Source organism: Cellulophaga baltica (genome assembly GCF_900102165.1).
In the GTDB taxonomy this organism is placed as follows: domain Bacteria; phylum Bacteroidota; class Bacteroidia; order Flavobacteriales; family Flavobacteriaceae; genus Cellulophaga; species Cellulophaga baltica.
Genome location: NZ_FNBD01000005.1, coordinates 230113 through 345455, shown reverse-complemented (window position 1 = coordinate 345455; position 115343 = coordinate 230113). Strand labels below are relative to the sequence as shown.

Annotated in this window: 108 protein-coding genes and 1 pseudogene (2 of these 109 only partly in view); 63 read left to right on the top strand and 46 right to left on the bottom strand. The window is 34.3% G+C overall.

Going from position 1 to position 115343, the window contains the following annotated elements:
- The 8 genes from BLQ19_RS11120 to BLQ19_RS11085 all read right to left on the bottom strand — a co-directional run.
- Positions 1 to 544: the start of a glycosyltransferase family 4 protein gene (locus BLQ19_RS11120; RefSeq protein WP_024479197.1), read on the bottom strand. 605 nt of this gene lie to the left of the window's left edge; only the first 544 of its 1149 coding nucleotides appear in the window; its start codon is at positions 542 to 544; its stop codon lies beyond the left edge, outside the window.
- A gap of 16 nt (positions 545 to 560) precedes the next feature.
- Complete coding sequence (locus BLQ19_RS11115; RefSeq protein WP_139150239.1) at positions 561 to 1874, bottom strand: hypothetical protein; 1314 nt, start codon at positions 1872 to 1874, stop codon at positions 561 to 563.
- A 283-nt stretch (positions 1875 to 2157) separates the two neighbouring features.
- Entirely contained in the window at positions 2158 to 3522 is a 1365-nt protein-coding gene (locus BLQ19_RS11110) for a lipopolysaccharide biosynthesis protein (RefSeq protein WP_024479195.1), read from the bottom strand.
- 46 nt (positions 3523 to 3568) lie between these two features.
- Positions 3569 to 5869: a GumC family protein gene (locus tag BLQ19_RS11105; RefSeq protein ID WP_074538380.1), complete on the bottom strand. Its 2301-nt coding sequence runs from the start codon at positions 5867 to 5869 to the stop codon at positions 3569 to 3571.
- 54 nt (positions 5870 to 5923) lie between these two features.
- Positions 5924 to 7273, bottom strand: a complete 1350-nt coding sequence (locus BLQ19_RS11100; protein WP_074538379.1) for an undecaprenyl-phosphate glucose phosphotransferase — start codon at positions 7271 to 7273, stop codon at positions 5924 to 5926.
- A gap of 220 nt (positions 7274 to 7493) precedes the next feature.
- The gene (locus BLQ19_RS11095; RefSeq protein ID WP_074538378.1) at positions 7494 to 8576 is read right to left on the bottom strand and encodes a GDP-L-fucose synthase family protein; all 1083 of its coding nucleotides are present in this window, start codon (positions 8574 to 8576) and stop codon (positions 7494 to 7496) included.
- A gap of 95 nt (positions 8577 to 8671) precedes the next feature.
- Positions 8672 to 9784: a GDP-mannose 4,6-dehydratase gene (gmd, locus tag BLQ19_RS11090; RefSeq protein WP_074538377.1), complete on the bottom strand. Its 1113-nt coding sequence runs from the start codon at positions 9782 to 9784 to the stop codon at positions 8672 to 8674.
- Between the two features lie 583 nt (positions 9785 to 10367).
- Positions 10368 to 10841, bottom strand: coding sequence for a UpxY family transcription antiterminator (locus BLQ19_RS11085; protein ID WP_024479190.1), 474 nt, complete (start codon positions 10839 to 10841; stop codon positions 10368 to 10370).
- A gap of 288 nt (positions 10842 to 11129) precedes the next feature.
- On the opposite strand from BLQ19_RS11085, the gene BLQ19_RS11080 reads away from it, so the two are divergent.
- On the top strand, positions 11130 to 11435 hold the full coding sequence (locus tag BLQ19_RS11080) for a hypothetical protein (RefSeq protein ID WP_025613904.1): 306 nt from the start codon (positions 11130 to 11132) through the stop codon (positions 11433 to 11435).
- 80 nt (positions 11436 to 11515) lie between these two features.
- Here the strand turns inward: BLQ19_RS11080 and BLQ19_RS11075 are convergent, their stop codons facing one another.
- Positions 11516 to 13315 carry a M61 family metallopeptidase gene (locus tag BLQ19_RS11075; protein ID WP_074538376.1) on the bottom strand — a complete coding sequence of 600 codons (1800 nt, stop codon included), beginning with the start codon at positions 13313 to 13315 and terminating at the stop codon, positions 11516 to 11518.
- 313 nt (positions 13316 to 13628) lie between these two features.
- The gene (locus tag BLQ19_RS11070; RefSeq protein WP_074538375.1) at positions 13629 to 15137 is read right to left on the bottom strand and encodes an Ig-like domain-containing protein; all 1509 of its coding nucleotides are present in this window, start codon (positions 15135 to 15137) and stop codon (positions 13629 to 13631) included.
- Positions 15138 to 15797: 660 nt separating this feature from the next.
- On the opposite strand from BLQ19_RS11070, the gene BLQ19_RS11065 reads away from it, so the two are divergent.
- Genes BLQ19_RS11065 through bioD form a run of 3 tightly spaced genes read left to right on the top strand, consistent with a single transcriptional unit; the run spans position 15798 to position 17965 of the window.
- A complete protein-coding gene (locus BLQ19_RS11065) occupies positions 15798 to 16958 on the top strand; it encodes an aminotransferase class I/II-fold pyridoxal phosphate-dependent enzyme (protein WP_074538374.1) in 1161 nt (386 codons plus the stop codon).
- 3 nt (positions 16959 to 16961) lie between these two features.
- The gene (locus tag BLQ19_RS11060; RefSeq protein ID WP_025613894.1) at positions 16962 to 17348 is read left to right on the top strand and encodes a putative signal transducing protein; all 387 of its coding nucleotides are present in this window, start codon (positions 16962 to 16964) and stop codon (positions 17346 to 17348) included.
- Complete coding sequence (gene bioD / locus BLQ19_RS11055; RefSeq protein WP_024479178.1) at positions 17345 to 17965, top strand: dethiobiotin synthase; 621 nt, start codon at positions 17345 to 17347, stop codon at positions 17963 to 17965. Before BLQ19_RS11060 ends, bioD begins: the two co-directional genes overlap by 4 nt.
- On the opposite strand, the gene BLQ19_RS11050 is transcribed toward bioD, so the two are convergent.
- Positions 17957 to 19444, bottom strand: coding sequence for an ArnT family glycosyltransferase (locus BLQ19_RS11050; RefSeq protein WP_074538373.1), 1488 nt, complete (start codon positions 19442 to 19444; stop codon positions 17957 to 17959). The genes bioD and BLQ19_RS11050 overlap by 9 nt on opposite strands.
- Positions 19445 to 19520: 76 nt before the next feature.
- On the opposite strand from BLQ19_RS11050, the gene bioA reads away from it, so the two are divergent.
- From bioA to BLQ19_RS11015, 7 genes are all read left to right on the top strand, one after another.
- Positions 19521 to 20789, top strand: a complete 1269-nt coding sequence (gene bioA / locus BLQ19_RS11045; RefSeq protein ID WP_074538372.1) for an adenosylmethionine--8-amino-7-oxononanoate transaminase — start codon at positions 19521 to 19523, stop codon at positions 20787 to 20789.
- A gap of 12 nt (positions 20790 to 20801) precedes the next feature.
- Positions 20802 to 21974, top strand: a complete 1173-nt coding sequence (locus BLQ19_RS11040) for a beta-ketoacyl synthase N-terminal-like domain-containing protein (RefSeq protein ID WP_074538371.1) — start codon at positions 20802 to 20804, stop codon at positions 21972 to 21974.
- Positions 21975 to 21992: 18 nt separating this feature from the next.
- Positions 21993 to 22571, top strand: a complete 579-nt coding sequence (locus tag BLQ19_RS11035) for a hypothetical protein (protein ID WP_029445070.1) — start codon at positions 21993 to 21995, stop codon at positions 22569 to 22571.
- Positions 22572 to 22577: 6 nt separating this feature from the next.
- Entirely contained in the window at positions 22578 to 24014 is a 1437-nt protein-coding gene (locus BLQ19_RS11030) for a flotillin family protein (RefSeq protein ID WP_025613889.1), read from the top strand.
- Positions 24015 to 24153: 139 nt separating this feature from the next.
- Complete coding sequence (gene bioB, locus BLQ19_RS11025) at positions 24154 to 25245, top strand: biotin synthase BioB (protein WP_025613888.1); 1092 nt, start codon at positions 24154 to 24156, stop codon at positions 25243 to 25245.
- Positions 25246 to 25356: 111 nt separating this feature from the next.
- The gene (locus BLQ19_RS11020) at positions 25357 to 26226 is read left to right on the top strand and encodes a cupin-like domain-containing protein (RefSeq protein ID WP_074538370.1); all 870 of its coding nucleotides are present in this window, start codon (positions 25357 to 25359) and stop codon (positions 26224 to 26226) included.
- A gap of 57 nt (positions 26227 to 26283) precedes the next feature.
- A complete protein-coding gene (locus BLQ19_RS11015) occupies positions 26284 to 26778 on the top strand; it encodes a DUF6646 family protein (RefSeq protein ID WP_024479170.1) in 495 nt (164 codons plus the stop codon).
- Between the two features lie 52 nt (positions 26779 to 26830).
- On the opposite strand, the gene BLQ19_RS11010 is transcribed toward BLQ19_RS11015, so the two are convergent.
- The 3 genes from BLQ19_RS11010 to BLQ19_RS11000 all read right to left on the bottom strand — a co-directional run bounded on the left by BLQ19_RS11010 (position 26831) and on the right by BLQ19_RS11000 (position 29510).
- Entirely contained in the window at positions 26831 to 27307 is a 477-nt protein-coding gene (locus BLQ19_RS11010) for a regulatory protein RecX (RefSeq protein ID WP_074538369.1), read from the bottom strand.
- A gap of 84 nt (positions 27308 to 27391) precedes the next feature.
- On the bottom strand, positions 27392 to 28942 hold the full coding sequence (locus BLQ19_RS11005) for an Rne/Rng family ribonuclease (RefSeq protein ID WP_024479168.1): 1551 nt from the start codon (positions 28940 to 28942) through the stop codon (positions 27392 to 27394).
- A gap of 277 nt (positions 28943 to 29219) precedes the next feature.
- The gene (locus tag BLQ19_RS11000; protein WP_013549904.1) at positions 29220 to 29510 is read right to left on the bottom strand and encodes an HU family DNA-binding protein; all 291 of its coding nucleotides are present in this window, start codon (positions 29508 to 29510) and stop codon (positions 29220 to 29222) included.
- Positions 29511 to 29636: 126 nt separating this feature from the next.
- On the opposite strand from BLQ19_RS11000, the gene mutY reads away from it, so the two are divergent.
- From mutY to gldD, 4 genes are read left to right on the top strand one after another with little or no spacing between them, the layout of a single operon-like run.
- Positions 29637 to 30674 carry an A/G-specific adenine glycosylase gene (gene mutY, locus BLQ19_RS10995; RefSeq protein WP_074538368.1) on the top strand — a complete coding sequence of 346 codons (1038 nt, stop codon included), beginning with the start codon at positions 29637 to 29639 and terminating at the stop codon, positions 30672 to 30674.
- 24 nt (positions 30675 to 30698) lie between these two features.
- On the top strand, positions 30699 to 31172 hold the full coding sequence (locus tag BLQ19_RS10990; RefSeq protein ID WP_024479166.1) for a single-stranded DNA-binding protein: 474 nt from the start codon (positions 30699 to 30701) through the stop codon (positions 31170 to 31172).
- Between the two features lie 22 nt (positions 31173 to 31194).
- Entirely contained in the window at positions 31195 to 32523 is a 1329-nt protein-coding gene (locus BLQ19_RS10985) for a gliding motility-associated protein GldE (RefSeq protein WP_074538367.1), read from the top strand.
- Complete coding sequence (gene gldD, locus BLQ19_RS10980) at positions 32513 to 33073, top strand: gliding motility lipoprotein GldD (RefSeq protein WP_024479164.1); 561 nt, start codon at positions 32513 to 32515, stop codon at positions 33071 to 33073. Before BLQ19_RS10985 ends, gldD begins: the two co-directional genes overlap by 11 nt.
- Before the next feature lie 12 nt (positions 33074 to 33085).
- On the opposite strand, the gene BLQ19_RS10975 is transcribed toward gldD, so the two are convergent.
- The 3 genes from BLQ19_RS10975 to BLQ19_RS10965 all read right to left on the bottom strand — a co-directional run bounded on the left by BLQ19_RS10975 (position 33086) and on the right by BLQ19_RS10965 (position 37083).
- Complete coding sequence (locus tag BLQ19_RS10975) at positions 33086 to 33502, bottom strand: hypothetical protein (RefSeq protein ID WP_029445065.1); 417 nt, start codon at positions 33500 to 33502, stop codon at positions 33086 to 33088.
- Positions 33503 to 33653: 151 nt separating this feature from the next.
- The gene (locus BLQ19_RS10970) at positions 33654 to 35732 is read right to left on the bottom strand and encodes a M16 family metallopeptidase (protein ID WP_074538366.1); all 2079 of its coding nucleotides are present in this window, start codon (positions 35730 to 35732) and stop codon (positions 33654 to 33656) included.
- Between the two features lie 28 nt (positions 35733 to 35760).
- Positions 35761 to 37083 carry a M16 family metallopeptidase gene (locus BLQ19_RS10965; protein WP_025613882.1) on the bottom strand — a complete coding sequence of 441 codons (1323 nt, stop codon included), beginning with the start codon at positions 37081 to 37083 and terminating at the stop codon, positions 35761 to 35763.
- Between the two features lie 209 nt (positions 37084 to 37292).
- On the opposite strand from BLQ19_RS10965, the pseudogene BLQ19_RS10960 reads away from it, so the two are divergent.
- The 6 genes and pseudogenes from BLQ19_RS10960 (at position 37293) to BLQ19_RS10935 (ending at position 44613) form a co-directional block, all read left to right on the top strand.
- Positions 37293 to 37737 (top strand): annotated as a pseudogene (locus BLQ19_RS10960) (DUF4199 domain-containing protein).
- Positions 37738 to 37848: 111 nt separating this feature from the next.
- Positions 37849 to 38496 (top strand): 50S ribosomal protein L21, encoded by a 648-nt coding sequence (gene rplU, locus BLQ19_RS10955; RefSeq protein ID WP_024479159.1) that lies wholly within the window; start codon positions 37849 to 37851, stop codon positions 38494 to 38496.
- 26 nt (positions 38497 to 38522) lie between these two features.
- A complete protein-coding gene (gene rpmA / locus BLQ19_RS10950) occupies positions 38523 to 38783 on the top strand; it encodes a 50S ribosomal protein L27 (RefSeq protein WP_024479158.1) in 261 nt (86 codons plus the stop codon).
- A gap of 155 nt (positions 38784 to 38938) precedes the next feature.
- Positions 38939 to 40528 (top strand): tetratricopeptide repeat protein, encoded by a 1590-nt coding sequence (locus tag BLQ19_RS10945; RefSeq protein WP_074538365.1) that lies wholly within the window; start codon positions 38939 to 38941, stop codon positions 40526 to 40528.
- A gap of 166 nt (positions 40529 to 40694) precedes the next feature.
- A complete protein-coding gene (locus tag BLQ19_RS10940; RefSeq protein WP_083332238.1) occupies positions 40695 to 43559 on the top strand; it encodes a TonB-dependent receptor in 2865 nt (954 codons plus the stop codon).
- 34 nt (positions 43560 to 43593) lie between these two features.
- Entirely contained in the window at positions 43594 to 44613 is a 1020-nt protein-coding gene (locus BLQ19_RS10935; RefSeq protein ID WP_074538393.1) for a phytase, read from the top strand.
- A gap of 60 nt (positions 44614 to 44673) precedes the next feature.
- Here BLQ19_RS10935 and BLQ19_RS10930 read toward each other — a convergent pair whose 3' ends face one another.
- On the bottom strand, positions 44674 to 45780 hold the full coding sequence (locus tag BLQ19_RS10930; RefSeq protein WP_074538364.1) for an SDR family oxidoreductase: 1107 nt from the start codon (positions 45778 to 45780) through the stop codon (positions 44674 to 44676).
- A gap of 82 nt (positions 45781 to 45862) precedes the next feature.
- Entirely contained in the window at positions 45863 to 47179 is a 1317-nt protein-coding gene (gene ahcY / locus BLQ19_RS10925) for an adenosylhomocysteinase (protein ID WP_024479153.1), read from the bottom strand.
- Positions 47180 to 47255: 76 nt separating this feature from the next.
- Between ahcY and BLQ19_RS10920 the strand changes: the two genes are divergently transcribed.
- From BLQ19_RS10920 to BLQ19_RS10875, 10 genes are all read left to right on the top strand, one after another.
- Positions 47256 to 47888 (top strand): 4'-phosphopantetheinyl transferase family protein, encoded by a 633-nt coding sequence (locus BLQ19_RS10920; RefSeq protein ID WP_074538363.1) that lies wholly within the window; start codon positions 47256 to 47258, stop codon positions 47886 to 47888.
- A gap of 6 nt (positions 47889 to 47894) precedes the next feature.
- A complete protein-coding gene (locus BLQ19_RS10915) occupies positions 47895 to 48155 on the top strand; it encodes a hypothetical protein (protein ID WP_074538362.1) in 261 nt (86 codons plus the stop codon).
- Complete coding sequence (gene pnuC / locus BLQ19_RS10910) at positions 48139 to 48768, top strand: nicotinamide riboside transporter PnuC (protein WP_024479150.1); 630 nt, start codon at positions 48139 to 48141, stop codon at positions 48766 to 48768. The genes BLQ19_RS10915 and pnuC overlap by 17 nt, the downstream gene beginning before the upstream one ends.
- Positions 48732 to 49295, top strand: coding sequence for an AAA family ATPase (locus BLQ19_RS10905; protein ID WP_024479149.1), 564 nt, complete (start codon positions 48732 to 48734; stop codon positions 49293 to 49295). Before pnuC ends, BLQ19_RS10905 begins: the two co-directional genes overlap by 37 nt.
- Complete coding sequence (locus BLQ19_RS10900; protein ID WP_074538361.1) at positions 49292 to 50836, top strand: DUF4301 family protein; 1545 nt, start codon at positions 49292 to 49294, stop codon at positions 50834 to 50836. Before BLQ19_RS10905 ends, BLQ19_RS10900 begins: the two co-directional genes overlap by 4 nt.
- Positions 50837 to 51043: 207 nt before the next feature.
- Positions 51044 to 51349, top strand: coding sequence for a hypothetical protein (locus BLQ19_RS10895; protein WP_025613873.1), 306 nt, complete (start codon positions 51044 to 51046; stop codon positions 51347 to 51349).
- 366 nt (positions 51350 to 51715) lie between these two features.
- On the top strand, positions 51716 to 52021 hold the full coding sequence (locus tag BLQ19_RS10890) for a hypothetical protein (protein ID WP_034668376.1): 306 nt from the start codon (positions 51716 to 51718) through the stop codon (positions 52019 to 52021).
- Positions 52022 to 52310: 289 nt separating this feature from the next.
- Positions 52311 to 52616, top strand: a complete 306-nt coding sequence (locus tag BLQ19_RS10885) for a PepSY-like domain-containing protein (protein WP_074538360.1) — start codon at positions 52311 to 52313, stop codon at positions 52614 to 52616.
- Positions 52617 to 52908: 292 nt separating this feature from the next.
- Positions 52909 to 53214: a PepSY-like domain-containing protein gene (locus tag BLQ19_RS10880; protein WP_024479144.1), complete on the top strand. Its 306-nt coding sequence runs from the start codon at positions 52909 to 52911 to the stop codon at positions 53212 to 53214.
- A 153-nt stretch (positions 53215 to 53367) separates the two neighbouring features.
- Complete coding sequence (locus BLQ19_RS10875) at positions 53368 to 54720, top strand: sigma-54-dependent transcriptional regulator (RefSeq protein WP_074538359.1); 1353 nt, start codon at positions 53368 to 53370, stop codon at positions 54718 to 54720.
- Here BLQ19_RS10875 and BLQ19_RS10870 read toward each other — a convergent pair.
- From BLQ19_RS10870 to BLQ19_RS10860, 3 genes are all read right to left on the bottom strand, one after another.
- Positions 54695 to 57163 (bottom strand): ATP-binding response regulator, encoded by a 2469-nt coding sequence (locus BLQ19_RS10870; protein WP_074538358.1) that lies wholly within the window; start codon positions 57161 to 57163, stop codon positions 54695 to 54697. The genes BLQ19_RS10875 and BLQ19_RS10870 overlap by 26 nt on opposite strands.
- 115 nt (positions 57164 to 57278) lie before the next feature.
- Complete coding sequence (locus BLQ19_RS10865) at positions 57279 to 59906, bottom strand: carboxypeptidase-like regulatory domain-containing protein (RefSeq protein ID WP_074538357.1); 2628 nt, start codon at positions 59904 to 59906, stop codon at positions 57279 to 57281.
- 19 nt (positions 59907 to 59925) lie between these two features.
- Entirely contained in the window at positions 59926 to 60663 is a 738-nt protein-coding gene (locus BLQ19_RS10860; protein WP_074538356.1) for a GLPGLI family protein, read from the bottom strand.
- Between the two features lie 632 nt (positions 60664 to 61295).
- Here BLQ19_RS10860 and BLQ19_RS10855 point away from each other — a divergent pair.
- Both BLQ19_RS10855 and BLQ19_RS10850 read left to right on the top strand, forming a co-directional pair.
- Positions 61296 to 63512 (top strand): TonB-dependent receptor, encoded by a 2217-nt coding sequence (locus BLQ19_RS10855; RefSeq protein ID WP_074538355.1) that lies wholly within the window; start codon positions 61296 to 61298, stop codon positions 63510 to 63512.
- Between the two features lie 89 nt (positions 63513 to 63601).
- The gene (locus tag BLQ19_RS10850; protein WP_074538354.1) at positions 63602 to 64576 is read left to right on the top strand and encodes a Gfo/Idh/MocA family protein; all 975 of its coding nucleotides are present in this window, start codon (positions 63602 to 63604) and stop codon (positions 64574 to 64576) included.
- A 3-nt stretch (positions 64577 to 64579) separates the two neighbouring features.
- On the opposite strand, the gene BLQ19_RS10845 is transcribed toward BLQ19_RS10850, so the two are convergent.
- A complete protein-coding gene (locus tag BLQ19_RS10845) occupies positions 64580 to 65029 on the bottom strand; it encodes a hypothetical protein (RefSeq protein ID WP_024479139.1) in 450 nt (149 codons plus the stop codon).
- 111 nt (positions 65030 to 65140) lie between these two features.
- Here BLQ19_RS10845 and greA point away from each other — a divergent pair, with 111 nt between their 5' ends.
- The 3 genes from greA (at position 65141) to BLQ19_RS10830 (ending at position 66531) form a co-directional block, all read left to right on the top strand.
- Positions 65141 to 65617: a transcription elongation factor GreA gene (greA, locus tag BLQ19_RS10840; protein WP_024479138.1), complete on the top strand. Its 477-nt coding sequence runs from the start codon at positions 65141 to 65143 to the stop codon at positions 65615 to 65617.
- Between the two features lie 73 nt (positions 65618 to 65690).
- Positions 65691 to 66125 carry a BLUF domain-containing protein gene (locus tag BLQ19_RS10835; protein WP_024479137.1) on the top strand — a complete coding sequence of 145 codons (435 nt, stop codon included), beginning with the start codon at positions 65691 to 65693 and terminating at the stop codon, positions 66123 to 66125.
- Between the two features lie 13 nt (positions 66126 to 66138).
- The gene (locus BLQ19_RS10830) at positions 66139 to 66531 is read left to right on the top strand and encodes an HIT family protein (RefSeq protein WP_024479136.1); all 393 of its coding nucleotides are present in this window, start codon (positions 66139 to 66141) and stop codon (positions 66529 to 66531) included.
- A 31-nt stretch (positions 66532 to 66562) separates the two neighbouring features.
- Here BLQ19_RS10830 and BLQ19_RS10825 read toward each other — a convergent pair whose 3' ends face one another.
- Both BLQ19_RS10825 and BLQ19_RS10820 read right to left on the bottom strand, forming a co-directional pair.
- Positions 66563 to 66919, bottom strand: a complete 357-nt coding sequence (locus BLQ19_RS10825; RefSeq protein WP_024479135.1) for a hypothetical protein — start codon at positions 66917 to 66919, stop codon at positions 66563 to 66565.
- 3 nt (positions 66920 to 66922) lie between these two features.
- Positions 66923 to 68071, bottom strand: a complete 1149-nt coding sequence (locus BLQ19_RS10820) for a sensor histidine kinase (RefSeq protein WP_024479134.1) — start codon at positions 68069 to 68071, stop codon at positions 66923 to 66925.
- Between the two features lie 124 nt (positions 68072 to 68195).
- On the opposite strand from BLQ19_RS10820, the gene BLQ19_RS10815 reads away from it, so the two are divergent.
- The 4 genes from BLQ19_RS10815 (at position 68196) to BLQ19_RS10800 (ending at position 70879) form a co-directional block, all read left to right on the top strand.
- A complete protein-coding gene (locus BLQ19_RS10815; RefSeq protein ID WP_024479133.1) occupies positions 68196 to 69068 on the top strand; it encodes a flavin reductase family protein in 873 nt (290 codons plus the stop codon).
- A gap of 6 nt (positions 69069 to 69074) precedes the next feature.
- Entirely contained in the window at positions 69075 to 69458 is a 384-nt protein-coding gene (locus BLQ19_RS10810) for a DUF3127 domain-containing protein (RefSeq protein ID WP_024479132.1), read from the top strand.
- 122 nt (positions 69459 to 69580) lie between these two features.
- Entirely contained in the window at positions 69581 to 70213 is a 633-nt protein-coding gene (aat, locus tag BLQ19_RS10805) for a leucyl/phenylalanyl-tRNA--protein transferase (protein WP_074538353.1), read from the top strand.
- A 54-nt stretch (positions 70214 to 70267) separates the two neighbouring features.
- The gene (locus tag BLQ19_RS10800; RefSeq protein WP_074538352.1) at positions 70268 to 70879 is read left to right on the top strand and encodes a hypothetical protein; all 612 of its coding nucleotides are present in this window, start codon (positions 70268 to 70270) and stop codon (positions 70877 to 70879) included.
- A gap of 16 nt (positions 70880 to 70895) precedes the next feature.
- Here BLQ19_RS10800 and BLQ19_RS10795 read toward each other — a convergent pair whose 3' ends face one another.
- The 4 genes from BLQ19_RS10795 to BLQ19_RS10780 form a co-directional block, all read right to left on the bottom strand.
- Positions 70896 to 71585: a DUF2490 domain-containing protein gene (locus BLQ19_RS10795; RefSeq protein WP_024479129.1), complete on the bottom strand. Its 690-nt coding sequence runs from the start codon at positions 71583 to 71585 to the stop codon at positions 70896 to 70898.
- Positions 71566 to 72141 carry a hypothetical protein gene (locus BLQ19_RS10790; RefSeq protein ID WP_074538351.1) on the bottom strand — a complete coding sequence of 192 codons (576 nt, stop codon included), beginning with the start codon at positions 72139 to 72141 and terminating at the stop codon, positions 71566 to 71568. Before BLQ19_RS10790 ends, BLQ19_RS10795 begins: the two co-directional genes overlap by 20 nt.
- The gene (locus BLQ19_RS10785) at positions 72131 to 72694 is read right to left on the bottom strand and encodes a DNA-3-methyladenine glycosylase I (RefSeq protein ID WP_074538350.1); all 564 of its coding nucleotides are present in this window, start codon (positions 72692 to 72694) and stop codon (positions 72131 to 72133) included. The genes BLQ19_RS10790 and BLQ19_RS10785 overlap by 11 nt, the downstream gene beginning before the upstream one ends.
- Before the next feature lie 80 nt (positions 72695 to 72774).
- The gene (locus BLQ19_RS10780) at positions 72775 to 73137 is read right to left on the bottom strand and encodes a hypothetical protein (RefSeq protein WP_038507859.1); all 363 of its coding nucleotides are present in this window, start codon (positions 73135 to 73137) and stop codon (positions 72775 to 72777) included.
- 151 nt (positions 73138 to 73288) lie between these two features.
- Here BLQ19_RS10780 and BLQ19_RS10775 point away from each other — a divergent pair, with 151 nt between their 5' ends.
- The 6 genes from BLQ19_RS10775 (at position 73289) to BLQ19_RS10750 (ending at position 80054) form a co-directional block, all read left to right on the top strand.
- On the top strand, positions 73289 to 73975 hold the full coding sequence (locus tag BLQ19_RS10775) for a TetR/AcrR family transcriptional regulator (RefSeq protein WP_025613860.1): 687 nt from the start codon (positions 73289 to 73291) through the stop codon (positions 73973 to 73975).
- Complete coding sequence (locus BLQ19_RS10770; protein WP_074538349.1) at positions 73968 to 75635, top strand: peptidase domain-containing ABC transporter; 1668 nt, start codon at positions 73968 to 73970, stop codon at positions 75633 to 75635. The genes BLQ19_RS10775 and BLQ19_RS10770 overlap by 8 nt, the downstream gene beginning before the upstream one ends.
- Positions 75636 to 75643: 8 nt before the next feature.
- Positions 75644 to 76993, top strand: coding sequence for an HlyD family secretion protein (locus tag BLQ19_RS10765; protein WP_074538348.1), 1350 nt, complete (start codon positions 75644 to 75646; stop codon positions 76991 to 76993).
- Complete coding sequence (locus BLQ19_RS10760) at positions 76993 to 78393, top strand: TolC family protein (protein ID WP_025613859.1); 1401 nt, start codon at positions 76993 to 76995, stop codon at positions 78391 to 78393. Before BLQ19_RS10765 ends, BLQ19_RS10760 begins: the two co-directional genes overlap by 1 nt.
- Positions 78394 to 78402: 9 nt before the next feature.
- Positions 78403 to 79332, top strand: a complete 930-nt coding sequence (locus BLQ19_RS10755; RefSeq protein WP_074538347.1) for a YitT family protein — start codon at positions 78403 to 78405, stop codon at positions 79330 to 79332.
- An 86-nt stretch (positions 79333 to 79418) separates the two neighbouring features.
- The gene (locus BLQ19_RS10750; protein WP_074538346.1) at positions 79419 to 80054 is read left to right on the top strand and encodes a thioredoxin family protein; all 636 of its coding nucleotides are present in this window, start codon (positions 79419 to 79421) and stop codon (positions 80052 to 80054) included.
- On the opposite strand, the gene BLQ19_RS10745 is transcribed toward BLQ19_RS10750, so the two are convergent.
- The 5 genes from BLQ19_RS10745 to BLQ19_RS10725 all read right to left on the bottom strand — a co-directional run bounded on the left by BLQ19_RS10745 (position 80031) and on the right by BLQ19_RS10725 (position 83516).
- Complete coding sequence (locus BLQ19_RS10745) at positions 80031 to 80768, bottom strand: energy transducer TonB family protein (protein ID WP_029445035.1); 738 nt, start codon at positions 80766 to 80768, stop codon at positions 80031 to 80033. The two genes, BLQ19_RS10750 and BLQ19_RS10745, sit on opposite strands and share 24 nt — an antisense overlap.
- Positions 80769 to 80838: 70 nt before the next feature.
- Positions 80839 to 81549, bottom strand: coding sequence for a tRNA pseudouridine(55) synthase TruB (gene truB, locus BLQ19_RS10740; protein WP_074538345.1), 711 nt, complete (start codon positions 81547 to 81549; stop codon positions 80839 to 80841).
- A gap of 20 nt (positions 81550 to 81569) precedes the next feature.
- Positions 81570 to 82364: an undecaprenyl-diphosphate phosphatase gene (locus BLQ19_RS10735; protein ID WP_024479117.1), complete on the bottom strand. Its 795-nt coding sequence runs from the start codon at positions 82362 to 82364 to the stop codon at positions 81570 to 81572.
- Complete coding sequence (locus tag BLQ19_RS10730) at positions 82365 to 82628, bottom strand: DUF3098 domain-containing protein (RefSeq protein WP_025613853.1); 264 nt, start codon at positions 82626 to 82628, stop codon at positions 82365 to 82367.
- Between the two features lie 9 nt (positions 82629 to 82637).
- The gene (locus BLQ19_RS10725; protein ID WP_074538344.1) at positions 82638 to 83516 is read right to left on the bottom strand and encodes a cell division protein FtsX; all 879 of its coding nucleotides are present in this window, start codon (positions 83514 to 83516) and stop codon (positions 82638 to 82640) included.
- A 339-nt stretch (positions 83517 to 83855) separates the two neighbouring features.
- Here BLQ19_RS10725 and BLQ19_RS10720 point away from each other — a divergent pair, with 339 nt between their 5' ends.
- From BLQ19_RS10720 to BLQ19_RS10710, 3 genes are all read left to right on the top strand, one after another.
- The gene (locus BLQ19_RS10720; protein WP_074538343.1) at positions 83856 to 87257 is read left to right on the top strand and encodes a leucine--tRNA ligase; all 3402 of its coding nucleotides are present in this window, start codon (positions 83856 to 83858) and stop codon (positions 87255 to 87257) included.
- Positions 87258 to 87685: 428 nt separating this feature from the next.
- Positions 87686 to 88777: an alanine dehydrogenase gene (ald, locus tag BLQ19_RS10715; protein ID WP_024479113.1), complete on the top strand. Its 1092-nt coding sequence runs from the start codon at positions 87686 to 87688 to the stop codon at positions 88775 to 88777.
- A gap of 141 nt (positions 88778 to 88918) precedes the next feature.
- A complete protein-coding gene (locus BLQ19_RS10710; RefSeq protein WP_024479112.1) occupies positions 88919 to 89617 on the top strand; it encodes a zinc metallopeptidase in 699 nt (232 codons plus the stop codon).
- A gap of 40 nt (positions 89618 to 89657) precedes the next feature.
- On the opposite strand, the gene BLQ19_RS10705 is transcribed toward BLQ19_RS10710, so the two are convergent.
- From BLQ19_RS10705 to BLQ19_RS10695, 3 genes are read right to left on the bottom strand one after another with little or no spacing between them, the layout of a single operon-like run.
- Positions 89658 to 90182 (bottom strand): hypothetical protein, encoded by a 525-nt coding sequence (locus BLQ19_RS10705; RefSeq protein ID WP_139150238.1) that lies wholly within the window; start codon positions 90180 to 90182, stop codon positions 89658 to 89660.
- 27 nt (positions 90183 to 90209) lie between these two features.
- Positions 90210 to 90680 carry an Lrp/AsnC ligand binding domain-containing protein gene (locus BLQ19_RS10700; RefSeq protein ID WP_024479110.1) on the bottom strand — a complete coding sequence of 157 codons (471 nt, stop codon included), beginning with the start codon at positions 90678 to 90680 and terminating at the stop codon, positions 90210 to 90212.
- 49 nt (positions 90681 to 90729) lie between these two features.
- Positions 90730 to 92103, bottom strand: coding sequence for a saccharopine dehydrogenase family protein (locus tag BLQ19_RS10695; protein WP_074538341.1), 1374 nt, complete (start codon positions 92101 to 92103; stop codon positions 90730 to 90732).
- A gap of 73 nt (positions 92104 to 92176) precedes the next feature.
- Here BLQ19_RS10695 and BLQ19_RS10690 point away from each other — a divergent pair, with 73 nt between their 5' ends.
- Positions 92177 to 92563 (top strand): DUF423 domain-containing protein, encoded by a 387-nt coding sequence (locus BLQ19_RS10690; RefSeq protein WP_074538340.1) that lies wholly within the window; start codon positions 92177 to 92179, stop codon positions 92561 to 92563.
- A 77-nt stretch (positions 92564 to 92640) separates the two neighbouring features.
- Positions 92641 to 94248 (top strand): phosphoenolpyruvate carboxykinase (ATP), encoded by a 1608-nt coding sequence (gene pckA / locus BLQ19_RS10685; protein ID WP_074538339.1) that lies wholly within the window; start codon positions 92641 to 92643, stop codon positions 94246 to 94248.
- Between the two features lie 67 nt (positions 94249 to 94315).
- Here the strand turns inward: pckA and BLQ19_RS10680 are convergent, their stop codons facing one another.
- The 3 genes from BLQ19_RS10680 to BLQ19_RS10670 are packed head-to-tail and all read right to left on the bottom strand — an operon-like array spanning position 94316 to position 97395.
- Positions 94316 to 95062, bottom strand: a complete 747-nt coding sequence (locus tag BLQ19_RS10680; protein ID WP_024479106.1) for a uroporphyrinogen-III synthase — start codon at positions 95060 to 95062, stop codon at positions 94316 to 94318.
- Between the two features lie 5 nt (positions 95063 to 95067).
- Positions 95068 to 95727, bottom strand: coding sequence for a DUF4271 domain-containing protein (locus BLQ19_RS10675; RefSeq protein WP_074538338.1), 660 nt, complete (start codon positions 95725 to 95727; stop codon positions 95068 to 95070).
- Positions 95728 to 97395: an ArnT family glycosyltransferase gene (locus BLQ19_RS10670; RefSeq protein WP_074538337.1), complete on the bottom strand. Its 1668-nt coding sequence runs from the start codon at positions 97393 to 97395 to the stop codon at positions 95728 to 95730.
- Positions 97396 to 97552: 157 nt separating this feature from the next.
- Here BLQ19_RS10670 and BLQ19_RS10665 point away from each other — a divergent pair, with 157 nt between their 5' ends.
- From BLQ19_RS10665 to BLQ19_RS10655, 3 genes are read left to right on the top strand one after another with little or no spacing between them, the layout of a single operon-like run.
- Positions 97553 to 98287: a polyprenol monophosphomannose synthase gene (locus tag BLQ19_RS10665; protein ID WP_025613843.1), complete on the top strand. Its 735-nt coding sequence runs from the start codon at positions 97553 to 97555 to the stop codon at positions 98285 to 98287.
- On the top strand, positions 98284 to 99618 hold the full coding sequence (locus BLQ19_RS10660; RefSeq protein ID WP_074538336.1) for a dihydroorotase: 1335 nt from the start codon (positions 98284 to 98286) through the stop codon (positions 99616 to 99618). Before BLQ19_RS10665 ends, BLQ19_RS10660 begins: the two co-directional genes overlap by 4 nt.
- Positions 99619 to 99621: 3 nt before the next feature.
- The gene (locus BLQ19_RS10655) at positions 99622 to 100056 is read left to right on the top strand and encodes a DUF4296 domain-containing protein (RefSeq protein ID WP_029447852.1); all 435 of its coding nucleotides are present in this window, start codon (positions 99622 to 99624) and stop codon (positions 100054 to 100056) included.
- On the opposite strand, the gene BLQ19_RS10650 is transcribed toward BLQ19_RS10655, so the two are convergent.
- A complete protein-coding gene (locus BLQ19_RS10650) occupies positions 100053 to 101060 on the bottom strand; it encodes an SDR family oxidoreductase (protein WP_074538335.1) in 1008 nt (335 codons plus the stop codon). The genes BLQ19_RS10655 and BLQ19_RS10650 overlap by 4 nt on opposite strands.
- A gap of 101 nt (positions 101061 to 101161) precedes the next feature.
- Between BLQ19_RS10650 and tyrS the strand changes: the two genes are divergently transcribed.
- Positions 101162 to 102457, top strand: coding sequence for a tyrosine--tRNA ligase (tyrS, locus tag BLQ19_RS10645; RefSeq protein ID WP_074538334.1), 1296 nt, complete (start codon positions 101162 to 101164; stop codon positions 102455 to 102457).
- Positions 102458 to 102502: 45 nt separating this feature from the next.
- Positions 102503 to 102898, top strand: coding sequence for a hypothetical protein (locus BLQ19_RS10640; protein WP_074538333.1), 396 nt, complete (start codon positions 102503 to 102505; stop codon positions 102896 to 102898).
- Positions 102899 to 102900: 2 nt separating this feature from the next.
- Here BLQ19_RS10640 and BLQ19_RS10635 read toward each other — a convergent pair whose 3' ends face one another.
- From BLQ19_RS10635 to BLQ19_RS10615, 5 genes are all read right to left on the bottom strand, one after another.
- On the bottom strand, positions 102901 to 103878 hold the full coding sequence (locus BLQ19_RS10635; RefSeq protein ID WP_074538332.1) for a LuxE/PaaK family acyltransferase: 978 nt from the start codon (positions 103876 to 103878) through the stop codon (positions 102901 to 102903).
- Between the two features lie 106 nt (positions 103879 to 103984).
- Positions 103985 to 104305: a T9SS type A sorting domain-containing protein gene (locus BLQ19_RS10630; RefSeq protein WP_024479095.1), complete on the bottom strand. Its 321-nt coding sequence runs from the start codon at positions 104303 to 104305 to the stop codon at positions 103985 to 103987.
- Positions 104306 to 104527: 222 nt separating this feature from the next.
- Positions 104528 to 104836, bottom strand: a complete 309-nt coding sequence (locus BLQ19_RS10625; protein ID WP_024479094.1) for a T9SS type A sorting domain-containing protein — start codon at positions 104834 to 104836, stop codon at positions 104528 to 104530.
- Between the two features lie 212 nt (positions 104837 to 105048).
- Complete coding sequence (locus BLQ19_RS10620) at positions 105049 to 107070, bottom strand: beta-helix domain-containing protein (RefSeq protein ID WP_074538331.1); 2022 nt, start codon at positions 107068 to 107070, stop codon at positions 105049 to 105051.
- Between the two features lie 39 nt (positions 107071 to 107109).
- Positions 107110 to 110004 (bottom strand): TonB-dependent receptor, encoded by a 2895-nt coding sequence (locus BLQ19_RS10615; protein WP_024479092.1) that lies wholly within the window; start codon positions 110002 to 110004, stop codon positions 107110 to 107112.
- Between the two features lie 267 nt (positions 110005 to 110271).
- Here BLQ19_RS10615 and BLQ19_RS10610 point away from each other — a divergent pair, with 267 nt between their 5' ends.
- From BLQ19_RS10610 to BLQ19_RS10580, 7 genes are all read left to right on the top strand, one after another.
- Positions 110272 to 110958, top strand: coding sequence for a response regulator transcription factor (locus BLQ19_RS10610; protein ID WP_024479091.1), 687 nt, complete (start codon positions 110272 to 110274; stop codon positions 110956 to 110958).
- Positions 110958 to 112025, top strand: a complete 1068-nt coding sequence (locus BLQ19_RS10605; RefSeq protein WP_074538330.1) for a sensor histidine kinase — start codon at positions 110958 to 110960, stop codon at positions 112023 to 112025. The genes BLQ19_RS10610 and BLQ19_RS10605 overlap by 1 nt, the downstream gene beginning before the upstream one ends.
- Before the next feature lie 88 nt (positions 112026 to 112113).
- The gene (gene trmB, locus BLQ19_RS10600; protein ID WP_024479089.1) at positions 112114 to 112785 is read left to right on the top strand and encodes a tRNA (guanosine(46)-N7)-methyltransferase TrmB; all 672 of its coding nucleotides are present in this window, start codon (positions 112114 to 112116) and stop codon (positions 112783 to 112785) included.
- A gap of 3 nt (positions 112786 to 112788) precedes the next feature.
- Positions 112789 to 113418 carry a LysE family transporter gene (locus BLQ19_RS10595; protein ID WP_025613833.1) on the top strand — a complete coding sequence of 210 codons (630 nt, stop codon included), beginning with the start codon at positions 112789 to 112791 and terminating at the stop codon, positions 113416 to 113418.
- Positions 113419 to 113420: 2 nt separating this feature from the next.
- Positions 113421 to 113765 carry an MGMT family protein gene (locus tag BLQ19_RS10590; RefSeq protein WP_029445016.1) on the top strand — a complete coding sequence of 115 codons (345 nt, stop codon included), beginning with the start codon at positions 113421 to 113423 and terminating at the stop codon, positions 113763 to 113765.
- A 238-nt stretch (positions 113766 to 114003) separates the two neighbouring features.
- Positions 114004 to 115152, top strand: a complete 1149-nt coding sequence (locus BLQ19_RS10585) for an Mrp/NBP35 family ATP-binding protein (protein ID WP_025613831.1) — start codon at positions 114004 to 114006, stop codon at positions 115150 to 115152.
- 2 nt (positions 115153 to 115154) lie between these two features.
- On the top strand, positions 115155 to 115343 hold the 5' portion of the coding sequence (locus BLQ19_RS10580; RefSeq protein ID WP_024479085.1) for a NifU family protein. The gene runs 51 nt beyond the window's last position; only the first 189 of its 240 coding nucleotides appear in the window; the start codon lies at positions 115155 to 115157; its stop codon lies off the right edge, out of view.

Sequence of the window (115343 nt, the reverse complement as noted above, 5' to 3'; positions counted from 1 at the left end):
ATCCAATTTTGAATTTTTGGTCTATAGCATTATAAATTTGTGCGTTAATTATTGGTTTTTTATTTAAAAAACCTCCTAATTCTTTTTGAGTGTTTTTTGAAATTGAAATAAAATTTGAAGCTTTTCTAAAACCATTCAAAATCAGGTATTGATATAATCTGCCAGTCCAAGCTGTAGGGTTTTCGGGGATTAATCCTTGTGCAGATTTTAGTGCTATAAAATCATGACAATGAACGACATGTTTTTTATTTTTTATTAATGGAGTCCATATTCCTAATGCTTGATCAATTAATACATAAATGGTGTTTTTATCTGTATTAATATTTTTCCACTTAAACGAGAATGGAAAAAAAAGGTATTGATCAATATAACGTAACCATTTACCAAAGCCTTTATTTTTTCTGTTTTTAGATAATATAAGCTTAGGTGCCCAGATTTGAGTTTGGTATCCTTTTTTACTGAGCTTATTAGCTAACGATTCTGTATAACGCTTCATGCTGTACCCTAATGACCCTTCCTGATGTATTAAAAACACTATATTCATTGGTAAGCTTGAAAATTTATTTTTTGATATTTTTCACAAAACTTATTACCTGCCTAATCATATAAAATATAATTAAATACGTAACTAAGCCTTCTAAATATCCTCTTAAAATGAATTTGACATCTATAAGAATTCCTCCAGAATTTCTAAACATTCCTAAGAAGGTAAATACATTCATTAAGGCATAAGGAGCATATACCAAAGTTTCATTAGCTAGATATACGAAAGAATTGAGTAATTTAAAAACAATGAAAAAAGTAATAAATTGAAGTATAAAATACCAATAACCAAAGGTTGCCAATCCATCACCAACATGACTAGTTACGCGATACATTCCATATCCTGACCCATATAAAAAATCTCCTCTTGAAAATTCCAATTCTGTTTTATCAAATTGAACTCCAAAAAAACCTAATATCGGTGTAGGTACTAAGGCGAGAATATTATTTTGAAATAACTCAAACATTTGCTTGTTCCCATAACCTCTTTTTTCGGCATAATATAGAGTTTCATCTGTAATACGCATATTGGCATAGCGTTCTAGCATGAAATTATCTACATAATCTTCTGTCCATCCTTGAGAATATTGGGTCTTTCGGACTTGTATTTTATCTTTTATTTCCTTTAGACGATCCATTAATTGTTCGTTTTGGACAGTCTCTATGGTTTCGTTGAACGCCTCCATTTTATTGGCATTGTTTCTTAATTCCTGATTGTACAGCATTGTTTCTCTAGTGTACAGCATTGCTAAAGACACATTACTTAAAAAATTCAGACCTACAAATAACAAGATTCCGCCAATAATCATTTTCGTTGGCGATATGATGGTTGTGATTTTTTTATTATTAATAATTAAAAACAACATTGATAATACACCGAAAATTCCAAAAGGTGTTATAATAAGATGTCTTTTATTGGACGCAATGTTTATTAAAAAGATTACTAGAGTATATAACCATAATAATTTTTTTTGATTAAATTTTACATTTAGAAAACTTGGAAAAAATAAGCATAGAGGCGCAAACATTAAATAATCTAGTCCCACTAAAAATTTTCCTCCAACATCACCATATTCAACGGCTCCAGTACTTAAATTATATAACCTTACAACTAATCCTATTAGTCCCATTCCCCATAGAATCTCTGGGGTTATTTCAAAAAACTTTAATTTAAAGAGGGTTCTTTTTATTATATTATTTTGATATGTTTTAGCATTATGTCTACAGGCAAGATAGAAAGCCAAGGATGATATTAGAAAAAGGATTATTTCATAGACAAACGTATCATAGGCTCTTTCAAAACCATAGGTTATCGGTTTTCCTTCTGCCAATGTTGCGATTAATGGTAGAAATCGATATAGGAACATGGATAAGTACATGCAGAAGGCAAAAGGAAATAATTTTATATATTTTAATTTAAAAAAATATGAAAAAATAACTAAACTCAAAATTGCCATTACACAACCATAGAAGTTGGGTAGTGAAGGAAAAAATATCATTTCCGCCACAACCCCTAAGATTAATAATAATCTTAAGATTTTTTTAATTAGAGTTATTGTATAGTTTTTATTTTCTACCATATGATAGATTTCTTAAAATCGATTAGATATCGGTTTATTTTTTTATTTTTTTTAAAATTTTTTGAAATAATTCTCTGAAGTCATCTGCACCATGTGAAACTAAATCGTTCATGGACATTTTCATTATTTTACACCCATTTGGCACAACAAGAAATACTAATATTAAATCTAAGGATACGGCGCCAATAGCAGCTCCAGTAATTCCATAAAATGTGGCAAAAAGATACGTTAGTAATACAGATAGAATTGCTGCGATTATGCCATAGATCCCCATTCTTTTGGGTTGATTCACAGCTCGAAATACCATTTCAGAAGTATACCACAAAGCATTGAAAAGCATAGCCGAAATTAAAGTATACCACATTGCTTGTGGTAGTTCTAATTCATTATTAGTCCAGATGTTATAAAACCATAAACCAAAAATAGCCAAGAATATTACGCCAATTAATGATAATAAGAACACTCCAATTATTGAGACTCTAAATATTTGTTTAGCTGTTTTCCAGTCGTTTTTGCCTATGGCAATTTGTAATTCAGGAAATACTGTAGGTTCTACTAAATATAGTAATTGATTAAGTGATCTACTTAAAGTACGTGCCGTGTTAAATATGGCAACTGCTTCTGGTCCTAAAACAATCCGTACAACGAAGGTAGTTCCTTGAAAATATATTATTTGCCAAACAGGTAGCATTAAATAGCTTAATCCTTTTGTGGTAATCCCTTTTAATATGACGGCATCTTTTGTTCCTGTATAGTTTTTGTACAAGCCTAAAACAGATCTTCCCTTTAACCAATATAAAATACTGAAAAGAACTGTTACAATTAATTGTGAAATTGCAAATGCAACAATACCGTATTCAAGCAATAATACGAATAAACCCGCAGCTAAATTTAGTGCAGCTCGTATAGTTAGAAGGTTTATGCTTAATGCAGCCCTTTGAGCTGCTCTATAAAATGATTCAATTAATTGATCGTAAAAGTTTAATAACCTAGCGATAATAAGAATTGAAACCGCCAAAATAGCATCTTGACTGTTTATTAAGGACTTGTCAAAAACATGGAATATATCTAGCACATATATTGCTATAGCGCCTAGTACTATTGCAATAAGTACCATTATGGTAATAATATAAAAACCTGTTTTACATATATTTGCGGCCTTTTGTTTGTCTCCTGAAGCATATGTTAATACTAGGCTATTTGCTGCTGCAGAACCAAATCCTAAATTGGAAAAGGCCATTACGCTAGGGATTATGGTTAATGTAATCCACTCTCCATAATAGGCAGCTCCCCAAGCAGCGATAAAAAACGGAACTAAAAATAATTGCTCTAATACACGGACTCCTTTTGAAAGTATTGAGGCTAAGCCATTATTAACTAATCTTTTTTTTAAGGACATAATTTTAGTAAAGCCAAGTAAAGTTTATTATTAAATGTTTTAAAAATTATCCTTTAATTGAGCCATATCCGTAAGAGGCAGCTGCTTTTGTATCATTAAAAACGACCATGGTATTTTTTAGACGATCACTTTCATAGATAGAATTGATAACTTTTAAAGATTGCTTTTTAGTTTTGTCTTTACGTACAACATATATGCTACTGTCAATATAATTATTTAAGGCAAAGGCATCAGAAATAAGCCCTATTGGTGCGGTATCAATAATGATGCGGTCATACTCTTGTTTTAAAGTATCCATAAGGACGCCGATTCTATTGCTTACCATCAAGCGACCTACTTGGTTCATACTGCTTCCCGATCCTACTAAATAAAAGTCATCAATGCTAGGGTGTTTTTGAATGATCTGATCTGCATTTAAGCCTTTTTTGACAATAAAATCTGTAATTCCAGGAGAGTTGGGGAGATTGAAATTTTCCATTAATTGAGGCTCTCGCAAATCAAAAGTTAAGACCACAACTTTTTCGCCGTTAGAAGCAAAAGTCAAGGCTAGATTAGAGGCGATAAAAGTTTTTCCTTCCCCTTTTTCAGTAGAGGTCACTAAAATAGTTTGATTTTTCTCTGTTTTCTTTAAGAAATTCAGGTTAAAAAGTAATAGCCTGAATAATTCAGCCTCTGGTGAAGTTGCCCGATCTTCAGTAACTACGATAGTATTATTTTTGCTACGTGCTATTTCCCCAAGAAAAGGAGCAGCTAAATTTTGAGTTAACTCCTCTACACTCGAAATTTTATTATTTAAAGTATCTTTTAAATATAGTAACGAAACTGGTATAAATAACCCTAATAGTAATCCTGAGAAATAAAGTAATTTTTTATTTGGACTAATAGGAAATTTTCCAGCTTTAGGATAGTCGACAATTCTTGTAGAGGAAACGGGAGCGGCTAAAGAAAGTACTTCTTCTTCTCTTTTTTGAAGTAAAAAAAGATATAATCCTTCTTTGGTACTTTTATCACGACTGATATCTAATAGTTTTTTTTCCATGCCAGGAACTTTAGCAATCTGATAATCGTAACGGTTCGCATTAGCAGATAAATTTCCGCGTGCTATAGAGTATCCATTCTTTACACTTCTCACATTTTGTATAATTGATTGGCGTAAGCTGCTTAGGTTTTCATCTAAATTGGCAACCAAAGGGTTGGAGCTGGAGGCAGATTGTGATAGTTTTTGTTTTTCCGCTAAAGCCTGGTTGTATTGCGCAATTAAACTATTTACTGAGGGATCATTTATTACGGCTCCACCTATTGCCGTTTCATTATTGCCATTTTGTAAAGAAAATTCAACGCCTTCTAGAACATTAATTTGTGATTGATACTCAGCAACTCTATTTTTATATTCATTAGATTGTTGTACATACGTATCGGCATTATTAGCAATGTTGGTAACCGTATTTTCTGTTTTAAAATCTACGACTGTTTTTTCAACATCTTCAATTTCACCAGATAACAATTTTAATCGATCATCAATCATTTTGATGGTGTTTTCTGCTAATTCATTCTCATATTTTATTGTTTTTTCTATATACGTTTCAATAAGTTTAGAAAGAATCTCTTCTCCTTTCACCTTATCATTAGAGATGAAATTAAGGTTTAATGAGCTGCCTGTTTTATTTGCCGGTACAACACTGAGCTTTTTAAGAAAACTAGCTATTAAATCATCTTTGTTTTCGATTTTAAAATATAAATTTTTTGATTCTTTTAATTTGGGTGCTTCGCCCTTGGTTGCAATTGTAAATGTACCGTAAGATGTTGTTACCACTTCACCAAAAGTATGTTGTGATTTTAGTTCCTTATCTTCCACAAGGGTTGTAAGTTCATAGGTTGCGGAGTCAATAAATTTGATGGTAATCGGTAAGTCATAAATTAAATTGTCGTCTGTTTCATCTACGGTAATATTAACGGGCACTTTTTCGCCATAGACTTCAACATCACGGATATTTCCTTCAATATAGTAGGTGATATTATAGTTGTTTTTTGAAATCACTTCTTCCATGACTCCAATAGACGTTAGTATGCCTATTTCATCTTCTAAACTATGAGTGCTCTTGATTAGTCCCATGCTAGCAAAATCACCTAGATCACCAAAACCTTGCCCTGCTTCCACATTCTTTAATAAAATAGCACTTTGTATTTCATACTCATTTTCAGCAAAATATCGAATATAAAGTATAATGGCAGCAATGGCAATAATTAAGCTAACTGCGAATAATGGCCAAAATTTTAAATACTTACCTATGATGGAGCGAATATTATTTTGTTCAAATGAATTTAGTTCTGGATTTGATTCTTTCATTATCTTAAAAGTGAAAATGTTATATTAAATGGTAGTTTGTTTTTTTGTATGTTACTAATAGGCTCTTTCTTCGCCCCGAATGGCATTAGCCACAGTGTAATAAATTATAGATATGTCTAATTGGATTGACCATTTTTCCATATAAAAAATATCATAACGCACACGGTTTACAATATCTGATTGTTCTACAATTTCTCCACGATACCCTTTAATTTGCGCCAGCCCGGTAATGCCTGGTTTTAAAAAATGGCGTACTAAGTATTTATCTACAGATTTCTCAAATTGTTCTGTATGTAAGCGCATATGGGGTCTTGGTCCTACAACACTCATTTCTCCTTTAAGTACATTAAAAAATTGTGGCAATTCATCAATACTGGTTTTTCTTAAAATGCGACCCAATTTTGTAATACGCATATCATTCTTCGTAGCCATTTTAGTATCACTAGTATCACTTTTAGTCATAGATCTAAACTTGTAACAATCAAAAGTATTTCTATTTACACCATGACGACTCTGTTTAAAGAATAAAGGCCCTTTTGAATCAAATTTCATTAATATCCAGACTAATGGTGTTAACCAAGACAGGACAAAAATAATCACTAAACTTGAAAAAATTATATCAAACACACGTTTCACTATATTAGCATATTCTAGCTCTAAAGGAGAGGCACGCAAGTTTAAAACCGGTACTTCGCCATATAATTCAATAGACATGGCTCTTGAAAATAGTTCTTTGTTATCTGGGACAATTTTGATTTTCTTTAAACTATTATCCGCAATACGCATGAGTTCTTTAATTTCATCTTTTGAAAGTCTTGAAGCCATACAATACACTTCTTCCACATTATTTTCAAAAATATAGGAATAGGAATCTTGTATTTTACCTAAATAGGTTGGACTGTTAGATTTAGTATTATCAAAATACCCCATATATCTGTATCCATATGTTTTTGTATCAAAAATGCGACGTAGCTTTTTTAGGTTTTTATCACGTCCTATTACCACCGCTCTGACCTCTTTGCTTAAGCCTTTTGTTCTGTATAAATTTCTAGCCCAATAAAATAGCAAACGAAATAGTGTGAGCATTAAGCAAATCAGTAAATAGACTAAAGTTAAATAGGCCGGTTTGTAACGGTGGTCACTTAGAAACGTAAATGAGGTAAAGAATACCAGACCATAAATAAGGAATAGCATAAAGAAATTCCGAACATTTGTAGTAAAACCTTCTCTACGAGCTGTGGGATAAAAATCTATAGCATAAGTTACGATAAGCCAAGTAAGGTTGTAATATATAATACTAAAGCCCGACCTATAGGTTTCAGGGGTTAATAGATATAGTATAACATTAATGGTAATTATGTGAAATATAAACGATAATGGAATAACGAAATATGACTTTTTCATTGATATTTTTTCTAATATTCTATGATTTGGCGGTTGTAATCTTCATATTGTCGATTCAAAAAAAGTTATGTAGTGACTTTTTTTTTGAATAAAAATGGCTATGAATTGGGGGAACTTTATTCATGCAAATTGTTATGAGGTAATTTAAACGTACAGTCATATAATCTGGGGAATTAGTTAGTCTTGTTTAGGATATACGTTAGAAGTACATTCAATGGTTCTATTTTGTATACCAGTCGTACATTTTACGTATGCCTTCTTGTAGTTCTATCTTGTGTTTCCACCCTAAACCATGGAGCTTAGACGGATCTGTTAATTTTTTCATGGTTCCGTCTGGTTTGCTTGAATTGAAATATAATTTTCCTTTAAACCCTACGGTCTCTTTAACTAATTTGGCTAAATCTTTAATAGATATATCAACCCCTGTACCTATATTAATATGGGTATTTCTGATCTCTTTAGTGTTGGTATCGTAGCAATCTTTAAAATCGCGCTCCTCCATCAAGAACACACAAGCATCGGCCATGTCTTCACTCCATAAAAATTCGCGCATCGGCTTACCAGAACCCCAAATTTCTAAATGTACGGTGTCTCCTTTTTTCTGAATGCCATATTTATCTAGAATAGAGTAGATGTCTTCATCCATTGCAGCACCGTCAAAGCCTTCAATAGGAAGTTTATGTAAATCTTTGCGTAGCGTAGTCCAATCTTGATTTTCTAAAGCTTTGCCCAAATGCATCTTGCGGATTAATGCCGGTAGTACATGAGATTTTTCTAAATCGAAATTATCATTAGGACCATATAAGTTGGTAGGCATTACCGAAATAAAATTTCGGTCATATTGTAGGTTATAACTTTCGCACATTTTAATCCCTGCAATTTTAGCAATTGCATAAGGTTCATTAGTGTACTCTAAGGTATCTGTTAATAGATAGTCCTCTTTCATGGGTTGCGGACAGTTTTTTGGGTAAATACACGTACTCCCTAAAAACATTAATTTTTTAACATCATGCACATAACTCTGATGAATAACATTATTCTGAATCATTAAGTTGGCATAGATAAAATCTGCTCTGTAGGTATTATTGGCTACAATACCTCCTACCTTGGCCGCAGCTAAAAACACATATTCTGGTTTTTCTGTAGCAAAAAATTCTGCCACCGCTGTGCTATTGGTTAGGTCTAATTCTTTATGAGTACGGGTAATAAAATTGGTATACCCTCTGGCTTCTAGGTTTTTTATAATGGCACTGCCCACTAAACCTCTATGACCAGCAATATATATTTTTGCGTTTTTCTCCATGTGTACTCGTTAAACTGAGATGAAACTTTAGTAATGGGCACCAATACCTAAGCAAAGCTTAACTATTGGTGCAGTATTTTGAATTATAATGAGCGCTATTCGAAATAGTTGAAGGTGTTATAGCCACCTTCTTTTAAGAACTGATCTTTCTGCATTAATTTTACATCATGCTTCATCATATCTTTTACTAAGTCTTGTAAATCAAATTCAGGAATCCAACCTAATTTAGTATTTGCTTTAGTAGCATCACCAATTAATAAATCTACTTCTGTAGGTCTAAAGTATTTAGGATCTACGGCTAATACTTCTTTCCCAATTTCTATTTGAAATTCTGGATTAGTACATGCTTTAACGTATCCTTTTTCGTCTACACCTTCTCCTTTAAATTCTAATTCTACGCCAACTTCTGCAAAAGCCATACGTACAAACTCTCTAACAGGAGTAGTTTTTCCAGTTGCAATTACCCAGTCTTCTGCTTCTTCTGCTTGTAAGATCATCCACATCATACGCACATAATCTTTTGCATGACCCCAATCTCTTTTGGCATCAAGATTACCTAAGTATATTTTGTCTTGTAAACCAAGTGCAATTCTTGAAGCGGCACGTGTAATTTTACGGGTTACAAAAGTTTCTCCTCTAATTGGAGATTCATGGTTAAATAAAATACCATTACAAGCATACATTCCGTAAGCTTCTCTATAGTTTACTGTAATCCAGTAAGCATACATTTTTGCAACCGCATATGGGCTACGTGGGTAGAAAGGGGTAGTTTCTGATTGTGGTACTTCTTGTACTTTACCATATAGTTCTGATGTAGAAGCTTGGTAAATACGTGTTTTCTTTTCTAAACCTAATAAGCGTACGGCATCTAAAATACGTAAGGTACCTAAACCATCTGCGTTACCTGTATATTCAGGAACTTCAAAAGACACTTGTACGTGGCTCATAGCCGCAAGATTGTAAATCTCGTCTGGTTGAATTTCTTGAATTAAACGGATTAGGTTCGTACTATCCGTCATATCACCATAATGTAAAATAAAATTACGGTTTTCAATATGTGGATCTTGGTATAAATGATCTACTCTATCTGTGTTAAATAGAGAAGCTCTTCTTTTTAGACCGTGTACTTGGTATCCTTTTTTCAATAAAAATTCACTCAAGTAAGCGCCATCTTGTCCGGTTACTCCTGTGATAAATGCTACTTTCATATGTTGACTATGTTAAAGGTTATTACTTCGAAGTACGTAAATAAGCTGCTGAAAGACTTCGAAATTTAAATTATAAGGAAATTACTCTTTGTTTGCGGGGTATTTTAGTTGCTATTAAGTTGAGTCTTTTTTAGCGCTCCGCGCCGTAAACCACATATTGGGATTACGGTTGTAAAATGTTTTTAGATGCTGCTAAGTTATGGCGGCCAATTTTATTACGAATGTGGTTTTCCACATTGGGCTTAAAAACAAATTAAGTTGTAAAATTAAACAGGCTATTTTGATGGTACAAGGTTTCTTTTGAAAGTCTGTTGAGATTTGTGAAGTCGATAATTAAAAGGAGGTGTTTGTGAAAATATTCTATTTGCAACCTTAACAATCTGAGATATGCGTAAGCGTTTTACAAACCTTTCTGAAGGCATTTGCTGTTGTGTAACAATTTTTATCGATGAAGTGCGTTGAGGAGCTATTTTAGCAGCACAAATTGTAGATTTTAAATGTGCTAATACAGAACTATTCGAAGTGAATTTGAAATAAAAGAGCCGTAGTTTTTAAATCTGTTTAGTGGTTGGTAAACAGTAGGTTAAACAACATCTTTAATTTTTGCATTGATAATAATATTTAATCCTGGTAAGGCCAAGCGCATTCTTTTTTTTCCTATTTCTTGGATGATGGCTTTTTTATCTTTTAGGAGGCCATTTTTTATGAGAATTTCATCTCCTGGGAGTAATTTATGGAGGGTAATTTCTTCAATGGTATCATCTTCTAACCATTTTTTTATAATGCTAATCTCTTCATCGCGAACAATAGCGGGTTGCCCCAACCAAAACAAATAACGGACTACACCCGGTACGCTAAATACATTAGACCGGTCTTTATCATGCAGCCTCACAAATACATACGATTTAAATAGTGGGCTTTCAATGGTTTTTTTACGATCACTCCATTGCCTAACTTCTTTGATAAGAGGGCAGTACACTTCTATCTGCATTTGTTGCAAGACATCGGCTACTTTTTTTTCTTTTTTAGATTGTACATAGACTACATACCAATTCATAGAAACTTCTCTTAATAAAGGGGGAATATATAGATAAGCCTCATATTCTCAAAATAATACCTTTAAAATCATGCTATTTTTGGCAGTCTTAGCGCTATCGGTTTTATTGTTAACGCTATCAAATAGACTACTCTTTGTGCTTATATGACGTTTGTTTCGTAAGTACTTGAAAATTAGATGCTTATTTCCTTGCAATGAGAAATGTAGGAAAATTCTTTAATTTTTAATGAAATTTGTACGATTTACGAAAATATATCGTTAACTTTACAGAACCCAAATTAACTACTTATGTTTTCTACATTATTTAAAAAGGAGTTTAAAAGCACTTCTAAAAGAGAATTAACCATCTCTAAAAAACAATCGACTCATAGTTTAGACCAAATTTTGGCTGAATTCGGTATTAATTTTTTCAAGGGTTCTCCTAAGAAACAATTTGCACCCACCAGAACTGTCCAAAAGAAAGCTAAGCCTTTGTCTGATGATTTAAAGCAAATAGCAGCCAATCAGCTAGCATATTCTAAATTGATAGCGGCCAAGATGCAAAAGAAATCAACAACTAAAAAGAACCCGAAAGTTGTTTTTAGCCTAGAGTAATCTTAACAATCTAAACCCTTGAGGCAGTGCAACATATTTCTTATAGTAAGATCTATGTAGTGCTAGCAATAGTCACTAGTTTACTCTTGAACATTTAGCCATGCAGTTCTGTTTTTGAGAGTTTTTTTAGACGGATTATCGGCTAGTTTTATGCTGTACTCAGGATTTGAGGCAAGCTTTACCGTTGTTTTTTGTGGTTCCGCATTTCTAAGGAAGTCTATAGTTAGTTCCGTTCCTACGGGAAAGGTTTTTATATAGTCTTCAAAATTAGTGCTGCTTGGTAATGCTTGTCCGTTTATTTTAGTTATAAAATCTCCTTTCTCTAGTCCGCCTAAATATGCAGGACTTCCAATAGTGGTGTTTCTTCTTATTTCTCCTTGTAGGCTAGCATTAATAGTAACTGATGCGCCAAAATTAGCAACAGCTGCTTGTTGGCTTAAGGTAACGCCAACGGTTTTGAACAATGTGGTATAGTCTGGCATATTACCATTATAGATGTACGCATTGAAAAAAGCATCACCAAAATCTTTCCCCGCATAGGTATTCAAGCTTTCATTAAGATTTTTTACGGTATAAGGAATCTCTTTTTTTCCGTAGGTAGTCCATACCAGTTTCATAAAATCATCCAAATTCAAGCCTTTTTCTCTTAACGATAAATCTAGTGCTAGTCCTAGAATACTACCATAAGAATAATAAGATATAAATGTATTCTCTCGGTTTACAGGGTCTACAGAAGTAGCAGCATCTACAAAAGGAGCTTGGTAGCTCATTTCTATCGGATTAAAAAATTGTCTTGCTGGAGAATTCCATACATAATTAAAGGTGCCTGTTATACCCTCTACATATTCTTGGTCTGTAATTAGTTTTGCTCTACATAATATTAGGTTGGTGTAATAGCTCGTAAACCCCTCTGCAAACCATAACTCGCCACTCATATTAGCTTCTTCAAAATTAAAAGGCTCTAAGCTTTTTGGTCGTATGCGTTCTACATTCCAGCTATGAAAAAATTCATGAGAAACGGTTCCCATATTTTTTTCCATTCCGCCCTCTGCTAAGCTACGTGTATTGGTAAGAATAGTGGAGTTTCTGTGTTCCATACCATCTCCAGAAGCATTAGGAATATAACAGGCTAGAAAAGTATAGGTGCCATAATCAAAATTTGCAAGCTCCCCGAAAACTGCTTTTTCAGCCAAGACAGTCTTTTTTATTTTCTCAAAATAGGTGTCTAGTTCGGCTTCAGTTCCATTATGATGCAGTACAAAGCGGATGTTTTTCTTTTTTCCATCTGCTTCCGTAACCTCAAATTCGCGCATTCCAAAATTACTCAACTCCGTAGGGCTATCCATAAAATACTGAAGGTTGTCTGCGCTATACGTGGTATTAGAAACCAAAGGTAGCTGTGTAGCAATCTTCCAATTTAGATCTTCTCTAGGCTGAAAATTTACATTGATTTTACGTTCTGAAAATTCAGGGGCATACATAAAGGTAGCTGGGATATTTAAATGTGCATGGGTTTCATCAATCTGAGAATACGTACCATCTGCACGATCTGCAAATAGGGTATAGCTGATGTTGACGGTACCATCATGCCCAGAAATATCCCATTGGTATGGGTTTGGACGCTTTATAGCCAGAGATTTTCCCTGGCCATCTGTTGCTTTAACAGCATAGATATTTTTAGCAAACTCATGTAATGCATACCTCCCTGGAGATGTTCTACTCATACGTACACTAAAAATTTCTGAAGTAATTTTAGGGAATGTAGCCGTAATTTCTGCTTCGTGGTGCACCGCATTTTCAAAAGAAATGGTATAACTGTTGGTTTGTGCGTTGCTACTAATTGAAAGAAAAAGGATCGTGAGTAGAAGTAGTGCTTTCATGTAAATACTATTTAGGTGGACTAAGATAGTATTTTCAATTAAGAGAAAAAGTGGGCTCACAGAATTTATTTCCGTAAGAAATGTAGCTATTAGGAATTGTCCCTTTGAGGGGACAGCCGATGGGCAGGGGTATTCTGCGCACAGTATGTCATTTTATTTTTTGCTTTTATGTTTCAACCTACCTTTTTTTCTTGAGCTTTTTTTCATCCCCTGTCATAGCTACAGCTCGCTTATACCTCACGCTATGCCGCCCCTTCAAAGGGGATGTTTTGTGTATTTCATTTTTGATTCATTCTATCATTCGTCTTTTGTTTTATTCGCTACATAGACCATTTTGGATATCTGCTAAGGTGGGGTTATATAAATTATCAACAGTATAAAAAGGTTCACTTGACGGGTATAAATTTTCACCTAAAGAGCCATTAACTATGAGCGGTGAAAGACCACAATAATCTGAAAGAGTTAAATTATTTAAAATATAAATTTGCGCTACATTAGTTAAGTTTTCCAAGCCGTTTAGGTTTGTTAAAGCTGTATCATTAATCCTTATAGATCCAGATACTGTCTTTAAAAAACTAAGTGACTCTAAGGAAGTTATATTTTCGGAGGAAATAATTAGACCTCCATCAATACCATGAAAATCATTAGAAATAAGGTAATCAATATCTTTCTGTTCAGAAATCCCATAACCGGTATCACTATGAATAATTCCATCAGGTATTATTTTTTCACAATCAAAATCTTCTATTGTATATGAGGATGGGTTATAACGGTTAAATCTTGGTCTGAAATAATCTTCTCCTATACCCTTGTTTGTAAGCAATGATTTTATTCCACAGTAACTATAGAGTTCTGCATTATATCGAATGCTGACTGAACTTACGGACTGAAGAGATGATAGTCCATTTAAATTTTCAATCAGTGAGTTGTTCTCTATATAAAGTTTATTCTTAACTGTTATTATATTGGCTAGGCCATCAAGATTAATTAAATTAGGATGATTATTAACACGTAAATTATCTCCTATTTCTGATATGTTCGATAAGCCATTAATTTGCGTTAATGCCGTGTTAGATAAAAGACTTAAATAACTAGATAGCTTAGTAACACTAAGTAGGGCATCTACATTTTTCAAGGCAGAATTTGATAATAATTGAATGCTGACTGTTACATTCAAGTTTTCTAGTCCTGTTAAATCTTCCAATGCGGTCGTACTAATAACTTGTAGACTACCTACTTCTGTAATTTTATTTAAGCTAGCTAGGCTGTTGATCGGAGAAAAATTATTAATATTTCCAATAAATAATGCTCCCGTGATTTCTGTATATCCTGATTTAGCAAAGTCTTCAACTTCATCCTGAGTTATTAATGTTACTGAGCCGTCATAGATTGAATTTACTCCAATTCCTTTTATTATTATACTACCAGTACCACTTGTAGCATTAGATTCAATTTTGATTAAATCTGTATAATCCACAATGTCCGTTGGCGTAAAAGTGACTGTAAACTCCTTACTTTGATTAGAAGGAATAATGCTTGTTAATAAATCAATGGTATAATTATCTGGAATAATAATGTTAGCAATTTTTAAATCTGAATTTCCAGAATTATGAATGGTGAAAACTCTTGTACTCGTTATATTAGTAACAACATCACCAAAGTCAATTTCGTTCGATTCTTCGCTTGTGAGATTGATAATGGCGGTATCTTCAATTACTTCTTCTTCTACTACAATAATCTTTGGAGGAGCTTCATCATCTGAAGAACAACTGAAGAAACTTGCAAAGCAAATTAAAGTAAGAATTTGAATATTAAATTTCATATAGTTATAGCTTATAATTTTTTATTTAACGGACTATCTACTTTTTTATTTTTAATTGAATTTTAACTAACAATTGTAATAAATGGTCGTTTTATTTCATTTTATAATTAATTGAAGATTCGTTTTTTATTTTATTTAGGGCGAATTTCCATGTTTCAGAATTACTTGAAATAGCGTTTAATTCAAGAATTATTAAACCAATTTTACCAAGAGCTATTAATTGGATTGTAATTGTGGTCAAATCATATTTCAAAGTCGACACTTTCAAATACTTTTCATTGATGCTATGAGTTGAATACATATAAATTTTATTTTGCTCTGTATCTATATTTGAATCTAATGAGTGTCTGAATTTTCATTTCTTAACCATTTCTCTTTATCAAGCTGGTCAAAATTAATACTTTGAGAATAGCAATAGGTGCTGAACATAAAGAGTAGAAGTAATAATTTCGTCAATAGAAATACGGTTATTTAGTTAAAATTACGTTAAATATACTAGATTTATATAATATTTTCGATGAATTACATGAAAATATATTCTCATAATAGGATTCTTTCATCATTCAAGAGTATTGTTTACTCGTGTTTCTGTAGTAAATAGATTAAAAAATATAACACCTTTTCTAAATCGTCTACTATAGTTAATATTACCTTTGTGTTATGGCTAGCTTTCCAGAAAAATTAACTAAAAAACTAGAAGACCGCAGAGGACTTAACGCGCTTCGGTCTCTGCCGGTACAACAAAATCTGATAGATTTTTCTTCCAATGATTATTTAGGTTTTGCAAAAAACACCGTAATTTTTGAGGGTGCTGTTGCTTTATTGGCAGAAAAGAATCTGAAATTAAATGGTGCTACTGGTTCTCGATTAATTTCGGGAAATTATGATCTGTATATTGAAGTAGAGGACAGGATAGCAAACTTCCATGCTACAGCTACTGCCTTAGTATTTAATTCTGGATACGATGCTAATGTTGGTTTTTTTAGCGCCATCCCGCAACGCGGAGATTATATTTTTTATGATGAGTATATTCATGCGAGTATCCGTGATGGTATTGCACTTAGTACAGCTAAAGGATATAAGTTTAAGCATAATAATGTAAAAGATTTACAGCGTGTTATTAGTCGGGTTTTAGAATTAGAGAAACATCAGGGTGCAGGAGTCGAGGTTTATGTGGTGACGGAGTCTGTTTTTTCTATGGATGGAGATTCACCAAATCTTGTAGCGTTTGCTAATTTTTGTGAAATGCACAAACTCCATTTTGTGGTAGATGAAGCGCATGCCTTAGGTGTTTTCGGAAAAGAAGGCCGAGGTCTAGTTGCTGAATTAAATATTGCCCATCAAGTATTTGCACAAATCGTTACTTTTGGAAAAGGGATGGGTTGCCACGGCGCAGCAATTTTAGGAAGTATGCAGCTAAAAGAGTATTTAGTTAACTTTTCCCGTAGTTTTATATATACTACAGGGCTGCCTCCACATTCCTTGGCTACAATTTATCTGGCTTATCAAGAGCTTGCTACATCAGCATCAATTTCAAGGCTAAAAAATAATATTAAGTACTTTAAAAATCAATTAGAAAACTTAGAGCTTAAAGCTTTTTTTATTGATAGTAATTCCGCCATTCAATGCTGTGTAATCTCAGGGAATGAAAAGGTGAAAAATTTGGCATCAGTCTTACAAAATAATAATTTTGGAGTAAAAGCAATTTTATCGCCTACAGTTGCTAAAGGGCAAGAGCGACTCCGATTTTGTTTACATAGTTATAATACAAAGGAGGAAATTTTTGATGTTTTAACGGTATTGAAAAAATTAATGCATTGATATATGATCGATAAATGGGTGACTATTGCTACGTTTGAATATTCCTCCGATTTGCAAGTTTTTAAGGCGAAATTAGAATCAGAAGGGATTACTGTTTTTGTAAAGGATGAGAATACGATAAATTCTGATCCTATGATTAGTAATGCCATTGGAGGAGCAAAAGTGCAAGTTTTTCAGGAGGATAAAGAGCGCGCTTTAGAGATATATGATAGTATTAGGGCGTACGCTATAGGAGATGATGGTTTGCCTATTACCTGTCCTAATTGTAAAGCTCAAAAATCTGAAACCTATTATGCCCGAAAAAGTATTTTTTACAAACTCTTCCCATTTTTTGAAAAAAGAAAATACAAATGTTTAAATTGTAAGATGATTACAAACCCTTATTTATGAAAAAACAATTATTTGTTACAGGTATCTCAACAGAAGTAGGTAAAACGATAGCATCTGCTATTCTAGTAGAAGCTTTGGAGGCCGATTATTGGAAACCTATACAAGCGGGAGAATTAGAGGATTCTGATAGTCATAAGATTGCAGCGCTTATTTCTAATACCAAGACTACAATTCATAAAAATAGTTATGCTTTAAAAACACCTATGAGTCCGCATGCAGCAGCAGCGATAGATGGGGTGGTTATCGATAGAGAGAAAATAGAAGAGCCTGAAACAGAGAATCATTTAGTGATTGAAGGGGCAGGCGGATTATTAGTTCCTATAAATGATGAGGATACTATTTTAGATATCATTATGCCAAATTACAAGGTTGTGGTGGTCTCTAGGCACTATCTAGGAAGTATAAACCATACGCTGTTAACCGTAGGATGGTTGCAAGAAAGAAAATATGATGTGGTAATTTTATTTAGTGGTAAAGAACATAAAACTACAGAAGAAATTATACTGAAGAAAACAAAAGTTCCTTGTATTGGAAGGATAGATGAGGAGGCTGTTTTTGATAAAGCGACCATAAAAAAATATGCAGATCAGTTTAAATCGGCTTTAGAATTACTTTAAACGCTGGTAAATAACGGCCTTGCCAATTGTCTTAATGAGTGTGTACTTTTTTTCTAAGTAGGCATTAACATAAATATTTTCATCGATTAATCTTTTATCTAGAAGTTGGCTCCCTTCTTTTTTTACAATTATTTGTGGTTTTTTTACTTCAAAGATGTACTTAATCTCCTCCGAAGTAGTTTTTCTGAGGTTTTGAGAATACGGAAATAATTCTGACCGGCAAATATTGCTAGGATGTGTGGCAGCTTTTGTGGGTGGGTTGGTATTTAAAAACCAGTAACCAATATGGTATTCTGTAAATAATATGTTGTTAAAATCGATGTTATTTTCTTTTAAATAATTGGTAACTTCAATGCCTTCGCCATTATAAAAAGTGCCTTTTTCAATTTTATTTTTTATAATTGCGAAATACTCCACATAACTTTCAATGGGTATTATAAGAAGAAGCAGTACCATGAACACTTTATGTATTTTTTTTACGACTACAGGAATTTTGCTAACGGCCATCCCTACCAGGATTAATAGTGTAGGGTATAGCTGTATTAAATAGTGACCATTTAAACGACCACCTTTTACAAAGGATAAATACACTGCTATAGTTACTAAGGATAATAATTGGATAGCTGTATTGCTAAAATCAAATATTTTTTTTCGTTGAGCCAAATATAAAAAGAGCAGAATTAACAGTAATAACGGAGCAAAACTAATAAGAGCGTTTCGTTTAGAATTAGCATAAACCATTGGAGCTTCTATAACAGAATTCCACCATAAGCTAAGATGCCCATTTAAGAAATAGGGAAGTATGGTTAGTCCGATAACAAGGAGTATGCCAGATCCATAAAGTATGGTGTTTCTAATTCCTGATTTTATATCTTTTGTGTTCCAATACGTATAGACGTAAAAAAGTCCAATCAGTGCAATAGGATAGGCCATGTTTAATTTTACCATTGCCGTTAAGCCCATTAATATTCCGGAGGCTAATACCCAATACCATTCTTTGTGTTTTAGGATTAAATACAGGCTAGGGATAAAGAAAACCATGGAAATATGCTCAGACATAACACCTTGCATACTCCCAAATAAACTTTGGAAAAACACACAAAAAATACCACACCAAATAGCTACTTTTTTTGTGCTTACTTCAAGCGTTATTTTATACGTGTAGAATGATGTTATGGCGACGATTAATGCGCCAAAAAGCCGAATGATAAAAAGACTTTTTCCAAAAACATAGATGATTCCTGCAAAGAATAAAAAGTTTAAAGGCGGTTTTAAATCCCAAAGTTCTAGATAGGGCAGATGGCCATTAACCCATGATTGCCCCATAATAATAAAGGTACTTTCATCACGGTCTATATAGTCTCTAAAAAAAAAAGGAAATCGAATAAAAAAAGAAGCAGCAAACAGCATATAAAAAACACTTATGTTTTTAAGATTGTTATATTCAGGACTTAAACGATTTAAGAGCTTTGTAAGCATGCAATGGTTGTGTTTATTGGCTATTAATTAGCATCTTTGCAAGATATAAAAATGACAGTCTCTTAAATCTACAACATTGAAAAAACTTTCAGACAGAGATAAAAAGCACATCTGGCATCCATTAACGCAACACAAATTGCACCCAACCATGTTGGCTATAGCAAAAGCAAAAGGATGTATTTTAACAGATGAAGATGGTAAAGAATATATTGACGGAATTTCATCGTGGTATACAAGTGTTTACGGTCATTGCAATGATTTTATCATAGAACGTGTTTACGCACAAATGCAGCAATTAGATCAGGTAGTATTTAGCGGTTTCACTCATGAGCCCGCTGTAAAATTATCTGAGGAGCTTATTAAAATATTGCCTTCAAATCAAGAGAAACTATTTTTTTCGGACAATGGTTCTACGGCCACTGAGATAGGAATAAAAATGGCGTTGCAGTATCACTTTAATAGGGGAGATAGGCGTAATGTTCTTCTGGCTTTTGATAATGCTTTTCATGGAGATACCTTTGGAGCGATGTCGGTTTCTGGTTTGTCTGTGTATAATGGTCCCTTTGAAGAGTTTTTTATTGCCGTAGAACGTGTTGCAACACCCACCAAAGAAAATATTTCAGCTATTTTAGAGAAGCTAGAAAACAGATTGCAGAAGAATGATATTGCAGGGTTTATTTATGAGCCATTAATTCAGGGTGCAGCAGCAATGCAAATGCATGATCCAGAAGGTCTAGAAAAAATACTTGCCCTATTGAAAAAGTACGGGGTAATTACCGTCGCGGATGAGGTGATGACAGGTTTTGGGAAGACTGGAAAGTATTTTGCTTCTGACCACCTTGCTATACAGCCAGATGTTATCTGTATGTCTAAGGCACTAACAGCAGGAATGGTTCCTATGGCGGCTACCAGTTGCACGCAGCAGGTCTATGATGCATTCTTTAGTACAGAAATAGCTAAAGGGTTATTTCATGGGCATACCTATACAGCAAATCCGTTGGCATGTACTGCTGCTCTTGCCGGTATAGAACTGCTAACGTCTAAGGCGATGCAAGATAATATTGAACGGGTAATTGCAGCTCACCAAAAATTTGATGTAGAAATAAAAGACCATCCTAAAGTTGCAAGAACAAGACAAACGGGAACTATTTATGCGCTAGACTTGGCTGTTGAAATGGAACGCTATGGAAATCTCCGTGATAAGTTAATGGCGCACTTTATGAGTCAAGGTGTCTTTTTGCGTCCGCTTGGGAGTACTATTTATATTTCTGCACCATATGTAGTTACCAATGAGCAACTGAGAAAAATTTACGATAGTATTAAAGCAGTTTTAGCACTAATTTAGAAAGGATATATTTTGAATTTACCAATATCAATCACAGCAATAGCTTCCATTTCACCATTGGGAATTACCCAAAAAGAAATTTGGGAACAATATTTAAAGGATGAAACCTCATTATCTACATTAAATTTTGATGGTACTGATACCTGGGTTGGTGCTTTGGGAACAAAAGCCAAAGAAGAAATTTTGGCGTTAAAAGAATCAGATAGTAAGTATAAGAGTTTGGATGATAGTGTGCTCTTTGCATTGTTTGCGTCAAGGGCGGCAATGAAAATTTCAGGATGGAAAAAAGAGGCTAATTTTGGAGTGAACATAGGTTCTTCAAGAGGGGCAACGGCTCTTTTTGAAAAATATCATGAAGAATATCTCAAGAATAAAACCTCTTCTACCTTAGCGTCGCCTACAACAACCTTGGGGAATATTTCTTCTTGGATTGCTCATGATCTGCAAACACAGGGTCCAGAAATATCACATTCAATTACTTGCTCTACAGCACTCCATGCCTTATTGAATGGTTTTGCTTGGATTAAAAGTGGTTTGGTAGATAAATTTATGGTGGGTGGTAGTGAGGCGCCACTAACTCCTTTTACCATTGCCCAGATTAGAGCACTAAAAATTTATGCAAGAGAGACATCCTCTGAGGGTTTTAAGTATCCTTGTCAGGCCTTCAACTTAGAGAAAACTCAAAACACTATGGTGCTGGGAGAAGGTGCCTCTGTTGTATGTTTAGAGCAAGGGGTTCCAGATAACGCCTTAGCAGTTGTTGAGGGTATTGGCTATGCTACGGAAATATTAAAACATAATATTTCTATTTCTACAGATGCAGTCTGTTTTCAACGTTCTATGAAAATGGCTTTGGGAGATATAAATCCTGATGATGTAGATGTTATTGTAATGCATGCGCCGGGTACAATTAAAGGCGATTCTTCAGAAATAATGGCTATTGAGAAAATATTTTGTAACAAAGTTCCGTTCTTGACTACTAATAAATGGAAGATAGGTCATACGTTTGGAGCTTCGGGCATGTTAAGTTTGGAGTTAGCATTATTAATGATGCAACATCAAAAGGCTATAAAAGTTCCTTATGTAAGCTATGATTCCGTTCCTGAAACTATATCAAGAGTGCTTATAAATGCTGTTGGTTTTGGGGGCAATGCAGTAAGTATTTTACTGAAAAGAGTAACCTAACCAACTAAATTAGACATTATGGATCAATGGTTTGAAACACTAAATTTATTTGAGAAAGTATATTGGCTAGTTGCAGGAGTGTCATCCGTGATATTTCTTGTACTGCTAATTCTTACAGTAGTCGGAGGTGATTCTGAAGGTATTGGAGAAGATGTCGATGCAGAAATAGAAGGAGATACAGGAATAGATTTTCAGTTTTTATCTTTTAAAAATTTAATGGGTTTCTTTACCATCTTTGGATGGTCTGGAATTGCAGCACTAAGTGGAGATTTGCCCCGTTTTTGGGTGGTAGCTATTTCTATTGTTTGTGGCTTGCTAATGATGTTAGCCATGGCTTCCTTATTCTACTATCTTGCAAAATTACAAAGTAGTGGCACCCTAAATCTTAAAAATGCGATTAATCAAGTAGGTGAAGTATACTTAACGGTTGGTGCAGATCGTTCATTTATTGGTAAAGTTAGTATTAATGTACAAGGAACCTTACGGGAATTAGAAGCGCTTACAGAAGAGCATTCAGATTTGCATCAAGGTAATGTTGTACGCGTAAAAACGGTAACCGATAATGGAATCTTAATTGTTGAACTTTTAAATAAATAACCAAATATGCTACTATTACCTTTACAATTAGGCGGAGGATCCGCAGCATTGCTAACCATAGGTTTTGCAATTTTATTCTTTTTCATCATTATTATCTCCTTTATTAGAAGGTACAAACGTTGTCCTTCAGATCGTATTCTTGTAGTTTACGGTAAAGTAGGTAATGGTAATTCTGCACGATGTATTCATGGTGGGGCTGCCTTTATTTGGCCCGTAATTCAAGATTATGAGTTTTTAGACTTAACACCTATTTCTATAGAGGTTAATTTAGTGAATGCATTAAGTAAGCAGAATATTCGTGTGAATGTACCTTCTAGATTTACAATTGGAATTTCTACTGAGCCAGGAATAATGCAAAATGCAGCAGAACGTCTTTTAGGCCAAGGAATGCAAGAAGTTCAGGATTTAGCAAAAGAAATTATTTTTGGGCAGCTTCGTTTAGTTGTTGCTTCTATGGATATTGAAGAGATTAACTCTGATAGAGATAAGTTTTTGACGAATATTTCACAGAGTGTTGAATCAGAATTAAAAAAAGTAGGACTTAAATTAATCAACGTAAATATTACAGATATTGTTGATGAATCTGGGTATATTGAAGCTTTAGGTAAGGAAGCCGCTGCACATGCTATAAATGCAGCACGTAAATCTGTAGCCGAGAAAAATAGAGATGGTTCTATTGGAGAAGCAAATGCAGTACAAGATGAGCGTACCCAAGTTGCTGCAGCAAATGCGCAAGCGGTAGAAGGAGAAAACATTGCAAAGATTAATGTAGCAAATTCAGATTCTTTACGTCGACAAAGAGAAGCGGAAGCAGAGCGTACTGCTATTGCTTCAGAGAAAGTACAATCAGCAAAAGCATTAGAGGAATCTTATGCAGCAGAAAAAGATGCGGAATTAGCGAGAGCAGAACGTGTTCGTAGTTCTCAAATGGCCGATATTGTAGTACCAGCGGAAATAGATAAAAAGAAAGTGGAGATAGATGCAGAAGCAGATGCAGAACGTACAAGGCGTATTGCAAAAGGTGAGGCAGATGCCATCTTATTTAAAGCTCAAGCAGAAGCGCAAGGTTTACTAGAAATCTTAACCAAGCAAGCGCAAGGTCTTGATCAAATTGTAAAAGCAGCAGGTAACAATCCTAAAGATGCGGTATTATTATTAGTAGCAGATAAGCTTCCTGAATTAGTAAAAACGCAAGCTGAAGCAATAAAAAACATTAAAATTGACAAAATTACCGTTTGGGATTCTGGAGCTAAATCTGCAGATGGAAAAGGGTCTACAGCTAATTTCATTTCAGGAATGTATAAATCAGTTCCACCATTACAAGAAATGTTTAATATGGCAGGAATGCAATTACCAGAATATTTAAAAGGCAAAGATGTTCCTACTGAAGATGTTAACGAAGTAGAGGGTGATAAATCAACATCTAAAAAAGGAGATTCATAAGCAAAAGCTATTGAATTAACAGTATTATGGAGTCCTATTGAAAATTATTTCAATGGGACTTTTTTTAGTAAACATGAATTTCTTTATTGGGATTTGAATTACAAAAAGGTTATTTTTGGCAATCGATAAAACGAGCTACATGAGCGAGATGAGACACAACTGGACAAAAGAAGAAATACTTGAGATCTATAACAAACCAATGATGGAGTTGTTATATGATGCTGCTACGATACATAGAAAAAACCACGATCCTAATACGGTTCAGGTTTCTACTTTATTATCGATAAAAACAGGAGGTTGTCCAGAAGATTGTGGCTATTGTCCGCAAGCGGCGCGTTATCATACCGGTGTTGAAGGAAATGATTTAATGACCGTTCCTCATGTAAAAGCTCAGGCATTAAGAGCAAAAGCTTCAGGAAGCTCAAGAGTTTGTATGGGTGCAGCATGGCGTAATGTAAAAGACGGACCAGAATTTGATCAAGTACTTGAAATGGTGCGTACCATTAACAAGCTAGATATGGAGGTTTGTTGTACTTTAGGTATGATTACTGAAAACCAAGCAAAACGTTTGGCAGAGGCAGGCTTATATGCTTACAATCACAATTTAGATACCTCAGAAGACTATTATAAAGATGTAATTTCTACAAGAGCATTTGAAGATCGTTTAGATACGATTAGTAATGTGCGTAAAACCAACGTTACCGTGTGTAGTGGTGGTATTATAGGTATGGGAGAAAAGTTAGAAGATAGAGCAGGAATGTTAGTTGCTTTAGCGTCACTAAACCCGCAGCCAGAATCAGTGCCTATTAATGCATTGGTTGCTGTAGAAGGTACTCCTATGGAAGATATTGAACCGATCGCAATTTGGGATATGCTCAGAATGGTAGCTACTACAAGAATTGTTATGCCAGAAACGCAAGTTCGTTTATCTGCAGGGAGAACAGAAATGAGTAGAGAAGGTCAGGCTATGTGTTTCTTTGCAGGAGCAAATTCTATTTTTGCAGGTGATAAATTATTAACTACTCCTAATCCAGATGTAAATGATGATATGGAGATGTTTAAACTTTTAGGTTTAAATCCTCAAAAACCATTTACAAAAGTATCTCAACCTAAAACAGTTGAAGCGCAAGATTCAGAATTTCAAACTTTAGGTGAAAAGCCTAAATGGACAAGACCTGGACATACTATTGAGCGTAACGAAACTGCTAAGGCTAAAGCAAAATTATCTTAAAGTCTAGTAATTCTAGATTTTTGAAGCGATAAAGTAGCTTTTTGTAAAAATTTTATGAAGGTTTCCTTGATAGGATTTTTAAATTTGCCGTTATTTTAAAACTGATTATCATTGAAGTTAATTGATATTCCAAGGGTAAGTCAAATTACGAAAGCTGAGTTTGTTGCAAACTACTTTAAGCCTCAGAAGCCTGTTGTTATAGAACGGTTTATTGAAGACTGGCCTGCGTATACAAAATGGAATCTAGAATATATAAAAACGGTTGCTGGAGATAAAACAGTTCCGTTGTATGATGATCGTCCAGTGAGCCATAAAGATGGTTTCAATGAGCCGCATGCTAAAATGAAAATGGCAGATTATATAGATCTGCTTAAAAAAGAACCAACAAAATTTAGAATCTTTTTATGGAACATTTTCAAAGAAGTTCCTGCGCTCCAAAAAGATTATACATTTCCGGACTTTGGATTAAAGCTATTAAAAGGATTGCCCATGCTCTTTTTTGGCGGTAAAGATTCTTATACTTTCATGCATTATGACATTGATTTGGCTAATATTTTTCATTTTCACTTTGAAGGGAGGAAAGAGATAATTCTTTTTGATCAATCTCAAAATAAACACCTGTACAAGGTGCCACATTCCTTAATTACCCATGAGAGTATAGATTTTTCAAATCCAGACTATGAGAAATGGCCGGCATTAAAAAATGCTGTAGGCTATAAAACCTATCTGGAACATGGTGAGGTACTGTATATGCCAGAGGGGTATTGGCATTATATGAAATACATTACGCCAGGTTTTTCTATGAGTTTACGTGCCATGGCTCGAAAGCCAAAAAATTTAGTCAAAGCAGCATATAATATTCTAATTATGCGCTATTATGACAATGGTATGCGGAAGCTTTATGGTCAAAAATGGATTGATGGTAAAAATGAAAAGGCTATACGTCGAACAAATACGTATATGGATAGTGCAATCAAATAAGAATAGATATATTTGCCCTCTTAAAAATTAGTACACTAACAATTTAAATATAATAAAATGAAAAAAGTATTAGTTGCTTTAACAATGATTTTAGGTGTTTCTTTTGCAAATGCTCAAGCTTACAGTGGTAAAGACGATGCAAAATTTCAAATAGGAGCTAATTTCCAAGAAAACGGGACCGGTATCGTAGTAACTTATGATTATGGAATGGGAGAAAACTTTTCTATTGGTGCTTCAACGTCGTATGTATTAGGGGTAGAAGAAGCTCTTGATGCAGATTTTGGAAATAGATTTGATCTAAAAGCTAGGTTTAATGCAAATCTTGGTAGCGTAATGCAATTGCCAGATAATATGGATGTTTATCCAGGTTTAAACTTAGGATTAAAGAATTTTGGTGGTCACTTAGGTACACGTTATTTCTTTAGTGATGGTTTTGGTTTATTTGCTGAGGCTTCAGTTCCTTTTGCAAAATATAAGACAGATGACTTATCTCCTGCAGAAGAATTGAATAATCAATTTGTGTTTAGCTTTGGAGCTACATTTAACTTGTAGTAAAATATTTTTCATAAAAAAAGGGCGATTGTTTTTACAGTCGCCCTTTTTTTTATTGAATTAATTCTGTTATTTTGTCGTAGACTAAATGGCTTTCCCAACCTCGATATAAAAGGTAATCTGCCAGTTTTTTTCTTCTTTTTTGAATGTTCTTTTCGGAGATTGCGTCTAATCTCTTTTGTGCTAGTACGGTTAAGGTTTCTAGGTAATCATCTTCATCTATCTCTTTAAGAGCTGTAGTGATGTTGTATTTAGAGATACCCCGTTGTTTAAGCTCGTTAATAATACGGTTTTTGCCCCATTTTTTAATATTGAATTTTCCTCTAGCAAAGCTTTTAGAAAAGCGTTCTTCATTTAAGAAATTGTCTTGAATCAGAGCATAGATAATTTGATCTATGGCGCTAGGTATCATGCCCATATCTTTGAGCTTCTGGTTTACTTCTTTGTGGCAGCGATCCTGATATGCACAATAGCTTTCTAGCTTTTTTCTAGCTTCATCAAGGGTGTAAGAGGGTTGGTAATTATTCAATATAGCGTTCTTTTAAGCATTAAATATACTAAAACGTACCTAGTGTAAACAAAAAAAGCGACCCCTTTGTTAAGGGTCGCTTTTTTAATATATGGTTTTGCCGTCTTTGTTTTTAAAACGGTATTCTAGATACGTATACGCATCTCTAGGTTGTATTTTGATCCATTTTTTGTACTCTAAAAACCATTTAGAGCGAATAGATGGAAAACCTTTGGTGATATAGGCTGCAATGAATGGATGAATGTTTAAAGTAACAGCATTATCCTTTGCTGGGCCATTGAGTAATTTTTCAAGGTCGGCATTAATTTTATCAATTAAAACAATTGGAGCTTCTACTTCTTGACCTTTTTGATTCGGGTCTTCTTCCGTTGTTTTAATATTCATTTCGGGCCTAACCCTTTGTCTTGTAATTTGTATAAGTCCAAATTTACTAGGAGGCAAAATCTTGTGTTTTGCGCGGTCGTCTTTCATTTCATCTCTAAGATGATCAAACAATTTTCTCCTATTTTCTCCTTTGGTCATATCAATAAAGTCTACCACGATAATTCCGCCCATATCTCTAAGTCGTAATTGTCGGGCAATTTCAGAAGCTGCAAGTAAGTTTACTTCAAGGGCAGTTTCTTCTTGATTTTTTGCTTTATTAGATCGGTTACCACTGTTTACATCTACAACATGCAGTGCTTCAGTATGTTCAATAACCAAGTAAGCACCTTTGCTCATTGCGGCGGTGCGTCCAAAAGAGGTTTTAATTTGCCGTTCTATTCCGAATTTCTCGAAAATAGGCACGGTATTGTCACTATACAATTTAACAATAGATTCTTTTTCTGGGGCAATTTCAGCCACATAGTCTTTTACTTGCTCATAAAGTACCTCATCGTCTACATGAATTCCTGTAAAGGAATCATTAAAAACATCTCTTAATATAGATGATGCTCTATTAAGTTCTACTAGAACTTTTGATGGGTGCGGAGCTTTGTATAATTTTTTACACATTACTGACCATTTTGCCAGTAAGTTTTGTAGATCTTTGTCGAGTTCTGCGACTTTTTTGCCTTCGGCAACTGTTCTTATAATAACCCCAAATCCTTTAGGTTTAATACTCTTAACGAGTCTTTTAAGCCTATCTTTTTCTTCACTACTTTCTATTTTTTGAGAAACAGAGATTCGTTCAGAAAAAGGAACCATTACTAGATAGCGCCCAGCTATTGAAAGTTCTGAGCTTATTCTTGGTCCTTTAGTAGATATTGGTTCTTTAACAATTTGCACTAATAAAGATTGGTTGGCCTTTATTACATCTGTAATAACGCCATCTTTATTTATATCTTCTTCAAATGGAAAGTCTTTTAATGAAAAGTCTTTTAATTTTCCCGAGCTAGCTTGTTTTATAAACTTCAACATAGTTGATAGCTGAGGGCCTAAATCATGGTAATGCAAAAATGCATCCTTCTCATAACCTACATTAACAAAAGCAGCATTTAAACCGGTAACGGGTTTTCTAACTTTGGCAATAAAAATATCACCAACAGAAAAATTGTTACTGTCTTCTACTTTTTGTAATTCAGTTAATTTTCCATCCTTTAATAAGGCAAAATCGACGGTATCGGAACTAGATCTTACGATTAATTCTCTATTCACCTGAATCAATTTTTATCTATTTGTGGGCATGCCGAAGGCATGCTTAACAAATAAATGATTAAACAATATACGTAACAGGTTTATTAAACCTGATGAAATTCTTACAAAGAATTTCTATGTCAATGAACGTATTAAAATGAAAAAGTAGTTGTTACAACTACTTTTTCTTGTGACGATTAGCTCTTCTACGCTTCTTGCGCTTATGTGTAGCTACCTTATGTCTTTTTCTCTTCTTACCACTTGGCATAAAACTATACTTTTTAGATTAATATTTTTTTTACTTTACTTCTACGTTACTTTTAACACTCTCTACAAAAACCTTAGCTGGTTTAAAAGAAGGAATGTTATGTGCTGGAATCTTGATAGTTGTATTCTTTGAAATATTTCTACCAGTTTTTTCAGCTCTTGTCTTGATGATAAAACTACCAAAACCTCTTAAATATACATTGTCACCATTTTCCAATGAATATTTAACCTCTTCCATAAAAGATTCTACAGTCGCCTGTACATCTCCTTTTTCAATCCCCAGTTTTTCTGAGATTCTCGTTACAATATCCGCTTTCGTCATTTTTTGAAATAGTTTTATCTATGTTTTTTTCGGGTTGCAAATATATAAATTAAAATTCAATCTCCATCTTAAAGAGTTTAATTTTAAGGATATAAACCATTACTTTTGATACATAGTATTTTTCAAATGACTTTTTCAGCTAAAATTCTCCGTTGGTACGATGCAAATAAAAGGAATCTTCCTTGGAGAAGCACCGTTAACCCTTACAATATATGGCTTTCTGAAATTATGCTTCAGCAAACTCGTGTTGCTCAAGGTACACCTTATTATTTAAAGTTTGTTGAAAATTTTCCAACGGTAAAACATTTAGCAGCGGCTAGCGAAGAGGAAATTTTAAAACTTTGGCAAGGATTAGGCTATTATTCAAGAGCAAGGAACCTTCATGCCACCGCAAAAATCGTCACAAATCAGTTTGATGGTCAATTTCCAGACACCTATAAAGAGCTATTGAAGCTTAAAGGCGTGGGAGATTATACTGCAAGTGCCATTGCTTCTATTAGTTTTAATCTTCCAGAACCCGTTGTAGATGGAAATGTCTATCGGGTTTTGTCCCGGTATTTTGGAGTTTCTTTACCTATTAATAGTACAGAAGGTATAAAGTACTTCAAGACCCTAGCTCGGGAAGTGATGAATGTTAAGAATATTCGGGATTATAATCAGGGTATTATGGAGTTTGGGGCTATCCAGTGTGTGCCTAGTAGTCCTGATTGCACTATTTGTCCTTTAAGTGCAAGTTGTGTTGCGCTTAGGGACGATAAGGTAAAAGAATTACCGGTTAAAATAAAAAAGACAAAGGTCCGAGATAGGTTTTTTAATTATTTGGTTTTATTAGGAGGTAATGATCACTCCTTATTAAAGCAGCGGACAGGAAAAGGTATTTGGCAAAATTTATACGAATTTCCTTTAATAGAATCTGAGGCAGCTATAACTAATGTTGATGTTCAAACCGAACTGGAGCAGTATGGTATTCTTGATCAGAAGTTTGAATTTTATAAGTTTAATGAGGAAGTGATTGTTCATAAATTATCCCATCAACATTTAAAAACTCATTTTTGGATTGTTACCTTAGAGGGGGATGTTCCTAATGGGGTGTCCTTTCAAGAAATTGATAAATTTCCTGTACCTGTTTTGGTGGCAGATTTCATTAAAACGTTTAAATTTTAGTACTTTTGACCAAATATATTTGTTATGAGTGGTACATTAAATAAGGTAATGCTAATTGGGCATTTGGGTGATGAGGTAAAGATTCACTATTTTGAAGGAGGAAACTGTATTGCACGTTTTCCTTTGGCAACAAATGAATCCTATACTAATAGACAGACAGGAGAAAAAGTAACAAATACAGATTGGCATAATATTGTTATTCGTAATAAAGCTGCTGAAGTATGTGAAAAATATTTGAGCAAAGGAGATAAGATATATGTAGAAGGTAGATTAAAAAATAGGCAATGGCAAGGAGAAGATGGTCAGCCTAGATATACTACAGAAGTACATGTTCAAGACTTTACCTTTTTAACAACAAAAGCAAATTCTGGAGCGGTACAAAATAATCAACCTACTTCAAACGTTCAGAATACGGCGGCAAGTAAACCTGTAGATGCTCCATCGGCATCTAATCAGGTAACTAATGCACCAGAACAAGAAGATGATTTACCATTTTAAATTAAAACTTAATTTTTAAACTTTGGATCCAGACCCCTTTAGGCAGTTTTTAGCTTTTGTTGCTTTTGATAGCGCCTTGGCACTTAAATTAGTAGTGCTTTTTATATTATTATTGTGTTCTGCATTAATATCAGGGGCAGAAGTGGCATACTTTGGTTTGTCTGCATCAGAGATCAACGCCATTGATGAAGAAAAAACGGCAAAAGGAGGTGTTGTTGTAAAATTGTTAGAGAAGCCTAAAAAGCTTTTGGCTACAATTTTAATTGCAAATAATTCCATCAATATAGCTATTGTTTTACTGTTTAGTGCTATTGGAGATCTCATGTTTGAAGAGGTTACCTATAAGTTGTTTGGTTTTTTGTCCGTACGTTTTCTTTTAGAAGTGGTAGTGGTAACTTTTCTTATCTTGATGTTTGGTGAGATTTTGCCTAAAGTGTATGCAAATAGAAACCAGAAGAGTTTTGCATATACTATGTCTTACCCATTAAAAGTGCTCGATGTTGTTTTTACACCATTGAGTGCGCCCATGAGATCTATAACTTTATTCTTACATAAGAAATTAGGAAAACAGAAATCTAGTTTAAGTGTAGATCAACTGTCGCAAGCTTTAGAGCTTACTTCAGAAGGGGATACCACTAAAGAAGAACAGAAGATTTTAGAAGGGATAGTTTCTTTTGGGAATACGGATACCAAGCAGGTAATGCGGCCTCGTATAGATATTTTTGCATTGAATGTAGATATGAAATTTCTAGAGGTTATTGAGGAAATTAAGAAAAGAGGGTATTCCAGAGTTCCTGTATTTGCAGAGAATGTAGATAATGTAAAAGGGGTATTGTATGTAAAAGATTTGCTTCCTTATATAGATAGGAAAACTTTTAATTGGATGACCTTGGTGAGGGAGCCTTATTTTGTTCCTGAAAATAAAAAGTTAGATGATTTATTATTAGAGTTTCAGGAGAAGAAAAACCATTTAGCGGTCGTAGTAGATGAGTATGGTGGTACTTCGGGAATTGTAACCTTAGAAGATATTATAGAAGAAATAGTAGGAGATATTAGTGATGAATTTGATGACGAAGATCTTATTTTTTCAAAACTAGATGATAATAAGTATTTATTTGATGGTAAAACGGCCCTGAAAGATTTTTACCGAGTTATTAAGATTGATGACGAAACAAATTTTGAAGAACGTAAAGGTGAATCTGAAACTATAGCAGGTTTTATTCTTGAAATCGCAGGAAGCTTTCCTAAAAGGGGAGAGGTTGTTGAGTTTGATGGGTTTACTTTTGTTATAGAAAGTTTAGATAAGAAAAGACTAAAACAAATAAAAGTTATTTTGCCAAATGAAGAATAGGTTAGTTGTTTTTTTAGTTGTTACAATATTAGCTGTAGCAGGGTGTACGGAAGAAAGTGTCATGCCAAAACCAAAAGCTATGTTGCGTTTAGATTATCCTATGGCGAATGAGGTGCTGTTAGAAACAGATCGTTTTTCATTTAATTATAATGATCGAGCTAAGCCTATAATCAAAAATCAAAATGCTATTGTTATAGATTATCCTTCTATGCGTGGTTCTATATTTGTGACGCATAAAAAAGTAGAGGATAATTTGAATAAGTTGATTGCGGATGCAGAAAAATTGTCTTTAGATCATATGAAAAAGGCAGATAATATTCAGCCTAGAACATTTATTAATGAGGAAAATAAGGTATATGGCACTTATTTTCAAATCATAGGGGATGCCGCTTCGCAATCGCAGTTTTATTTAACAGACAGTGTTCAGCATTTTATAACAGGTTCTGTCTATTTTTATTCTAAGCCTAATTACGATTCTATTTTGCCTGCGGCTGATTATCTTCAGGAAGATATGCGTGCTATTATGGAAACTTTGCGTTGGAAAAACTAACGAAGAAACTCCTTATTTTAAAAGAGCTTCTGCGTTTTCAATACTTGTATTCATTTTATCTCTTAAAGCTTTTACTTTAACCTCTTCCTCGTCTAAAAAGCGTTGCTTTTCTTTGGTTAATTTTTTTCCTTTCATGATCTCATCAGATTCAAAGCGATCGCCAAAACCTTTCATCCACTCCATCATAGATTTATTAGCGTCTCTTAGGTCTGCTTGAGCGTTTAAGAGTGTTTCCGTAGAATCTGTTTCCTGAATTTTTTCATCTATTTTACTGATCAGTCTTCCAATGGTACTCATTTTAGGCATCACTTCATCGTGAACCGCCATGACTTGCTGCATTTGTGTAGGAGCTTCTTTTGTGTCAGAATCCTTACAGGAATAAGTTAATGATATTGCTATAACTGAGAGGATAAGGCCTAGTTTTTTCATAATCTATTATTGTACTACAAAGATACTATATCTTTCTTTTTTAAAGTTTGTAAAGCGTATTTAGAATGTCTTTTTGTTAAACTATTAAAAAAACCCTTCAAAACTAAATAATTAGCATTGAAGGGTTTTAGATGTTATTTTAAGGTTTTAATTACTCAAAATCGGCATCTGTGATTCCTTTATTAACGGTAGCGGAAATTAATTTGCTTTCCATTTTCTGCGGACCTAAAGAAGCAGATTTTGTACCAGGAAATTTGATACCTTCTATTTCTTGATAGTCAGATAATTCAGATTCTTGTGCTTGTGTCTGTCCATTCATGCTAGTGGTAGAAACTTCTTTCACCTTAAGGCCTGTTTCAACTGCGTAAAAATAAGAAGCAGAAACTACTTCTCCGGGAACATCAATTTTATACGCTTTTACACCATTAACGTCTTCAATACCTACTAGTTTTGCCTTACCGGTAGCCATAAATGTTTGTTCAGGAAAAATACCTAAAGCGTTTTTCATGTCGGCAACCATATTCTCTGGCAAAGGCATTTTGTTGCCACCTTGTTTCATGTATAATTCATCACCTTTGGCTATAACACCTTGCATAGGAGCGTCATTCATATACATCGTCATAGCGTATTTGTCTGCCGTTCTTTTTTCCTCTGTTTTTATCTTAGATCCCATTGCGGAGCCCTCGTAAACCAAGATTAAAGAAGTGATAGCGTTTACTTTATCTTTACCGCCAATAGCTTCAAAATAGTTATCAATTACGGTTTGTGCAGATACGCCTTGTGGTAGTGCAGCATTGTAATCGGGCTTTTCGGTAGAATTTATTTTTTTATCGTAATACTTTACAGGAATTGTTTTTCCGTTGAAAGTTACTTTTTCTAAATTCTCAAGAACTTCACTTCCTTTACCAGCAACGACTATTCTGGCGTTAGCAGTCGTGAAATACTTGTTGGCAGCTTTTTGTACATCGGCAACCGTTACAGCATTGATGCGTTCTAGATAGGTCTTATAGTAATCTTTAGGTAATCCTTCTGTCTCAATGTTTAAAGCATACCCAGCAATAGTTTCTGGGCGCTCTAATGCCATTATAAAACGACCGATATACTTAGCTTTTGTGTTTGCTAAATCTTTTTCAGTAACAGGCTGTGTTTTGATTTTATCTATTTCTTTTAAGATTTCAACGATAGAACTATCAGTAACAGCATTTCTAACTTGAGCAGTAGCTCTAAATCTTGCAGGTGCATATTTGTCATTACCTAGACTAGAGTAGGAGCCATAAGTATATCCTTTATCTTCTCTTAAATTTAAAAATAAGCGTCCTTCTCCTCCGCCACCAAGAATTTGGTTGGTAATTAAAGCTGGAAAATAATCGGGATCACTCATTTTTAAGTCTACTAAACTTTCTACAGCTATTTCAGATTGTACAGCATTAGGTACATCTACAAAGTTTATTTGTGTGTATTGAACGTCTGATGGTTTAGAGAATTGAAATGATGGAGGTGTTGCTTTTGTCCAAGCGGTAAAATTCTTCTTAACTAATTTCTCTACCTCTTTTACGTTCACATCACCAATAATAATTAGATAAGCATTTGCAGGTACAAAATAGTTAGAATAAAACTTTTGAACATCAGTAAGATTAATGTTGTTAATGCTTTCTGCGGTACTGAACTCTCCATAAGGATGATTTTTTCCGTAAGCTAAAGCAGTTTGTGCTTTGTTGGCTATAGAGGCTACGTCATTCTCTTCCGATTTGATTCCGGTAAGGATTTTTTCCTTTTCCTTGTCAAATTCTTCCTGTGTGAAGTTAGGGTGTATGGCAGCATCAGCCATTAATTCAATAATTCTAGGGAAATATTTAGATAAAGAAGAGGCAAAAGCGCTTTGTGATCCAAAATTGATGCTAGCGCCTAGAAAATCTACCTCTTGGTTGAAATCATCTTTAGAGATCGTTTTGGATCCATTTCCTAATAAGCTAGAAACAAATGCGCTTACACCTGCTTTGTCTCCTTCTGCAACTGGTGGGTTGTCTATTCTTAACTGAATAGAAACTCTTGGTAGTTTATGATTCTCAACCACTAAAACTTTAAGTCCGTTTTTAAGTTCAAAACGTTGTGGTTCTTTTAAATTGATTTCTGGAGCAGGTCCTGCTTTAGGCATGACACTCCTGTCTATTTGTGCATTGGATGCCATGGCAAATAATGCAAAAACTAATGTAATATATATATTTTTCATGTGTGCTTTATTTATCTCAGGGTGCTAATTAATTCGCTGGTTTTTCTTCTGGTAAATATTCTAAAACAACTCTTTGGTTAGGATTCAGATATTTTTTAGCAACGGCTTTAATCTCTTCGCGAGTAATAGATCTGTAAATATCTATTTCAGTGTTGATTAGGTTGGTGTCATCATAAAGCATGTAGTTTCTTACTAATGAATTAGCAATACCTTCAACACTAGCATTAGAATTCACGAAATTATTTTCAAATATATTCTGAAGTTTTTGAAATTCATTTTCTGAAATTAATTCCGTTTGTAATTTTACAATTTCTTCGTCAATTTCTTTTTGAATTGCTTCTAGGGTGTTTTCACCTACAGGTAGTCCACCTACGATATAAGTTCCATAATCTTCTTGAGAACCGTTGAATGCAAATACTTGTAGTGCCATTTTCTTTTCATCAACAATTTTCTTGTACAGTCTTGAGCTTTTGCCATCACTTAAAATAGTGGAAACCATATCTAATACATAAGCTTCTCTATTGGTTTGTTCAGGAGTACGATATCCTAACATAATCAAAGGAATTTGAATGTTAGGATCTCTAAATTCTGCTTTGATTGTTTGTGTAATAGGTTCTTCCTTAAAAGTCTCTCTCTTTATAGCGTCACCTTTTGGGATACTTCCAAAATAATCTTGAATCATTTTTTTTGTAGCGCTCATCTCAAAATCACCAGCAACTACTAATGAAGCATTGTTAGGAACGTAGTACATTTTGTTAAACTTTTTAAAATCCTCTAAAGTAGCACTCGCTAAATGCTCTAAAGAACCAATAGTTTGCCAGCGGTAAGGATGGTTTTTAAACAAGTTTTTGGACATTACTTCTCTCCAACGGCCATAAGGAGCGTTATCATAGCTTCTTCTCTTTTCTTCCTGAACAACTTCTTTCTGTGTGTCTACGCCAATTTTATTAATGATAGGATGTAGCATACGTTCAGATTCTAACCATAATCCTAATTCAAGGTTGTTAGAAGGGAAGACTTCATAATAATAGGTTCTGTCTTGTGTGGTGTTGGCATTATTTTGGCCTCCATTGGATGCCACAATTTCAAACCATTTACCGCGCTCAATGTTTTCTGTTCCTTCGAAAAGCAAGTGCTCAAAGAAGTGAGCGAAACCTGTTTTTTCTGGATCTTCATCTTTTGCGCCAACATGATACATTACGGCAGTTGTTACTAATGGTGCGCTATTATCTTGATGTAAGATAACATGTAGACCATTTTCTAAGTCATACTCTTCAAAAGCCACTTCTTGGGCTTGCATCCCAAGAGCAACTAAGGAAAGTGATGCAGCTAGAACTAATTTTCTTCTCATTTTAATAGTGTTATATAGTATTGTTTGTCGATAAATTTAAGGATTATCGACATTAATTTGACTATTTGTAGGTGGAAATTATCATTTGTTACAATAAAATGGACTTTTTTCTACAATTATTTTTTAAATAATTGATTATTAATGAATTGTGTGGTGAGCGCTGCCTTTTTTTTCTTAAATTATACGAAGTAATTTAAAATGATATGATTATGAAAAAATTTACGCTACCCATTAGGTTTGGTATTGCTACTAGTGGTTGTTTAATTGCCTATTTTCTCGTGTTGTCCTTGTTTAATTTACATGTTAATGGGTTTTATAGTTCGTTTAATAGTATAATTACCGGTTTTGGGATTTATGAGGCTATTAAGTTCACTAAAGTTTTAAAAGGGAAAACATTTGATTACCGCCAAGGATTTTGCTGCAGGAATTACAACCGGTTTTCTTGCCACACTAATTTTTACAATATTTTTTGCCTTTTACGCAACAGAAATTAATATTGACTTTCTACCTGAACTTTCTAAAGTATGGTTTAAGGAATATCATACGGGAGAGGGTTTGTTGTTTTTTACTGTGGCAATAATGGGCTTTGCTACGACGGTAGTACTTACCTTAGCATTTATGCAGTTGTTTAAGTCATCTAATAATTTAAAATGAATTTAAGCTTAATTTCCTTAAAAAACACTTGCTAGTTAAGTATTTAGCAGTATATTTGCACCCGCCTAATGAAATAGGTGATAAAATATTGATTAATAACAAACACAAGCTATGTACGCAATTGTAGAGATAGCAGGGCAGCAATTTAAAGTTGCGAAAGACCAAAAAGTGTATGTTCACCGTTTACAGAACGAAGAAGGTAGCAAAGTTACTTTTGATAATGTTCTTTTATTAGAAGACGGTAGCAACATTACTATTGGCGCCCCAGCTATAGACGGAGCCGCTGTTGAGGCAAAAGTCATTAAGCACCTTAAAGGTGACAAAGTAATCGTTTTTAAGAAAAAAAGACGTAAAGGTTACAAAGTTAAAAACGGTCACAGACAGTATTTAACGGAATTAGTAATTGAAAGCATAGTTTCTTCAGGTGCTAAAAAAGCAGAGAAGAAAGCAGAGCCTAAAAAAGAAGCTGTAAAAGCCGCTCCTAAAAAAGCAGCCGCTAAAGCTACTGACAAAGCTGACGACTTGAAAAAAGTTGAAGGTATTGGGCCAAAAATTGCTGAAACATTGGTTGCTGCAGGAATTTCAACTTTTGCTGAATTAGCAAAAACTGATGCTGCAAAAATCTCTGAAATCATCGCTGACGTTCGTGGAAATCACGTTACTGACACATGGCCAGCGCAAGCTAAATTAGCTGCTGAAGGTAAGTGGGATGAGTTGAAAAAATGGCAAGATGAATTAGATGGTGGGAAACCAGCATAAGTTTAACAAAATAAAACCGTAACAAAATGGCACATAAGAAAGGTGTAGGTAGTTCTAAAAACGGTAGAGAATCAGAATCGAAACGTTTAGGTGTTAAGATTTTTGGTGGTCAGGCTGCTATTGCTGGTAACGTATTAGTTAGACAGCGTGGAACTAGACACAATCCAGGTGAAAATGTATACGCAGGAAAAGATCACACTTTACACGCTCGTGTAGATGGTATCGTAAAATTCCAAAAGAAAGCGGGAGGGAAATCTTTCGTATCTATTGAGCCTTTCGAAGCTTAAGAGATAATTTCTTTATACAAAATAATACCCTTTATTGCTTTCATTAGCGATAAAGGGTTTTTGCGTTACACCAAATACTTTACTTAATCATAATACCTGCTTAAACTTAAGGTTACGCCAATCTTGTACTTTTCAAGATTAAATCCAGGTATTGCGTGTTCTCAAAACTATTCCTTCTTTATCTTTTTATATTTTTTAATACAGCACAACTCATTTCTCAGGAGGCGGTGAAATTTGATGTAGCTAAGGATAGTATTGATCTTGTCTTCATACGGTTAAACGAGCACCTTAAAAGTGAATTAAAATCTTCAGATGCACGAACTATAGCTACAGCACACTTGAAACTAGGTGTTTTTTGCCAAGAGAATGAAGTGTATTCTGAAGCTATAAATCAGTTTAACAAAGCAATTTTATTATTAGGTAAAGATAATCATGAAAGCTTATTTCTTGAATTGGTAAATAGACTGGGTATTGTTCATTTACAACTTAAAAACTATAAGGCAGCAGAACATTATTTCCGAATTGGACTTGAGGAAGCTTTGTTACAAAAAAATAAGACTCAATTAGCTTATGCTAAAAGTAACCTTGGAACATCTTTTGAAAAGCAACAACGATATGATGAGGCTTTGAAATTTCAAAAAGAAAGTATAGAATTATACTCAGCGCTTAAAGATGCCGAAGGGGTATCTATTGTGTATGAAAATATAGGGAGCGTCTACGAAGATTTAGAACAGTACCAAAAGGCACTTGGTTATTTTCAGAAATCTCTGCAATATCATACATCAACTACCGATGCGCGTTTCGCAAATATTTTAAATAATTTAGGGGATGTATACCGGAAATCAAAATCGTGCAAGGAGGGACTCCAGTATACTCAAAAAGCGCTAGAAATTTCAAAAATACTCGGCCATGCTCATGAAGAGGCTAGCAGTCATAAAGATTTGGCGGAGAATTTTGAATGTATGGGAAACTACGCATTGGCGGTGACTCACCTAAATGAATTTATTCGTATCGACAAAGAAAATAAACGGGTGCAAAATGCTAATCAAGGACGTGCACTTCAGATTATTTATGATACAAAGGAGAAGGAGTCGCAAATTCAATGGTTACTACAAAATAGTAAGATTGATCGTGCTCAGAAGGCAATACTTATGGTTTCTGTAGTGTGTTTTTTTATTTTCATACTTCTTGGGTATACCTATGTAAAGAAAAAACGGATACAAACAGAAAAGGAAACCAAGTACAAGCAACAACTGTTACAGGTAGAATTAAGTAAAAAGCATTTGGAAGAAGAGAATTTACAGCGGGAAGTAGCTGTTAAAAACGCATCATTATCAAGATACAGTTTATATATTTCTCAGAAGAATAAGATGCTAGCAGATTTTGCGCTGACCCTGAAGAATTCGTTAGATAGAAATAATATAGATTTAAAGAGGAAGCTTAAAGCCTTGATTAAGGAAATCGATTTTAATTTATCACAGGAGCAGGAGTGGGGAGAGTTTATGGTGCTGTTTCAAGAAACACATCCGGCATATCAAAATCAAATTAATAGCAAGGCCTTGGAGGTTTTGTCTCCGGCAGAATTTAGATTAAGTATTCTTTTAAGGCTTGGTTTGTCATCTAAAGAAATAGCTTCAATTTTAAGATTAACACCAGATAGTGTTAGAGTTTCTAGATACCGTCTAAGAAAAAAATTACCCATTACCTCTAAAGAAGATTTAACTGCTTTTTTGCGTTCCATATAGCCGTTTTTGGGCTAGTGTTTCTACTAGGTTATTGCAATGTAAATTAATCTTTATTGTTGCCTTGTTGTTTCCTTTGTTTTAAGCCGTTGTTGCCATTTTGTTTTCATTAAAAAAACATGCTATGTGTTTGATATACATAATTTTGAACTGTAAATAACCAATGAAAATGAAAACAAAAAATTCTTTAAAATTTATGCTATTCCTGCTTTTTGTTGCTTGTAATAGTATAGTGGTCAATGCTCAAAATGGCAATGTGGAAGGTACAATCTCTGATGAAAACGGATTAATTGTGCCCGGAGCTACCGTACTTATTCCGTCCTTAAAAAAGGGAGTGGTGTCCGACTTTGATGGGCACTTTTCTTTTGTTCAAATTCCAGCGGGTACACATCTGCTTACTATTTCATATTTAGGGTATGGTGATGTTGATCAAGTGGTAACTGTTTTAGAAAATAAGACCACATCTGTACAGTTTTCCATTGCACCCAAAAGTTTGGAGTTAGAAGGGGTAGAAGTGGTAAGTTACGGTTTGGGTAGTCAAGCTAAGGCGTTAAATACTCAGAAAAATAATATGAATATTACCAATGTCGTCTCAACAGATCAGATAGGAAAGTTTCCGGATTCAAACATTGGTGATGCTGTAAAACGTATACCGGGTATCACAATGCAGGTAGATCAGGGAGAGGCGCGTAACATTATTATACGTGGGTTATCTCCACAATTAAATTCGGTGACCTTAAATGGTAGCCGTGTGCCTTCTGCTGAAGGAGATAATAGAAATGTGCAGATGGATTTAATTCCAGCAGATATGATTCAGACAATTGAGGTAAGTAAGGCAGTTACTCCAGATATGGATGCTGATGCATTGGGAGGTTCTGTAAATTTGATTACTAAAACATCACCACAAGGATTTAGGCTTTCAGCAACAGCGGGTTCAGGGGTAAATTTTATTACAGATAAGCCCATCTATAATGGTTCCTTTCTTCTAGGAGATAGGAGTGCTAATGGTAAATTTGGTTGGATGGTTTCTGCATCTTATAATAATAATGATTTTGGGTCTGATAATGTTGAGGCAGAGTGGACCGATGAATTTGAGTATAATACAGGAGTAGATGATGCCGAAGGGGAGCCTATTTTGGAAGAAGTAGCGGTAGATCCTTATACGAATGTTTTTGAACAGCGAGAATATTTGGTGCAACGGGTAAGGCGTAGCTTTTCTGCAAATATGGATTATAAAATAGATGGGAATAATACACTCTTTTTAAAGAGCATATATAACTGGAGAGATGATAGAGAGAATCGATTTAGGCTTCAAAGTGAAATTTTAGATGCGGAAGATATAGCGCTAGGAGATTTTACAATAACAGACGGAGTTCCAACCATGTTTCCTGCTGAAGTGGCTCGTGAGACGAAAGGGGGTATTGATAATAAAAGAAACAAAAACAGACGTTTAGAAGATCAGCGTATGCAAAACTATAGCCTTGGAGGTAAGCATCTGTGGGGTGATGTAAAAGTGGATTGGATGACTTCTTTTGCTAAGGCTTCTGAGGAACGATTAAATGAACGTTATTTTGTATTTGCTTCTGAATATATTGTTTCAAATGATAATACTGACACGCGCTTTCCTATAATGACGGCTGCCAATGCTTCTGATGCTTCTTTGGAGAATTTTGAATATGACGAAGTAACCGAAGAGAATCAGTTTACCAAAGAGGAAGATTTTAATGTGTTTGTAAATTTTGAATTGCCAACAGATTTCTTTGGGCAGGGGGATGGTACACTGAAGTTTGGTGCTAGAGCCAGAATGAAAACAAAGTTACGTGAAAATGATTTTTTTGAGTATGATTTGGAAGATGACTATCCAACACTAGCTTCAACGGTTACTAGAAATATCTCCGATGCTGATTTTCTAGCGGGGAGTAAATATCAGATAGGTTCTTTTGTAGATGAGGAGTGGTTAGGTTCTTTAAATCTTGTGAATGGCGAGGCTATTCCAGATGAGTTTTTGAGAGAAAACTATACTGTAGACGAGAATGTTTTTGCAGGTTATATCATGGCAAATCAAAAACTATCTGAAAATTTAGGAATGCTTTTTGGGGTACGTTTGGAGCATACGGAAGTAACCGCTATAGGAAACCGAATTGCAGATGAAGAAAATTTAGAAGGTGAAATAAGGGCTGAAAGCTCCTATACTAACGTAATGCCTGGAGTGCATTTTAAATATACGGTTTCTGATGCTACCGTGTTGCGTTTGGCATGGACAAATACGTTGGCAAGACCAAATTATGCAGATCTGGTTCCTTCCGTAGATGTAGTTTCTGGAGATGAAGAAATTGTATTAGGGAATCCAAACTTGGAAGCAACTACCGCAATGAATTTTGATTTGATGGCAGAACATTATTTTGAAAGTGTAGGCTTGCTTTCTGGAGGTCTGTTTTACAAAAATATTGATAACTTCATCTATACTTTTGTAGGAGAAACTACAGATGATACGTATGGGGCAGGTACTGCAGGATATGATATTTTTCAGCCATTAAATGGCGAGGGTGCTAGTATTTTTGGAGCCGAATTTGCATTCCAGCGCCAATTAGATTTCTTGCCTGGCTTTGCTAGAAACTTTAGTATGTACCTTAATTATACCTTCATCACGTCTGCTGCAAATGGGATCATGAATGAGGACGGTGATGAAAGAGACGACGTAGACTTGCCTAATACGACTCCTAATACTTTTAATGCCTCTTTGGCGTATAATGATAAAAGGTTCTCCGCCAGATTATCAGGAAATTTTACAGACGCTTATATTGATGAGCTGGGTGGAAATGATTTTGAGGATCGTTATTATGATACTCAGTTCTTCTTAGATTTTAATACTAGTTATAAGGTGAGTGCTGGCCTTAGCATATATGCCGATATTAACAATATTACGAATCAACCCCTGCGTTATTTCCAAGGTGTAAAAGAGCGCACGCAGCAGATGGAGTACTACGGACAGCGTTTTACTATTGGTTTAAAGTATGACTTGTTTAAAAAGTAACCCATTTAAGTGTATTTCAATTAAAGAAAGTAAGATGAAAAAAATAGTAGTATATAGCGTGTGGTCCTTTTTAGTAATGAGCGCATGTAAATCAGATAAATTACCTGCAGTGGCTCCGGATATTAAGACCGAAAAAACTTTAAACGATACGGATGATCCTGCTATCTGGGTAAACCCCATTGATGCCTCAAAAAGTATTGTTTTTGGTACAGATAAGGAAACGAATGGTGCTGTGTATGCATTTGATTTGCAAGGTAAAATTATAGCGAGTAAGACCATTAGAAATATAAAACGGCCTAATAATGTAGATCTTGCCTATGGTTTTAAGTTAAACGATTCTTCAAAGACCGATGTTCTTTTGTTTACGGAACGAGAAAAAAATCAAATTAGAATGTTCTCCGTGCCAGCGATGAATCCCTTAGATAATGGCGGATTCAAAGTTTTTGAAGATGAAGGAAACTCAGCGTTTACATATCCCATGGGAATTAGCTTATATTCTTCACCTAAAGATGGCACTTTGTATGCTATCGTAGGGCGTAAATCAGGGCCAGAACTAGGATACTTGTATCAGTATAAAATTTCAGCCGATACATTGGGTGTGGTAAAGTCTTCTTTGGTTCGGAAATTTGGAAAATTTAGTGGTAAGAAAGAGATTGAGGCTATTGCGGTAGATTCTGAATTAGGTTTTGTTTATTATTCTGATGAACAACATGGCATCCGTAAATATCATGCAGAACCTACCATGGGTGATGAGGAGCTTAGCTGTTTTGGGGGAGCCCTTTTTCAGGAAGATATAGAAGGTATTGCACTTGCGCGTTACAAAGATGGTACGGGCTATATAATAGTATCAGATCAGCAGAAAGGACAGTTCAATATTTTTTCTAGAACTACAAATGAATTTATAAAGGCCGTTAATTTATCAACCTTAGAGACGGATGGTTGTGATGTGGTAACAGTGCCTCTAAATGCAACATTTAAAAACGGTCTTTTTGTGGCAATGAATGATGAGAAAGATTTCTTTTTCTATGATTTGGCCAAATTGGGATTGGAATGAAAATAAATAAATAAAGAGGGATTAATAAGGGCTAACTATAAAAGTTAGCCCTTATTTATTTTACCATTTCTGATTTCTAAATTTTTTACCTCTTGCAAAAGTTACCGTTTCTGATAGATAATCCTCAAGATTATATTCTGGAATGGGTAAGATGCTTTCTAAAAGTGTCGTGTCCCACTCATGAGGTTTTGAGGTCATATAGGGGTGTAAATGAACGCCAATAGTCTCATAATAAAAAGCTTCCAGTTTAGATGTGAAACCTGTAGAAGCATTAATGAGGTCTTCTGTGAATGAGAAGTTAGTGTATTCAACAGCCTCCAATATTTTGGCGATACCTTTCATCATATTGGTCTCTTTAGAGTGTACAATATTTAACTGTTCAATATCTGTTGCAATTACTTTAGCGATGACTTGTGCGGCATAATCTGTAGGGATAATATTTAATCCCGTAGTTGCCGTGGTGGTAATGCGTACGGCATCATCTGAACTGTTGTTGTTAAAAAACTTTGCAAAGAGATAGAATACCATATACTTAGAAATAAAGTAATTTGGACTTTCTGTGATGTTGCCTCCAAGCACACTCGGTCTTAGTATTTGTATAGGAATGTTTTTTTCTTTTCCAGCTTCAATTAAGAATTTCTCAGAAGCATGTTTAGAGGCTTCATAGTGATTGCGATAATTTTCGCCCTTTAATATGCTGTAGTCGTTTTTAATAAGTCCGCCGATATTCCCTGCGGCAAATGCAGTACTTATGTAGACAAATTTAGTGATGTGTTTATAGAACGCATAAAAGATGTCTTTGGTGAACTGTAAGTTTTCTTTGAAAATTTCTTGTTTTGCATTGGGGTCTGTAGATAGGTTTACAAAACCTGCAGAATGAATAAAATAATTAATATGATTTTTGGAGCCTAAAAAAGAAGTTGGATTTAATAATTCATCGGCATCAATGACGCTAATTTTATTAAAAACCTCTGCTAGGTTATTCTTAATAAACTCTGGAGCATATTCGCTTGTAATCACATTTTTAATGCGATTTTCAGGAGATATTGTGGCTCTCTTTCGAACAGGAAGATAAATGCGTTCGATAGTGTCAAAGCGCTGTTCTATGAGGGAAAATAATACTCTAGAACCTAATGTTCCGGTTGCTCCTGTTAAAAGTATGTTCATTTGTTTGGTGGTCTAAGCGTAAAAAATCAAAAATCCTTATTTCATAAAAAAATAAGGATTTTGATTTTAATAGTTCAATGTTCTAGTACCTATAGTATTCAGGCTTAAATGGACCTTCAACTTTAACACCAATGTATGATGCTTGTTCTGGCTTTAATTCTGTAAGTTCTACACCTAAACGAGCTAAGTGTAAAGCAGCTACTTTTTCATCTAAATGCTTAGGTAGCATGTAAACTTCATTCTTATATTTATCATTGTAGTTCCAAAGTTCTATTTGAGCAAGCGTCTGGTTGGTAAATGAGTTACTCATTACAAAACTAGGGTGCCCAGTTGCGCAACCTAAGTTTACTAAACGTCCTTCTGCTAATAAAACAATATCAGAACCATCAATAGTATATTTATCTACTTGAGGTTTAATTTCGTCTTTTGTATGACCGTAGTTTTTGTTCAACCAAGCCATGTCAATCTCATTATCAAAGTGGCCAATGTTACAAACGATAACTTTGTCTTTCATTGCTTTAAAATGCTCTCCACGAATAATGTCTTTATTCCCTGTAGTCGTGATTACGATATCTGCATTACCAACAACAGTTTCTAGTTTTTTAACCTCAAAACCATCCATTGCCGCTTGTAAAGCACAAATAGGGTCAATTTCTGTAACGGTAACAATAGAACCAGCTCCTTTAAACGAAGCAGCAGTACCTTTACCAACATCACCGTAACCGGCAACTACGACTCTTTTACCAGCAAGCATAGTATCTGTTGCTCTTCTAATTGCATCTACAGCACTCTCACGACAACCGTATTTGTTATCAAATTTAGATTTAGTAACAGAGTCATTTACATTTATAGCAGGCATTGGAAGCGTACCATTTTTTACTCTTTCGTAAAGTCTATGAACTCCTGTAGTTGTTTCTTCAGATAAACCTTTAATACCTTCCGCAAGCTCAGGATATCTATCTAAAACCATGTTCGTTAAATCACCACCATCATCTAAAATCATGTTTAATGGCTTACGATCTTCACCAAAGAATAACGTTTGTTCAATACACCAGTCAAATTCCTCCTCGTTCATACCTTTCCAAGCATAAACAGGAACTCCTGCAGCAGCAATAGCAGCAGCAGCTTGATCTTGTGTTGAGAAAATGTTACAAGAACTCCAAGTTACTTCAGCGCCAAGAGCAACTAAAGTTTCTATAAGAACTGCTGTTTGAATGGTCATGTGTAAACAACCAGCAATACGTGCACCTTTTAAAGGTTGCTCGTCTTTGTATTCTTCTCTTAATGACATTAATCCTGGCATTTCAGCCTCTGCCAAATTAATCTCTTTTCTACCCCAATCTGCTAGAGTAATGTCTTTTACCTTGTTCGGTATATAAGAAACAGTTTTAGTGCTCATATCCTTTTTTATTTTTACTTTCGTTAAATAGCAATTTTATCACTAAGAATTTAGTGATTGCAAAGGTACTAAAGCAATGCCTCTTTACAAAACAATTACGGTAACACCTAGCATAACAGTTTTTATCTGGCAAGTAACAGAGTCTGAGGACCAACTAGCTAAGGGAATTATACTTACAGATAACTGTGCAAACAGATTAGCAGGTATGAAGTCTGAAGCGCATAGAAGAGGTTTTCTAAGTATTAGACACTTATTGGCAGAGGCTGGTTATACGGATCATGACTTATATTATGATGCAAATGGTAAACCACATTTAAATGATGGGAACCATATTTCTATAACGCATTCCCATGATTTTACAGGAATAATTGTTGCGCTATCAGATGAGGTAGGGATTGATATTGAGTTGCAGCGCGATAAAATAATGAAAATTGCACATAAATTCACACAACCAGAAGAATACAGGACACTTGCAAATGCTGACGCTATCATCCGAAAGTTAACCATTGTTTGGGGGGCGAAAGAGGCAATATATAAAATCTACTCAGAAAAAGGCTTAAGTTTTTTACAACATATTGATGTTAAAGAATTTGATTTGGAAGACGAAGAATCTATTGCCGAGATTATGTATCAAGGAAAAAACTCTTCGTATTCGGTAGATTTTTTAGAATTTGAAGGCTACACCTGTGTGTACTCTGTTAAACTATAACATAAAATGAATATTTCTGTTGAGCTTACGCTTTCCCCTTTACAAGATACTTTTGAACCTATAATTATTGCTTTTATAAAAAAGCTTAGAGATTCTAGTTTAACAGTTTTAGAAAACCCGCTCAGTACCCAGGTGTATGGGGAGTATGATGTAGTAATGTCCTTACTTCAAAACGAAATAAAAGAAGCTTTTGAGCTCATGGATAATGGCTTATTGTTTATGAAAATTGTAAAATCAGACAGGAGCGATTATGAGCCCCATTTTTAATTTTTTCTTTGAACAATATGCGCAGTATGAAACACATCATATTGTTTTAGAAATTGTTGCTGTAATTTTCGGACTTCTATCGGTAGTATTCTCTAAACAGAATAATATACTGGTCTATCCAACGGGTATGATTAGTACGGCAATCTTTGTATACCTATTAGTTATTTGGGGGCTTTTGGGAGATATGATGATAAATGTATACTATTTTATCATGAGTGTGTATGGCTGGTACGTATGGACGCGGAAGGTAGATAATGAACATACCACTCCTATTTCGAGAACAACAGCTAAAGAACACAAAATAGCGGCTATTATCTTTTTTTCTACCATTGTTTTTGTATTTGTAGTGTATCAAATTTTTGATAAGTGGACAAGCTGGACTGCTTATGTTGATACTGTAACTACAGCCATCTTTTTTGTTGGAATGTGGTTGATGGCAAAACGGAAAGTGGAAAATTGGTTATATTGGATCATCGGAGATATAATCTCAGTTCCCCTATATTTTTACAAAGGCTTTACATTCACAAGCCTTCAGTACCTTATATTTACATTTATTGCAATTTTTGGATATGCTGCATGGAAGAAAACTTTAAACAAGAACCTTCAGACGTAATAAAAATAGTTTTATTCGGGCCTGAATCTACAGGGAAAACCACTTTGTCCGGACAACTGGCGCGTTATTATAACTCGGTTTGGGTACCAGAATATGCAAGAGAATATTTGCAGGATAAATGGAACGAAGAAAAAAAAACCTGCGAGCCTAAAGATTTACTGCCTATCGCGGCGGGTCAGATGAAATTAGAAAACAAGCTTTCTAAAAAAGCTAATAAAGTTTTGATTTGCGATACTGATTTATTAGAGACCAAAGTATATTCGGAGGCGTATTATATTGGCCATTGTGATCCCGTTTTAGACAAGTATGCACTTCAGAACACCTATGATCTTTATTTTTTAACTTATATTGATGTACCGTGGGAAGAAGATGATTTGAGGGACAAACCCTTAGAGCGAGAGAAAATGTTTCAATATTTTAAAGATACCCTTGATAGGTACAACCGTAAGTATATCATATTAAAGGGCGATAAAGCAACTAGATTAAAAACAGCAATAGAACACATAAATACACTATTAGACCAATGACAGCATTTTCGAACCAAGACAAACAACAATTAGTTTCTAAAGGAATAGCAGCCGAAAAGGTTTTGAAACAAATAGAAACATTTAAAGAAGGTATTCCATTCGTAAAATTAGAGAAAGCAGCAGTTGTAGACGAAGGAATATTAAAATTCTCTGCCGATGAGGAGAAGAAGTTTATCGAATCTTTTGATGCTGAAAAAAATAAAAAATCGCTGTTAAAATTTGTTCCTGCATCTGGGGCGGCATCACGCATGTTTAAGGCGTTTTTTAATTTCTTGGAAAAATACAATCCAGAAGAAGAAGCGCTAGATGCTTATATAAGTAGAGCGGGAGATAAAGATATAAAGAAGTTTTCTGAGGAGTTGATTCACCTGCCTTTTTATGAAATAATACAATTAAGAATAAAAGGAAAGTATACTACCGAAGGAGAAGAATTATTTCTTTTTGTAAAAGAAATGCTGAGTGAGCAAGGTTTAAATTATGGTTTTTATCCTAAAGGACTATTGCCATTTCATAATTATGGTGATTATGCTGCAACTCCATTTGAAGAACATTTGAAAGAGGCAGCGCTATATGCAAGTGCGGAAGGGGAGGCTAATTTACACTTTACCATATCTGAGCAGCATGGTGAAATGTTTAATAAAGAGTTTGATGCAATTAAGGAGCGTGTGTCCGCAGCTACAAGCGCTTCATTTAATGTAAGTTATTCTTTCCAAAAAGCAGAAACAGATACTGTTGCTGTTACTATGGATAATAAACTTTTTAGAGAAGCAAGTGGTGCCATACTATTTAGACCAGGAGGGCATGGCGCGCTGATAGAAAATTTAAATGAACAAGATGCAGATATCATCTTTATAAAGAATATTGATAATGTGGTGCCTTCAAGAAATATTGAAGAGGTAGCCAATAGCAAAAAAGTATTAGCGGGACTTCTAATAGAACTTCAGAATAAAGCATTTAAATATGCTCAGGTGTTGGAAGATAAATCGAGCTTAAATTTTGATACAATGATGGAGATTAAATCGTTCTTAGAGAACCATTTAAACGCTAGATTTTCAGCTATTTTTGAAAGCTACACCATTGATGAGCAGATTGAAATTCTTATCGATAAAATAAACAGACCGATTCGTATTTGTGGAATGGTGAAAAATGAAGGAGAGCCAGGCGGAGGGCCTTTCTGGATTAAAGGTGTTAAAGGGAATGCATCACTTCAGATTATAGAATCTGCACAGATAGATGCTTCAAATGGAAGTCAAATGAATATTTTGAAAAATTCTACACATTTTAATCCAGTAGACTTAGTATGTGGGGTAAATAATTTTAAAGGTGAGAAATTCAACTTAATAAATTTTGTAGATGTAAAGCAAGGCTTTATTACAGAAAAAACTAAAGACGGTAAGGAGCTAAAAGCTTTAGAGCTTCCGGGTCTATGGAACGGAGCAATGGCTTTCTGGAATACTATTTTTGTAGAAGTACCACTAGTAACCTTCAATCCTGTAAAAACAGTGAACGATTTATTTAAAAAATCGCATCAAGTAAGCTAGGGAGTGTAGCTTAAAGTGTGTAACTTTTATACATATTTATATGGAAAAGATACACATATATACATAGTGTACTATTATTTAAATTATAAAAACCCTTGTAAATCAATGATTTGCAGGGGTTTTTCTGTTTTATAATGATTATGGCACTATTGTTTCTCTATACAAATCGAGTTTAAAAAACAAATGTAGAATTTAATTACACGATATATGAAACAGTTAGTATTTGCAACAGCATTAGCTATAGGAAGTTTAGGAACTATAACAGCAACAGAAACTACTCCGATATTCCATGATGGTATTATGGAGGGGATATTTGCTCAAGATTTTTCGGAGATTAAAATAGAGGCATTGCCAGAGGAAATTACTGCAGCCCTAGCTAAAAATTTTCCGGGAGCATCAATTTCTCAAGCTTTTGTAAATGAAGAAGCAGAATATAAATTAATAGTAACCAGCGAGACTGGGGAAGAAATGGAATTATATGCCGATGCCGAGGGGAACTGGTTAGATATGTAAGATTTTGTTAGTAGATAAAGTTAGTTAGTTTGGTTTAAAAGGAGTTGCGGGGGCAGCTCCTTTTTTTGTGCTTAAAATTAACTGATCACATAGGTTTTGGTGCTGCTATTTATTTTCTAATAACACATATTTTGGTGGAGCGGCAAGTAGTTAATGTATGATATTATAGGTAGTGATTTTTGTATACAAATTATACAACAGCTCTAAAGATTACCCAATACTATACAGATTGGTTCTTAATGAAAATAATATAAATCACTTTAAATCAGTTGTTTAGTGTTTTAAAATCCTCTTTTTGTGTTTCGGCATTATATTTTCAATAGAAGTAATAAGTTTAATAATTAATAACACTAAAATATAGATATCATGAAAAAATTAATTTTAGCATCAGCATTTGCATTTGTAGGTTTAACAGCATTTGCTCAAACAGGAGAAGAAGTAGCAATAGCAGAAACAGCAGTAGTTTCGGCAACACAAGATAGTTTTTCAGAAATTGAAACATCATCATTACCAGAAGCGGTTTCTTCTGCAGTAGCGACAAACTATCCGTCTGCAACAATTGACAAGGCTTACGTGAACGATCAAAAACAATACAAATTAGAAGTTTCATTAGAAGACGGTACTTCAGGTACACTATACGCTGATGAAAATGGTAATTGGATTGAAATGTAATAATACCCCATAATTATTTTTTATCAATTTAGTTTGTTGAAAGGGACTGTATCATATACAGTCCCTTTTTTTGTTTGGAGGGTCCGCTAGCATAGTAGTATTTGGATACATATTACACATTACCCGTAAAGTTTACCCGAAAGTATACAGGCCCGATAGTCTTGTTAAATATATAATTAGATGTAAGTCAGTCAGTTATTGTTTAGAAATCTGGTTTTTGTGTTTCGGCATCATATTTTCAATAGAAGTAATAAGTTTAATAATAGATAACACTTAAAATATAGATATTATGAAAAAATTAATTTTAGCATCAGCATTTGCATTTGTAGGTTTAACAGCAGTTGCTCAATCAGGAGAAGAAGTAGCTATGTCAGAAACAATAGTAGTTTCAGCAACGCAAGACAGTTTTTCAGAAATTGAAACATCAGAATTGCCAGAAGCGGTTTCTTCAGCAGTAGCGACAAATTATCCATCTGCAACGATTGATAAGGCGTATGTAAACGATCAAAAACAATATAAAATAGAAGTTTCATTAGAAGGTGGTACTACAGGTACACTTTATGCTGATGAAAACGGAAATTGGATTGAAATGTAATAAGACCATTAATTGATTTGTATCACGTTAGTTTGGTTGAGAGGGACTGTATTTTATACAGTCCCTCTCTTTTATTTTAAACACAGTGTAACGTACAGATTGCTTGTATATAAATTATACAGTAGGCCTAAATTTTACCCAACAATACACAGGTTGATTTTTGATGGAAATATCATAAAACACTATAAATCAGCACTTTAATTTTTTAAAATGTTGTTTTTGTGTTTCGGCATTATATTTTCAATAGAAGTAATAAGTTTAATAATTAATAACACTTTAAAATATAGATATCATGAAAAAATTAATTTTAGCATCAGCATTTGCATTTGTAGGATTAACAGCAGTGGCTCAAACAGGAGAAGAAGTAGCAATGGCAGAAACAACAGTTGTTTCAGCAACACAAGATAGTTTTTCAGAAATTGAAACATCAGCATTACCAGAAGCGGTTTCTTCTGCAGTGTCTTCAAACTATCCATCTGCAACGATTGATAAAGCATATGTAAATGATCAAAAACAATACAAATTAGAAGTTTCATTAGAAGACGGTACTTCAGGTACACTTTATGCTGATGAAAACGGAAATTGGATTGAAATGTAACAACACCAGTAATTGATTTGTATCAAGTTAGTTTGGTTGAGAGGGACTGTATTTTATACAGTCCCTTTCTTTTTTTAAGATAATTTTAAAACGTTACATCAGTCTGAATAAGGTATATTTGACGTACGTATATTGGACCACAATACTTAGCTTATGCCTAGAATTTTAATAATTGAAGATGATGCCGCTTTTTGTCAAATGTTACAACGCTTTCTAACAAAGAAAGGGTATGAGGTAGAGACAAGCTTTACGGCAGAAGATGCTAAACAAAAATTTAAAGCTGGAGCGTTTGATATGGTCATTACAGACCTTCGTTTGCCTAATTATGATGGTATAGAGTTATTAACAGATATCAAAGCAATCAATGCAAAGATTCCTGTTTTAGTGATGACTAGTTATGCTGAGGTATCTACTGCAGTAAACGCAATGAAAAAAGGTGCTTTAGATTACATCTCTAAACCGTTTACTCCAGAAGAAATGGTGATGCTTGTGGAAAATGCATTAGATCAAAAAACAACGCAGGTAGAAAAAAATGCTGAGCCAAAGGCAAAGAAGTCCCAAGATAAAGTGGAGGTTAGTGCAAGTAACGGTATTAAAGGAATTAGCGATGCCTCTAAAAAGTTACATGAATACATAAAACTTGTAGCGCCTACAGATATGTCTATTCTTATTACTGGTGAGAGTGGTACAGGAAAAGAGGTTACGGCAAAGTCTATTCATGATACCAGTAAGAGAAAAGATTTTAATTTTATAGCGGTAGATTGTGGTGCCATCCCAAAAGAGATTGCTACAAGCGAATTTTTTGGTCATGTGAAAGGAAGTTTTACGGGCGCTATTGAAGATAAGATAGGTCATTTTGAAGCAGCAAATGGCGGAACGCTATTTTTAGATGAAATAGGAAATCTTTCTTATGAAAATCAAATACAACTTTTAAGAGCGCTTCAAGAACGTAAAATTAAAAGAGTAGGAAGTACCAAAGAAATTTCTGTAGATGTACGTGTGATTACCGCGACTAACGAAGATTTAGTAGAAGCGGTTGAAAAGGGAACATTTAGAGAAGATTTGTACCATAGGATTAATGAATTCTCTATAGAAACCCCTTCGCTGCAAGAGCGCTTTGAAGATTTGCCATTGTTTGCAGATTTTTTCTTAGATAAGGCAAACAGATCTCTTGATAAGCGCGTTTTAGGTTTTTCTGATGAGACTACTTTAGTTTTTAAACAATATCATTGGCCTGGGAATTTAAGAGAATTACAGAATATTATAAAAAGATCTGTTTTACTTACTACAGGAGACATCATCCAAACAGACGTATTACCAAAAGAGCTTTTTGAAGTCAACAAAAAAGTAGCGCCAGATAATTTCTCTAAAGATGCTTATGAAAAAGATCAAATTATAAAGGCTTTAAAAGAAACAAATTTCAATAAATCTAAAGCGGCAAAATTATTGAAGGTTACGCGTAAGACTTTGTACAATAAAATTAATCAGTATAATCTGGATTTATAGTCTTATCAGCTCTCAAAGCTAAGGTAAGCGCTATAACATAATTTTTAAGTTGCTGGTATTTCGCTTTGAGCTCTTTATCACTTAGCGTATCTCGTTTAAGTTTTTCAAAAGATTCAAGGATAGCAATAGCATCATTAGCTTCTAATTGTCTAAACATAGCAAGCATTTTATGAGATGTAGCATTTATGCGCGCCATATCTTTGGTGCTTGTTGCTTTACTTAGAATTTCAATATTATCCTCTGTATCTCTTAAGAAAGTATCTATCAGGTCTTTCAGCCCTTCATTAGAATCATCTAAAAATGATGTAATAGTTTTTAAATTGTATAAAGTAGACTTGCTTTCGTGAATTTGTTTTTCCTGTTCTTTTTCTTTTAGGATTATTTCTGGAAATAATTGTGCTAAACGCCCTAAAAACTGATCTTTAGAAAAAGGTTTCTGTAAAACAGTATCAAAACCAGCGGTGCTGTAGGTAGAAGTTTCTAAATCCTTTCTTCCTGTCATGGCAAGGATAGGTTGGTTGTTGTAATGACTGTAACGACCACTTTTTAGCTTTTCTAAAACTTCAAAACCATTTATTGTTGGCATTTGTATATCTGTAAGTACTGCACTATATGTTAGATTGTCTTTAAGGCCGATAGCATTGAAATCAGCGTAAGAAATAGTATTGATATTAGAGCTTTCACAAACCTCATGCAGTAATTTCCGCATTGCAATATCATCATCGATAATTAAAAGTGTAATCTTATTTTCTTCAAAGTTAATTTCTTTTATTTCTGACGAAGCAATTTGCGTTTCAGATAACTTTAAGGGAATGGTAAACGTAAATGTGCTCCCTTGATTTTTGTCACTCTGTAATCCTATTTTACCCTGAAGTAATTCTGTTAATTTTTTTGAAATAGTTAATCCTAAGCCGTAGCCCCCATATTTTTTTTCTGTACTGTCGTCAGCTTGTGTGAATTCTTTAAATATATGCTCCTGTTTCTCTTTTTCAATACCAATACCACTGTCTATAACCTGTATTCTTGTTTTGTATAGGGTGTTGTTTTCAATAGTTACTGTGGCCACAACTTTTATAAAACCTTGTTGGGTAAACTTGTAGGCATTGCTGATGAGGTTGGTTAAAATTTGTCGGATTCTAAAGGGATCGCCTATTAGTGTTTGATGTAGTTTTTTATCAATGACAATCTGAAGCTCTATAGGTTTATTTTTATATAATTCTTCTAGGTTTTGTGCGGTTTCCTGAATCAAATCTGGTAAAAGAAAAGGAATGTTTTCTATCTTTAATTTACCCGCTTCAAGTTTAGAGAAGTCTAACAAATCATTCACTAAATTATCTACGTAAGTGGCTGCAGATTTTACATTTTTTAGATAGCCAACTTGTTTACCTGTTAAGCCTGTGTTTTCCATTAATTCAGAATAGCCCGTAATGGTATTTAATGGAGTTCTTAAATCATGGCTCACGGTAGAAATAAGTTGTTCGCGACTTTTTAAAAGCGATTCAGAAAATTTCTTTTCTTCTTCTAAATGCTGACGATAGGTTTGTACACGCCAATAATCTCTAGTGATTAAAAATGTAAAAATTCCAACCGTAAGAAATGCGAGTATTGCCGCGCCGCTGGCTAACCGAGTACTTCGTTTTAAAATTTCTTGTTTTTTTAAATTATCCGCGTGAGTTGCGGCAATAATTTCCTGTTCAAAGGCACTTACAATACTTCTTAATTGTTGTGATAAATCTAAATCGTTCTGGTTAATTTCTCGCTCCTTATCAGCTAATGCACGCTGTGTTAAGGCATCTTTTTCTTTGGCTTCATTTAGTAAGTTTCGTGAAGCATTTATAATAGAATCTATTTTTTCAGGACTATGGTTTTCTTTTGGGGCATTGTCATTTAAGATGAGTGCAAGCTTTTCAATAACACTTTTGGCTTTCGGAGATAATTCATCAATATTCGGTGCAATGCTTTTGGCAGTAATTTTACCCAAAGAAAGTTCCATCGTATTAAATTTTGCTAAAGCAACATCTAAAGAACTATTGGCTTCGCTTTTCAGCTTTAATCGCCTTAATTCTTCGTTATTATAGGTTTTTAATTTTAAAAGATTCTGTACGCTATCTAAAAGTTGCACTTGATAATCACTAGTAACTACTTCTTTTAACGAGTCTATTTCTGCAGAAACTACATCAATTTTTCTAGCATATGCCGTAAAATTCTCTTTGGTTTTGGTCTGTAATGCTAATTTAGATAAACTTTCAGCCTCATAAAGTTGTGTTAGTAAAGAGCCCGTCTTAATGAACTTGACATCATTCTCACCAGAAGTATCTGTAGCTAGGTAACTCTTAATCTCTGATAGGATGAAAATTCCAGAAATAACCGCTAAACCTACTAGTATTAAATAGCTTAATACAATTCTGAAGGTGAACTTGTTTTTAGATTTATTTTTTTTCATCGCTGTAAATGACCTATGGTAATTACGTTCTTTTTTCAAAAAAAGTTGGTGTTTGACGTGTTAAATTAGTACTAACAGACGTAAAGTTACTAGGAGTTGTTTATAAAGTGCATAATTATAATCTAAAATCAATTGAAAGCAATAGGAACTCTCTTTGTAAATTGATAGATGTTGTTGAATCAAAAATATCAGAAATATTTCTCTGAGTGTAGTCTTTACCAGTTAATTGTAAATTTCTTGAAATTAATGAGAATTTCAATTTTTCATTTTTTGTAGAATAGTTTAAGGACATATCAAGAAATGAAAAGCTATTATCCTTTCGATTGTCAGTTAAATAATAATCTATAGTAGTTGTAATATTCAATCTTTTTTGAGGTCTAAAAAAAATCTTAAAAGAATTATTAATAGATTTATTAGAAATATCACTAATTGATTTAAATGTAGAATAACGAACTTGTAAACTATTCTCAAAATTAAACATACCTACAAAACCAGTTTTAATTCTATTTTCAAATAATTTTGTAAAAACTTTGTTGTTTCTAAGATTAGAACTATTAATTACATTACTATAATTATTAATACTCTGAACAAAATTAAATTTAAAATTTGATTTAAAAATGCCTATATATTTATCCGCAAAAAGGTTAAAAGATATATTATCAGAATATACATTCTTAAGCAAATTTTCATTTACTATATTAATATCATCTATTATGATATTTGACAAAAAATTATTTTTTTGATGATAATAATTCATTCCAGCGTTTAATTGGAACAAATTAAAAAAGTCATTATAATTATATGTTAGCTGACCACTGTAATATTTCAAGGTTTCAAGTTCAAAACTATTTTTGGTAGATGTTCTGTAAGAGTTAAATATGCTATTCTCAAATGTATTTTCTAAATCAAGACCTTTTTCATCATATTGACTAGAGAAATGGATGATATTTTTATTATTAGCTTTATAAAAAATACTGAGTTTTGGGTTGATGTAAAAAGTAGTATTATTTTTAACAGTTAATCGCTCTATGTCTTGAAGGTTTTGATCTAAATAATTTAAGTTTAGCGAGGTGTTAAATATCCATTTGTCTTTTCGGTATGAAAACTTGTTGTTTAAAAATATAAGGTTTTTATTAAAATCAATTTTGTTGGTTAGCATTTCTTCTGTTTGATCTGCATTTAAATTTGAATTTAATTTATTGTTCTCTTCGGAATAGCCTAAATTAATATCAATATCAAATTTGTTATAATGCAGAAGAAGAGAATTTTCAAAATTTATATAAGTTTTGAGCTGATTTATTGTTTGTTCTAAATTTATACCGCTATCAATATTAAAGTCTGATAGTACATTTAATTTTTCAAAATTTTTATCATTATTCAGTAGTATGCTACTAGTAAAAGCAGAGTTCTTGTCAATTCTATTGGTGTAATTTAAAATTTGATGATTTTTATGTACAGCCCTATTGATGAAGCTTTCCTGCAAACTTCCGTTAATGTCAACTTTGTCTTCTGACTTTAAATGATCATTCTCAAGTGTGCTATTTACTTCTATGAGCTCTTTATCAGAGAGAATGTATTTAAAGTTAAGTTTTGTATTGTATATTTTTGGTTTAATTTTTAGTTCTTCAGATTGATTTATTTCTGTTTGATTTTTATCAAAATATGAAAGGTTCGTTAATATTTCTCTTTCAAGCCTATCTTTTTTTAAATCAAAATTTGCTTTTAAATCAATTTTATCCGTAATTTTTAAGATTGTATTTATGCTGGAAAAGATTGTGCTATTTATTCTTGTTCTATCATCTGGAAGTTGTGTACTTAATTCTGCATCGTTTAAAATATTACCTAAATTTCTTTCATTTTTTTCCAGATTTTTTAAATTGTAGTTATTTGTAGCGAAATAATCATATGGGGAGTCGTCAATTCCAATATTGTTATATTTAATTGTAGAAAATGTTTTTATTTTTTTTGAAATACCTAAAGTAGTACTGCTTAAATCTAATTTGTTTTCTACTCCCAAGCCAATTTTACTGCCATTGGAAAAATTTGTTTCGCCCTTTTTTAAGGAAAGGTTTAATGCAACCTCATTACTTTTTTTAATATCTTTTAATAATGAATTTTCTTGATAATTTTCTATTGCAGATAATCCTTCTATTGCCTCGATATCAATATTCTTGCTTCCGATAGTGTAATTTTCTCCAAAAAGATCATCACCGTCTAGTAGTAAACTCTTAATAGGAACACCTTTAAATGATATTTGACCATTATCACTTACTCTTATACCCGGTAACTTCTTTATTAAATCTTCTACAACACTTTCGGAGCCATCTAGAAAGCTGTCTATTTTATAGTTTGTAGTATCCTTATTAACTATAACCGGTGTCGGTTTAGAGTAGACTACGACTTCTTCTAATTTTGTTGGATTTTCTACTAATGTAATAGTGCTAATTAAATTTTTAGCTTTAATAATATTGGTAATCTTAATAGTTTTATTGAAATATTTTGGATTCTTGTATTCTAATATTAAAGAGTCAATATCTTTTTTTAATTCTAATTTGTAGTGCCCATTTTCGTTGCTAATCCCATATGCTAAAACTATACTACTGGCTTCACTATTTTTTGCAGTAATCACTGTGAATTCTATTGGTGTTCCAGACTTATCAATGATTTTTCCTTCAATTGTTTGACCATGAATACCCTGTTGGAGTAGTAGAATTAGAATTATAGCACTAAATCTTAGCTGCATACGAAATTGTTGCTATTTCTTATTCTTTTAAATATTCTACGATACCTTTTTTAGGTAGTAAAGTAGTAGGTCCATTTTCGCTCATACCATTCCTTTTTACTTCGTCATATTTAGATTTATAAAGAGCCAAAAACTCTCCCCAAGAGATAAGTTTATCTTTGATATAAGGGTTTTCTAAGACTAATTTCTCTTTTTTAGTAGCTATAGATGTAGCTATTAATTTAAAGAAATCATCATCAGACTTTATTTCTAGAATTAATCCTGGAAGGCCGCTAAATCGCCATGGTCCATCGGGGTAATTCAGCTGTGTTGTAAAATAAGCGGTGTATTCCCTAGTGCCGTAAGTTGTCTTAGCTTCTTGACATAGGTATCCTAGAATTTCTTTAGTATTAGTTGTTAGGTTCCATTGTGTATTACTTAATGAATCTTTGATTTTAAAATCTTTCAATCCTATTCTATCCCTATAGAAAATTTTTTTTTCTTTGAAATTTTTAAATACAAATTCGTTTCTTTTTGATTTAATAATTAGCTCAGTTTCATCGTCGAGATTATTTGTGCCCTGTGAATTTTTCATAATTCCAGTATGGTCAATCTCATAAATTGAGGAAGTTCCATCACTTGTAAGTTTAGATTTGACGGAGTATTCTTGTTGTATTTCTTGCATCATTAATATGTAATCATATTCTACTTGAATGCTTTGCGCCGTAGTTGTAAATGCGAGAAATATTCCTAGGTATGTAAGTTTTTGATAATTCATGATGTTAAGAAACAATTTTAATTATATATTAAATTGAGTTAGTTGGGTAATATTTACTGTAGTAATATCTAAAAATTTCCAGCTTTAAATGAGATTGATAATAAAATATAAATTCAACAAGAAGTCTACTTACTTGATCTGTTTTTATATTAAAATTATCATTTACGTTAAACATATTTAGAGGGCTATTAACCTAATAGTTGTTTTTATAATGATAGATAAAGCCATGCTAGAAGATGACAAAATCGGAAGTAGTTTTTAAAAATTTAAAAGATACGATATATAGCGAAAATAGAATAAATATTCAATAATGAGTTTTTTTATAGATAATTTTTACTACTACTTTTCAAGTATACGATGTATTTGTTTTATAATGTTTTAGGATAAATTTTAATTTAGGGTTGTATCTTTGCTGCATCTCAAAGGGGTGCAGAATTCTAAAATTGGTTTTTAGAACGTAGCTGAGATTATACCCAATGAACCTGGGCGGGTAATGCTGCCAAGGGACGCGTACACCACTATTCGTAATTTTGCGAAAAGAAATGGCGCTACATTGTATGTTTATTTTAAACTAATTTACAAACAAAAAAAAAGAGTAATTGCCCCTTTTATTCGTCACTTAATATATACGAATGAAAATTGTTTTCACAGTACTTTCCGTTTTAAGCATTAGTTTTTACACCAATGCACAGCAACAACAGGCTACAGATTCTTTAGAAGGAAAAAAGGTGGTTTTAGATGAGGTTTTTGTATCTGCAATCCGAGTAACTAAAGCAACTCCTGTTACTTTTTCAAACTTAACCAAAGAGCAAATAAAGCCAAGAAATTTAGGACAAGATATTCCAATTTTAATGAACTTTTTACCTTCTGTAGTGACCACATCAGATGCCGGTGCTGGTGTAGGGTATACGGGTATTCGTGTTCGTGGTAGTGATGCTACTCGCGTAAATGTCACGATAAACGGAATTCCTTATAACGATTCAGAATCTCATGGGACATTTTGGGTAAACATGCCAGATTTTGCGTCTTCTACAGAGAGTTTGCAATTACAACGTGGTGTTGGTTCTTCTACGAATGGGGCAGGAGCTTTTGGGGCAAGCCTTAATGTACTTACAGATGCTATTTCTCAAGATGCTTATGCCCAAATTTCTTCTTCAATAGGGAGTTTTAAGACCTTAAGAAATACCTTGAAATTTAGCACAGGTTTACTAAATGATCAGATAGAAATATCTGGGAGACTATCTCAGATTAATTCAGATGGGTATATTGATAGAGCTACATCAGATCTAGAATCTTACTTTTTGCAAGCGGCTTATAAAGATGAAAATACTTTAATAAAAGCACTGCTTTTTGGGGGGCATGAAGTTACGTATCAGTCCTGGTACGGTACACCACTTGCTAGAATAAATAATGATGCGCAAGCAGTAGAAGATTTTATTGTTGCTAACGGACTTACAGAGAGCGAAGCAGAAAACTTAAGAAATTCTGATCGTAGGTATAATTATTACACCTATGAAAATGAGGAAGATAATTACAAGCAGAATCATGCGCAGTTGTTATGGAATGAAAATTTAAATGAGAATTGGAGTACTAACTTAGCGCTTCATTATACGAAGGGGAGTGGTTATTTTGAGCAATTTAAAGAAGAGGATGATTTTGACACCTATGGTTTTACACCAATTACGGTAGACGGAGAAGAAGTAAATAGTACGGATGTAATTCGCAGACGCTGGCTAGATAATGATTTTTATGGGACTGTTTTTTCGGCCAACTATAGAAAAGAGAAAGTAGATTTAATTCTTGGTGGCGGCTGGAACAAATATGAAGGAGATCATTTTGGAGAAGTTATTTGGGCAAGGTATGCAAGTACTAGCAACATCAGAGATCGGTATTATGACGATAATTCTACGAAGTCCGACTTTAATATTTTTTCTAAAATAAACTATAAGTTAGATGATCAATGGAGTCTTTTTGGAGATTTGCAGTACAGAACGGTAGGCTATCAAGCCAATGGTGATGAAACGGGAATAGTAGATGATACCTTTAATTTCTTCAACCCTAAAGCGGGGATTACTTTTGATTTGAACTCAAATAATAATTTTTATTTCTCCTATGCAGTGGCCAATAGAGAGCCAAATAGAAATGATTATGAGAGCGGTAACCCAAAGCCAGAAAGGCTGAATGATTTTGAGTTGGGGTGGCGTTATATTTCTAATACATTACAATTAAATACCAATGTATATTACATGGGGTATAAAGATCAGTTAGTGTTAACTGGTGCCTTGAATGATGTTGGTGCTCCATTGAGAGAAAATGTAGGTGATAGTTATAGATTAGGAGTAGAAGTAGAAGCAAATGTTTCCTTAGGTGCTAAATTTGCCTTCAGACCAAATATTACCTTAAGTGCAAATAAGAATAAAGATTTTGTATTTCAAAGAGATGGTGAATTGCAAAACCTTGGAGATACAGAAATAGCTTTTTCGCCCAGTGTAATAATCGGTGGTGCAATGGTATACATGCCTACAGATAATTTGCAATTATCATTATTAGGGAAGCACGTAGGGGAGCAATATATGGGCAACATAGATGCTAGTAAGTCTAAATTGGCGGCCTATTCTCAGTTTGACTTTAATGTGCAATACGAAATTGTTACCAATTCATTTATTAAGAGTATTGTGCTGTCTGGTCTGGTGAATAATATTTTTAATGAGCTATATGAGTCAAATGGCTATTTTTTTACTTTTGATGACACCTGGTCTACTCCAGGGGTAACAACCACCATAGAAGGGTCTGGTTACTATCCACAAGCAGGAACAAATTTCTTAGTAGGCGCAACTTTAAATTTTTAGAGGCACTTACGAGTATTTATAAGTAACGGGGGATTTCTTTTTTAGAAATCCCTTTTTTTATTTCTTATTTTAGTCTAAAATTTTAATAAATGATAGGCATTCAAAAATTGCGATGGGGAATAATTGGTTGTGGAGCAGTAACCGAAGTAAAAAGTGGTCCACCTTATCAGTTAACCTCGGGTTTTAGTTTAGATGCTGTAATGCGAAGAGACTTACAGAAAGCAGAAGATTACGCCAAAAGACATGGAGTGCCCCATTTTTATAAGGACGTAGACAACATCATCAATAATCCAGAGATTGATGCTATTTATATCGCAACACCACCAGATACACATAAATTATATGGTTTAATGGTGGCCAAAGCAGGCAAACCTTGTTGTATAGAAAAACCTTTAGCGCCAAGTTATGAAGATGGGGTAGCAATAGTGAAGGCCTTTAAGGCTAAAAATGTACCGCTATTTGTAGCGTACTACAGGCGTTCATTGCCGCGTTTTTTGCAGGTTGAAAAGTGGTTGAAAGAAGGTAAAATTGGAGAAATTAGGCATATCAACTGGAGTTTCTCTAAGCCTGCGAATGATATAGATTTAAGTAGAACGTACAATTGGCGAACTGATGCTAAAATTGCTCCTGGAGGTTATTTTGATGATTTGGCTAGTCATGGTTTGGACTTGTTTGCGTATTTATTAGGAAATTTTAAAGAGGTCTTGGGAATCAGTCATAATCAACAAAAGCTGTATTCTGCTAAGGATGCCATTACAGCAACTTGGATGCATGAGAATGGTGTAACAGGTACTGGAAGTTGGAATTTTGGTGCTTTTAAAAGAGTGGATAGTGTAGCGCTGACAGGATCAAAAGGGACGATACATTTTTCTGTATTTAAAGAAGAGGCTGTTATTTTAGAAAATGTAGATGGTATAGAGGAGCTGTTTATCGAAAATCCAAAACACGTACAGCAATACCATGTAGCGAACTTAAAAGCAGATTTAATTGATGGTATCCCGCATCCGTCAACAGGAGATACGGCTTTGCATACGAGTTGGGTTATGAGCAAAATATTAAAATAAAACTTAATTAGTAACGGAGATTACGCCATTTCCTGCAGAAACACGATACTCTAACATATTGTAGAATCTTTGATCATCATCAAGTTTCGTTAATAATTGACCAGTAAATAAACTGTAATTGTACTCGTCACATTCACAAGTAACAGAGTTTCTGCTGGTATCTAAGGTCATTGTGGAGCAATTGCTTGGGGTATGGTTAGGGCAGCTAGCCTCAAAAGCTCTGTAGCCAGCAAAAGCAGATAAGGTTTTGATTACAAAAATACCTCTTGTTCCTGCCTGAGAATTACCAATATAAATGGCGCTTCCTTCATTGGTTAAATCACTGTATAATGGTAAATTAGTGTTAATATCAAATCTAAATCCTATCTCTTGTAAATAGGGATTTCTGTCGGAGGTATCCGTGTCACAAGCAAATAGTAATATCAATAAAAAAAAAGCTAAAATTCTTTGCATAACATACTTGTATTTTAAGAATACAGAAACAAAGTTGAACAAAAAAAATGTATATTTGTCTTAAATCCTCTATAAAAAAGAGGATTTTCTTATTTTATAAAACGCTTAGTTATGAGTAACAAATCATATTATACACCAGAAGGATTAAAAAAGTTGAGAGACGAACTTAATCAGCTAAAAGATATAGAACGTCCGAAGGCATCAAGGGATATAGCAGAAGCTCGAGATAAAGGTGATTTATCTGAGAATGCAGAATATGATGCAGCAAAAGAAGCACAAGGTTTGTTGGAGCTTAGAATTTCTAAGCTTGAAGAAACGTATGCCAATGCGCGTTTAATAGATGAATCTCAATTAGACACTTCTAAAGTTTTGGTACTATCAACAGTGAAGTTGAAAAATCAAAATAATGGTATGGAGATGAAATACACATTGGTTGCTGAAAGTGAGGCTGATTTAAAGACAGGAAAAATATCTGTAAACTCTCCAATTGGGAAAGGTTTATTAGGTAAAAAAGTGGGGGAATCTGCGGAAATAACAATTCCTAACGGTGTTTTAAAATTGGAAATTTTAGAAATCACTAGGTCATAATTGACAAAATTTTAATAAATTGAATTAAAATCGGTTTTCAAACGCATTGTAAATTGATAAATGTACAAGTCTAATGTTTGAGTTAACATATAAATCGGTGGCAATTTCAGAGCTTACTAAAGCAGATATTTTAGCGATTAGGGATATTGCTATTAAAACCAATGAACTTCATAACATCACCGGATGTTTGGTTTTTTATAACAACCATTTTATTCAAATTTTAGAAGGAAAAGAAACACATGTTAAAGAGGTGTTTTCTAAAATTTCGAAAGATGATAGGCATCTAAATGTACATGTACTATATGAAGGACGAAAAGATCAACGATTTTTTCCAGATTGGAATATGGCATTTGCAGATATAAATGCTAGCTCTGGTGAAGATGCAGAAGTTAAGAGCTATGCCAATAATTTACTTTTACTTTCAGAGTTTATAGAAAAGCCCACCACTACACTAAAAATGTTCTGGAGTGGCATTAATAAGCTAATAATAAATCCTTCAATTATTTAAATCATACACTACCGTGGCTAGTATCTTTACAAAAATTATCAATGGGGAAATTCCTTGTTATAAAATAGCAGAAAACGAAGATTTTTTTGCCTTCCTAGATATCAATCCAAATGCAAAGGGGCATACCTTGTGTATCCCTAAGAAAGAGGTAAATAAGATCATGGATCTGGATGATGCTACCTATATGGGCTTAATGGCTTTCTCTAAAAAAGTTGGGCAGGCTCTTGAAAGTGCTATTGATTGTAAGCGTGTAGGTATGACCGTTATTGGTTTAGAAGTGCCACATGTTCACGTGCATTTAATTCCGCTTAATGAAATGAAAGATGCTACTTTTCAGCATAAAGTGAAATTCTCAGAAGAAGAGTTTATAGCAATTGCCGAAAAAATAAAAGCTGAATTAGCTTAATCACTTCCATTATTAGATACTGGTTTAGTTTTTACTGAAGGAAACTACCTTGTAGTAAAAAGTATACTCCAATACCAACAATGGCAATTAATACTAAGGCTATAATATAAAATAGTCCCGTGAATTTTATGGCGCTCTTTTGTGGAATTGCCATTTTTTGGTAATATTCAAAAACGCGTTCTATATCAGGGGTCCAAGTTACAGGGTATATTTTGGTACCACATTTTTTACATTCCAATTCAGAAGTTACTTCATTGGTGGTTTTGTGAATAAATTTTCCATAAGAATGCTTTTGAAAAAAAGACAATTTTAAGCCTTGATTAAAACATTCAGGACAATTGTTTGTTAATGCTGCTTCTTTTATAACTTCTAATTTTATCTCTGCCATAGCTTACGAATTTAATTTAAAAGTAATTTTCATTACGGTACCCTCTTTGCTAGAGGTAAGTACTTTTATTTTTCCTTTGTGGTATTCTTCTACAATGCGTTTTACTAATGATAAGCCTAAGCCCCAGCCTCTTTTTTTAGAAGTAAATCCAGGGTTGAATATGGTGTTAAAATCTCTTTTCAAAATTCCGTGTCCCGTATCAGACACTAAAATTACGGCATGATTGCCTTCCTTTAAAATTTCAACACTAATACTGCCTTTGCCACGCATCGCATCGATCCCGTTTTTAACCAAATTTTCAATCGTCCATTGAAATAATGATTTATTTAAAAGTACTGGGAGGTAATCTGCTTTGCTGTTAAATGAAAAATGAATCAATTTAGAGCTTCTTAGTTTTAGGTAATCAAAAGCATTTTTTGTTTCCGTAACAATATCCTGCTCTGCTAAAATTGGAAGGGAACCTATTTTAGAGAATCGTTCCGTAATTGTTTCTAGCCTAGAAATATCCTTTTCTATTTCTTCCGTAATATTCGGATTTATATTTTCTGCTTTCAAGAGTTCGTTCCACCCGAGTAACGAGGTTAAGGGTGTGCCTATCTGATGTGCTGTTTCTTTCGCCATACCTGCCCAAAGTTTATTTTGCTCAGATGATTTATTGGTTTTGAAAAAGAAATAAATTACGGCTCCAAAAAGAAATATAATTAGAAGAAGGGCTATAGGGTAATATTTTAACTTGTTTAATACATCAGAATTGCCATAGTATAAGGTGGCTAATTCTTCACCTTTATAATCTATTTTTATAGGCGTGTTTTCACCTTCAAATTTTTTTATTTTTTTCTGAATGAAGGAGGTGTCTGCTGCAATTTCTTTTGGCATATTACTCACTTTTATAGCGCCATCTCTATTCACCAAAATCATTGGTGTGGTCGTGTTATTTTGAAATATTTTTAAGGGTAAATTTCCGGGGTCTGCATCTGCGGGTAATGCTTGTAGTTCTACTAAGGCGCTGGCCCAGATTTCTACCTTGTTGCGTTCTTCTTCTTTAAATTTTTTAAAGAAACTATTTGTATTCCAAAGAATTAGACTTACAATAACAAAAGAGGTTATTTGTAAGATTATTGTTATAGTTTTCTTTTCAGGACTGAAGTTCATTCAAACAATTGCTTATAGTGCTCACAATATAACGTAAAATGTGAAAAATTATTCTATCTATTTGATAAGTTGTTATTTTCATTTTTGAACCTATTTTATGTATTTTTGCACGACTATGCGAGAAATGATTTCTATACTTCCGGATGAGGTTACCACTGCAAAATTACATGGCTATTTGTTAGGGGCTGTAGGCCCTAGACCCATTGCCTTTGCGAGTACATTGGATGAGAATGGAAGACCTAATTTATCGCCATTTAGTTTTTTTAATGTGTTTAGTGCTAATCCGCCGATATTAATTTTTTCTCCTGCACGTAGAGTTCGTGATAATACCACGAAACATACTTTAGAGAATTGCTTGAAGACCAAAGAAGTGGTTATCAATGTGGTGAATTTTGATATGGTACAACAAATGTCTCTTTCTAGTACAGAATATCCAGAAGGAGAAAATGAATTTAAAAAAGCAGGGCTAACCATGTTAGCTTCCGAAGTAGTTGCGCCATTTAGAGTAGCCGAATCTCCTGTTCAATTTGAATGCAAGGTTATTAAAGTAGAGGCCTTAGGTGAAAATGGAGGGGCAGGGAATTTAATTTTTTCTGAAGTTGTTAAAGTTCATGTGGATAAGGCAATTTTAGACGAAAATGGAAGTATTGATCAGCGAAAAATAGATCTTGTAGCTAGAATGGGAGGTAATTGGTACAGCAGAGCAAATGAGGGTTTGTTTGAGGTGCCTAAGCCATTGTCTTCATTGGGAATAGGGATTGATGCCATACCTGCGGAAATTCGTTCTAGTACCGTATTAACGGGGAATGATTTAGGGATGTTAGGAAATGTGGAGATGTTACCTACAGAAAAAGAAGTTCAAGAGTTTTTAGCTTCAAATGTAGAGCTGCGAGTGATCATTAGTGCTGATGATAAAAAATTAATTCATAGTAAAGCACAGGAATATTTACATAAAAATGACGTACTTTCCGCTTGGAAAGTATTATTATCAAATTAAGAGAAAATGGAAGTAGAAGGAAAAGTGAAAATGGTTGGGGAAACTCAAACCTTTGGAAATAACGGATTTAGAAAAAGAGAAATTGTCGTTACTACAGAAGAACAATATCCGCAACATATTATGGTAGAGTTTGTTCAAGATAAGTGTGACTTATTGAACAGTGTAAGTGTTGGACAGCCTATTAAAATTGGAATTAATTTACGTGGTAGAGAGTGGGTTAATCCACAAGGAGAAACAAAATACTTTAACTCTATTCAGGGTTGGAGAATTGAAAGTGCTCAGCCACAAGCTTCTAATAGCAGTGCAGGTATACCTCCAGCACCACCAATGGATTCTTTTCAGCCAGCAGATGATTTAAATGAAGAAGATCACGACGATTTACCTTTTTAAATTAATACATAATTGAAGAGAAGACCTGTTTAGTTTTTTACTAAACAGGTCTTTTGTTTTTTATAGACTTTGACGTATTTTGAGGTCAAAAAAAATTGAATAAAGAACTAAACTACAAGCCTATGGTTTTTCTTTCAGAGGAATTAATTTTTCCTGATGTTTCAGAGGCTAACCACGAAGGTATGCTTGCTGTTGGAGGAGATCTTTCTCCCGAACGGCTATTATTGGCTTATAATAGTGGAATTTTTCCTTGGTTTAATGAGGATTCTCTGATTTTGTGGTGGAGTCCAGATCCCCGAATGGTATTGTTTCCTCATAAAATAAAAATTTCCAAAAGCATGCGTAAGGTGATTAAAGATCGCCAATTTACCTTAACTAAAAATGTAGATTTTAAAACAGTATTAGCGTATTGTTCTATGGTTGAAAGAAAAGACCAAGACGGCACCTGGATCACAGAAAAGATGAAAGAAGCCTACCTGAAGCTCCATGAGGAAGGTGTAGCTCATTCCTATGAAGTTTGGGAAAATGATACTCTGGTGGGTGGTTTATATGGGATAGATTTAGGCCATGTTTTTTGTGGTGAAAGTATGTTCAGTTTGGTAAGTAATGCGTCTAAATTTGCTTTTATTAGTTTGGCAGAAGAGCTTATTTCTAGAGAGTATAAACTTATAGACTGCCAAGTTTATACGGCTCATCTAGAAAGTTTGGGTGCGGAAGAAATTTCTAGATCAGATTTTATCAAATTTTTGAAGTAAGTCAAAAATGTAACATTCTAGAGGCATTTGCTACTAACATATAAAGGTAATTTTATGTTTGGTGGAGGTAGTGGTGCAGGAATGGCTCAGGTGTATCGTACTAATATTAAATTATTGCGTAAAACCAATAGGTTTAATTCTGCCCGAACATTTACTACTACAAAAAAAGAATATAGTAAAGTAGCAGGAAGTAGTGTTTTGTTAAAAAAAATGAGTGCAGCGCAGTTTCGTGAAACAAGACAGCAAGTACTTCAGAATAGAAAGCAAGACAGACAAAAAAATATCCTGTTATCTACGGCGGTTTTCGTGCCATTGTTACTCTTGTTTGCTTATGTAACCTCAATGTTTTTTGCAAATGAAAATGCAATTCAAGCAAACAATTTAAAATTAGAAACTGCAACTAATCTCAAGCACTATAATTTTTACATGAGTGATGCTGCTATTTGGTTGCAACAACAAAAGGTTGCTAATGCCATTTTTCAATATAGAAAGGCCAAGGAGTTATTTCCAGAGAAGTTTGCTGTAAATTATAAATTAACACAGGTGTTACTGAGTTCTTGCGCATTGGATTCTTTATATTGTAAAGGCGCACGAGAAAGTGTAATACGCTTGAAGGATAAGTACCCTGATAGAGAAGAAGTGTTAAGCTTAGTAGCTTTTTTATAAGACTAGACGTTGAAGATTATAAAGTAAATACTAGGGTGGAATTAAGAAAGAATACCTGGGCTAGTTGTTTATTGTAATCTTCTAAACGGTATTCTAAGCCTACTTGTAATTTTGTGTTAGAATTTAATTTATAACCAATTTGGGAAGAAAAACGTTGATCGTAGCTAGGTTTTTTTGTTCTAGCTAAACTCAATAAACTTTCTGTAGAAAAAATAAGATAGGGTTCGCCAATATCAAGTTTTTCACCTTTTAACGGCACATCCGCAGCGAGTCTACCTCTAAATCTATGTGTTGTTAAGGAAGGAGATATACGTTGTTCTATACGGGTCCTAAGGCCATACCTGATGTTGTTTGGTTTAAATTTGTAATTGTACTGTTCTGTAATTCGTAATTCATTTTCTTTTTCCTTTTCAAAAGGGGCTCTGAAACGGTATTGTACACCTAGTGCAATACTTTTATTGGTAGCTATTTTTAAATCGGAGAAATGAGCAAAATCAACCTGTCTTGTTTGTAGCTGAAGAGCGTCTTCCTTATAGAAATACGTACGATTACTCACCGAAAAATTGGTAGTATAAAGAGGAGAAATCTTATGGTTTACTGAAATTTGAGGTTGTAGGTATCCTGTAAAATCAGACTGGGCAATACTAGGTGATAGAATAAATAAAGCGCAAAAAATGAGCCCAAATTTAATATAAGACGTGGTCATAATTTGGTGGTAATGATTTTCTAATCTTAAGGAAGGTTCCTTCAGCATTAAAAAGAATTTCAAATTGCTCATATCCTCTCTCTTTCTTCGCATCTACAACCAATTCATAGTTTACAGAGGGTAACATTAAATTCTGAAAAGCGTTCTTAAATGTTGCATCTATAGAATCTTTTGCGGTATACTGTTGCTGTATTTTTTTAATTTTAAAAGAGATAAAATTGGTGCTTAGATAATTCTGGATTTCTTCATAGGTTTCATTGGGTACATCAATTGCCTTTATGCTAATTTCAATATCTTCTAAATCCCCTTCTTCATTAAATTCTATACTGTACCACAATTTATCTTTTCTAAATTTGGCTTCGTAGCTTATCTTTAAGCTATCTACTTCTTTATAGTATTTTAGTTTTTTGGCAGCGACAACTTTATCTTTTAGTAAGTCATGCGCAGCACTTGGAAACTCTTTTTTCTTAATGCGAAATTCGCGCTCGTGTTTTACTTGGGCCAAAAGAGTGTTACAGCCACAGAATAAGATTAGGATTAAAATTTTATACTTCATTATATCTAAAACAGGTTGTTTCGTGATCATTTACCATTCCCGTAGCTTGCATTTGAGCGTATATTACGGTACTGCCTACAAATTTAAAGCCCCTTTTTTTTAAGTCTTTGCTAATAGTATCAGATAATGGGGTGTTCGCAGGTGCTAATTTATAGTTTTCTACGGAATTTTTAATGGGTTTGTGGTGCACAAATTTCCAGATGTAAGCGCTAAAACTACCAAACTCTTCTTGTATTTTTTGATATGCAACAGCATTAGAAATAGTGGCGTTTATTTTAAGTTTGTTTCGTATAATACCTTTGTCTTGAAGTAACTCTTCAATCTTAGCAGGATCATAGTTGGCAATTTTCTTATAATCAAAAGAGTCAAAAGCCTTTCTGAAATTTTCTCTTTTTCGTAGAATGGTAATCCAGCTCAGTCCGGCTTGGAAGGTTTCTAGAATTAAAAATTCAAAAAGCTTATCATCATCTTTTACAGGGACTCCCCATTCTAGATCATGATAAGCTTCATATAAATCATCGCCTTGGCACCATCCACATCGTTGTTTCTCCATTTAAACGCTTTTTGTATTTGTATACTAACAGAGCTTAAAGATAGTGGAGAAATTTCTTAGGGAATAAGGCAAAATGCGATTTATTCTAAATACACTTTTAATTCTCCGCTTTCTATTGCTCGTTCAATATTAGCATCGACAGAAGAAAAGAATCTAAAAAAAGGTTTGCCATCTTGTCTCATTAATGATGCTACTTGATTGTGATCATTAGTTGCCTTGTAATCTTTAATAACAAGTTTTGTGCCTACTAAGTTATTAAAATCTGCTATAGCACCTTTCTTCATAATAATATTCTTCTTGGGAAAATCTATGTGCTTGTAGTTTTCGCCATTAGGATTGGCGAGTATTACTACGGTACCTTCTTCTAGGTGTGTTGCTGTTTCTTGACTATGTCCACCTATTGTACACATCGCCATAAAAATAAAAGTTAAGAGTGATTTCATATGTTTTAGGTTTTAAGTTTATACTAAATAATTGACTCAAAAATAAAAATTAGATTTTTTAATATTAGTTATACTTTCGTTAAAAAATGTTAAACTATTGCAATATGATAGTAATACTATTATATTCGTAAGTGTAATTAAATTAAACAAGATGGACCAGCTTTTACAATCGGTTAAAATTGCCATAAACAACAAGATTTATCTTAAGGATCCTGAGTCGTCAGAATTAGGAAAAAAAATTATTGAACATAGTATTTTATTAATCCATGATATTGGTTTTGAAAAATTTACCTTTAAGAAATTGGGAGAATTAATCAAATCAAACGAGAGTTCTATATATAGGTATTTTGAAAACAAACACAAACTACTTCTGTATTTGGCTTCTTGGTATTGGGGCTGGTTAGAGTATCAGTTGGTATTTTCTACGAATAGTATCGGAGATCCTTCTGAGAAACTTAAAAAAGCTATAGAGGTGTTAGCAAAAACCATAGAACAAGATTCTCATTTCTCACATATTAATGAGGTAGTTCTAAGTAAAATTGTTATCAATGAATACTCAAAATCATATTTAACTAAAGAGGTAGATGAGGAAAATAAAGATGGTTATTTTATTATTTATAAACGTCTAATTTTACGTTTGTCTAGCATGATACAAAATGTGAATCCAGATTATGGATACTCTTCTAGTTTGGCAAGTACTATTTTAGAAGGTTCCTTACATCAGTTTTTTCTAAAGGATCATTTCCCGACGCTTACGGATTGTCATGATCCCAAATCACCAACCAACTATTTTTTAGAATTAGTATTTAAAACCCTAGCACCAACAACAAATGGCTAAAAATGCAATTACTGCTTGGCAACGTTTAATAGGATTATTAAAACTTGATAAGCGAGACATTCTACAAACATTCTATTACGCAATTTTTGCAGGTATCGTAAACTTAACACTTCCATTAGGGATTCAGGCTATCATCAATTTAATTCAAGGAGCACAAATAAGTACCTCTTGGATTGTTCTTGTAGTTCTGGTAACCGGTGGTGTTGCCTTTGGGGGTTTACTACAATTAATGCAAATTAGGATTATAGAGAATGTGCAGCAAAAAATATTTACGAGAGCTTCATTCGAGTTTGCCTATCGTTTTCCAAAAATTAAGATGAGTGAACTAAGGGATTATTATCCTCCAGAATTGGCCAATAGATTTTTTGATACCATAAACGTTCAGAAATCTTTAGCGAAAGTCTTGTTAGATTTTCCTGCGGCATTGTTGCAGATAATTTTCGGACTTCTATTGCTTTCTTTTTATCACCCATTCTTTATACTGTATGGCTTATTGCTTTTAATTCTTATCTATGTTGTATTTAAATTTACCGCTAGAAAAGGGTTGGAAACTAGTTTGTCAGAATCTAAATACAAGTATAAAGTGGCGCACTGGCTTCAAGAGGTAGCAAGATCTTTGGTGAGTTTTAAGCTTTCAGGAGAAACCAATCATGCCTTGCGAAAGAATGATACCTTGGTGGGGGAATATCTAGATGCACGTGAAAGTCACTTTAGAATTTTGGTCATTCAGTTTATTCAAATGATAGGCTTTAAAGTTTTGGTAACTGCTGGTTTGCTGCTTATAGGAGGACTCTTAGTGCTGAACCAAGAAATGAATATTGGGCAATTTGTAGCGGCAGAAATTATTATTTTATTGGTCATTACCTCCGTAGAAAAATTAATAAAAGGTTTAGAAACGGTGTATGATTTATTGACCTCTCTTGAAAAGTTAGGGCAAGTGGTAGATAAAGAATTGGAATCTCAAGATGGTGAAACTCCATTAACGGCGTCATCAGAATTAACTATAGAGGTTTCGGAAGTGAGCTATATTCCTCAAGGCGCTACACACAAGGTAATAGACGATGTGTCTTTAACATTTATTCCTAGAAGCACCACGCTTTTAATGGGAGCAAATGGTTCTGGAAAAACAACATTATTGCGATTAATCTCGGGATTAATTCACCCAACCGAAGGTGCGGTTTATGCGAATAATATTTCGTTAGATAATATTCTGCCAAATCATTATAGAAACTTTATGGGGCAATCTTTAACAGAGGAAAGTCCGTTTGAAGGAACTATTTTAGATAACATCACTTTTGGTGATGAAGCAATTACTCAAAAAGATTTGTATTGGGCTATTGAGCATACGGGACTTACCAAATTTGTAAAAGAACAGCCTAAAGGTATTCATACTATTTTATTCCCAGAGGGGCAGCAAATACCCCATAATGTGGCAAAGAAAATAGTGTTGGCAAGAGCCATTGTAAGAAAACCAAAATTATTAATTTTAAAAGAGCCTCTAGATCAATTGGATGAAATAGAAGCGCTTAAAATAATGGATTTTCTAACCGATAAAAGTAATCCTTGGTCTGTTGTTGTCGTGAGTCACGATGTTAAATGGTTTAGTCGTGTAGATAGAATGATTACGCTTCAAGATGGGAAAATTGTTAGTACTAATTAAAATGAATTATGCTTAATATATCTAATAACGTATTAAATAAAAAGGTAGATCTTGGAATCTATAAGGCTACACGACGCGTTTTTCATAAGAGACATTACAAGTATTTCAATAGATTTTTAATTGGGTCTGCTTTATTTGGAGTTATTGTGTTGTTTCTACCATGGACGCAGAATGTTCGTGGTAAAGGATCACTAACATCTTTAAGGCCAGATCAGCGCCCACAAACCATACAATCACCTATACCAGGACGTATTGAAAAGTGGTTTGTGCAAGAAGGAGATTTTGTACACAAAGGAGATACTATTCTATTTATTTCAGAAATAAAAAATGAATATTTTGACCCTAAATTAGTAGAACGTACTGGAGATCAAATTAAGGCAAAAGAAATGTCTGTTGTCTCTTATGAGGGGAAAGTAAAAGCTTTAAACAACCAAATTGGTGCGTTAGCAACAGAACGGGGTTTAAAATTGCAACAGGCTAAGAATAAACTCTTGCAATCAAAATTAAAAGTACAAAGTGATAGTATTGATTTAATGGCGGCTACCACCAATCTCGAAATTGCCGAGCGTCAATATAATCGAACTGTGCAATTGCAAGAAGAGGGCCTTAAGGCGGTTACCGATGTAGAGACAAAAAGATTGAAACTCCAAGAAACACAGGCTAAATTAATCTCTCAAGAGAATAAGTTATTAGCCAGTAGAAATGAGATTTTAAATGCTTCTGTAGAAGTAAGTAGGGTGCAAGCAGAATATACAGATAAGATTTCTAAAGCACAGAGTGATATGTATACGGCGCAATCAGGTCAGTATGATTCTCAAGCTCAAGTTACCAAGCTAGAAAATCAATTTACTAATTATGAAATGCGGAATGATATGTATTACATAAAAGCACCACAGAGTGGTTATATCAACAAAGCAATCAAAGCGGGTATTGGAGAAACATTTAAAGAGGGCGATAAATTAGTGGGCATTATGCCTTCGGTCTATGATAAGGCTGTAGAGATTTTTATTGAGCCTTTAGATTTGCCATTAATACATAGAGGAGAAAAGGTGCGTATAGAGTTTGATGGATGGCCTGCTATTGTATTTAGCGGCTGGCCAAATGCCTCTTATGGTACGTACGGCGGTACCGTAGTGGCAGTAGAAACGTTTATAAGCCCTAATGGAAAGTACCGTGTGCTCTTAGCTCAGGATCCTGAAGACCAAGCCTGGCCAGATGAGATTCGTGTAGGATCAGGAGCAAGTACTATTGCCTTGTTAGAAGATGTGCCTATTTGGTATGAACTCTGGCGTCAATTAAATGGCTTCCCGCCTAATTATTATCAGCCAACATCAGAAACAACTAAGGATAAAAAGTAATGAGAAAGGTTTTTTTGTACAGTCTTTTATTTTTTAGCTTTTGTGTAAGTGCACAAGAGTTGGGTGTAGAGGTGCTAAACTTTAAGGAGTATTTAGGGTATGTAAAAAAGTACCACCCTGTTGCTAAGCAAGCAGCTTTAACTTTAGATGTAGGGCAGGCAAAACTGCTAAAAGCCAGAGGGGGTTTTGATCCCAAAATTGAAGTAGATTATGGTACAAAGCAATTCAAAGGCACAGAGTATTATGACAAATTAAATGCCGTGTTTAAAATTCCTACTTGGTATGGGGTTAATTTTAAAGGAGCTTTTGAACAAAATGAAGGTGTGTACTTAAATCCAGAAGCCACAGTTCCCGAAGATGGTCTGTATAGTGCTGGTGTGAGCATGTCTATTGGGCAAGGACTGTGGATCAATGATAGGATGGCTACATTGAAAAAAGCTAAGTATTTTAGAGAACAATCAAAAGCAGACCGAGATATTTTGGTAAACCAAGTTTTGTTTGATGCTGCAAAGGCCTATTTTGATTGGTTGCAGGCGTATAATGAGAATATAATATTTGATAGTTTCTTGTCTAATGCAGGCATTCGCCTAGACGGGGTTAAAAAAAGTGCGTCTTCAGGGCAAATTGCAGCAATTGATACTGTAGAGGCTACCATAACCTTACAAGATAGAGCGCTAAATTTAGAGCAAGCAAAAGTAAGGTTGATGCAGAAATCATTAGAACTATCAAGCTTTTTATGGCTGGATAATGTACCTATTGAACTTCAGGAAAATGTTATTCCCGATGAAAATGTAGCTGAAGATATCAATAAAACTTTAGGAATTAATGGAGTGCGCCTAGATAGTTTTACAATAGAAAATCACCCTAAATTAAAATCTCTTACCTATAAAATGGATGGGTTACGGGTAGATAAAAATTTAAAGGCGAATAAATTATTGCCAAAAATAGAAATTGAATATAATTTTTTAACCGAAACACCAGAGTATTTGAATTCATTGCAAACGGATTATTACAAAGGGGGAATACGTTTTCAGTTGCCCTTATTTCTAAGAAAGGAACGTGGGGATTTAAAATTGGCAAAATTTAAATTGCAAGATGCCAAGTATGAATTGGATAATGCCGAAATTGTTATTAGAAACAAAGTAATTGCCATGTACCGAGAGTTGGCATCTTTTGAGAATCAGAATGTCCTTATTGCAGATATGGTAGAAAATTATGAGACCTTATTGGCTGCAGAAGAGCGTAAATTTAGCTTCGGCGAAAGCTCATTATTTTTAATCAATTCAAGAGAAAATAAACTTATAGAATCTAAATTGAAACAAAATTCTGTTCAAAATAAATTCTTTGTAACTAAAGCCAAATTATTTAATAGCTTAGCAATAAATCCTGAAGATTTATAACGTTACAACATGCCAAATAGTAAGACAAAAGGATACCGTTTATTGGGCCATGCTGGGGCTTATCTAAAAAGATCTAGAAAACTACGTGTAGGTTTTAAAGGATTCTTAAGGGATATGCTCTTTATTCTAGTGGGTATTTTTTCTGCAGCTTTTGGTTTGGAAAGTTTTTTGCTTCCAAATAAATTTATAGATGGTGGGGCAACAGGTATTTCTTTGCTTGCTACAGAAATTTTTGCTTTACCACTGCCTATTTTAATATTGGTAGTAAACGTTCCTTTTTTAATCATGGGCTATAAGGTGATTGGTAAAACCTTTGCAGTAAAGGCTACAATTGCCATTTTAGGTTTGGCCTTAGTACTATCTACCGTACATTTTCCGGAAATTACCCAAGACAAACTTTTGGTTGCGGTTTTTGGTGGTTTCTTCTTAGGGGCAGGTATTGGTTTATCTATCCGTGGTGGCGGAGTATTAGATGGTACCGAGGTATTGGCTATCTTTTTAAGTAGAAAACTAGGAACAACTATTGGTGATATCATTATCTTAATCAACATTGTTATTTTTTTAGCAGCGGCCTATTTCTTATCTATTGAAACAGCCTTGTACTCTATGTTAACCTACTTGTCTGCTTCCAAGACACTAGATTTTGTGGTAGATGGTATTGAAGAATATACTGGCGTTACCATAATCTCAGGTAAGAGTGAAGAAATAAGAGTCATGATTTCTGAAAAATTAGGGAGAGGTTTAACAGTATATAGAGCCAAAGGTGGTTTTAGTAAAGAAGGCACTCAAAATGATTACGATGTTATTTATACCGTTATTACAAGACTAGAAATACGTAGGCTAAATATAGAAATATCTAAAATAGATGCTAAGGCTTTTGTGGTGATGAATAGTATAAATGATACTAGAGGCGGAATGATTAAAAAGAGACATTTGTAAGTTTTCTTTTATTTTTTCTACAAACATGACGTAACTCAGTTTTTTAGTAAAACTCAGTATTTAATTTTACCCCAAATAAACCTGTCATGAATATTTTAGAAACCAAAAAAACATCCCAAGAAATTTCTCAGTTATTAAGCGTTAGTTTGCCAAAAGCGGTAAGCTATCAGGAGTACCGTGCTACTGTTTCGGCATTAGTCGCTAACGGGTTGTCTACAGGAACTGTTCAGAACGATGCACTTGCAAATTATACACTGCTTAATGATAAGCGAATGAAACGTTTGGATAAAACGCTTAAATTTTCTGAAGATATTATTGAGGGTATAGCTAAGATAAATAAGAAAGTAACCTGGTTGGTGCTTACAGAAAGTTGGTGTGGTGATGCGGCACAAACCATGCCTGTCATGAATAAATTAGCAAGTCTTAATTCTAATATTGATTTTAAAGTTATTCTACGTGATGAGAACTTAGCACTGATGAATCAGTTTTTGACTAATGGTACTTTGTCTATTCCTAAATTATTAATGATTGATGATGCCACAAATACAGTGTTTTCAGAGTGGGGTCCAAGACCTTCAAAGGCAACACAATTGGTTGCGGAATATAAAAATACACATGGGACATTAACTCCAGAATTTAAGCAAGATTTGCAAATTTGGTATACAAAAGATAAAGGAGTAAATACTGCGGAAGATTTGTTAGCGGGCCTTCTCTTGGAATAAATAGGTGATGGTGCCTTTCTGGCTAGCTTTTGTAGATTTGTTGAAAGATGCTTTGTAGGCATATTCTAAAGCATTGTCTATTAAACAGCCATTGCTAGTGCTAGAGCTGCTTTTATTAAAGTTAGCATCCGTTACGGTACCTTGACTATCTACAACAATATTAACTACTATTTTACCGCCTTCTATGCACGTGTAAATAGGTACAGGTAAACTGTAGTGGTTTCTGTTTATTAAAGAATAGGAAATAGAAGTTCTGCGTTTTGCTAAATTATTGGTGGGCACATCTTTTTGAGCTTCGCGTTCCCCTAATAATTCTTTTGCTTCTTGACGCTTTTTCTTAAGTTCTTTAAGACTGGCGGCATATTGGCCAGAATCGGAGGTTAGAAGCTCATTAGGTTCGTCGTTATCAGAGCTGTTTTCAGCTTCTTCCATTAACTCATCTAATGTTTTTAAAGGCTCAGGGTTTCCAAAACTAGCTTTTGCAGTTTCATTAAAAGCCATATGACTTTTGATAGCTTCTGCTTCTGCCTGGTCTTGTAGTTCTTGTTCCTCTTCTTCTAAAAGTTCTTCGGGTTCTTCTTCGAGTAAAGCTAATTCCACCACGTATTCTTCTTTTTCCTTAGCGCCCAAGTGTATGTTGTATAAACCCAACACCATGATCGCCATGGAAAGAAATGTGATTAGTAATGAAAGTTGACTTTTATTTAAACTCATATTCCTAATAACCACTTTTTTAGAATATTATTTTATAAAATCGACGAACAACAATGAAAATGTCCCTTTTCTAAAGATTTTCTTCAACATCAGGATTCAATAGCTTGTTAAATTCCTCTGTGGTTATTGCATTATCTACGTTGTAATCGCCTATTTTGGTTCTTCTAAGTGATGATAAATGTGCGCCAGAGTTTAGGGCAATTCCAAAGTCATGCGCTAGAGATCGGATATAGGTTCCTTTGCTACACGCTACTCTAAAGGAAACTACAGTAGCTTCAATACCCGTAATTTCAAACTCATGAATAGTGATAAGGCGTTTTTTTATTTCAACTTCTAGTCCTTCTCTTGCATATTCGTACAAACGTTTACCATCTTTTTTCAATGCGGAAAAAATTGGAGGTGCTTGTTCTATTTCTCCTAAAAACTGTTGGGTAGCTTCTATTATCATAGCTTCCGTAATATGTTCCGTAGGAAAGGTTTCATTTATTTCAGATTCTAGATCGTAAGAAGGTGTTGTGCCTCCTAAAGTAATAGTCCCTGTGTATTCTTTAGCCTGACCTTGTAGTTCGTTAATTGTTTTGGTAGATTTTCCGGTGCAAATAAGCAGTAAGCCTGTTGCTAAAGGATCTAAAGTACCTGCGTGACCAACTTTTATTTTTTTAAGCTCAAACTTTCTTCGGATGCTCCACTTTATAGAGTTTACCGCTTGAAAAGAAGACCAATTTAATGGTTTGTCAATCAAAAGTGTTTGTCCGTCTAAGAAATGTTCTTTAGTTTTCAATAGCTATTTTTAAATGCGTATTATCCAAAATATCCGTAAGCGATGGCGATAAGACCTACAATGAAACAGTAGATAGAAAAATAAGAAAGCTTACTTTTCTTAACGAGTTGAATCATCCAAGTACAGGCTCCTAATCCGGCAACAAATGCGGCTATAAAGCCAGCACCCATAGCAACATTATTATCTCCGTCAAAAGTAAGTTCTCCTCCTAATAGGTCTTTAAAAATCTTACCAAAAATTAAAGGTACTACCATCAAGAAAGAAAAACGTGCTGCTTTAGTTTTATCTACACCTAGTAGTACAGAGGTAGAAATAGTAGCACCACTTCTAGAGATACCGGGAAGCATTGCTATTGCTTGAGATATACCTACAAGAAAAGCATTTTTAAAACTAACTTTTTTATCCGTGTCTTTGGCTTTATCTGCAAAATAGAGAAGTACGGCAGTCACTAATAACATGTACCCTACAAAACGAACATTACCTCCAAAAAAACTTTCCAATTGTTCTTCAAAAAACAAACCAACGAAAACCGCAGGCAACATTGAAATAATAATTTTTACAGAAAATTGTGTTTCGTCGTTCCATTTAAATTGAAAAAGTCCACGAAGTAGTTCCCAAATATCTTTTCTGAAAACAACGATGGTACTAAGTGCCGTAGCAAAATGGAGAACCACAGTAAACAAAAGACTCTCTTCTGGTACAGAATGATCGCCTAAAATAGCTTTTCCTAATTCTAAATGTCCACTTGATGAAACAGGTAGAAACTCTGTTAATCCTTGAATTATACCAAGGATTATTGCGTCTATTACTTCCAATTAGTCTTTCTTATGAGGGTTTAACAAAATAGCATAGATTTCTATTCCTAGGCCAATAAGCACTAAAGTAGGTGCCAAACGGATTCTTCTAAAACTATAAATTTCAGGGTTAAAAACATTTGGATCATCACTACCGCCACCGCTCATTAATATAAAACCTATTACAATAAAGGCAAGGCCAATAAACATGAACATATAATTCTTATGCTGAAAAATAAATTCCTTTTTAGAATCTTGATTTGTATTGTTGCTTTTGTACGCCATGCTGCAAATTTAATAATATAATTCGTCTGTTCTTAAATTTAAAAAACGTTGTGTTGCAAAGTAGGTGCTAATAAGTGAAATTAACAAGCCTAATATAAAAACACTAGAAAAAAGAATAGCCAGTATCGTAGGGTCTTCCATTAATCCTAATTCCGGAAAATTTTCATTCACATAATATAAAACACCCGCCAAGGCAAGCATTGCTAATGCGGCTCCTAGGACACCTAACTTAATATTGGTCCAAATAAATGGCTTTCGGATAAACACCTTTGTGGCGCCCACCATTTGCATTGTCTTAATAATGAAACGCTTGGAGTAGATAGATAAACGAATAGAGCTATTGATTAATAAAACAGCGATAAACGTAAAAATACTACTGGCTACCAGAATCCAGAAACTAATACGTTTTACATTTTCATTTAAGAGGCCAATTAAAGGTTTGTCATAGCTAACTTCTTCTACATAACCTTTGGTAGTAATTTCTGCAGCTATCTCTTCCAGCAATTCTGGGGTTACAAAATCTGCATTTAACTGAACGTCTATAGAATTTTTTAATGGGTTGTAACCTAAGAAATCTTGAAAGTTCTCGCCAATATCTTCACTGTGTTGTGCTGCAGCTTCTTCTTTTGAAACATAAGTAGCGGCTTTGGTGTATTCTGCCATGACTAAGCTTTTCTGTAGCTGGTCTATTTCTACATGCTTTGCATTATCTTTTAAAAAGACAGAGATAGTAATCTGTTCTTTAAAATGATCAGCTAGTTTTTTAGTATTTAAAACCAATAAGCCTAATATTCCTAATAGAAAAAGTACAAGACCTATACTTAAAACTACTGAAAAATAGCTCGATATTAATTTGCGTTGTTGATAGCGCTCGAAAGATTTACTCATAATTTGTGAAAACGATATGTAAAAATAGGAAAGTATATTTAATATGAAATCACTGTTAACACTTTGCTTTGTTTTTAAGTTAGATTTTTATGTAAATAACGCCTATTTAAGGTCAGAAGATTTCTAAAGGTGATTTTAGTAACCTAAGATACTTAGGAATAATCAGCTTAGACTTTTTTTGTTGATGGTTTTCATTCATTTATGAGGTAAATTTTGTCACGTTTATAATAGTTTGTTTTTGTTGGATGTGGCTCATGTCATATTATCTTTTTCCCTTTCCTATAATAAACTTATTTTTGCAGCGCATTAAAACCGTCAGGTTTATACAAACTTTATATAATGAACTACGATTTCACAGAAATTGAAGCCAAATGGCAAGAATATTGGGCAAAAAACCAAACGTTTAAAGCAGAAAATAATTCCGATAAAGAAAAATTTTATGTCTTAGACATGTTTCCTTATCCTTCTGGAGCAGGACTCCATGTAGGGCATCCGTTGGGGTATATTGCTAGTGATATTTATGCGCGTTATAAAAGACATAAAGGGTTTAATGTATTGCATCCAATGGGATATGATTCTTTTGGCTTACCAGCAGAACAATATGCCATTCAAACAGGGCAACATCCTGCAATTACTACAGAAACAAATATTGCTAGATATAGAGACCAATTGGATAAAATTGGTTTTTCTTTTGATTGGAGCCGTGAAGTGCGTACCTCTACTCCGCAGTATTACAAGTGGACCCAGTGGATATTTATTCAGTTGTTCAACTCGTGGTACAATAATGATACGAACAAGGCAGAAGACATTGCTACATTAACCGCGCTTTTTGAAAAAGAAGGAAATGCGACGGTAAATGCAGTTTGTGATGAAGATATTATAGTTTTTACTGCAGAAGAGTGGAATGCTTTTGACACAAAAAAGCAACAAGAACTACTGTTGCAATACCGACTTACCTATTTGGCAGATACGGAAGTAAACTGGTGTCCTGGCCTAGGTACTGTATTGGCTAATGATGAGATTGTCAATGGCGTATCAGAACGCGGAGGTCACCCTGTTATTCGTAAAAAAATGACACAGTGGAGCATGCGTATTTCGGCATATGCACAACGTTTATTAGATGATTTAACTACAGTAGATTGGCCACAACCACTTAAGGATTCACAGACCAATTGGATAGGTCGTTCTCAAGGAGCTTCAGTAACGTTTCAAATCCTCCCCCCAACCCCCTCCAAAGGAGAGGGAGCTACTCCTGGATATATGACAGGTGGAAATAATGCGCACTTATTATTAGAAAGAGCAAAAGAAATGCGCAATAATCCTACAGAAGCGGAAGCTATACTATGGGAAAGGTTGAAAGGAAAAAATATAGGAGATAAATTTAGAAGGCAACATCTAATTGCAGATTTTATAGTTGATTTTGTATGTCTTTCTAAAAAATTGATTGTTGAGGTAGATGGTGCAATTCATGAAGAACAAAAAGAGGCAGATCAATCTCGTACAGATGTATTAAATGCAAGAGGGTTTAAGGTAGTTCGTTTTACGAATGAACAAGTTATAGGGGATTTAGATGCTGTATTAAATAATATAATTACTGAGCTATCGAATAGTAAAGAAGTTCCCCCTTCGGGGGTTAGGGGGATTGATGTCTTTACCACCCGCCCTGATACTATTTTTGGAGTTTCTTTTATGACTTTAGCGCCAGAGCATGAGTTGGTTGCTAAAATAACCACGCCAGAGCAAAAAGCGGAGGTTGAAGCATATATAGAAGCAACTGCAAAACGTAGTGAGCGTGAGCGTATGGCAGATGTGAAAACTATTTCAGGGGCTTTTACTGGAGCGTATGCAGAGCACCCATTTACCAAAGAGCCAGTGCCAATTTGGATTGGGGATTATGTGTTAGCGGGTTATGGTACAGGAGCTGTGATGGCAGTACCTTGTGGTGATCAGCGTGATTATGATTTTGCTAAAAAATTCAATATTGCTATTCCTAATGTATTTGAAGGCGTAGATATTTCTGAAGAAGCACATGCTGACAAAGACAAAACGGTAATTGCTAATTCTGATTTTCTAAACGGATTGCCGTATAAGAAAGCCATGAAATTAGCGATTTATGAATTGGAAAAAATAGGACAAGGAAAAGGAAAAATTAACTACCGTTTGCGTGATGCTGTTTTTAGCAGACAACGGTATTGGGGAGAACCTTTTCCAGTATATTATGTAGATGGTATGCCGCAAATGATAGATGCGAAACATTTGCCAATTGCATTACCAGAAGTAGAAAAATATTTACCCACCGAAACTGGAGAACCACCATTAGGGAATGCTACCGTTTGGGCCTGGGACACGGTTTCTAATCAGGTTGTAGATAATAGCAAGATAAATAACACCACGGTGTGGCCCTTAGAATTAAATACCATGCCAGGTTGGGCGGGGAGTAGTTTTTACTTTAACCGTTATATGGATCCGAACAATACGGAGGCTATATTTTCAGAGGAGGCCATTAACTATTGGCAAGATGTAGATTTGTACATTGGTGGTAGTGAGCATGCAACAGGACATTTATTATATGCACGTTTCTGGCAAAAATTCTTGTTTGATAAGGGTGTAGTGCCTAAAAACGAGTTTGCCAAAAAACTGATCAATCAAGGAATGATCACGGGGACAAGTGCTTTTGTGTATGGTTTTGGTCCTGGGTTTTCTGTTAACGTTAGTAACAAAGAAGATCTTCAAAAATATTCAGAGGTTTTAGAAATGAAAAAATATGTAATTTCTAAAGAATCTTATGAAAATGCTGTGAAAGGTGATTATGATATTGTTGTCAAAAATATCATTACTAATAGAATTAAGGATTTTGCAAGTGTTGGTTTAGTAGCGGAACTTGATAGTTCTTTTGATGGAACTTTTCTTCCGGTACGAGTTGATGTAAAATATTTAATAGGCACGACTGATGTTCTTGATATTGAAAGGCTTAAAGAGGATCCTCTTTTTTCTTTTCTAAAGAAAGCAGAATTTAAATTGAATAGCGATGATGAATACATCGTTGGTCGCGAAGTAGAAAAGATGTCCAAGTCTAAATACAATGTGGTAAGTCCGGATAGTATTTGTGTTGGTTACGGGGCAGACAGTTTACGTCTGTATGAGATGTTTTTAGGCCCATTAGAGCAATCTAAACCTTGGAATACAGCAGGCATTACGGGTACGCATGGTTTTCTTAAAAAATTATGGCGTTTGTATGTAGACGATAATGGTATTAAAGTTACCGATACGGAAGCATCAAAAGACAACCTTAAGACCTTACATAAAACCATTAAGAAAGTAGAAGAAGATATTGAAAACTTCTCTTTCAATACGTCTGTATCTACCTTTATGATTGCAGTGAATGAACTGTCTGCTCAGAAATGTACCAGTAGAGAGGTGTTAGAGGCCTTGGTTATTTTGGTGTCGCCTTACGCACCACATATCGCGGAAGAATTATGGAGTAAACTTGGGCATACAAACTCTATTTCTACAGCGCCTTTTCCAAAATTTGAGGCATCGCACTTGGTAGAGAGTAGTAAAGAATACCCAGTTTCTTTTAATGGAAAAATGCGTTTCAAATTAGAACTTCCGATGGATTTTACAAAAGATCAGATCGAAGAAGTAGTGATGGCGCATGAAAAAACCATACAACAATTGGCAGGGCGTACGCCTAAAAAAGTCATTATTGTTCCAGGTAAAATTATTAATATAGTAGGTTAAAAAGTAGGCATATCAATCTATCGTAGCAGTAACGGTAGATTGATATGACACTATTCGCTCCAAAAAGGGCAAAATAAGGCTGATAATTGTGCAACGCTTTATTCGAAAATCTGAATTTTAGGCATCAATTTTATTATTTCTGCAAAACAATATAGGGCTAATTGTTAAAAGTCTGATTATTAGTTAAACCATCACAATTTTAGTGGTTTTTGTTTTTTTATTATAACTATTTGTGGCAAATTTGACGCGACTAATTATAATTAAAATTGACATTGGCGAATTAATTTGTTTGTTGAATAAACTTAAGATTTGCCTTTGTCTTTTTTAGTTTGTTTTTTTATAAATGTAATCTGCAGGAATCTGATAATCAAATTCATTTTTATGCAGATATTTTTCTTTTTAATCGAAAGTTCTAATAAATAAAGCAAATGAAAATAGGTATCCCTAAGGAAATTAAAAACAATGAGAGTCGTGTTGGTATGACTCCAGGTGGTGTTTTTGAATTAGTAAAAAACAACCATGAAGTATTTGTACAATCAACGGCAGGAGATAATAGTGGTTTCTTAGATGAAGCGTATGTTGAAGCGGGAGCTACAATTTTAGAAACTATTGAAGAGATTTATGCTATCGCAGAAATGATAGTAAAAGTTAAGGAGCCTATTGAACAAGAATATAGCCTTATTAAAAAAGGACAAATTGTTTTCACATATTTCCATTTTGCATCTAGCGAGCCTTTAACGAAGGCTATGTTAGAAAGTGGTGCTATTTGTATTGCTTATGAAACGGTAGAAGATAGAGATGGTGGTTTACCATTGTTAACGCCTATGTCTGAAGTGGCAGGTAGAATGTCTATTCAGCAAGGAGCAAAGTATTTAGAGAAACCAGTTAAAGGTCGTGGTCTTTTATTAGGTGGTGTACCGGGTGTACCTCCAGGAAAAGTTTTAATACTTGGTGCAGGTGTAGTAGGTATGCAAGCTGCTAAAATGGCATCTGGTTTAGGTGCTCAGGTAACTATATTAGATATAGACATGAAGCGCTTACGTTATGCTAATGATGTATTGCCAGCAAACTGTACTACTTTATTTTCTAATGAATATAATATTAGAGAGCACGTACAAACACATGATTTAATTATTGGTGGAGTTTTACTTAAAGGTAAAAAAGCGCCAAACTTAATCACTAGAGACATGCTTAAAACCATGAAATCTGGAGCTGTTATTGTAGATGTTGCTGTAGATCAGGGTGGTTGTGTAGAGACTACAAGACCAACAACACACCAAGATCCTATTTATATTATAGATGAAATTGTACATTACTCTGTAGCAAACATGCCAGGAGCGGTGCCTTATACTTCTACATTAGCACTTACAAACGTAACTACAAGTTATGCTATTAAGATTGCTAATATGGGTTGGAAAAAAGCATTGGCTTCTGATCCAGGATTACAGAAAGGTTTAAATATTTCTGAAGGAGAAGTAATCTATAAAGAAATTATTGAAGCATTTGATTGGGCATCATAAGTTCGTCTAGGTCAAAGTTATATAATTAAAAATCCTGCCAAATTTTCCGCATTTATGTGTTGGAAAATTTTGGCGGGATTTTTGCGTTTATAGTATAAGGCAAAGAAACTTTGCTATATTTAAGTTTTAAAATAAAAAATTATGTACGGATATTATATATTAATTGGAGGAATAGCTTTAATAAGCTGGTTGGTAAGTAGGAAGCTGAAGAGCAAGTTTGAGCAATACTCAAAAGTTCATTTACGAAATGGAATGAGCGGTGCGGAAATTGCAGAAAAAATGCTAGCGGATAATGGCATACGTGATGTAAAGGTTATCTCTACGCCAGGAATGCTTACGGATCATTATAATCCTGCTAACAAGACAGTGAATTTAAGTGAAGGTGTGTATAGTCAGCGTAACGCATCTGCAGCAGCAGTTGCAGCACACGAATGTGGACACGCTGTGCAACACGCGCAAGCGTATCAGTGGTTAGGCTTAAGGTCTAAATTAGTACCTATTGTAAACGTTACTTCTAACTTTGCGATGTGGGTTGTTTTTGGAGGGCTAATGTTGGGTGCTGCTGCAGGATTTGGATTCGGATATTGGGTGGCAGTTGCAGGTTTGGTTATGATGAGTTTTGCTACCATATTTAGTTTGGTTACGTTGCCTGTAGAGTATGATGCTAGTAACCGTGCCCTAGCATGGTTAAAACATAAAAATATGTTGGCTCCAGATGAATATGCTGGCGCAGAAGATGCTTTGAAATGGGCAGCAAGAACCTATTTGGTGGCAGCTATAGGCTCTATTGCAACATTGGCCTATTGGGCATTACAAGTTTTTGGCGGAAGAAGAGATTAATATTCCCGTGTAAAAAATATATAAAAGAGGCTTCTTAGTACTAAGGAGCCTCTTTTGTTTTTAGTGCTTGTTCATAGGGGTGTAGTCGTATATAGTAAACAATACTTCTTAGAAGTTCTTCTTTATTATCTTCTATGATTTTTATCGTATAGTTATTTTTAGAAGGATTAGAAAATTCATATTCAATGCGACTCTCCGACTTAATTTCATCAAAATAGCTACTAATTATAGTCGTTGCATTTGGGTTTACTGCTTTTAGAATTCTGGATTTAAGGTCTTCATCAAAACTAATGGATAGTTGAGCTTGGCAATAGCAACTTCCGTTAGTTGTCTTTGGGAGCGTTTTTATACTATGTATGTTAGTTTTTGTATTAAATAACTCTCTTAGCAAATATTTAGGATGGTCTACATTAAACAGCTTAAAAAAAGCACTTTCTTTAGCATGGACGGCAGTGAGCTCTTTTCGCAAGCTTAAATTGGCCATTAGGCTATCGCATCCTAATTCATTTTTGCAGGAGGAGCATAGTAGGAGTACAGAGAGTACAATAAAGAATCGTTTTTTCATTTCCAGGTTTAAGAAAATATAAGTTCTTTATATCGTAATCTGACGTTCAATTTGCTGATCTAAAGAGATAAAGGTTTCAGTTCGTGATACGCCATCAATTTGTTGAATGTTGTTGTTTAAAACTTGCATTAAATGCTCGTTATCTCTGCACAATACTTTTATTAGGATAGACCAGTTTCCTGTGGTGTAATGACATTCTAGAATCTCAGGTATTTTTTCAAGCTCCTTTACGGCCACAGGGTTACTCATTGCTTTATCTAAATAGATGCCGACATAAGCCATCGTAGAAAACCCTAATACTTTAGGGTTGATTACAAATTTAGAACCTGCGATTAGCCCAGAGTTTTCTAACTTTCGAAGCCTTTGGTGAATAGCGGCACCAGAAATACCAATGTTTCTGGCAATTTCCAAAACAGGTTTGCGGGCATCAGACATTAAATAGCGTAATATTTTTTTGTCAATTCCGTCTATTTTTACATTTTCTTTAGCTGATTTCATCTGTTGCTCTTTCAATTTAATATGAAATATAGCAAATTAGTTTCAATTATTAACTAGCCACAGTATTTGGATTGTACCCTAAGTAGGTAACTTCTTCTTCGTTAAAAATAATTCCGTAAGCTTCTAGTTCTTTTAAAATAGGAGTATAGACCTCTTCATGTAAAGGAATTTGAATGCCCGGTCTTGTAATTTTTTTGTTTAAAATAAGAAGGGTAGCAATAGCAACAGGTAAACCAACTGTTTTAGCCATAGCGGTATGGGTTCTGTTTTCTCCTATAACCACCATGCTAGCATCTATTTGCTTTTTAGTGCCATTTACTTCATAGCCAAATTTGTGATACATGACAATCATATCCTTGTCTTCATCGGCAAGCGTCCAGCTGTCTTCTAATATTTTCTGTAATATTTGGGCAGGGGTTGCATTTTCAAGCGCAATTTTTTTATCGCTGCTAAATAAATTAAGCTCTTGAAGTTTATCCCACATAATATCATCTTGATCTATTTTTAGATAGTACCTAAGTTTCAATTCAACAGAATCTGTAGGGGAGTAGGGTAAAAACAAATTGACAAATTCTCTATTGGTCATTCCTTCAGAGTTTTCAATAGTATAGCTATCATCTGTCATTCCTAATTGCACAAACATATTCCAGGCTTTAGAAAATCCTACGCGCCTCATAGTGCCTCTATAAAGCGTTAAGATATCTGTAAGTCCATATGCTTCTCTATATTTTAAAGAATCTCTATTGGCATAGACTTCAAATTTGCCATAGCCTTTAATGTCTACGAATTCTGTTCTTCTAAATAGTTTGTGGTAAGGAATGTATTTATAGGTGCCCTCTTGTATGAATTGAGCGGTACCACCTTGACCGGCGACAACTACATTTCTAGGATTCCATGTAAATTTATAATTCCATAAGTTGTTATCACTTTCTGGAGCTACTAAACCTCCTGTGAAAGATTCAAACAATAACATTTTACCACCTTTCTTTTTAATTTGGTTGATAATCTGCATGGCACTCATGTGGTCAATACCTGGATCAAGGCCAACTTCATTCATAAAAACGAGCCCTTTTTCCTTAGCCTCTTTATCTAAAGTTTTAATTTCATCGCTTACATAAGAAGCAGTGACAAGGTGTTTGTTAAAGTGAATGCAATCTTTGGCTATATTAATGTGCATATGTGCAGGGAGCATAGACACTACTATGTCTACTTCTTGCACAGCTTTTTGGCGTTCAGGAGTATTAAAAATATCCAATTTTACGACATCAAAATTAGAGTGATTCTTGAACTTTGCTGGAATAGCCTCTGGATTTAGATCTGCTATGACAATCTGTAATTGTTCTTCAATTGCTTTTTCTAAAAAGTAATCTAATAGGTAGGATGTGGACTTGCCAGCACCAATAATTAGAATTTTTCGCAGCATAGTTTTGTATCTTTATAGTGACAATCAAAAAATCACTTTTGTTATATATGTAAAAATAACAATCATTTTAGTTATGAACAAAACAATTTTTAGTACAGGAATTTTATTTGGAGGGCTTGCGGTAGTTCTGGGAGCTTTTGGCGCGCACGGATTAAAAGAGGTGTTAAGTGAAGAGGCTTTAGCGTCTTACACTACTGGGGTTACGTATCAAATGTATCATGCATTAGTGCTTTTAATTCTTTCAGGGGTTACCAAAATTCAAGAAAAAAATAAAAAACTTATTTATGGGGTATTTACGGTAGGAGTATTATTATTTTCTTTTTCTATTTATTTGTTGGCCACAAACAGCCTAACTTCTTTCGATTTTAAGGCTATTGGATTCATTACACCGGTGGGTGGACTCCTATTAATTGCAGGTTGGATTTTACTCGGATTTCGTTATTATAAAGAAAAATATTAGATATTAACGAAAAAACTACCCTATGAATTATAATTTCAATAATTTTACCCCGTTAAAACTAATAAATCTTCTTTAATATGGATAAGATTGCGAAAACGATTTCGTTGATTAAGTATGGTATTACAAGTGAAAATGTGCATTATCAATTATCACCAGATGATTTGCATAAATCAACCCTGGAAAAAGGTATGGGGAAAGAGGCATCTTCTGGTGCTCTTGCGGTAAATACGGGTGAGTTTACTGGTAGGTCTCCAATGGATAGATTTATAGTAAAAGATGAGATTACAGATGAAAAAGTTTGGTGGGGGAATGTCAATATTCCATTTGAGCCTGCTGCTTTTGATGCTTTGTATGGTAAAGTCATCAATTATTTAAATGAAAAAGAAATTTATGTACGTGACAGCTATGCGTGTGCAGATGAAGATTACAAATTAAATATTAGGGTTATTAATGAGTACCCTTGGTCTAACATGTTTGCTAGTAACATGTTTTTAAGACCTACCGAAAAAGAATTGGTGAATTTTGATCCAGAATGGACGGTGGTTAACGCTCCTGGTTTTATGGCAGATGCTGAGATAGATGGTACGCGTCAACATAATTTTGCGATTTTAAATTTCACAAGAAAAATTGCCTTAATAGGTGGTACCGGGTATACCGGAGAAATTAAAAAAGGAATTTTTTCTGCTCTTAACTTTATCCTACCGGTGTATAAGAATACTTTGCCAATGCATTGCTCTTCAAATGTAGGTAAAGATGGTGATACGGCTATTTTCTTTGGTCTTTCGGGAACAGGGAAAACAACACTATCTGCAGATCCAAATAGAAAACTAATTGGAGATGATGAGCATGGTTGGACAAAAGAGAATACCATTTTTAATTTTGAAGGGGGTTGTTATGCAAAAGTGATCAACCTATCTGCAAAAAACGAGCCTGAAATTTTTGGAGCTATTAAAAAAGGGGCGCTACTTGAGAATGTAGTTATGAATTCTGAAGGTGTGGTAGATTTTGAGGATATCTCTATCACGCAAAATACAAGAGTAAGTTATCCTATTAATCATATTGAAAACATTCAAGTGCCTTCTATAGGGAAGAATCCTAAAAATATATTCTTTTTAACGGCAGATGCTTTTGGGGTGTTGCCTCCAATTTCTAAATTAACGCCTAGCCAAGCAGCGTACCATTTTATTTCTGGATATACAGCAAAAGTAGCAGGAACGGAAGCCGGAGTGGTAGAACCTACGCCAAATTTCTCAGCCTGTTTTGGAGCGCCTTTTATGCCATTACATCCTACGAAATATGCAGAAATGCTAAGTAAGAAGATGAAAGATGCCGGTGTTAATGTTTGGTTGGTAAATACAGGATGGACAGGTGGTCCTTACGGTATTGGTACGCGTATGAAGCTTAAATATACACGTGCCATGATAACGGCAGCGTTAAATGGTGACTTAGGATTGTATTCTTATGACAAGTACCATATTCATTCTGTATTTGGTGTTGCGCAACCTAGAGAGTGTCCAGGGGTGCCTACAGAGGTGTTAAGTCCTAGAACAACCTGGGATGATGATCAGAAGTATTATACCACAGCATTTAAGTTGGCTAATGCTTTCCGTGAGAACTTTAAAAAGTTTGAATCTTATGCAAATGAAGAAATAAGACGTGGCGGACCGCAGCGTTACGGATTCTAAATATCAAATAAATAAAAAAGCCTCTGAAAAGAGGCTTTTTTTATGCTTGTAAATAAAAAGTAATTCTTTACTTTTTATTTAAACTTGTAATATATTTCTGCAATGCCATGGTCATAGAAGGCGTTTCAGGTGTTGGTGCTTTAATGTCTATTCTAAGACCAGCATCTGTTGCTGCATTTACGGTAGAATTCCCGAAAACAGCAATTCTAGTATCATTCTGTTCAAAATCTGGGAAATTCTTTAATAAAGACTCAATTCCAGAAGGACTAAAGAATACCAAGATATCATAATACACATCTTTTAAATCAGAAAGGTCACTAACTACCGTTTTGTAGAAAATACCTCTAGTCCAAGTTAAGCCTAAAGCATCCAATGTTTCAGGAACAATTGGTTTTAGAGAATCTGAAGAAGGTAGTAAGAATTTTTCGTCTTTATACTTTTTGAAAAGAGTAGAAAGATCTTGAAAATTCATTTTACCAACATAGATTTTACGCTTTCTGTAGACTACGTATTTTTGTAAGTAATAGGCAACAGCTTCTGACTGACAGAAATATTTCATAGAATCAGGCACTTTAAAACGCATTTCTTCTGCAATTCTAAAAAAGTGATCTACCGCATTTCTACTAGTTAAAATAATAGCAGTAAAATTGTTAAGATCAATTTTTTGTTGTCTTACAGTTTTAGCATCTACACCTTCAACATGTATAAAGGGTCTAAAATCTACCTTTACTTTTTCCTTGTCAATAAGTCGGGAATATGGAGAGTTTTCCATCTTCGGTTCTGGTTGCGATACCAAAATCGTTTTTACTTTCATAAGCATCAGTCTTTAAAGTAATCTCCTAAAAGCACTAAGGGTGCTATTTCGAGTGCGCAAAGGTACAAAATAAAATAGAAAAAATTATTGGTAATTAATTTTTGATGATTTCGTATGGCAGTAACCCATCCCAGAATATTTATTACGGCAATTAATAGTACGGTTATATAGATTACAATTTTTGAATCTTTTAAAATATATGCAAGAAGAATATTCGCCACAAACATGATTAAACTACTGTAGTTAAAGTAGGATATTTTTTTAAATAAAAATTCACTAATAGCTCCTTGCATGTTAAAAACAAAGGCGTTGCACAGGTGTAAGATCAATTTAGAAAAAAAGAAGGTAATTAAAATTCCTAGGGTAATAATGTAAGTAAAAGGCGTGTTTATATGGTGCGATAATTTAAAAACGGAATCTATAAAATATAGAAATAAGGTGAAATTTAAGAGCTGAAATATGGAGAGAAAAATAGTGAACCAATGCGATAATTTATCCTTTTTATTGTATAAAAATATGTATTTATTATTGAAAGGCAGGATGATAAAGTTCACAAACCTGCCGTAATAAATCTTTTTTGCTAAAACTAATGTCGTTATACTGCAACATAAAATCAGCGTAATCCAGTCAATATTTTCTATACTTCTTAGTAAGACTTCTTTCATTTAGTTTACTAATTTTATATTATCACCATTCATTCCTGGTTGAAGTCCGTTTTCGCTGATAGCAACTTTGAAATACCCCGGGTTTTCCATTTTAAAGGTAGGTAGGGTAAAGCTGTAATACAAAGTGTCTTTTGCTTTGAGTACCGTAAGGTCAGGATTTTTTAGAATTGGTGTAATTCCAATAATTTCTTCCGGGCGTTTATATTGGGTATGATAGACAACGCTATATTTCAATTTATTTATGGCAATGTCAAAATCATAGGGATTATAAATCTTAAGTTCAATGGGACTATCATTTTTTAAAGATATCTCACTTTCATCAAGAATGGCACGCAATTTTCTAAAAGATTCAAAATTATCCATATAAACTCCAAACCCTTTTTTCTGTTTAGGTAGGTCAACAGCAATATCACCTTTACTTAAATACTGAGAAACGTATAGAACTCTTTTGTGTTGCACTTTTGATTCGGAATCATCAATAGAGTATTGGTTTCTACGATACATGACATTGTTAAGAGAGAACGAGGTGTTTCCTGAGTAGAACGCATACATAGGAGCGTTCCTGTAGGAATTTTCAAAAACTACTGGAGTATCACCAACGCGATCACTAATAGAAGCTGCCCATTCTTTATTGCCATGAGATTCATAGTGTAAAGGAGAAATTTCTTCGAAAACCAATATAAAGCGTACAAAAACAAGCAGTACAATATTTACCAATCCCATTCTGTAAATCCATTTCTTAGCATTTTCATTTTCTAACATATAGTTAAAAGCAATGATGGCTAGGGATATGGAAATCACAATGATCCATTGTGTTTGTATTCTACGATTAAAACTAGAAATAAAGAAAAAGAGGATGGTACCATAGGTTAGGAATAAAAGTGCTCTATTAAAAGCATCTGTTCCTTTAGTTTTCCATAAGGCTTTATATACCCAGAAAAAAGTGAAACCAAACAAGGCTAATAGGTTTAAGAAGAAACCAACCGTATAATCATTAAACTCATAAGCTCTATTAGGGCGCTCAAATAGGTGATACTTTATCGAGACAAAATCATTCTCATAAAGCCATAAAAAGTGAGGTAAATAACCTAGTAATGCAACAAATACGGCTAACCAGGCATATTTGTTTAAAACTAATTTAATATTAGAGAGTAGTATAAATATAATGACAAGAACAGCGTGGTACTTGCTATATATTAAAGCGCTCATCACCAGCCCTAGGATAATAGCCAGTACTACAGAAGGGGCGGTAATAAACTTTTTATAGACGTATAAAAAAACAGCAGTAAAAAATAAAAGAGGTGTATCTGGGAGCGTAAAAAAACCATACGCGTTTAAGAGTGTCATGGAAAATGTGAGCACAAAAAAGTGTAACACATAATCTTTCTTTTTAGGATTGTCTATTACGAGCCAAATAAAGATGAGAGTACCTATAGAGAGTAGGCAACTCATAAACCGAACTCCCAATTCGCCTTCAAAGAAAAAGCTACTTAGTTTCACTAAAAATGCGACCATTGGGGGGTGATCAAAATAACCCCAAGCCATATTTTGAGCATAGTGCCAATAATAGGCCTCGTCAAAGATTAAATCGGTAAAATAACTTTGTATTAGATTAATGACAAAAATAATCCCAAGAAGGTAAATAAATAATTTCGGCAGTTTCTGCATTTTTTAACAAGCTTATTTCGGCAAAATTACAAATTATAAGACATAGGCTTTTAATTAATTGTTTAAATGGACTTTTTTGACAAAAAAATCATAAATAATATGAGCACATTTCGTTACCACTATAAAAAAACTATTTTTGCAAGAATAGATTTATTTTATGATAGATAGGCTTGTTATTATTCCAACTTTTAATGAAATTGAAAACATAGAGGCTATTATTAAAGCTGTTTTTAATTTAAAGAAAGAGTTTCATGTGTTAATCGTGGATGATAACTCACCAGATGGAACGGCTGATAAAGTTAGAGAACTACAAAAAACGTTTCCTGAAAAATTATTTTTAGAAGTACGAAAAGAAAAAGCCGGTTTAGGTACGGCTTATATTCATGGCTTCAAATGGGCAATAGAAAGAAAATATGATTTCATTTTTGAAATGGATGCAGATTTTTCGCATACCCCATCAGATCTTATTCGCCTGCATCAGGCCTGTGTAGATGGGGCAGATTTAGCTATAGGGTCTAGATATATAAAAGGGGTCAATGTAGTGAATTGGCCTTTACATCGTGTGTTGTTGTCTTATGGAGCATCGTTTTATGTGAAAATTATTACGCGAATGATGGTTCATGATCCTACCGCAGGATTTATTTGTTATAAACGAAGAGTTTTAGAAACTATAGATTTGTCTGCAGTACATTTTGTGGGCTATGCGTTTCAAATTGAAATGAAATTTAGAGCGCATTTAAATAAGTTTAAAATAGTAGAAGTACCCATTGTCTTTACAGATCGTGTATTAGGGAAATCAAAAATGAATTCGTCTATTTTTCGAGAAGCTATTTTTGGAGTAGTTAAAATGAAATGGATGAGTTTTTTTAGAAAAAATAAATTTAAAGCATGAGCAAGTTTTTAATAAAGAATGCTACTATCGTCAATGAAAATAAACTGCAAGTAGCAGATGTTCTTATTCAAGACGATATTATTCAAAAAATAGATGCTACTATTTCTGATGCTACAGCGACTGTTATCGATGCTTCGGGGAAGTATCTTTTACCTGGGGTAATTGATGATCAAGTACATTTTAGAGAACCTGGGTTAACGCACAAGGGCAATATAGCTAGTGAGAGTAGGGCGGCAGTTACCGGTGGGATTACTACTTTTATGGAACAGCCTAATACAAACCCGCAAACCACGACCATAGAGAAATTGGAAGATAAGTTTTCTTTAGGAGCAGCAAGCGCTTATGCTAATTATTCTTTCTTATTTGGGGGGACTAATGACAATTTAGAAGAGCTTAAAAAGCTTGATAAAAATGCTTGTTCTGGCGTAAAACTATTCTTAGGGTCTTCTACAGGAAATATGCTAGTAGATAATGAGGAGGTTATCGAAAAGATATTTAGAAATACCGAAATGGTGATCTCGGCTCATTGTGAAGATGAGACCACAATAAAAAATAATTTAGCCAAGTACAAGGAACAATACGGGGATGATATTCCAATGGAGTATCACCCAATTATACGTAGTGCAGAGGCCTGTTATTTATCTTCGTCAAAAGCCATTGCATTGGCGAAACAAACTGGAGCAAGGTTTCATGTGTTCCATTTGTCTACAGGAATAGAAACAGCTCTGTTCAGAAATGATATTCCTTTAAAAGACAAGAAAATTACGGCAGAGGTTTGTTTGCATCATTTATGGTTTTCGGAGGAAGATTATAAAACTAAAGGGTCTTTAATTAAATGGAATCCGGCAGTAAAAACTGCGGAAGATAGATCGCAATTATGGGATGCTTTTTTAGATGATAGAATTGATGTTTTAGCAACAGATCACGCACCACATACTTTAGAAGAAAAAGATAATGTATATACCAAGGCACCCTCTGGAGGGCCATTAGTACAACATGCTTTGCCTGCTATGTTAGAGAAATACCATGAAGGTAAAATAAGTTTAGAAAAGATTGTGGAGAAGATGTGCCACAATCCTGCTATCTTATTTGAAATAGATAGGAGAGGGTATGTGCGTGAGGGGTATTATGCAGATTTAGTTTTGGTAGATTTAAATAATTCTTGGGCCGTATCCAAAGAAAATATCGTGTACAAATGTGGTTGGTCTCCTTTTGAAGGAACTGCTTTTCAATCGAAAATATCACATACTTTTGTAAACGGACATTTGGCGTATGAAAACGGAGTTATTTCCGAGAAGCGAAATGCCAAACGCCTTACCTTCAATAGATAATTTATGTATAGAATCCTTTTTTTATGTGTTTTGGCTTTGATGGTTTCTTGTAAGGAGGAATTAATCAATCCGCCAGAAAATCTTATTGCGAAAGATAAGATGTCTGCAATTTTGTATGACTTAGCATTGGTCACGGCGGCAAAGAATACAAGTGTAGATGTGCTAAAAGAGAACAAAATAGAGGCCATGAAATACATTTATACTAAGCATGATATAGATAGTTTGCAATTTGTGCAGAGCGATGTGTATTATGCCTCTTATCCTGCGGTATATGGCGAGATCTATAAAAGTGTGGAAGAAAAATTAAAAGCGGATATAAAGGTAATAGATGATGCTAAAAAAGAGCAGCGAACCTTAGATAGTATTGAGCGTGTACGTAAGCCTAAAAAACTTGATAGTATAAAAGCGGGCAAACCTATTAAGTCAAAAGCGAATTAAGAAGTTTCTTTTTTAAATTGTTCTGTACAAAAATCTAATACCTTGTCTATGGGTTCAAAGGTGTAGCTAAAAGCAGTTTTGATCTTTTGGTTGTCATACTGTTTTTGCTCTTGGAGTGATTTTGCGCTGTTCTTGGTCAATTTTCGTTCTTTGTTAGAGAAGAAGCTTGCAAGCCAATCTAGTCGCCATAAAAGACTTAAGTGCCAGTTTTTTAATTCTTTATGGGGAGGTTTAACTCCTAGGCTATTGGAGATTTGGTGTAACACTTCCCGGTAGGTTTTATTTTCAGCTATGGCGATAAACCGTTCTTTATGTAGTTCAGAATTCATACCTAATACTAATAACTTCACAACATTTATTACACTGATAAACCCTGTTCCGCTAGGAGGATAATAGGCATAATTTTTAGCAGCTGTTTGAAATACTGCGCCACTACCAGAATGCCAATAACCAGGTCCTAAAATAATTCCAGGATTTAATATAAGAGCAGTTAAGCCTTCTTGAGAGCCGCGCCAAACTTCCATTTCTGCATCATACTTGGTAAGAGCATACACATTGGCGTCTTTGGCATTCCAATCAGATGATTCATTGGCAATATTAGAATTAATTTCTTGCCCAATGGTGGCAATAGAACTTACATAAACGAGTTTTTTAATATTACTAGCAATGCTTATGTTTACAATATTTGCTGTGCCTTCACAGTTGATTTTGTAGAGCCGATCATAATCTTTAGGGTCAAAAGAAATTAAAGCAGCACAATGGTATACATGTGTGACGGTATCAAAAGCTATTTCTAAGGCAGGCACATCATTAATATCCGCAAGTACCCATTCTATTTTTTGAAACTGTTCTTTAAAATTTTTAGTGTAGTAAGAGAATATCTTTTCTACCTGTTTTAAGTCGCTTCCTTCTCTATGGATGGCGCGTATACTCGCATTTGTTTTTGTTAATTCAAACAAAAGGTGTGACCCAACTAAACCTGTACCGCCTGTGACTAAAATCATGGTTTAAAAATACGGAATTGTAAGTTATTTATTCAAGTTTAAACACCGCTAAAACACTACATTCTTTTATATTTGCAGCTACATTAAAAAATAGTACACTAATGAAAACTAATTTTGTAGCAGAATTAAAATGGAGAGGCATGTTACATGATGCCATGCCAGGAACAGAAGAGCATTTAATGAATGAAATGCAATCGGCTTATGTTGGTATAGATCCTACGGCAGATTCGTTACATATAGGGCATTTAGTGGGAGTAATGATGTTGCGCCATTTTCAATTAGCAGGCCATAAGCCGTATGCGCTTATTGGTGGTGCTACAGGGATGATTGGAGATCCTTCGGGGAAATCTGCAGAACGTAACCTTTTAGATGAAAAAACCTTACGTCACAATCAAGATGCTTTGAAAGCACAGCTTTCTCGTTTTTTAGATTTTAGTAGTGATGCAGATAATGCAGCTATTCTTGTCAATAATTACGATTGGATGAAAGATTTTTCATTCTTAGAATTTATCCGTGATGTGGGGAAACATATCACCGTAAATTATATGATGGCGAAAGATTCTGTTAAAAAACGTCTTTCTTCGGAAGCGAAAGAAGGAATGTCGTTTACAGAGTTTACCTACCAACTTGTTCAAGGGTATGACTTTTTACATCTTTTTAAAGAACACAATTGTACTTTGCAAATGGGAGGTAGTGACCAGTGGGGTAATATAACCACGGGAACAGAGCTTATAAGGCGTATTGGTGGCGGTAAAGGCTATGCGCTTACCTGTCCGTTAATTACAAAAGCAGATGGTACTAAGTTTGGAAAAACAGAAGGCGGTAATGTTTGGTTAGATGCTGAACGTACGTCACCTTACAAATTTTACCAATACTGGTTGAATACCTCTGATGAGGATGCTGAGAAATATATAAAAATATTCACCTTTATCGCTAAAGAGGAAATAGAAGCTTTGGTGGCGGAGCATAAAGAAGTACCACATTTACGTGTGCTTCAAAAACGTTTAGCAGATGAGATTACTGTGATGGTACACTCGCAAGAAGATCTTGATAACGCTGTGGAGGCAAGTGGAATTCTTTTTGGGAAATCTACAGCCGCAAGTTTAAAGAAATTAAATGAAAAAACATTCTTAGACATTTTTGAAGGCGTTCCTCAAGCAGAGGTAACTATGGCCGATGTTGAAGAAGGTTTAGATATGATTGGGGCTTTAGCGGCGAAGACTAACTTTTTAGGATCTAATGGGGAGGCGAGAAGAGAACTGAAGCAAAACTCTATCTCGGTAAATAAAGAAAAGGTCAAGGAAGATTACGTAATTACAAAGGAAGATTTAATCAATGATAAATTTGTTCTTTTGCAAAGAGGGAAGAAAAATTACTTCGTGATACTCGTGAAATAAAAACGCAACCCTTAAAGAGAATTCACATCTAAAATAAAAGACCTTATGAGAATAGTAACTTTTGTTTTAGGTGTGTTTTTATTTTGTACCGCTTGTACGGATAATGATGATGATTTTACGCAGGATGAAAGCTTGTCTGGAGAATGGGTGTTAACAGACGTAATTTGCTTTTGTGGCTTTCCTGAAGATGTAGATTTTAGCGTGCATACCTTAAATTTTTCAGAAGAGGATCATAGTGTTATAATAGAAAATGATGAGACTACTTATTATTTTCATATCGCAGGAACCTACAGCTATACGAATATAGAGGGTATTATAAGTTTACAGGATACGGATCAGGAGTATACGTACGTCGTCGAGGATGATGTATTAACATTGACCTATATTGATGAACCTATGATAGCAGATGATGAGGTTACGTATAGGTATGCAAGAAAATAAGTTTATAACACCAATAAATTACAACCTCTAATATCTGAATGGTCAAAACGACCTAATATCTCAAAGGTATTATTGTCATATTTTTTACCTAAATCTTGTGTCGCAATAAACGAACAAGAGTTTAAATTGGCTAAATCTATAACATTTACGCCACCGGTTTTTCCTGTACTTTGGTAGCTAAGTGCATCTTCCGGATCTCTTATGAGAACATCCATCCAGGCTGGGGCTTCAAAAATACCATCTCCTTTAGAATATGCTTGGGATAGTAGCTCCGTCATTCCGTATTCCGAATGAATTTTTTGCACGCCGAAGCCTTCTTTTAGTGTTTCATGTAGTTCCTCTCTGATCATTTCTTTTCGGCGACCTTTCATACCGCCAGTTTCCATGATAATTACATTTTTAAGGTCGAGTTTGTACTTCTCAACGATATCTAAAAGGGCAAAAGAAACTCCAATTAAAAGTATTTTAGTGTTTGACTCATCTAATTCTCTAAGCTTTTGTACTAGGAGCTCAATAGTATCTAAATAAAAACCACTTTCGGGATGCTTACTTCTTTTAATTAAATCATCGGCCATATAAATTAATGACGAGCCTTGGCGCTCTAAGTAAGAAGGAAGTAGTGCTAAAATGCAATAGGTGTCTATAGCGCCATAAAAATGAGTAAAGGCCTTTAGGTAGCTTTTTTCATACAGCGCAACATCTGTAACGTAATGCGTGCTTGTTAAGGTGCCTGTGGTACCGCTGCTTGTAAAAAGTATTTCGGGTTTTTCAGTACTTGAAACCACTTTTTTCGATTTAAAAAATTCAATAGGTAAAAAAGGAATTTCTTGAACGCTAGTGATCTTTTCTGGTGTTTTTTTTAAATAGTCTGAAAACTCTTTATAAACAAGGTTATGTCTGTATTGGTGGCGATAGACTTGTAGGGCTACAGCATCAAAATCTGCCTGTGATTGAATAGTAAAAATTGAAGAAACGTCCATAACCAAAATATACGAGTACAAAAGTAAACATACTCATTGGTCTATAAAACAAAAACTCTTTTTCAATACTAGAAAAAGAGTTTTTGATGGTATTGGTTGGTTTGGTTTATTTTACAACTAGCTTCCTAGATGACGTCTTGTTATTTTCTGTAACCTGAACAATGTATACGCCAGCGTCTAGTTTGGAAATGTTTAATTCTTTATAATGGCTATGTGCTTGTAATACAAGTTCGCCCAGTAAATCATATACCTGCACTGTCTTACTTAAATTTTCTTTTGTTGTTATATATACAACATCATTAAATGTAGGGTTAGGGTATAATTTAAATCCTGCAATCTCATTGTTGTTCGTGCTCTTTTTTATAGGCTCTTGTCCAGATAGCGAGAACGTAAAAACCATAAGTAGGATTAGGTAAATTTTCGTCATATGTGATTTGGTTGGGATAACTGATGTAAAAATAGGAAAAGAGTATAGGGAGCAATACTAAATGTTGTGAAACCCATATTATTGTAGGTAAACTGACTTTTTTAACCTTTAAAAGGCTTTGTTTATTGTAAATCAGGATTTTAAATAGAATAGTCGCGTAGGTTTTAGGACTGCGGTATGTAGGGTAATTATGTAGATGTACTAATGTACTAAGTGTGGAGCTTACTTAACAATAAGTTTTCTCGTAACCATTTTATCTTTTTCGTAGACCCGTATTACGTAGATGCCAGCGTCAATATCCGAAAGATTTAACTCGGTGCCAATAATAGTAGCTTCCATTACTTTATTCCCTAAGACGTCAAAAATTAAAACTTTTTTTGGAGCATTTAGAGCAGTATTGATGAAGATTTTTCCGCTGGTAACAGGGTTAGGGTATAATTTAAAACCTTCAATATCTCCATTAGTAGGCGTGTCCTGGCTATAACCAAGAGATGCAATACAGAAAAGAATGATAAAGTAAAGTTTTTTCATATGTTGCTAATAACAAATAGTATACCACGAAGATACTAAATTTAGTAGTACAGAAATGTAATGTTAAAATTAAATCAAAAATTTTCGATAAAAAGCATTAAATACGTACTATTTATCTCTTGTAAGGATATTTCATCGAATTTTGTAGAATATAAGATATAAAAAAGCCTCACGATGGTGAGGCTTTTAGGTGTATATTTAATTGTTTAGTCTTATTTTGCCCAAGCAAATGTAGCAACATCTACAGTAGCAGCGTCATCATATGATAGACTAGGATCAGCATCAGCACCTTCAATTTGAACATTTGCAAATGCACCACCTTGAGGGAAATCTAATATAGTTGTATAACCAATCAAAGAAAGACCAGTAATGATTCCTCCAGATTCTTTTTTAAACTGAAGCGCAGTTCCGCCTACAGTAGAAACAGCCGTGATATTTACAAACTTAGGATTGTTATTGTCTCCATCACCTTCCATTACAGTTGAAAAACCTTCTATAGTATGAGAAATGTAACCATTGGTTAAAGTACCATTCCAACCTTCTGTCCAGTCAATAGCATCATCTTCATTGTTTTCCATATACATATTAGTAGCAGAAACCGTTCCTCCGAAAAACTCTACGCCATCATCTGTACCGTTTAACATTGCAACGTTTGCAATTGTAGTTCCAGAACCAACAGCATATAACGTAAGACCATTGTATTGAGAATCAGCATTGATAGAAGCACCTGCATAATTAATAACTAAGTAGCTTATAGATCCTGAATCATCGGCATCGTTTGAACCACCATATTTAAAATCACCTACTTCAGCAGTAGCATCAACACCTTTTGTTGTAGTTGCGTCACCAAGGATAACTAAACCACCCCAATCGCCAGGCGTTTGATTTGCGGAAGTCATAACGACTGGATTAGCTTCTGTACCTTGAATATCAATCTTACCGCCTTTTTGAACTACAATATAAGTATTTGTTTCAGTACCAGCTTCAACTTTAGCTGTAATAATAGTTCCGGCCGGAATTGTTAATGTTACTCCTGATTCTACGCTTAAAGCATTTTCTAAGAAATAAGGAACATTAGCATCTAATGTCATATCGCTTGATACTGTTCCACTTAACACACTATTTTCAATAGCAATAGAAGAGTTAACCCATGCGAATAAAGCAACGTCTACTGTTGGAGAAGCGATATAAGTTAAAGAAGGATTTGCATCTGCTCCATCAATTTGAACATTGGATAATGAACCATCTTGAGGGAAATCTAAAGATGTATCGTAACCAGATAATGATAAGCCAGTAATTGTTCCTCCAGATTCTTTTTTAAACTGAAGTGCAGTACCACCTACTGTAGAAATAGCTGTGATGTTCACAAATTTAGGATTATTATTATCACCATCACCTTCCATAACTGTAGAAAAATCTTCTATAGTGTGAACAATATAACCATTAGTTAAAGTACCGTTCCATCCCTCAGTCCAATCGATTGAATCGTCTTCGTTGTTTTCCATATACATATTAGTCGCAGAAACAGTTCCTCCGAAGAATTCAACTCCATCATCAGTACCATTTAACATGGCTACATTCTCTACAGTTGTTCCAGAACCAACAGCATAAAGTGTAAGGCCATTGTATTGAGAATCAGCATTAATAGAGGCGCCAGCGTAGTTAATGATTAAGTACTGGATAGATCCTGAATTATCAGTATCGTTAGTTCCACCATATTTAAAGTCTCCTACTTCGGCAGTAGCATCAACACCTTTTGTAGTTGTAGCATCTCCTAAAATTACTAAACCACCCCAATCACCAGGTGTAGCATTAGTAGATGTCATGATAACTGGATTAGCTTCCGTGCCCTGAATATCAATCTTACCACCTTTTTGAACTACGATGTAAGTATTAGTTTCGGTACCAGTTTGTACGTTTGCTGTAATTTTAGTTCCAGCAGGTATGGTTAAAGTAACACCTGAAGCAACGCTAAAGCTATTCGTTAATACATAATCTAAACTCGGGTCTAATGTTCTGTCTTCAGTAAGCTCTCCTGTTAAATTCGTTGCGGCATCAGGACATGAGTTTGAACATGTACCACCACAATCAACACCTTCTTCACCAGCATCTAAAATACCATTGCTACATAAATCGGCAGGATTAGATTCATCGTCATCGTTGCTGCAACTAGTTAATGCTAAAGCAAAAACTGCTGAACAGATAAAAGAGAATTTTAAAAAGTTCGTTTTCATAAGATTGATTTTTAAATATATTAGTGATTATTAATTAAATTAAAATTGAAAGCTTACGCCTATGCTTAAATTAATTCCAAGTTTATATGCCAATACGGTATTTTCCTGTTCCATTAATGGAATATTCATTGCTTGGCGTTCTTCTAGTGTAGTAGAACTACTTAATTGACTAAAATCTCTTACGTTAGTTAAAATATTTTGAGTTTGCTTGATGTTTGGGTTTAATAAGTTTCTTCCTACCAGTTTAACTTTCCAGTGCTCATTTATTTCTTTGCTAACCACAGCATCCAGTGTTACGAAGCCTTTTTCAATAATAGCGTCGTCGTAATCAAAATCGCTACTTGTAAGCGTGTTTGCGACACCAATTGCATAAATTTTATCTGATGCATAGTTGGCTGTAAGTGATGCAGCAAGAGGATTTTCACCAGCAGTATTAAAGTTAATACTAGAATTTAATATCCAGTCTGATGCTCCTTGTAAATCAGTCTCTGTAATGTTTTTGTACCTAAAACTTTCTCCAACAGTTCCATCTTCATTAATAATTTGTTTTAAGTCTTGGGTGTGCCACATGCGCGTTGCATTAAACACCAAACTTAATTCAGAACCAGATAAATTTCCATCTTCATCATTTGTGGTAGCTTTTATCAAATCAAATTTAGTTTCAGCTTCTAAACCAAAAACCTCTGCCTTTTCACCTGAGTTGAAATAAGAGAATACACCAGAAGCACTCCTTTGCCTCAATCTATTAATTGGATCTTCAATTTTCTTATAAAAGGCTCCAAAAGAAATTAATTCACCTATAGACGGGTAGCTCTCCCATTTAATATCATAATTAAAGTTTGTAGATGCTCTCAAATCTGGATTACCAGCAGTAATTTGGTTGGTAGGAGATACATATTGAAAAGGAGCAATTTCTTTAAATTCCGGTAATGTTAGAGTTTGACTTGCGGCAAATCTAAAGGCATTGTTGTCGTTTACGCTATATTTAACATTTAAGCTTGGGTATACTCTATTGTAATCTTGTTCACTACTTCCTAATCTAGAGATTCCAAGGTTACCGATATCGTAATTTACGCTCAAATCATCTTTTTGAAATCTCAGCCCAGCATTAAAGTTCCATTTTTTTAAACCAACATTAATATCTGCATATCCAGCGTACGATTCTAAATTACCTGTATAAATATCTTCTCGAGCACCTTTCGCATTAGCGCCCAATAATCTATATCTTAAGTTACCATCGTTAAAATTTGGTATGGTAAAAACACTTCCAAGATCATCTAAGGAAGTAGGAGTTACAGTTCTACCAGAGGCTTCAATTACACCAACAAATTCTGAACTAAAGTCACGTTCTTTGTTTCTGTAATTTGCTCCTATTTCAATTTTAAAGTTTCTGTCCTCTTCGTCTATTATTTTTATAATGTCTTTCAAATACCCATTGTATTCTATATCATTAATTTTTTGACTAGATTTTCTTTGTTGGAAATCGCCTCTTCTCGCTAATTCTATCTCAGTGCCATCAAAATCAAAATTTATTTCATTTCTGATTCTATTTGGCTCATCAGCATTTAAGAAGTTATAACCTCCAGCCCATTCAATAGTATTTATTTCGCCTATTTTGTGTGATCCTATAAGCTGTGTTACAAAAAGTTGTGTTTGCTTTGAGTTCTGGTCTCTTATAAATTGAGATAAACCTTCAGCAGGTTCTGTTTCTTCGAATATTACTGTTTTTCCATCTCTACCAGCTTCAAAAACTTGGTCGCTAAATTTGTTTACAACGAAAGTGCTTGATTTTATTTTATTTTTCTCATTAGCGTAAAAAACTACGTCTAGAAGAGCAGTATTTATAATGTTCGTAGTATAGGTTGTAGCATCATTAATAGAGTCTTCTATAAAGTTGGATCTAAATTGTTTAAAAGTCCCTTGTTGGTATTCATTAGATTTAGAATGTGATGCTGTTAAAAGTATAGCTAGTTTATTTTCAAAAAACTTTTTCCCTGCGGTTAAAGAGGCAGAATAATTGATAGGATTGTTTAGCTTCTCAGTATTCCAAGACTGTTGAATAATTTGAGTTTGTAATAATGGGTTTTCATTGTAGATACCTAAAGTTGTATTGCTATAATTAGGACTTACTTTAAAATTATCGTAAACCCCGTTTTTAAGTACATTTGTATTACCCCCTGCAGATAGACTTACAGAAAACTCAGAGCTTCCAGATAATTCCCTTGATGCAATATTAACAGTACCCGAAGATTGATCGGCTGTATTTTGTACAGAGAATGTTTTTCTTACGCTAACGTTTTGGAGAACACTCGTTGGAAAAAGTTCTAAAGCGATATTTTTACGGTCCACATTATCAGAGGGTACTTGTAATCCATTAAGGGTTGTGCTTAGATAGCGATCACCTAAACCTCTTACATAAACATCTCCTGAGGCTTGACTGCTTGTTACACCTGAAATTTTGGTGGTAGCAGTAGCTGCGTCAGTAACACCAATTTTCCCTAACTCTTGAGCTCCAATAGCAACTGTAATGTCTACAGATTTCTTTTGATCTAATAATAAAGCTGCTTCAGAATCTTTTCTAGCAGTGGTAGTTACCACAACTTCATCTAGAGACATCCCTTCACTAGCTGCTAGAGGTACATTGATAGTTGTTACTTTTCCGGCCTCAATAGCTATATTAGGGATTTCTACAGATTCATACCCTAAATAACTAAACACAATGCTATAGGTTCCAGGATCAACATTTGCTATTTCATACAAACCGTCAAAATCTGTAGTGGTTCCTTTTGTTGTTCCTTTTATTAATACGTTGGCAAATGCCAAAGGTTCATCCCCTGCTTCTTTATCAATTACCGTACCCACAACACTTCCTTTGTCTTGCGCGAATGATAAAGTGGATACTATTAAGAATAGTGATACTAATAAATACTTCATTTTGTTTTTGTCTTTTTACGCGGCAAAGAACGTTCGATAGGGTAAAAGTGATGTTACCTGTATGTTAAAGATTTATTTTTTAAGTGTTATCTTAATGTTACGATATTAAATCAATGTTAAGGGCTTTAGTCGTAATTGTATTATCTTTACTTTTGAGCGATTAACCAACTAAGAGACTTTAGTGGTGGCAGTTGCAAGTTATTGATATACAGTGATAAAAGTGTGATTTGTGCCGTGTAAAGTACCAGAATCTAATTTAAGTATCAAATGAAAAAAAAGGACATTAGAATATTATTGGTAGACGATGAGCCAGATATTCTTGAGATTTTAAGCTACAACCTAAGTGCAGAAGGCTATGATGTGTTTACTGCAAAAAACGGTGTGGAAGGAGTAGCTAAGGCAAAAAAGAAACAGCCACATTTGATTATATTAGATGTCATGATGCCAGAAATGGATGGTATTGAAGCTTGTGAAATCATAAGAAATACGCCAGGTTTAGAAGAAACCATTATTACCTTTTTAACGGCACGTAGTGAAGATTACTCGCAAGTAGCAGGTTTTGATGCTGGTGCAGATGATTATATTACCAAGCCTATAAAGCCAAAAGTCTTTGTGAGTAAAGTAAAGGCTTTATTAAGACGTTTAAAAGATGAAGAAGCTGCTGCAGAAGATATTGTAAAAGTAGGGAACATTGTCATAAACCGTGAAGAGTATAAGATTGTAAATGACGGTGAAGAACTAATTCTACCAAGAAAAGAGTTTGAGTTGTTATCATTACTAACATCTAAACCCAACAAAGTTTTTAAAAGAGAGGTAATCTTAGATAAAGTCTGGGGTAATGAAGTTGTTGTGGGCGGTAGAACTATTGACGTACATATTAGAAAGCTTCGTGAAAAAATAGGAGATGATCATTTTAAAACAGTAAAAGGCGTAGGGTATAAGTTTGTGTTATAATGGCGATATCCTTTAAAAAATCATACAAATTTGCATTTCGTTCAGCAACCTATATTACCGTAGCGCTGACATTATTTTTGGGCAGTTTCTTATGGCTTAAGAATGAATTAGATTGGTTGCTTCTAACTGTGTTTGTGCTTATTACGTTTAACATTTGTTTTTTTGTAATTCAACTCCGAGTAGAAAAGTTTATCTATAAACGAATCAAAAGAATTTACGACGATGTATCGTTGTTAGAGTCTTCTAGTTTGGCTTCTAGAACGGTAACCACAGATATGGGTACCCTTACTTCTGAAATTGAAAAATTTGCAAAAGACAAGAAAATAGAAATAGATACACTTAAAATCAGGGAAGAATACCGTCGTGATTTTATAGGAAATGTTTCCCATGAATTAAAAACGCCATTGTTTACAGTACAAGGCTATATTCTTACTTTATTAGATGGTGCTGCGGATGACAAAGCACTTCGAAAAAAATACCTGCAACGCGCAAGTAAAGGAGTAGACCGTTTAATTTACATTGTTAAAGATTTAGATTTAATTACTAAGTTAGAAGTAGGCGACCTTAATGTGGAGTTGTGTGAGTTTAATATCGTAGAATTAATCCAAAATGTGTTTGATCTTTTAGAAATGAAAGCTGCTAAAAAGAATATTTCACTCACCTTTGATATGAAATATAAGACGCCTATTTTGGTGAATGCAGATAAAGAGAAAATTCAACAAGTAGTTACAAACCTACTAGTGAACTCTATTAAATATGGTCACGAAAATGGTACTACAGAAGTAAGTGTAGAGAATCTTATTAAAAATAAGGTGATTGTTAGGGTGACGGATAATGGAGAAGGAATTTCAAAACAGAATATACCAAGACTTTTTGAACGCTTTTATCGTGTTGATAAGAGTGGTAGTAGAGAAGAGGGCGGTTCTGGTTTAGGCTTGTCTATCGTGAAGCATATTATTGAGGCGCATAATGAACGTATTTACGTAGAGAGCGTACTAGGTGTAGGGTCTGAGTTCTCGTTTACTCTAGAGAAAGTAGCTCCCAAAGAAACGGCTGTAAAAGGTTAAAGATTCTTTTGTTTAGATATTCTCCACATTGCATCATTCTTAATGCTAAGATTTTAGTAGTTTTGCCGATTCAATTAATATTGCAAAAGTGGGGAGTAAAAACAAGTTAAGAAGGTTTAGAGAGAACGATACATTTGAAAATGTTCTTCAGCCTGATAGAGACGATGTTCAGAAGGGGTTGTGTGATTTAAAAGGAAAATGGAGTGCGTTTTTCAAGAATGATAATCCAATTGTTTTAGAGTTAGGTTGTGGTAAAGGTGAGTATACCATTGGTTTAGCAAAACAAAATAAAGATAAAAATTTTATAGGTGTTGATATTAAGGGAGCACGTTTTTGGCGTGGTGCTAAAACAGCAAAAGAAGAAGGCTTAGATAATGTAGCTTTCTTAAGAACCCAAATAGAGTTAATTGATTTACTTTTTGAAGAGAATGAAGTTTCTGAAATTTGGATTACATTCCCAGATCCGCAAATTAAATACAAGCGCACAAAACATAGACTTACCAATAAGCTGTTTTTAGATAAATACAATCATATTTTAAACAAAGATGGTGTTGTAAATTTGAAGACAGATAGCGAATTTATGCACGGCTATACCCTAGGGCTCTTACACGGTTTAGGCCTTGAAGTAATTTACGCCAATCATGATGTGTATAAGAATGAAGGAAGTCCTAAGGAAGTTTTAACCATACAAACCTTCTACGAAAATCAGTATCTTGAGAAAGGAAAACCTATTACTTTTACTCAATTTAAAGTCAATTAACCAATGACGCATTTGCTTATTTTATTTTTTGCGACCTTTTCGGCTGCCTTTATAGCTACCGTGCCACCTGGGTTGTTAAATATGAATGCGGCAAAAACAAGCGTTGAAAAAGGAAAATTAAACGGTATTATTTTTAGTCTTGGTGTTTCTACCATGATTATGATTCAGGCTTATATTGCCGTGCTTATTTCTAAGTATTTACACAATCATCCGGAGGTAGTTGCTGTTTTATTAAAAATAGCACTTGTCGTATTTGCTTTTTTATGTGTGTATTTCTTTATCTTAGGAAAGAGAAATAAACCCAAAAAGCAGAAAACTATTAATGTTAGTAAAAAGAATAGCTTTTTCAAAGGCGTTCTTCTTGCGGCCATAAACTTACTTACAATTCCGTATTACAGCGGACTTAATGCCATGTGGAAAGCCTCTGGGTGGATTAAGTTTGAGCTTACCGATATTGTGATATTTATATTGGCAGCGGGTACAGGCACCTTTGCCGTACTTTATTTTTATACCCTATATTTCTTTAAATTAGAAACAAAGAACAATACCTTTTCAAGAAACTCTAATTATATTTTGAGCGGATTAATGGGGCTTTTGTTTATAATTACATTGTTCAGAATATTTAACCAATAAAAATGGAAGAAGAATCTAAAAATTTCTTTCACAAAGTACATCAAGTGGCTAAGTTAATACCTTATGGCCGCGTAACTTCCTATGGGGCTATTGCAAAATATTTAGGAGCAGCAAGAAGTGCAAGAATGGTAGGTTGGGCCATGAATGCATCTCATAATTTAGAAGATGTTCCGGCGCACAGGGTGGTCAATAAACAAGGGTTATTAACTGGGAAACACCATTTTGATGGCACCAATCTCATGCAGCAACTTTTAGAGAGTGAAGGCGTTGAGGTGGTAGAAAATCAGATTCAGAATCTGGACACTCTTTTTTGGGATCCTTTTCTAGAGTTAGATACAGCGCTGTAATCGTGCGTTTCGAACATAACCAATAGGATCGCGTACCAAATAGAAGAATCTTATCTAACAATGTTATATTTCAATTTCTAGTTTTCTTAATATACTTTCTAAACCGTATCTTTGTAGGATAAATTTCAATTTGTTACATCGGAATTTAATAGCGTAATTATCGGACTCTTTTTTGAGTTTTTTTGAAATGAATTCATGAAAATTACGTCTTACAAATAAACAGCAGTAAAACACTCAGATGAAATTAGAAAAAAAAGATGTTCTTAAAGCTTTAGAACAAATTACAGTACCAGGAGAAGGTAAAAACATGGTAGAAAGCGGTGCTGTAAAAAATATTCAGATTTTTGGTGATGAGGTTGAAGTAGATATTACTATTGCAAACCCAAGTCTTCAAGCAAGAAAGAAAACCGAAGTAGAGATTTTAAAAATCATCCATAAAGAGGTTTACGAAAAAGCAAAAATAAAGATTAATGTTAAAGTTGAAGCTCCTGCTGCTGCAGATAAGCCCAAGACTAACGAAATTAAAGGGAAGCCACTTCCGGGAATAAAAAATATTATTGCCGTAGCATCAGGTAAAGGTGGTGTAGGGAAATCTACCGTTACTGCAAATTTAGCAGTAACCTTAGCAAAAATGGGCTTTAAAGTAGGCTTGTTGGATGCGGATATTTACGGGCCATCAATGCCTATTATGTTTGATGTTGCTATGGAGAAACCTTTGGCGGTAACCATAGAAGGGAAATCTAAAATGAAACCGGTAGAGAGTTACGGCGTTAAGCTTCTTTCTATTGGCTTTTTTACCCAACCTAACCAAGCGGTAATTTGGAGAGGGCCAATGGCTTCTAAGGCATTAAATCAAATGATTTTTGATGCACACTGGGGAGAAATAGATTTTATGTTAATAGATTTACCTCCGGGAACAGGAGATATTCATTTAAGTATCATGCAAGCCATGCCGGTAACTGGCGCTGTTGTAGTGAGTACTCCGCAAGAGGTAGCTTTAGCAGATGCTCGTAAAGGTGTTGCTATGTTTCAACAAGACTCTATTAACGTACCTGTATTAGGTATCGTTGAAAATATGGCGTATTTTACTCCAGAAGAGTTGCCAGATAATAAATATTACATTTTTGGAAAAGAAGGTGCTAAGCATTTATCTGAAGACTTAAAAGTGCCTTTCTTAGGAGAGATTCCTTTGGTACAAAGTATACGTGAAGCGGGAGATGTAGGTAGGCCAGCAGCAATGCAAGTAGGTACGCCTATAGCAAATGCTTTTGAAGAAATCACTAAAAACGTGGTACAAGAAGTGGTAAGTAGAAATGAAGAGTTACCACCTACAGAGGCAATTAAAATAACGACTATGGCGGGGTGCTCGCCAGTAAAAAAGAAATAATTATGACATCAGAAGAAGTAAAATTAAATGTAGAAAAAGCGCTAGAAGAAATTAGGCCTTTTTTACAAAGTGATGGAGGTGATATTTCATTAATTTCTATAGATAACGATACTTCTGTAAAAGTTAGATTAGAAGGTGCTTGTATTGGGTGCTCTGTAAATCAAATGACTTTGAAAAGTGGTGTTGAAATG

Coding starts and splice junctions, on each gene's coding strand:
- BLQ19_RS11110 (WP_024479195.1), bottom strand. CDS start 3,522: ATGTCCTTAAAAAAAAGATTAGTTAATAATGGCTTAGCCTCAATACTT.
- BLQ19_RS11105 (WP_074538380.1), bottom strand. CDS start 5,869: ATGAAAGAATCAAATCCAGAACTAAATTCATTTGAACAAAATAATATT.
- BLQ19_RS11100 (WP_074538379.1), bottom strand. CDS start 7,273: ATGAAAAAGTCATATTTCGTTATTCCATTATCGTTTATATTTCACATA.
- BLQ19_RS11095 (WP_074538378.1), bottom strand. CDS start 8,576: ATGGAGAAAAACGCAAAAATATATATTGCTGGTCATAGAGGTTTAGTG.
- gmd (WP_074538377.1), bottom strand. CDS start 9,784: ATGAAAGTAGCATTTATCACAGGAGTAACCGGACAAGATGGCGCTTAC.
- BLQ19_RS11085 (WP_024479190.1), bottom strand. CDS start 10,841: ATGAATTGGTATGTAGTCTATGTACAATCTAAAAAAGAAAAAAAAGTA.
- BLQ19_RS11080 (WP_025613904.1), top strand. CDS start 11,130: ATGTTTTCTACATTATTTAAAAAGGAGTTTAAAAGCACTTCTAAAAGA.
- BLQ19_RS11075 (WP_074538376.1), bottom strand. CDS start 13,315: ATGAAAGCACTACTTCTACTCACGATCCTTTTTCTTTCAATTAGTAGC.
- BLQ19_RS11070 (WP_074538375.1), bottom strand. CDS start 15,137: ATGAAATTTAATATTCAAATTCTTACTTTAATTTGCTTTGCAAGTTTC.
- BLQ19_RS11065 (WP_074538374.1), top strand. CDS start 15,798: ATGGCTAGCTTTCCAGAAAAATTAACTAAAAAACTAGAAGACCGCAGA.
- BLQ19_RS11060 (WP_025613894.1), top strand. CDS start 16,962: ATGATCGATAAATGGGTGACTATTGCTACGTTTGAATATTCCTCCGAT.
- bioD (WP_024479178.1), top strand. CDS start 17,345: ATGAAAAAACAATTATTTGTTACAGGTATCTCAACAGAAGTAGGTAAA.
- BLQ19_RS11050 (WP_074538373.1), bottom strand. CDS start 19,444: ATGCTTACAAAGCTCTTAAATCGTTTAAGTCCTGAATATAACAATCTT.
- BLQ19_RS11035 (WP_029445070.1), top strand. CDS start 21,993: ATGGATCAATGGTTTGAAACACTAAATTTATTTGAGAAAGTATATTGG.
- BLQ19_RS11030 (WP_025613889.1), top strand. CDS start 22,578: ATGCTACTATTACCTTTACAATTAGGCGGAGGATCCGCAGCATTGCTA.
- bioB (WP_025613888.1), top strand. CDS start 24,154: ATGAGCGAGATGAGACACAACTGGACAAAAGAAGAAATACTTGAGATC.
- BLQ19_RS11015 (WP_024479170.1), top strand. CDS start 26,284: ATGAAAAAAGTATTAGTTGCTTTAACAATGATTTTAGGTGTTTCTTTT.
- BLQ19_RS11000 (WP_013549904.1), bottom strand. CDS start 29,510: ATGACGAAAGCGGATATTGTAACGAGAATCTCAGAAAAACTGGGGATT.
- mutY (WP_074538368.1), top strand. CDS start 29,637: ATGACTTTTTCAGCTAAAATTCTCCGTTGGTACGATGCAAATAAAAGG.
- BLQ19_RS10990 (WP_024479166.1), top strand. CDS start 30,699: ATGAGTGGTACATTAAATAAGGTAATGCTAATTGGGCATTTGGGTGAT.
- gldD (WP_024479164.1), top strand. CDS start 32,513: ATGAAGAATAGGTTAGTTGTTTTTTTAGTTGTTACAATATTAGCTGTA.
- BLQ19_RS10975 (WP_029445065.1), bottom strand. CDS start 33,502: ATGAAAAAACTAGGCCTTATCCTCTCAGTTATAGCAATATCATTAACT.
- BLQ19_RS10970 (WP_074538366.1), bottom strand. CDS start 35,732: ATGAAAAATATATATATTACATTAGTTTTTGCATTATTTGCCATGGCA.
- BLQ19_RS10965 (WP_025613882.1), bottom strand. CDS start 37,083: ATGAGAAGAAAATTAGTTCTAGCTGCATCACTTTCCTTAGTTGCTCTT.
- rplU (WP_024479159.1), top strand. CDS start 37,849: ATGTACGCAATTGTAGAGATAGCAGGGCAGCAATTTAAAGTTGCGAAA.
- rpmA (WP_024479158.1), top strand. CDS start 38,523: ATGGCACATAAGAAAGGTGTAGGTAGTTCTAAAAACGGTAGAGAATCA.
- BLQ19_RS10940 (WP_083332238.1), top strand. CDS start 40,695: ATGAAAACAAAAAATTCTTTAAAATTTATGCTATTCCTGCTTTTTGTT.
- BLQ19_RS10935 (WP_074538393.1), top strand. CDS start 43,594: ATGAAAAAAATAGTAGTATATAGCGTGTGGTCCTTTTTAGTAATGAGC.
- BLQ19_RS10930 (WP_074538364.1), bottom strand. CDS start 45,780: ATGAACATACTTTTAACAGGAGCAACCGGAACATTAGGTTCTAGAGTA.
- ahcY (WP_024479153.1), bottom strand. CDS start 47,179: ATGAGCACTAAAACTGTTTCTTATATACCGAACAAGGTAAAAGACATT.
- BLQ19_RS10920 (WP_074538363.1), top strand. CDS start 47,256: ATGCCTCTTTACAAAACAATTACGGTAACACCTAGCATAACAGTTTTT.
- BLQ19_RS10915 (WP_074538362.1), top strand. CDS start 47,895: ATGAATATTTCTGTTGAGCTTACGCTTTCCCCTTTACAAGATACTTTT.
- pnuC (WP_024479150.1), top strand. CDS start 48,139: ATGAGCCCCATTTTTAATTTTTTCTTTGAACAATATGCGCAGTATGAA.
- BLQ19_RS10905 (WP_024479149.1), top strand. CDS start 48,732: ATGGAAGAAAACTTTAAACAAGAACCTTCAGACGTAATAAAAATAGTT.
- BLQ19_RS10900 (WP_074538361.1), top strand. CDS start 49,292: ATGACAGCATTTTCGAACCAAGACAAACAACAATTAGTTTCTAAAGGA.
- BLQ19_RS10895 (WP_025613873.1), top strand. CDS start 51,044: ATGAAACAGTTAGTATTTGCAACAGCATTAGCTATAGGAAGTTTAGGA.
- BLQ19_RS10890 (WP_034668376.1), top strand. CDS start 51,716: ATGAAAAAATTAATTTTAGCATCAGCATTTGCATTTGTAGGTTTAACA.
- BLQ19_RS10885 (WP_074538360.1), top strand. CDS start 52,311: ATGAAAAAATTAATTTTAGCATCAGCATTTGCATTTGTAGGTTTAACA.
- BLQ19_RS10880 (WP_024479144.1), top strand. CDS start 52,909: ATGAAAAAATTAATTTTAGCATCAGCATTTGCATTTGTAGGATTAACA.
- BLQ19_RS10875 (WP_074538359.1), top strand. CDS start 53,368: ATGCCTAGAATTTTAATAATTGAAGATGATGCCGCTTTTTGTCAAATG.
- BLQ19_RS10870 (WP_074538358.1), bottom strand. CDS start 57,163: ATGAAAAAAAATAAATCTAAAAACAAGTTCACCTTCAGAATTGTATTA.
- BLQ19_RS10865 (WP_074538357.1), bottom strand. CDS start 59,906: ATGCAGCTAAGATTTAGTGCTATAATTCTAATTCTACTACTCCAACAG.
- BLQ19_RS10860 (WP_074538356.1), bottom strand. CDS start 60,663: ATGAATTATCAAAAACTTACATACCTAGGAATATTTCTCGCATTTACA.
- BLQ19_RS10855 (WP_074538355.1), top strand. CDS start 61,296: ATGAAAATTGTTTTCACAGTACTTTCCGTTTTAAGCATTAGTTTTTAC.
- BLQ19_RS10850 (WP_074538354.1), top strand. CDS start 63,602: ATGATAGGCATTCAAAAATTGCGATGGGGAATAATTGGTTGTGGAGCA.
- BLQ19_RS10845 (WP_024479139.1), bottom strand. CDS start 65,029: ATGCAAAGAATTTTAGCTTTTTTTTTATTGATATTACTATTTGCTTGT.
- greA (WP_024479138.1), top strand. CDS start 65,141: ATGAGTAACAAATCATATTATACACCAGAAGGATTAAAAAAGTTGAGA.
- BLQ19_RS10835 (WP_024479137.1), top strand. CDS start 65,691: ATGTTTGAGTTAACATATAAATCGGTGGCAATTTCAGAGCTTACTAAA.
- BLQ19_RS10825 (WP_024479135.1), bottom strand. CDS start 66,919: ATGGCAGAGATAAAATTAGAAGTTATAAAAGAAGCAGCATTAACAAAC.
- BLQ19_RS10820 (WP_024479134.1), bottom strand. CDS start 68,071: ATGAACTTCAGTCCTGAAAAGAAAACTATAACAATAATCTTACAAATA.
- BLQ19_RS10815 (WP_024479133.1), top strand. CDS start 68,196: ATGATTTCTATACTTCCGGATGAGGTTACCACTGCAAAATTACATGGC.
- BLQ19_RS10810 (WP_024479132.1), top strand. CDS start 69,075: ATGGAAGTAGAAGGAAAAGTGAAAATGGTTGGGGAAACTCAAACCTTT.
- aat (WP_074538353.1), top strand. CDS start 69,581: ATGGTTTTTCTTTCAGAGGAATTAATTTTTCCTGATGTTTCAGAGGCT.
- BLQ19_RS10800 (WP_074538352.1), top strand. CDS start 70,268: ATGTTTGGTGGAGGTAGTGGTGCAGGAATGGCTCAGGTGTATCGTACT.
- BLQ19_RS10795 (WP_024479129.1), bottom strand. CDS start 71,585: ATGACCACGTCTTATATTAAATTTGGGCTCATTTTTTGCGCTTTATTT.
- BLQ19_RS10790 (WP_074538351.1), bottom strand. CDS start 72,141: ATGAAGTATAAAATTTTAATCCTAATCTTATTCTGTGGCTGTAACACT.
- BLQ19_RS10785 (WP_074538350.1), bottom strand. CDS start 72,694: ATGGAGAAACAACGATGTGGATGGTGCCAAGGCGATGATTTATATGAA.
- BLQ19_RS10780 (WP_038507859.1), bottom strand. CDS start 73,137: ATGAAATCACTCTTAACTTTTATTTTTATGGCGATGTGTACAATAGGT.
- BLQ19_RS10775 (WP_025613860.1), top strand. CDS start 73,289: ATGGACCAGCTTTTACAATCGGTTAAAATTGCCATAAACAACAAGATT.
- BLQ19_RS10770 (WP_074538349.1), top strand. CDS start 73,968: ATGGCTAAAAATGCAATTACTGCTTGGCAACGTTTAATAGGATTATTA.
- BLQ19_RS10765 (WP_074538348.1), top strand. CDS start 75,644: ATGCTTAATATATCTAATAACGTATTAAATAAAAAGGTAGATCTTGGA.
- BLQ19_RS10760 (WP_025613859.1), top strand. CDS start 76,993: ATGAGAAAGGTTTTTTTGTACAGTCTTTTATTTTTTAGCTTTTGTGTA.
- BLQ19_RS10755 (WP_074538347.1), top strand. CDS start 78,403: ATGCCAAATAGTAAGACAAAAGGATACCGTTTATTGGGCCATGCTGGG.
- BLQ19_RS10750 (WP_074538346.1), top strand. CDS start 79,419: ATGAATATTTTAGAAACCAAAAAAACATCCCAAGAAATTTCTCAGTTA.
- BLQ19_RS10745 (WP_029445035.1), bottom strand. CDS start 80,768: ATGAGTTTAAATAAAAGTCAACTTTCATTACTAATCACATTTCTTTCC.
- BLQ19_RS10730 (WP_025613853.1), bottom strand. CDS start 82,628: ATGGCGTACAAAAGCAACAATACAAATCAAGATTCTAAAAAGGAATTT.
- BLQ19_RS10725 (WP_074538344.1), bottom strand. CDS start 83,516: ATGAGTAAATCTTTCGAGCGCTATCAACAACGCAAATTAATATCGAGC.
- BLQ19_RS10720 (WP_074538343.1), top strand. CDS start 83,856: ATGAACTACGATTTCACAGAAATTGAAGCCAAATGGCAAGAATATTGG.
- ald (WP_024479113.1), top strand. CDS start 87,686: ATGAAAATAGGTATCCCTAAGGAAATTAAAAACAATGAGAGTCGTGTT.
- BLQ19_RS10710 (WP_024479112.1), top strand. CDS start 88,919: ATGTACGGATATTATATATTAATTGGAGGAATAGCTTTAATAAGCTGG.
- BLQ19_RS10705 (WP_139150238.1), bottom strand. CDS start 90,182: ATGAAAAAACGATTCTTTATTGTACTCTCTGTACTCCTACTATGCTCC.
- BLQ19_RS10700 (WP_024479110.1), bottom strand. CDS start 90,680: ATGAAATCAGCTAAAGAAAATGTAAAAATAGACGGAATTGACAAAAAA.
- BLQ19_RS10695 (WP_074538341.1), bottom strand. CDS start 92,103: ATGCTGCGAAAAATTCTAATTATTGGTGCTGGCAAGTCCACATCCTAC.
- BLQ19_RS10690 (WP_074538340.1), top strand. CDS start 92,177: ATGAACAAAACAATTTTTAGTACAGGAATTTTATTTGGAGGGCTTGCG.
- pckA (WP_074538339.1), top strand. CDS start 92,641: ATGGATAAGATTGCGAAAACGATTTCGTTGATTAAGTATGGTATTACA.
- BLQ19_RS10680 (WP_024479106.1), bottom strand. CDS start 95,062: ATGAAAGTAAAAACGATTTTGGTATCGCAACCAGAACCGAAGATGGAA.
- BLQ19_RS10675 (WP_074538338.1), bottom strand. CDS start 95,727: ATGAAAGAAGTCTTACTAAGAAGTATAGAAAATATTGACTGGATTACG.
- BLQ19_RS10670 (WP_074538337.1), bottom strand. CDS start 97,395: ATGCAGAAACTGCCGAAATTATTTATTTACCTTCTTGGGATTATTTTT.
- BLQ19_RS10665 (WP_025613843.1), top strand. CDS start 97,553: ATGATAGATAGGCTTGTTATTATTCCAACTTTTAATGAAATTGAAAAC.
- BLQ19_RS10660 (WP_074538336.1), top strand. CDS start 98,284: ATGAGCAAGTTTTTAATAAAGAATGCTACTATCGTCAATGAAAATAAA.
- BLQ19_RS10655 (WP_029447852.1), top strand. CDS start 99,622: ATGTATAGAATCCTTTTTTTATGTGTTTTGGCTTTGATGGTTTCTTGT.
- BLQ19_RS10650 (WP_074538335.1), bottom strand. CDS start 101,060: ATGATTTTAGTCACAGGCGGTACAGGTTTAGTTGGGTCACACCTTTTG.
- tyrS (WP_074538334.1), top strand. CDS start 101,162: ATGAAAACTAATTTTGTAGCAGAATTAAAATGGAGAGGCATGTTACAT.
- BLQ19_RS10640 (WP_074538333.1), top strand. CDS start 102,503: ATGAGAATAGTAACTTTTGTTTTAGGTGTGTTTTTATTTTGTACCGCT.
- BLQ19_RS10635 (WP_074538332.1), bottom strand. CDS start 103,878: ATGGACGTTTCTTCAATTTTTACTATTCAATCACAGGCAGATTTTGAT.
- BLQ19_RS10630 (WP_024479095.1), bottom strand. CDS start 104,305: ATGACGAAAATTTACCTAATCCTACTTATGGTTTTTACGTTCTCGCTA.
- BLQ19_RS10625 (WP_024479094.1), bottom strand. CDS start 104,836: ATGAAAAAACTTTACTTTATCATTCTTTTCTGTATTGCATCTCTTGGT.
- BLQ19_RS10620 (WP_074538331.1), bottom strand. CDS start 107,070: ATGAAAACGAACTTTTTAAAATTCTCTTTTATCTGTTCAGCAGTTTTT.
- BLQ19_RS10615 (WP_024479092.1), bottom strand. CDS start 110,004: ATGAAGTATTTATTAGTATCACTATTCTTAATAGTATCCACTTTATCA.
- BLQ19_RS10610 (WP_024479091.1), top strand. CDS start 110,272: ATGAAAAAAAAGGACATTAGAATATTATTGGTAGACGATGAGCCAGAT.
- BLQ19_RS10605 (WP_074538330.1), top strand. CDS start 110,958: ATGGCGATATCCTTTAAAAAATCATACAAATTTGCATTTCGTTCAGCA.
- BLQ19_RS10595 (WP_025613833.1), top strand. CDS start 112,789: ATGACGCATTTGCTTATTTTATTTTTTGCGACCTTTTCGGCTGCCTTT.
- BLQ19_RS10590 (WP_029445016.1), top strand. CDS start 113,421: ATGGAAGAAGAATCTAAAAATTTCTTTCACAAAGTACATCAAGTGGCT.
- BLQ19_RS10585 (WP_025613831.1), top strand. CDS start 114,004: ATGAAATTAGAAAAAAAAGATGTTCTTAAAGCTTTAGAACAAATTACA.